Below are 107,068 nucleotides of genomic sequence, written 5' to 3' on the forward strand. Positions count from 1 at the left end.
GTGACGCCGGGCGGCCGCGCGCCCTACGGCGAGGTCGGCGTCGGCGGCCTCACCGCGATGTTCGGCTACACGTACTACGAGCAGAATCGCCATCCACAGAGCTCCGTGTTGAACCCCCTAGACTTCGACGCGAACGGCAACATTGACCTGTCCTCGCCGTTCGACTACGCCACCCAGCCCGTCGCGGGCTGGGACGGCGAGCAGCTCTGGGTGTACGAGAACGGCGACGACACCGCGTACACGTGGCGGCTCGCGTTCGACTCCAGCGGTGACGCCCGCGAGTTCGCGCAGACGTACCGCCAGCTCCTCCAGTACTGGGGGGCCCAAGAGCGCTCGGACGGCGTCTGGCGCATCCCCGAGAACGAGAGCGAGTTCGCGGACGCGTTCCGCGTCACGCGCTCCGGGGACGAGGTCACCATCGTGAACGCGCCGACGCCCGACGACCTCGGGGACGTCCACTCGCGGTAGGGAGGCGAGGCTTTTTCGCCGGGGCGAGTGTACCCGAGGGCATGCAGGCTACTCGCCGGGTGGTCGCGTGAGCTTCGACGTCGTCCCGCCCGAGGCCATCGAGAGCGGGCGCGCGACCGACGCGTACTTCGAGCGCACCGAGACGACCCTGGAGTTCGCCGGGAAGAACCCCCGCGTGGTCGCGGAGGTCACCGCCGACCAGTTCCCGACCGGGGAGTTCGAACTGCTCGCGGGCGTCAAGGACGCCGCCCACCTCCTCGAAGGCCTCCCCATCGACGTGGACGCGATGCCGGAGGGGTCGCTGTTCGACGGCGGTCCCGTCCTCCGCATCGAGGGCGACTACCGCGACTTCGCGCGCTACGAGACCTCCCTACTGGGCTTTCTCTCGCACGCCTCCGGCGTCGCGACCGCCGCCCTCGAAGCTCGCCGCGCCGCACCGGACTCCCAAGTGCTGAGCTTCGGCGCGCGCCACGTCCACCCCTCGATTGCGGCGATGGTCGAGCGCTCCGCGCTCGTCGGCGGCCTCGACGGCTTCTCCCACCTCGCCGCCGGCGACGTCATCGGCCGCGAGGCCGGCGGGACGATGCCCCACGCCCTCCTCATCTGCTTCGGGCGCGGCAACCAGGAGGCGGCGTGGCGCGCGTACGACGACGCGGTCGACGAGTCCGTGCCGCGGGTCGCGCTCTGTGACACGTACAGCGACGAGAAAGACGAAGTCCTGCGCGCCATCGACGAACTCGGCGACGACCTCGACAGCGTCCGCCTCGACACCACGGGGTCGCGGCGCGGCGACTTCCGGCACATCGTCCGCGAGATTCGCTGGGAGCTGGACGCCCGCGACCGCCGGGACGTCGACATCTTCCTCAGCGGGGGCCTCGGCCCGACGGAACTCCGCAATCTCCGCGACGTCGCGGACGGCTTCGGCGTCGGGAGTCACGTCTCGAACGCCGACCCCGTAGACTTCGCGCTCGACATCGTCGAAGTCGAGGGCGAGCCCGCGGCCAAGCGCGGGAAGCTCTCCGGGAAGAAAGACGTCTACCGCACGCGCGACGGCGGCCACCACGTCGGCCTCGCCGCCCGGCCCGGCCCGACGGACGGCACGTCGCTGCTTGACCCGCTGATTCGGGACGGCGAACTCGTCCGAACCTTCAGCATCGAGGACGCCGCCGACCGCGCGCTCGACGACGCCGAGCGTGTCGGCTTCAGGGAGCGCGCGGAGTAAGGAATCCGTTCTACGCGGTGAGCTCTTCGACGGGCTCCTCGGCGTCCTCGCCGGTCTCTCGGAAGACCTGGCCCTCGAAGAGCGTGACCATCACGTCGTCGTCCTCCCACGCGCCGTTCGGGAGGCCCGCCTTCCGGCAGGTGCGGTCGAGGTACTCGAAGACGCTCCAGTCGTTCTCGACGGGCAGCGTCGGATACATCCAGCCGTGCTGGCCGTCGCCGTCGATGGCGACGCCGTGAACGCCGAGCTCGATGTCCTCGACGGGGTCGTCCGTGAGGACGAGATTCGACACCGTGCAGACGGAGACGCGGAGGTTCGGCAGCTCCGCGGCCTCGACCTCCGAGCCACACGAGGCGTCGGAGGCGGCCTTGATGGACGCCTCGACGATGGCGTGCCCGAGCTGCTGGTCGCGGCTCCCGAGGTCGCGGGCGGACTCCTGGGCGCCCGCGCAGCCCCGGAGCCGGCCGCGGCCGTGGGTGGACTCCAGTCGAACGAACGCGCTCGTTCGGTTGTAGAAGGCATCCCGCATGCTTCCGGGCTGCTCGCGCTGGCCGTTCCGGACGAACGCCTCGACGGATTCGCGTGCTAGTTCGACTGTCCGGGCGCCGTCCTCGAAGGAAAGTACTACTGACTGGGCCTCGGCCATACGAGTTTGTATATGGCAAGGATTAACTTGAACTCTTCCCCTCACGCGCGAGGACCCCGGCGGACTTCTCATCGGCTGCGTAGGACGGCCGAATCGCGGAACGTGAGTCGGACTCGAGCGTAGTGGTTGCTTATCTTACAACGAATCTGCATAATTCCGGCGGCCACAAGGTTGAATACTGCAGGGTGGTCGTCGACGCTCGCTCCGACGGCCCGGGCAACCGAACCCCTTAACGCCGCGGCACTCCTAGAACGGGCGAGCAGAGGGAGCCTGGCTCCCGTGCCGCGAGGCATGAGGAAAGTCCCCCCACCCGTTCGGGCAGGCGGCCGGATGCAAATCCGGGACGGGAGACCGTCGGCACTGGAACAGAGACGACACGTCCCTCTCGAACCGATGAGGCGCGCGACCCGACCCGCGAGGGGAGGAAGCTAACCCGCCGAGGGAAGCGCGGCTTCGCCGCGTTACACGCGAACGGCGCAAGCCGTGAGCGAGCGTGACCGACGAACGTCGGTCACGTTACAGGTGCGCGGCGTCAGCCGCGAGCCAGACGGGAGGGGACCGATGGAACGGCTAATCCCCGCCGGTGCAAGTCCACGCGCGCAAGGTAGCCCGACACGCCCGCAAGGGGCCGCGTGGACGCTCAGCCGAATGCCAGGCCGAACAGAAGGGGGCTTACTCCCCTCCAGCTCGTACCTTTTTGCGGGGTCGCTGCGCGACCCCGCAAAAATCTACACCGGGAGAGCGAGCTCTTCCGAGCCCTGCCGTACCGCGTTCGGCAGGACGCTAAAAAGACCGCCACAGCAACCGCTACCGGCGTGGAGACATCACGATACAGAAGTCTAAGACCGCGGTAAGTCCGCCCTACGAACGGTTCACGGGCTGAAAACGCGAAAAGTAGCGCGAAGCGTTACGCGTTCTCTGCGCCGGCAATCGCCGTCAGCGGGGACGCGCCGCCGACGATGGCGCCCGCGGTCAACACCGCTGCCGCGAGTGTGACGAAGTCGTCGCCCGGACTGAGCCCGGCGAGGCTCGCGCCCGCGTCGACGATGAAGATGGTCACGAAGAAGCTGATTACCGCGAGCGCGAGCAGCAACGCGACCGCGATGACGCTGCCGACGAGTTCGCCGACGGAGTTGAGTATCGACATTGTGTCTCTCTAAACATTGACACGCCGGTGAGGGATAAACGCCGTGGCCTGCTCGCCCGTTCGAATTTCCCGAGAACCGGACCGCGTCCTCACGGCTCACTCTGTTCGCCGTTCGGCTCCTCGTGGTTCTCACTCACTCCGTTCGTTCCGGACCACGCTATCCGTCGAACCCGTCTTCCCACCGGAACGTCCCGTTGCGCTGGACGACCTCGCCGTCGACTTCCATGAACGAGTCCTCGCTGACGTCCGTAATCATGTCCACGTGGACGGCCGACTCGTTGGCCTCGTCCTCGTAGCCCTCGGGGTAGTTGGAGTCGTAGGCGCGGCCGACCGCGAGGTGGACGGTGTCGCCCATCTTCTCGTCGAAGAGGATGGAGTCGGTGAACTGGTCGATGCCGCGGTTCATCCCGATGCCGAGCTCGCCGAGGCGGCGCGCGCCCTCGTCGGTGTCCAGAATCTCGCCGACGACGCTCTCGTTCTGGGCGGCGCTGTAGTCGACGACCTCGCCGTCCTCGAACGTGAGGTGGACGTCCTGCACGCGCTCGCCGCGAATCGTCATCGGGACGTCGAAGAACACCTCGCCCTCGGTGGCGTGGGGCGCGGTGAACACCTCGCCCGACGGGAGATTGTGCGAGTCGTACGCGACCGACGCCGCGGAGTTCACGGCAGTCCGGTTCTCGATTGACATCGTGAGGTCGGTGTCCTCCTTGACGAGCCGGACCTCGCTGCCCGCGTCGAGAATCTCCTTCATGTTCGCCATCTGGTCGGCCAGTTCCTCCCAGTCGCGGAGGATGGCGTCGTACGCGAACTCCCGGTACTCCTCGAAGGACATGTTCGCCTGCTGGGCGAGCGACCGCGTCGGGTGGACCGTCGACACCCAGTCCGTGTCCATCCGGGCCTCGCGGATGCCCTGCCGGGCTTTCGACTGTGCGCGGCGCGTCTCGGCGGGGATGTCCGAGCCTTCACTGGTATTGCGGCCGCCACCGATGGAGAGTACCACGTCGGCGTTCTCGTAGAGCGCGAGTTCGTACTCGGGGTTCTCGTCGAAGTCGTCCTCGTGAGCGAGCGCGTACGCCCGGCCGAGTTCGCTCGACGCGTACGTCGTGACGAGATTCGCGCCGCGCTCGCCGACCTTCTCCGCGACGGCGACTGCGAGCTCGTGGGCGTCCGGGCCGACGCTCAATACGACGTCGTCGCCCTCCTCGACGCGCGCGCTCCAGTCCACCAGCACTTCCGCGTGTTCCTCGATGCGGGGGTCCATACCCCTCTCTCGCGGACGGCGGCGAAAAAGCAGTCGGGTTCCGGACGGCGCCGGGGGTTACACCTGTGTCTCGACGAGTTCGGCGACGTCGGCCATCTCCTCGCCGAGCAACACGAGCGCGTCGTCGAGGCTCACCAGCCGGACGACGTCGCCCGCCTCGTCCACGAGCGGGAGCCGGCGGACGTCCTCCTCGCGCATCGTCTCCACGACCTCGAAGATTTCCGCGCCCTGCTCGGCCGTGACGGGGTCGGGCGTCATCACCTCGTCCACGGTCGTCTGCTCGGGGTCGATGCCGTCGCGGAGCGCGAGCGCGAGGTCGCGGTCGGTGACGATGCCCGCGAGGTCGGTCGTGTCGCCGGTGACGACGACGCTGCCGACGTCTTCGGCGTGCATCGTCTCCGCGACCTGGTCGAGGAACGCGTCCTCGGGCAGGCGCACGACGTCCTCGATTCGTGGTGCTGTCAGGTCGACCATGCTCGCGGAGTCGCCCGCGCGCCAGTAGAAGGTAGTGGCCGTCCTACTCGTAGACGAGGACGGTGCCGAAGGAGGTCTCGACGACCGCGACCTCCTCGCCGGACTGGGCGCGGTACTCCTCCTCGACAGTCAGCCAGTCGGCGTCGAGTTCGTACGTCTCTCCGTCGGCCTCGACGGTGACGGTGTCCCCGGAGTGCATCTGGGCCTGAATCTCGGCGGGGTCGGCGTCTTCGACCGCCTGCATGACCGCGCCGGCCTCGCTGCGGAACTCGGGGCCGACCTTCGAGTCGTCGGCGTCGGCCTCGACGGGGACGAGTTCGATGTCCGGGCGCCCCTCCACGAGCTTGATGGGGGCGTTGACGGTCTCGCTGAGGTCGTACGTGTCGAGGCTCGCGTCGTTGCCGGCGTCGAAGTAGAGCTCGACGCGGTCCAGCGACTCGTTCAGCGGGATGTGGTTCTCGGACTTCCACGCGCGGACTTCGCTCGCGGTCTCGGCGATGTACTCGCCGGCGACCTCGGCGTCCTCGTCGAGCATGTCGACGTCGGGCCACGTCGCGTTGTGGACGCTGCCCTCGGTGCCGGGGAGGTGGGTCCAGATTTCCTCGGTGACGTGCGGGCTGAACGGCGACAGCATCCGGACGACCGCGGTGACCGCGGTGTAGAGGGTCTTCTCGGCGGCGGCGCGCTCGCCGGGGCGGCCGTTGTACAGCCGGCCCTTGACGAGTTCGACGTAGTCGTCGGCGAGGTCCTCCCACGCGAACTCGCGGAGGCGACGGAGCGCCGCGTCGAACCGATACGCCTCCATCTCGGCTTCGACCTCGTCGGCGACGCGCGTGAGTTCCGAGAGAATCCAGCGGTCGGCGTCGCGGTACGCGGGGTCGGCGACGTCGGGCGTGTCCTCGTCGAAGTGCCCGCCCGCGAACTTCACGATGTTCCAGAGCTTCGTCAGGAAGCGGGAGGCGGACTTGACCTCCTTCCACTGGAACTGGACGTCGCTGCCGGGCTGGCCGCCGAGCGCGAGCGCCTGCCGGACGGCGTCCGCGGAGTACTCCTCGATGGCCTCGTCGGGCGCGACCACGTTCCCGCGGGACTTGGACATCTTGTTGCCGTCGTCGCCGAACACCATGCCGTTGACGAGGATGTCCTCCCAGGGCGCCTCGTCGGTGAGCGCGCCCGTCCGCAGCAGCGTGTAGAACGCCCACGTGCGGATGATGTCGTGGCCCTGCGGCCGCAGGCCGACCGGCTCGAACTCCTCGAGGTCGATGTCCTCGGGCCACCCGGAGATGTGCAGCGGCGTAATCGACGAGTCCATCCACGTGTCCATGACGTCGGTCTCGCCGCGCCAGTCGTGGCTGCCGCACTCGGGGCAGGCGCCGACGGCGGGGTCTTCCTCCGTGGGGTCCACGGGCGTCTCCGCGTCTTCCGCGATGTGCCAGTGCCCGCAGTCAGCGCACTCCCACGCGGGGATGGGCGTCGCGAACACGCGCTGGCGGGAGATGACCCAGTCCCACTCCATGCCCTCCGCCCAGTCGACGAGGCGGTCGTGCATGTGCTCGGGAATCCACTCGACGTCCTCGGCCTTCTCCAGAATCAGGTCCTGGTCGACCTCGACGAACCACTGCTCCTTGGAGAGAATCTCGATGGGCGTGTCGCAGCGCCAGCACGCGCCGACGCTCTGCTCGGTGGGCTCGCTGTCGTTGAGGTAGCCCTCGTCGTCGAGCGCGTCCGCGATTTCGGTCTTGGCCTCGTCGATGGTCAGGCCCGCGAACTCGCCGGCCTCCTCGGAGAGGTGGCCGTCCTCGGTGAACACCGACCGGAGGTCGAGGTCGTACTCGGCCCACCAGTCGACGTCCTGCTTGTCCCCGAACGTACAGATCATGACGGCGCCGGACCCGAACTCGGGGTCGACCTCGTCGTCGGCGAGCAGTTCGACCTCCTGGCCGAACAGCGGGACCTCGAACGTGTCGCCGACGCGGCCCTCGAAGCGCTCGTCCTCGGGGTCGACGGCCATCCCGACGCAGGCGGCCAGCAGCTCCGGGCGCGTGGTCGCGATTTCGATGTCGTCGTTGCCGACGCCCTCGAACGTGACGTAGTAGAGGGTGCCCTCGCGGTCGACGTTCTCGACCTCGGCGTCCGCGATGGCGGTCTCGCAGCGCGGGCACCAGTTGACGGGGTGTTCGTCGCGGTAGACCATGTCGTCGTCGGCCATCTCGACGAACGACGACTGGGTCTGCCCCCAGTACTCGGGGTCCATCGTGCGGAACTCCGCCGACCAGTCCTGGGAGAACCCCATCTCGGTCATCGTCTGCTTCATCTCGGTGATGCGGGCCTCGGTGTGCTCGACGCACATCTCCCGGAACTCCTCGCGGGAGACGTCCGTGCGGTGGATGTCGTGGTTCTCCTCGACTTTGACCTCGGTCGGGAGGCCGTGGCAGTCCCAGCCCTGCGGGAAGAGGACGGCGTCGCCCTGCAGGCGGTGGAAGCGCGCGGTGAAGTCGATGTACGACCAGCCGAGCGCGTGCCCGAGGTGGAGGTTCCCCGTGGGGTACGGCGGCGGCGTGTCGATGATGTACTCGGTGTCGGCGTCGCTGGGGTCGAACTCGTAGACGTCGGAGTCCTGCCAGTCGCTTTGCCACTCGGATTCGATGCGGTCGGGGTCGTAGCTGTCCGGAATGTTCGTCATAGCTGGGTGGGTCGTCGGCCGCGGCCGCGTGTCTGCGTGTGCGAGTCGTGACGAGAAGAGGGCTTACACACGTACTACCGCGAGCTCGACGCGCATACGTCAGCGGAGCGGTGGCGCGGCAATAAAGGTTCCCGTCCCGGGCTGTGTCGCGGCTCTGCCGCGCCCGCCCGTCTAGTTTAGGTTGGCCGAAAAACCGACGGGCTTTTATTCTTTAGGCGAACCTAAACGGGTATGCGACGACGCACGTTCATCAAGTCGGGCGGCGCGGCCACCGTCGCCGGCCTGCTCGCCGGCTGTACGAGCGGCTCGGAGACCGAGGACCCCACTTCCGAGCCGACGACCACCGAATCGAGCGCGACGACCGAGGAGCCGACGACCAGCGAAGACAGCTCCTACAGCGTCTCCATCGAGCCGATGGGCGAGGTGTCCTTCGACTCGGTGCCCGAGACGTGGGTCGCGAACAACGGCAGTTGGGCGGACATGGGCGTCGCACTCGGCCGCGAGCCGCCGGAAGCCGTCTGGCTCGCGCGCCGCTACCACACCCAGTACTACGACGAAATCGACGACATCTCCGTGGACGCCGGCGACATGACCTCGCTGTACCAGGGCGGCGTCGACAAGGAGCTGTTCTACTCGCTGGACGCCGACGTCCACGTCATCGACCCGAACTTCCTGCTGAACCGCTTCAGCGGCTGGAGCGAGGGCGACGTCGAGGAAATCAGCGACAGCGTCGCGCCGTTCTTCGGCAACAGCATCTTCTCGCGGGGCTACGGCTGGCACGAGGACTACCAGTACTACTCGCTGTACGAGGCCTTCGAGAAGCTCGCGCAGGTGTTCCAGCGCACGGAGCGCTACGAGGCCTTCGAGAGCCTCCACGAGGACTTCCAGTCCCGCGTCAGCGACGTCGTCCCCGCCGAGGGCGAGCGCCCCAGCGTCGCCATCATGTGGGCGGCCGGCGACGAGCCCACGTCCTTCTCGCCGTACCTCATCAGCGAGGGGACGAGCTTCAAGCAGTGGCGCGACCTCCAGGTCAACGACGCGCTCGCGGAGACCGACGTCCGTGACTTCCACGCCTCCCGCGCCGAGGTCGACTTCGAGACGCTGCTGGAAATCGACCCGGACGTCCTGCTGCTGCGCGGGCAGGAGGCCAAGACCGCCGAGCAGTTCCAGAACACCGTCGTCTCGTTCCTCGAAGACGACACCACCGCCAGCGACCTCACCGCCGTCCAGAACGGCGACGTCTACCGCGGCGGCCCGCTCTACCAGGGGCCGATTACGAACCTCGTGCTCACCGAGCGTGCCGCCCGGCAGGTGTACGGCGTCGAGGAGGAGCTGTTCGACCGCGACCGCGTCGCGAACATCGTCAACGGCGACTTCTGAGCGCGGTCCGACTGTTCTCTTGCGAGCCGGCGAACGGAAGACGGGACGCTACAGGTCGCCGACGTCCTGCTGGCGCCGCATCAGGTAGAGGAAGTACGGGCCGCCGAGGACGCCCGTGACGATGCCGACCGGCACTTGGCCGACGGGGAGCGCGAGCCGCGCGATGACGTCGGCGGCGACCATCAGCGCGGGGCCGGCGAACAGGCACCCGACCATCAACTGCTTGTAGTCGCTGCCGACGATGTTCCGGACGACGTGCGGGATGAGCAGGCCGACGAACCCGACGATGCCCGCGATGGCGATGCTGGCGGCGGCCGCGAGCACGGCGACGCCCGCCAGCAGGAACCGCGTGCGTTCGACGGCCATGCCGAGCGAGCGCGCGGTCTGCTCGCCGAGCGCGAGCACGTTCAGCTGGCGCGCGCTCACGAGCGAGAGCGCGACCGAGCCGAGCGCCCACGGGAGCGCGGGCCGGATGTGGCGCCACTCGACGCCGGTCAGCGACCCCGTCGTCCACGCGATGGCGCTCTGGACGACGCCGAGGTCCTCGGCGAAGTAGAACATCCCCTGCTGGAGGGACTGGAACACCGTCGAGACGATGACGCCCGCGAGCACCAGCCGCACCGGGCTCGTGCCGTTCTGCCACGCGATGACGTACACGAGCACGAACGCGCCGGCGCCGCCGAGCGCGGCGATGATGGGGAGGTAAGCGTTCAGCCCGGAGAACACGACGAGCGTAAGGAGGATGGCAAGTCCCGCGCCCGAGGAGACGCCGAGGATGTACGGACTGGCGAGCTCGTTGCGGGTGACCGCTTGGAAGATGGCGCCCGACACCGCGAGGCTCGCGCCGACGACGACGGCGGCGGCCACGCGCGGCAGCCGGATGGTCCAGACGACGACCGTGCCGGTCGCCAGTTCCGGGAGTTCGCCCTGGAAGCCCGTAATCGTCCGCATCAGGGACTCGCCGACGACGAACTTCAGCAGCCACCGCGGGTCGTAGATGACGTCGGTGTCGAACAGCGCTCTCAGCGCTTGTTCGAGGCTCATCGAGTACGAGCCGTACCGGACCTGTACGACGGCGCCGGCCGCGACGATGACGACGCTCGCGACGACGACGCCGACCAGCGAGCGGTCGATTCCGTCGCGGAGGCGTTCGGTGTCGCCTACGGACATCGCTTCCTCCGGGCGGGGCGTCGCGCGCGTGGTCGTTCGCCGGGCGGGGCCGGGTGGCGGCGAGTCGTCGTGTCCATCTACTTTAGGGTTGCCTAAACGAAGCAAAAGGATTTCGTTCCGCGCTCCCGCGAGCGGCGCCGCCGGCCCGGGACACGCTCAGTCCAGCGACCCCTTCGGAATAATCTGGGGGTCGGGGGTGTAGGAGATGGCGGCGTCCACGCTGAAGACGTCCGAGAGCAGCTCCTCGGTCAGCACCTCCACGGGCGGTCCCCAGTCGTACACCTCGCCGTCTTCGAGCGCGACGAGGTAGTCCGCGCGGCGGGCCGCCTGCGCGATGTCGTGGAGGACGACGCCGACCGTGACGCCGTCCTCCTCGTTGAGCCGCTCGATGGTCTCCATCACGCGCAGCTGGTGGTGGAGGTCCAGATACGTCGTCGGCTCGTCCAGCAACAGCACGTCCGGCTCCTGCGCCAGCACCATCGCAATCCACGCCAGCTGCTTTTGCCCGCCGCTGAGCCCGCCGACCTCGCGCTCGCGGAGGTGCTCGACGCCCGCGAGGTCGATGGCCCGCTCGACGGCCGCCTCGTCCTCGTCGGTCACCGAGTCGAAGAACCCGCGGTGGGGGTAGCGGCCGTGGTAGATGAGGTCTTCGACGGTGATCGAGCCGGGGGAGGTGTTCTCCTGGGAGAGCAGGCCGAGTTCGCGCGCGAGCTCCTTCTGCCCGTACTCCTGTATCTCCTTGCCGTCGAGGACGACCGCGCCCGCCTCGCGGTCGAGGTGGTTCGACAGCGCCTTCAGCAGCGTGGACTTCCCGCTGCCGTTCGGCCCGACGAACGCGGTGATTTCGCCCTCTGGGATGTCGACGCGGTCGCAAGTCACGACCGGCTCGTCGGCGGTCGCGTACGTCACTTCGAGGTCGTCACCGAACAGCGCCGAGGGGGTGTCCTCGTCGGCCTCGCTCGCCCGTTCCGCGCGCTCGGCGGTGGTCTCTTCCAGCGACACTACCGCTCACCCCGAGAGCCAGTCCGGTCGGCGCCGACGCTTCGGTTCACGGCCGCAGTTTAGGCGTGCCTAACGTTAATCGTTTCCCCTTCGCTCGCGGTCCTCCAGCGCCGCGACCCGCTCGCGCAACGCCTCGATTTCGCGCTGTAACTCGGCGTTCGTGGGGGTTTCGCGCTCGACCCCCACACTGACGGCGGCCGCGACCAACGCCGTCAACGCCAGCGCCGCGCCGAGGACGCCCAGCCACGCCGGCACCGACACGTCCAGCGCCAGCAGGAGGGCGGCGTCGTTCACGACCACGACCGCGAGGACCACCGGGAGCGTGCGCATATTCGCGTGTCGCCGTGCGGCCGACTGAAACCTTGTGGTCGCCGGACTGCGGCGACCGTAACCGACTTCGGGGACGGTGGTATCTCGAACCGTAATGGCAGCGACGGAGGACAGCGCCTTCGACGAGTACCGCGACCGCGTCGAGCGGCCGCTCGGCCGGCTGTTCCGGGAGTACGGCGCCAGCGAGTGGCCGTACTTCGCGGCCGGCATGGTGGCGAACGTCGTCGCGCGCGTCGCCAGCCTCCTGCCGCCGGTCGTACTGGGGGCCGCCATCGACAGCGTGTTCACCGGGAACGCGCCCTTCGACCTCCCGCTCGTGCCCGCGGCGTGGTTCCCGACCGAGGAGGTCGCCGTCTTCGAACTGTCCGTGGTGCTCATCGCGGGGTCGTTCCTCGTCACCGCCGTGTTCACGTACGCGTACGGCGTCACCGCGAACCTGTTCGCGCACCGCGTGATGCACGACGTCCGCACGGACTCGTTCGCGAAGATGCAGGGCCTGGACATGACGTTCTTCGACGACAAACAGACCGGCGAGGTGATGTCCGTGCTGAACAACGACGCCTCGAACCTCGAAGTGTTCCTCGACGACGCGCTCCAGAACTCCGCGCGGCTCGTCGTGATGGTCGCGGGCATCACCGCCATCCTCGTCGCCGAGAACTGGCAGCTGGCGGTCGTCACGCTGTCGGCGATTCCGCTGATGGTCGCGCTCACGTCGTGGTTCATGAAGCGCGCCGAGCCCCGCTACGAGCGCCAGCGCGCCGCCGTCGGCAACCTCAACACGAAACTGGAGAACAGCCTCGCGGGGGTCGAACTCGTGAAGACCAACGCCGCCGAGGCCCACGAGACCGACCGCGTCACGGACGCCTCCTACCGGTTCTTCCGGGACACGATGGACGTCCTCCGCCTGAGCTACGTCTACCGGCCGGGCATGGAGCTGCTCGCCGGGCTCTCCTTTGCTGTGACGTTCGCCGTCGGCGGCTACTGGCTGCTGTACGGCCCGCCGCTGTTCCTCTCGGGGTCGCTGTCCCCGGGCGCGTTCGTCACGTTCATCTTCCTCACCCAACGGTTCGTCACGCCGCTGGCGGAGGTGTCGAACATCGTCGACCAGTACGAGAACGCGAAGGCCTCCTCCGCGCGCGTGTTCGGCCTCATGGATGTCCCCTCGGCGGTCACGGAGGCCGAGGAGGCCGTCGAACTCACCGACGTCGAGGGGCGCGTCGAGTACGACGACGTGACGTTCAGCTACGACGCCGAGGAAACCGTCATCGACGACGTCTCCTTCGACGCAGACCCCGGCGATACCGTCGCGCTCGTGGGGCCGACCGGCGCCGGGAAGTCCACGCTCTGCAAGCTCCTGTTGCGGTTGTACGACGTGGACGAGGGCGCGGTTCGCGTGGACGGCCACGACGTCCGCGACCTGACGCTGGCGAGTCTCCGCGAGCACGTCGGCTACGTCAGTCAGGACACGTTCCTCTTCGACGGCACCATCGCGGAGAACATCGCGTACGGCCAGTTCGACGCCGACCGCGAGGCGGTCGTCGAGGCCACGAAAGCCGCCGACGCCCACGAGTTCGTCGTCGACCTCCCGGAGGGCTACGACACGGAGGTCGGGGAGCGCGGCGTGAAGCTCTCTGGTGGCCAGCGGCAACGCATCGACATCGCACGCGCCATCCTCAAAGACCCCGAGATTCTGGTCTTCGACGAGGCGACCAGCGACGTGGACACGGAGACCGAGCGCCGCATCCAGGCGAGCCTCGACGACCTCTCCGCGGACCGCACCGCGCTCGTCATCGCGCACCGGCTCTCCACCGTCCGGGACGCCGACGCGATTCTGGTCGTCGAGGACGGCGAAATCACCGAGCGCGGCACCCACGACGACCTCCTCGACCGCGGCGGCCGGTACGCCGACCTCTGGAACGTCCAGACGACCACGCTGGACGAGTGACCGCTCCCGGCGCTGGAATTTTGTCGGCGGCGTTCCAACGTGTAGGTATGGACGTCGAAGTCAAACACCTCGGTGCGCTCGGCATCCTCGGTGTGCTCGGCGTGCTGACCAACGAACCCGCGCTGTTCGGGCTGTTCGCCCTCTTCGTGCTGTTCGCCAGCGACCGCACCATCACGGTGCCGACGCCCGGCGGCCGCGACGCCAGCGCCGACTGACGCCCCCGCGGCTATCGCAACCACTACCTACCGCGGCCGGGAGTGCCACGTATGGAACTCGGTGTTGTCGGTCTCGGCCGCATGGGGCGCATCGTCGTCGACCGGTGTCTGGACGCGGGCCACGACGTGGTCGCGTTCGACATCGACGCGGACGCCCGCGAGGACGCCGCCGACGCCGGCGCGACGCCCGCGGAATCGATTCCCGACCTCGTGGACGAACTCGGCGACGAGAAGCGTGTCTGGCTGATGGTGCCCGCCGGCGACCCCGTGGACGCCGCGCTCGACGAACTCGCGCCCGAACTCGACGCCGACGACGTGGTCGTGGACGGCGGGAACAGCCACTTCGAGGACTCCACGCGGCGCGCCGGCGAGTACGAGTTCGCGTACCTCGACTGCGGCACCTCCGGCGGCCCCGCCAGCGCGGAACTCGGCTTCTCACTGATGGTCGGCGGCCCCCAGTGGGCGTACGACGAACTCGTTCCGGTCTTCGACGCGGTTGCGACCGGCCCGGACGGCCACGACCGCATGGGGCCCGCGGGCTCGGGCCACTACGTGAAGATGGTCCACAACGGCGTCGAGTACGCGCTCATGCAGGCGTACGGCGAGGGCTTCGAACTCCTCCACGAGGGCCGCTACGACCTCGATTTGGAAGCCGTCGCGAACACGTGGAACAACGGCGCCGTCATCCGATCGTGGCTACTGGAACTCTGCGAGGAAGCGTTCCGCGAGGAGGGCAACGACCTCGGCGACGTCGCCGACCACGTCGCCGGCGGCTCTACGGGCACGTGGACGGTCCAGGAGAGCCTCGAACAGGAGGTCCCGCTCCCCATCATCTATCAGGCGCTCGCCGAGCGCTTCGACTCCCGCGCCAGCGGCGACGGCGAGGGGCGGTTCGCGCGGCGGCTCGCGAACCGGCTGCGGTACGGGTTCGGCAGACACGAGGTCGCTCGGAAGGAGTAGCGCGGTTCTCAGTCGCTCGCTCCTTCCGAACCGCGGGAAACGCGAGCGGGGAGCGAAGCGACCCGCGAGCCGAGCGTAGCGAGCAACTGGGGGAGGTCAGTAGGTGTGGTCGTACTCGATTTCGTCGGCGACCTGTTCGGCGACGCCGGGCGAGCACTCGCGTTCGAGGAGGTGGAGAGCGAGATCGATGCCGGCGGTGACGCCGGCGGCGGTGAGGACGGTGCCGTCGTCGACGTAGCGGTCGTCGCGGACGTCGACGCCGTACTCGCGGAGGTCGTCTTTCGCGGACTCGTGGGTGGTCGCCGGCCGCCCCTCTAGGAGGTCGCCCTCCGCGGCGAGGAGCGCGCCCGTGCAGACTGTCGCGACGGTCGCGCCGCCGTCGTGGAGCGTAGCGAGGCGCTCCGGGAGCGTGCCGTCCTGCACTTCGGCCCACGTGCCGTTCTCGCTGCGGTCGTTCCAGCCGCCCCCGGGCACGAGCACGAGGTCGGGCGTGCCGATGAGCACGTCGTCCGGTTCGACGCGGAGGCCGTGGCTCGCGGTCACGCGCTCGCTTGGTACCAGCGTCTTCAGGTTCGCGTCCACGTCCGCGCCGAACGCGGCGGCCGTCCGGAACACCTCGTAGGGCGCGACCGCGTCCAGCTCGTCGAACCCCTCGTACAGCAGTATCGCGACGTCCATACCGGGGGTTCGCGTTACCCCCTCAAAACTCGCCCGGAGCGGGGCGGTGAGCAATCACAATACTGTTAAGCCACCTCTCCGTACCGCCGGACATGGTGAACACACTGGGGCTGCTGCTCGGTCTCGGGATGGCGCTCGCGCTCGTCGGGCTCCACCTCCTGAAGGGCACGTCGAAGCCCGTCCCCGAGGACATCGCCAGCGAGGTCCTCGAACAGCGCGCCTCGACGGTTCCGGAGACCGACTTCCCGGAGCCGTACAACCGCTCTATCGGCGGTGGCGGCGGCGCCGGCGCGGTCGCGGGCGGCGCCGCGGAAGGCGAACTCGAAGAAGAGAGCGAGGAAGACGAGGGCTTCGACCCCGAATCCATCCCGGAGGACGAGGTCGAGTACTACGAAATCGAGTTCGTCAAGGAAGGCGAGACCATCGAGGTCGCGAACAACGAGTCCATCCTCGACGCCGGCGAGGAGGAGGGCTGGGACCTCCCGTACGCCTGCCGGCAGGGCCAGTGCCTGTCGTGTGGCGGCCGCGTCGCCAGCGGCGAGGACGCGAGCGAGTTCATCCGCCACACGAACAACGAGACGCTCAGCGACGACGAGATGGAGAAGGGGTACATGCTGACGTGTACCGCCCACCCGACCACGTCGTTCTCCGTCGAGACCGACGAGACGCCGTAACTGCGGACCAGTTCTCCCCGCGACGACCGTCGTTCGACGGCGACGCGTGCCGTTTGCCGCTTTCTCCGAGCCGGAGTTTTCAAAACGGGCCGCTGCGTGAGACGTTGTAGTGCCCGAAACCCGCTCGACGAGCAGCATCACCGAGGGCGACCTCGTCGGCCCCATGATTCGGCTCGCGTGGCCGATGGTCGTCATCCAGCTCCTCCAGGTGACGTACAACCTCGCGGACACGTTCTGGCTCGGCCGGCTGTCCGGGAACGCCGTCGCCGCCATCAGCCTCGCGTTCCCGCTGGTGTTCTTCCTCATCTCCGTCGGCGGCGGGTTCACGACCGCCGGGTCGATTCTCGTCGCGCAGTTCACGGGCGCCGACAGCGAGGGCTCCGCGGGGAAGGTCGCCGCGCAGACGCTGGGCTTCGTCGTCGCCATCTCGACGGTCCTCGGCGTCGTCGGCCACTTCCTCACGCGGGACATGCTCGCGTTGCTCCCCGCGCAGGCCGAGACCGCCCGGGTCGTCGTGCCGCTGGCCGGCGACTACATGGAGGTGTTCTTCCTCGGGATGCCCGCGCTGTTCGGCTTCTTCGTGTTCTCCGCGCTGATGCGCGGCTACGGCAACACCCGCACGCCGATGCTCGTGATGTTCGTCAGCGTCGCCATCAACGTCGCCCTCGACCCGTTCCTCATCTTCGGCTGGTGGGTGTTCCCCGAGATGGGCATCGCGGGCGCCGCCGTCGCCACCATCTTCGCGCGCCTCGTCGCCGCCGTCATCGGCGTCTACGTCCTCTTCTTCACGAACGCCGGCCCCGACATCTCGCTGTCCCAGTTCGCGCCCGACTTCTCGATGATTTCCCGCATCGTCCGCGTCGGCACGCCTAGCGCCGCCGAGCAGTCCACGAGCGCGCTCGCGATGATTACGCTCACCGCGATGGTGGCGTCGTTCGCGCCCGCCGTCGTCGGCGCGTTCGGACTCGGCAACCGCCTCATCTCGCTGGTGTTCCTGCCCGCGATGGGACTGGGCCGCGCCACCAACACGATGGTCGGGCAGAACCTCGGCGCGAAACAGCCCGAGCGCGCCGAGCGCGCCGTCTGGCTCGCCGCGAAGGTCGCCGCCGGCGTCCTCCTCGCGGTCGCCGTCCTCGCCGCCATCTTCCCGCGGCCCATCGTCGCGGTGTTCCTCAGCCCCGGCGCGGAGAACGCCGCCGCCATCGTCGAGTACGGCTCGACGTACGTCCGCATCCGCGCCGTCGAGTTCGTCTTCGTCGGCGTCGTCCAAGTCTTGCTCGGCGCGTTCCGCGGCGCCGGCAACACGAAGACCGCGATGGTGATTTCGATGGTGACGCTGTGGATTGGCCGCGTCCTCACCGTCTACCTGTTCGCGTTCACGCTCGACTGGGGTGCTATGGGTATCTGGGTCGGAATGGCGTTCGGGAACATCACCGGTGCCATCGTCGCCGCCGCGTGGTTCACGCGCGGCACGTGGAAGCGCACGCTCGTCGACGCCGACGACGGCGACCCCGCATGACCGCCTTGGACTCACAACCGTTATACCGTTGCCCCCGCTACCACACGCCGAGGGCGCGTAGCTCAGCGGACAGAGCACTTGGTTCCGGACCAAGATGTCAGGGGTTCAAATCCCTTCGCGCCCGCTTCTCGGTGGTTCGATAGCGATCATCGGAACTGGCAAACGATTTACTTGTCCGTGCGTCGTATCGCGTGAATGTGAGTTGGCGCCGCTCGGCCCGCCGTCTCGTCGCGCTCGTCGTGTATTTCGTGACGTTCACGCTCGGCGCCGGGCTATTCGCAATCGACCCGGTTCGCGTCCTGCTCGCCGTGCCGGTGCTGGCTGGCGTCGTGGTGCTCGGTCACGCGGTGAAAACGAGTCACCTCGACGCGGTCGGCGTCGCGATACTGTGGCTGTGGGGCGCCGTGTTGGCGCTCAGCGTCGGTGGGGCCGTCGTCGAGACCGCGTTTCTGCTCCTGCACCGAGATGTACCGCCGTTAGTCGAACTGCGGGTGGCGCGCGTCGTCGGCACGGTCGCGCTCGTCGCCGTCCCCCTCTCGGTCTACCTCCGGCGCGTCCGGCGGAATCGACGAGCGACGGGTTCGAGCGGACGAGCCGCCTGATACCGCCCCTCGAAATCCTCGGCTGTCCTATTCTGAAAGTCGTCACAAGACACTTCTCGGGGGCGTCCGAACCCGCACAGCGATGGCTTCTGGTCCCTCGCCCTCCAGCCCTCCACCCTCGGAGTCGTCTCCGCGTCGTTCGTCGCGGCGCGCGTTCCTCGCGGGCCTCGGCGCGGTCTCGGCGACCGCGCTCGCGGGCTGTAGCGCGCTCGACGGCGACGCCGGTCCGGCCCCGTTCCCCGACGGCGACTGGCGGACGTACGGCAACGGCGCGACGAACGCGAACTACGCCGCGGGCGGCGTCCCGGAGCCCGAAGCCCACACGAACCTCGCGTCCGGGCAGTGGCCGCAGTTGCCGCCGGTCGTCCACGACGGCGTCGTCTACTTCGCCGCGGACCGAGCGGTCGTCGCCGTGACGCCGGACGGCAACGAGCAGTGGACGTGCCGCCTCGACGTGGAAGCCTGCGGCGCGCCCGCGCTGGATCCCGAGCGCGGCCGGCTCTATGTCCCGACTCGGGTCGTCCCGACGCAGGACGGCCCGGACCCGGCGCCCGCGTCGGTCACCGTCCTCTCACTCGCGGACGGCGACATCGTCGCGACCCACCGCGTCGGCGACGGCCGCACGTACGGCGTCACGGTCGCCGACGGCGACGTGTACGCCCGGAGCGCGACGTCGTGCGTGCGGCTCGCGCCCGACGGCACCGAGCGCTGGCGGCGCTCGCTGACGCCGCTGGTCTACGACGAGTACAACCTCGGCGACTCGTCGGCGACCCAGATTCCACCAGCAGTCACCGACGACGGCGTGTACGTCCCCGACCGGGACGCGCTCGTGAAGTTCGACCGCGAGACTGGCGACGAACAGTGGCGCGTCCCCGTGGACACGCCGTACGCCGCCGCGGTCGTGGACGACGGCGGCGTCGTCCAGACGGGCTGGCAGGAGACGGTCGCTGTCACGCGCTCGGGCGACGTTCGCTGGCGGCGGGACCTCCAGAGTCGGGCGGCCGCCGCGGCCGACGGCGGCGACCTCTACGTCGTCTCCGGCGACCTCCACGAGGTCGACGCCGAGACCGGGGAGACGAACTGGCAGGCACACCTCCCCAGCGAGGGGACGGCCGCGCCGGTCGTGACCGACGAGTCGGTCCTCGCCGTCGCCGGTAGCGTCTACGCGTTCCGCCGGGACGCCGGCGGCTTCCTCGGTCCCGACCGGCGGCGCTGGCGCGTCGCCGCGGTCAACGCGACGACGCACGCGTCCCCGGTGCTGGCGGCCGGGCGGGCGTTCGTCGTCACGCTGTCGCGTCTCGTGGCGCTCTCGCCCGAGACGAGCGACTGAGAGACGTGACTCGGGAATGGCGCGCGGCGTCGCGGGCCGCCGCGAGAATCAGTGCTCGGTCTCCGCGTCGCGGTCGTCGTCGGGTGCCGCGCCCATCGCGGCGAGTTCGTCTTCGTCGAGTTCGATGGCGTCGCTGCCGGAGCCGTCGGCCATCCCCGTCGTCATGAGGATGCGGATGGCCGTGCGGACGCTGAGGTCGGCGTCGTAGACGCGGCTCTCCGGGACCATTAGGAGCGCGCCCTGCGTGGGATTGGGGCTGCCCGGCACGAAGACGTTGTGCGCGGGCTCGCCGGCCACGTCGCCGACGCCGCTGGGGCTCTCGCCGGTCTTCAGGCCGAGCCGGTAGAGGCCGTCGCGCTCGTACTCGACGTACACCGCGGACTCGAAGTCAGAACTCCGCGAGGAGACGGAGTTCGCCATCTGCTTGACGCTGCTGTAGATGGTGCGGAAGACCGGGACGAAGTTCACCAGCCGCCCGGTCCGGCCGAACACGCGCCGGCCCGTGGGGCGCTTGGCGAACGCGCCGAGGACGGTGACCGCGACCAGCAGCACCGCGAGCGCGACCAGTTGCGCCAGCAGGTAGTTGTCGGCGGTGTACGAGGCGAGTCGCGTCCCTTCGACGATTGGCTGCAGCTGGCCCGCCAGGAGGTTCGTGACGAACCGGAGGATGACAATCGTCGCGACCAGCGGCGCCACCAGCACTACTCCCGCGAGAAAACTGCTCTTCAGTGACTCCTTGAGCCGCATATCGCGAACGGGCGCGCTGCGGAGAAAAGTGTGGCGGTGGGCCGTGTTTCCGACCCCCGAGAGAACACATGTCAAAGTTTATGTCGGTGGAGTAAGATGATTACGCGAACACGAATGCGAGGGGGAGGGTCTGCCGGCGGCTCGACGCACGTTCTCGTCACCGGCGCGGACGCCGTGGCGACGGACGCCGACGTCCCGCCGGCGTCGAACGTGCTTGGTATCACTTACGAGACCGCCGCGGAGACGTGGCTCGGGGAGGTCCAGTCCGGTCCGGAGCGCACCGCCGTCGTGAGTGTCGGGGAGCACTCGCGGGCGGCCGCTGCCGCGCCGGCCGAACCGACCGCCGCCGCGTCCGAGGACCTCGCGGTCGCGACGGCCGCCGTCGAGACCGTCCCGGAGGTCGCGGACGTCGCCAGCGTCGGCGTGCTCGTCAACGACTACGTGTCGGCGTGGGACGACGAGACCACCGTCTACGTCGACGACTTCTCGGCGCTGCTGGACCCGACGTCCACGGAGACGGCGTTCCGGTTCGCGCACGCGCTGACGTCGTGTGCGGCCGCCAACGACGCGCGCGTCGTCGCCGGCCTCGACACCGCCGACCGACCGTCGTACGTCGCCGCGACGTTCGCGGAGCTGTTCGACGACGTCCGCGAGGTCTAGACCCAGTCCTCGCGGCGGAAGTACGCCATCAGTATCAGCGCCATCGCGGCCATCCCGACCATCACCGCCGGGTAGCCGTACGGCCACGCCAGCTCCGGCATGTGCTCGAAGTTCATGCCGTAGACGCCCGCGACGAACGTCAGCGGGAGGATGACGGTGGCGACGACGGTGAGCTTCTTCATCGCGTCGTTGGTGGACATCGACAGCGCGTTCAGGTAGATGTCCCGGGCGCCGCTCGTCAGGTCGCGGTACGTCTCCACGAGGTCGACGAGCTGGACGAGGTGGTCGTAGACGTCCCGGTAGTACTTCTCGGCGTCCTCGCCGATCTGCTCGGGGTCGCCGCGCGCCAGCACGCCGACGGCTTCCCGCGTCGGCCACAGCAGCCGCCGCACGGACAGCAGGTCGCGGCGCAGGTCGTTGATGCGCTCGAGGACGTCGTCGCCGGCGGCGTCCACGACCTCGTCCTCGACGACCTCGATGTCGTCCTCGATGTCGTCCAGGATGGCGAAGTAGTCGTCGACGACGCGGTCGAGACACCGGTACGCGGTGAAGTCCGCGCCCCGGGAGGCGAGCCGCGGCTCCTCGCGGTGGACGCGCTCCCAGACGTCGTCCAGCGAGGCGACGCGCTCCGGTTCGACGGTGACCAGCCAGTCGTCCCCGAGGAACAGCCCGACCTGCTGTGCGTGGAGTTCCTCCGCGAACGCGACGTCGCCGCGCCGCAGCGTCGCCGCCTTCACGAGCACGAACGTGTGTTCGTCGAACTCCTCGACCTTCGGCCGGACGTCCCCGCGCACGTCCTCGACTTCCAGCGCGTGGATGTCGTAGGCGTCGGCGACGTCGTCGAGTTCGGCGTCGCTGGGGTCGGTCACGCGCACCCACGTCGTCCCTTCGGCGTCCCGCGCGGCTTCGAGGTCGGTCCACTCCGCGAGCCCGTCGGCCGCGTAGACGACGCAGTCGACGGTCACGCCGCCACCTCCCGTCCCGCGGTGATGCTCAACAGCGTGATGCCGACGATGAGTGCGGTGATGCTGAACGCCCGCCCGGGGTAGGCGACGGTGGTGCCGACGACGTAGCCCGCGACGCCGGCGGCGGTCGCGGCGACGCCGGCCGCTCGCAGCCAGTGCATGCTCTGGTGCTCGCGCCCGGCCACCAAAAGTGCCCGCCCGACTACTCGACGCGCTCGCCCTGGTAGCTCCCCTCGTAGGTGTCGGCGTGTTCGGCGTCGGCGAGCACGAGCTGGGCGACGCGCGCACCGCGTTCGAGTTCGACCTCGTGGTGGACCTGCAGCAGTCCCTCGCCCTTCCCGGTGTAGCCGGCGTCCCAGACGGCGGTGTTGAGCATGCAGGAGTTCCGCATCAGCGACGACCGCGGGTAGAGGAAGCCGACGTGGTCCTCGGGGATGGAGATGGTCTCGGCGTACTGGAGGATGTAGCCGCCCGGCGAGAGCGTGAACGTCTCTGCCTCGGTCGCGACCGGCTGGCGGTCGCCGATGGTCTTGCCGTCGGTTCCGATGCGGCCGGGCTGGCGCTGTTCGAGGACGGCTTCGACGGTGAGGTCGACGCCGTTCGGCTGGACCTGTGCTTTCGTGACCGGTTCGACGTGCTCGGCGACGAACGCGCCGCTCTCGTACATGCAGGGGCGGTCGCCCTCGCGGCCCTATGCTCTGTCGGTTCCACCGCCGAGTAGAATACGACCCCAAGACAGTATTATTTGTAGGTAAGAACTAGAAAAATTTTAAGTCTAAACGGTAGATCGGTTGGGTGGTATGGCTGACAATACCAACCTGACGCGACGCGGCTTCCTGGGGGCAGCGGCAGCCGGAACAGTAGCGCTGGTCGGCGCGGCGTCGGCCGCGCCCGGCAAGGGGAACGGCAACGGAAACGGCCCGGAGCGCCGCGAGTACATCGTCGGCGTCTCCGCGACCGAGGACGACCCGAAGGGGTACGTGAAACAGCACCTGAAGGGCCGCGAGCAGGCCCTCGACAGCAACGAGACGCTGAACACGACCGTCGTCGGGCTGCCGGAGAACGCCGCCGAGCCCGCTCACGAGAACTTCCGCGAGCGCCTCGAAGCCGCGGACGCGGTGAAGTACGTCGAGCAGAACGTCGAACTGCAGGCGCAGGTCGCGCCCAACGACCCGCGGTACGGCGACCAGTACGCCGACCAGCAGGTGAACGCGCCCGACGCGTGGGACGTCACGTTCGGGGACGCGTCCGTGACCGTCGGCGTCGTCGATCAGGGCGTCAAGTACGACCACCCGGACCTCGACGGGAACATGGACGGCTCCGTCTCGAACTACGGCCGGGACTTCGTGGACGACGACGGCGACCCGTACCCGGACAGCATGGCCGACGAGTACCACGGCACGCACGTCGGCGGCATCGCGGCCGCCGAGACCGACAACGGCGAGGGCGTCACCGGCATCGGCAACTCCAGCTGCTCTCCGGGCGCGCGCTCTCCGAGCAGGGCTCGGGCTCGACGTCGGACATCGCTGACGCCGTGACGTGGGCGGTCGACCAGGGCGCGGACGTCGTGAACCTCTCGCTGGGCGGCGGCGGGTACACGAACACGATGAAGAACGCCGTCTCCTACGCCGCGGACAACGGCGCGCTCGTCGTCGCTGCGGCGGGCAACGACGGGCAGGGCTCCGTCTCCTACCCGGCGGCGTACAGCGAGTGTCTCGCGGTGAGCGCGCTCGACCCCGACGAGACGCTGGCGTCGTACTCGAACTACGGCTCGAACATCGAACTCGCGGCCCCGGGGACGAACGTCCTCTCGACGTGGACCGACGACGGCTACGACTCCATCTCGGGGACGTCGATGGCGACGCCCGTGGTCGCGGGGGTCGCGGGTCTGACGCTCGCGCAGTACGACCTTACGAACGCCGAACTTCGCGACCACCTGAAGGCGACCGCCGTTGATGTCGGCCTCTCCGGCGACGAGCAGGGCGCGGGGCGCGTCGACGTCGGCAACGCCGTCACCACCGAACCCGGTTCCGGCGGGGGCGGTGGTGGCGGTGGTGGCGGCGACGGCGGTTCGACGTCGACGACCGTCTCCGGGTCGCTGAACTACTGGGGAAGCACGTGTCACACGTACGCCTTCGAGTACGACAGCCCGAGCCGCGTCGTCCTCGAACTCTCCGGGCCGTCCGACGCGGACTTCGACCTCTACGCGACCACGGGCGTGGACGCGTGCCCGACCACCTCGGACTACGACCGCCGCTCGTGGACGACCAACTCCCAGGAGACCATCTCCATCGACGACCCGGACGCGTCCACGGACCTCCACGCGCTCGTGGACTCCTACTCGGGGAGCGGTGACTACACGCTCACGGTCACCGAGTACGAGTGACGAGCGACCCGCGAATCGTGTGGGTCGTTCACACTGTGCAAATAAGGACTTAGCCCGCGTATAAGGCGAATACGCCGTTCCTGAAACACGCGGGATTTATAATCTTCGAAGGTGCATCTTCGGACGCTATGGGACAGACGCTCACGGAAAAAATCCTCGACGACCACCTCGTCGAGGGCGACCTCGTTCCCGGTGAGGAAATCGGGATCGAGATCGACCAGACGCTCTCCCAGGACACCACTGGGACGATGGTCTGGCTGCAGTTCGAGGCCCTCGAGATGGACGAAGTCCAGACCGAGCTCGCGGCCCAGTACTGCGACCACCAGACTTATCAGTTCGACTTCAAGAACACCGACGACCACCGCTTCCTGCGCTCGGCCGCGGGGACGTACGGCGCGTACTTCTCCCGGCCCGGGAACGGCATCTGTCACAACGTCCACAAGGAGAACTTCGCCGCGCCCGGCAAGACGCTCCTCGGTTCTGACAGCCACACGCCGACCCCCGGCGGGCTCGGTCAGCTCGCCATCGGCGCCGGTGGCATCGACATCGCCGTGGCGATGGGCGGCGGCGCCTACCACGTCGAGATGCCGGAAGTCGTCAACGTCCGCCTCGAAGGCGAGCTCCCCGAGTGGGCCACCGCCAAGGACGTCATCCTCGAGCTCCTCCGTCGCCTCTCCGTGAAGGGCGGCGTCGGCAAGGTGCTCGAGTACACGGGTCCGGGCGTGGAGACGCTCTCGGTGCCCGAGCGCACCACCATCACGAACATGGGCACCGAACTGGGCGCCACCTCCTCCATCTTCCCGACCGACGAGAAGACCGAGGAGTGGCTCGCGCAGTTCGACCGCGAGGACGAGTTCGTCGACCTCGGCCCCGACGAGGACGCCGAGTACGCCGACGAAATCGTCGTCGACCTCTCGGACCTCGAACCGCTCGTCTCGAAGCCGTCCATGCCCGACGAGGTCGTCCCCGTCCGCGAGGTCGAGGGCGAACAGGTCGAGCAGGTCATCGTCGGCTCCTGTACGAACGGCGCCTACGAGGACATCCTCCCGTCGGCGAAGATGCTGGAAGGCCGTCAGGTCAACGCCGGCACCGAGATGATTGTCGCGCCCGGCTCCAAGCAGGCCTCCGAGATGCTCGCCCGCGAGGGCTGGACCGCCGAGATGATGGCGGCCGGCGTCAACTTCTCCGAGGCGACCTGCGGCGCCTGTATCGGCATCGGCCACGTTCCGGCCAGCGATTCCGTCTCGCTGCGGACGTTCAACCGGAACTTCGAGGGGCGCTCGGGCATCGAGGACGACTCGGTGTACCTCTGCTCGCCGGAAGTCGCCACCGCGGCGGCCATCAAGGGCGAAATCGTGGACCCGCGCGACCTCGCCGACGAGCTCGGCGACCTCGAAGCGCCCGGCTTCGAGCTCGCGGACAAGTACTCCGCGGGCTACGGCGCGGACGACCCCGACATCATCACGCCCGACGAGGCCATCGACGACGAGCTCATCAAGGGCCCGAACATCTCCAGCGTGCCGGTCAAGGACCCCATCGACGAGGACGTCTCCGGCGAGACGCTCTTGAAGATGGGCGACAACATCACGACCGACCACATCATCCCGGCGACCTCCGACATCCTGAAGTTCCGCTCGAACATCGAGCGGCTCTCGGAGTTCACGCTCTCGCGCATCGACGACACGTTCGCCGAGCGCGCGAAGAACGCCGGTAGCAGCGTGCTCGTCGCGGGCGAGAACTACGGGCAGGGTTCCTCCCGCGAGCACGCGGCGATGTGCCCGATGTTCCTCGGCGTGGAAGCGGTGCTCGCACAGAGCTTCGCGCGCATCCACAAGGCCAACCTGTTCAACTTCGGCCTGATTCCGCTCACCATCGACGAGGAGACCTACGAGCGCATCGAGCAGGGCGACGACGTCGAAATCGTCGACGACGCCCGCGCGGGCGTCGAGTCCGGCCAGGAGGAGTTCACCATCCGCGTGAACGACGACTGGGAGGCGACCGCCTACCTCGACGCGTCCGAGCGCGAGCGCCGCACGCTCGCGGCCGGCGGGAAGCTCTCGCTGACGAAGCAGCGCCACGGCGACAGCGGCGCGACGAGCTCCGCCGACGACTAAGCGCCTCGATTCTCTCTCCTTTCTTTCGCGGCCCGACAGCGGCGCGTGGACTTCGCCTGCCACAGCGCCTTTATCCGCGGTGTGCCTAGGGTGGCACGTGACGACCGTCGCCCCGCGAGGCTCCGACACGGCCATCCGGCAGGCGACCCGCGCGGACCTGCTGGACGTGTTCGGCATCGAGAAGGAGGTGTTCGACCAGCCGTGGCCGTACTCGGCGTTCGAGCGGCAGGTCGGGACGCCGGCGTTCCTCGTCAGCGAGACGGGCGGCCCCGTCGCCGCGAACGGCGAAATCACGGGGTACGTGGTCGCGGACACGATTCCGAACCACCGCCAGCCGCTTGGCCACGTCAAGGACATCGCGGTCCGCCCGGACAGCCGCGGCGAGGGAATCGGCGCGGCGCTGCTGCGGCGGTCGCTGTCCGCGCTCGGCGGGCAGGGCGTCCGCAGCGTGAAACTCGAAGTCCGGCAGAGCAACGACGCCGCGATGAACCTCTACGAGAAACACGGCTTCGAGTACCTGCGGACGCTCCCGCAGTACTACTCGGACGGCGAGGACGCCTACGTGCTCGTCGCGAACCTCGAAGACCGTGACGCGTTTTAGGCGGTAGCCCCATCTCTCCGGCATGGGCTACGAGTGTCCGGTCTGCGGCGTCGAGGAAGCCGACGGCGAACACCTCGCGAACCACCTCGCGTTCACGGCGCTGGTGCGGGGCGGCGACCACGAGGCGTGGCTCGACGAGACCGTGCCGGACTGGGAGGACCGCGACCCCGAGTCGCTGGCGCCCGACGTGACCGAGCACGCCGAGGAGACGGACACGGAGACGGTGACCGAGCCCCACGGCCACGAGATGCCTGCCGTCGAACAGCACGGCGACGCCGACCTCTCCGGGGAGGCGGCCGCGATTCTCGACGACGCACAGGAGCTCACCGAGCAGCTCCACGAGTCGTCGCTGGCGAGCCCCGACCCCGAGGACGGCGACGACGACTCCGAAACCCAGTAGGGCGTCCAGGCTGTTTTTTCGTGCATGACAGAGACGCGTGGCGTGCTCGCGCCCGCGACCGAAGCCGCGGTCCGCGAGCGCTTCGAGGGCGTGGGGCCGGCCGCACAGACAGTCACCCGCGAGGTCGCTCGCGCGATGGAACTCTCCAAGGAGGAGTACGACGAGCGCGTCACCAGCGACGTCGTGGGCGCCGCCCGCGAAGCGATGTTCGCCTCGCTGCTGGCAGTCGAGGTCGGCGACTACGAGGAGTTCGAAACCGCGAAAGCCGACCACCCCGACGCCGAAGTCCACGAAAACGGAAGTAGCGACGTGGACCGCGCCGCGTGGCACTACGTCCCGTTCGCGGACGCGCTGGTGGCGACGACGTTCCAGAACGAGCCCGACGCCGCCGTCGCGACGCTGCGCCGCATCGCGTTCAGCGAGTTCTACGAGCCGGTCCTCTGACTACCGCGACACCTGGTAGTCCGAGCAACACTCCGCGAAGTCCGCGTCCGGCGCCGAACACCGCCCCGTGCAGGGGTGGTCGATGTGGCGCTTGAGCGCGCGAGCGGCCTCGTCGGAGAGCGCGCCGCCGATCGAATCGGAATCGGCGCCGTCGAGGTCGAGGTCGTCGCTCGTGAAGTTCTCCACGAGACACCGCTTCCACATGAGCTCGCGCGTGACCGTCTCGCCGTCCCCGGTGAGCGTCGCGCCCTCGTAGCGCTCGTAGTCGACGAGCCCGCGCTCGGCGAAGTCGTTCACGCGCTCGGTGACGGTCGCGGGGTCGACGTCGAGCCGGTCGGCGACCTCGCCGGTCTTCGCCGGGCGGCCCTCGCGGGCGGACACCAGCAGGATGGCGCTGAGGTAGCGGCCCGCCGTCTCCGAGAGGTCTCCCCCACTCATCTCGCGTGTTCGTCCGCCCCTCGGAGGGAAAAGGCTGTTCCCGGCCGCGCCGACTCCCCGGGAGGCTTTGTGGGCGAGCGCGTACGGTCGCCCATGCGCGACCACGACTGGCCGGTCGTCGACGCCATGACCGAGTACGAGACGAGCTGGTACGACGGCGGCTACGACCGCGTCGAGCAGCCCGACGGCTCGCTGAAAGACTACTACTGGGCACAACTGCCGCCCGCGGTCGTCGTCGTCGCCGTCGACGACGGGGACGTGTTGTTCGTCGACCAGTACCGGCCGACGATTCGCGAGCAGTGCATGGAGTTGGTCGCGGGGATAGTCGAAGAGTCGAGCGGCGATACGGAGGATGTCGCACCGACCCCGAACCGCGAGTCGTACGTCTCCGCTGGCCGCCGCGAACTCCGCGAGGAGACCGGCTACGACGCCGACGACGTCCACTTCCTCGAATCGTTCTGGACGGCGACCGGCGTGCTCCGCCACCAGCGCGGCATCGTCTTCGCGGAGGGGCTGACGGAGGTGGGGCGCGACCTCGACGACAACGAGTTTCTCTCCGTCGAGCGCGTGCCCGTCGAGGAGGCGCTGTCGGTGGCCCGCGAGCCGCCCGCCAACGACGCCACCATCGAGGGCCTGCTGCTCGCGCGGGCCGACGGCTACCTCTAAGTTCCACGACCGCAAGCCGTAACTCCGCACAGACCCACCGGAGGGACATGGACGGCGAGATTTCCGCCGACGAACTCGAAGCGCTCCTCGACGACGGGGAGGACGTCCGTGTCGTCGACATCCGCCAGCGGGCGGCCTTCGAGCGCAGCCACATCCCGGACAGCGAGAACATCCCCTTCTCCGAACTCCCGCAGTCCGTCGACCAGCTAGAGGGCGCCGACCGCGTCGTCACCGTCTGCCCACACGGGCAGGCCAGCCAGCAGGCCGCCCGGCTCATCAAGTCCTACGAGGGCCTCGCCGAGGACGCGCGCGTCGAGAGCCTCGCCAGCGGCATCACCGGCTGGGACGGCGACGTCGTCGCCGACGACCGCGACGAGGGGCCGGACACCGAGTCCGCGACCGAATCCCCGTTCTGAACGCTGGCGCTCCTCCTGCGGTAGCTGTACTGCGGAGCCGTGCGGCTCGGCGACGCGAACACTGAGAGAGAAGCGGTGGTCGTCGACGCGCGGGTTAGGCGACGTTGAAGCCCTTGTCGCGGAGGAAGTCCTCCACGCGCCCCGAGTGGTTGCCTTGGAGTTCGATTTCGCCGTCCTCGACGGTGCCGCCGCACGCGAACTTCGACTTGAGGTCCGACGACAGGCTGTCGAGGTCGACGTCGTTGGGGTCGAATCCTTCGATGACGGTAACTTCCTTTCCGTAGCGTCGCTCGTCGATGCGGATTTCGATTTGCTGGGACTCTTTGGCGACGTCCTCGCAGACGCAGAGTTCCTCGGGCAACCCGCACGTCGAGCACACCTCAGACATTACACGTGTGCGTACGAAATCCGCCTATTAAACACTATCGCCGAGGACCGGGCAGGCGGCTGTTTTCGGCGGCCAGCGACCGCGCGAGCCGCCTCGCTTCGGCGGCGTCCACGTCCCGGCCTTGCTGCCCGCCGCGTCGACGCCGTCGGTGCCGTTCTCGCGCGCCGCCGCGACACGCGCCTGTTCGGCGCTCGTTCGTTCGTCGCTGGGCGTCGGGTTGAAGCACACCGACCCGCGGTCAGCGACGCCGTGAGGTCGCTGGCGTCCGGGACCGACATCGCGGTCGTCGCGCCACCCCGCGAATCGGTGACCGTGTGGGTGTCGTGTGCGTCTGTTATGGTGTGCGAGCGCCGGGCGTCGTCAGTTTTGACATCCTCCCACCCCTGAAAGGGTGGGCTTCCGCTCGCCACGTGTCACTTGTCTGTTTCTCGGTCACACACGACAATGCCGGTTCACGACCAGCGCTTACAGGCCGCGCACACGAACTCGCCGTCGTCCAGCCAGCGCCGCTGTGCGGCCTCGCCGCAGGCCGCACAGACCGACGCGTCGCTCCACGAACTCGTCACCGGCGTCGCGGCCGGCTCGTCGGCGTCATCGTCCGATTCCCGTTCGTCGTCCGCTCGGGCGAACGCATCGAGCGTGGCGTCGTCGGACACGCCCCCGAATTCGGGGGCGACCGACATAACCGTCCCGGAGCATCTAAGGTACCAGCTCACACACGACCGCATATGGTCTGGTTCATCGACAACGCCGTCTCGCTCGTCGAGAACATCGTCACCGCCGCCAGCACGGACCCGCTCTCCGCTGCGCTCGTCCTCCTCGGCGGCGCCATCGTCACGCTCTCCGCCGGCGGCTTCGGCGCGCTCGCGCTCGGCGCGCTCGCCGAGTCGCTGGTCCCGGACACCGCGACCCAGCGCCAGCCCTAGACGCCCGCCGAATCGAACGCGTCCGCGAGCAGCGACACCGCCTTCTCCCGGTCGGGACCGAGCGGCGACGCCGCCACCACGCTGTCGACGTGCTCGCCGACCGCCGCCAACTGCTCGGCGACGTCCCCGGGGTCGCCCGCGATGCAGAACGCCTCCAGCATCCCGTCGGTCACCTGCTCGAACGCCGCCGAGAACTCGCCGGCCTCGATGGCGTCGCCGATGTCGCTGGCGCGCTCGGCGTCGATGCCGTGGCGCTCCAGTACGGGCGGCGCCGCGCCCGCCGCGATGAACGCGACCGGCGGCCGCGCGGCCTCCAGCGCGGCGTTAGCGTCCTCGGCGATGGACACCGACGCGAACGCCGCCACGTCCACGTCGCCGTCCACCACGCGGTCCGCTTCTCCCTCCGCGACGCGGTCGGCCGACCACGCGAGGTCCTTCTCGTGGCTCGCGTTCACCAGCACGCCGTCGGCGTGCTTGCCGGCCATCCGGAGCATGTGCGGGCCCTGCGCGCCCACGTACACCGGAATCTCGCCGACCTCGTAGTTCAGGCCCGCGTCCCGCGCGACGAACGTCCCGTCGTGATCCACGCGCTCGCCCGCCCACAGGTCCTGCGAGACTTTCATCGCCTCCAGCACCCGCCGCAGCGGCTTCTCCCGCTCGACGCCGAGATTGCGGAGCGTCGAGGCGTCGCCAGCACCCAGCCCCAGCATCGCGCGCCCGCCGCTCACCTCGTCGAGGGTCGCGACCTGCGACGCGAGCTTCACGGGGTGGGTGTCGTAGGGGTTCGCCACCCCCGGACCGAGTTGCACGGTCTCGGTCGCGGCCGCCATTCGGTCGAGCGCGATTGCCGGGTCGCGGTTGTTGTAATGACACGACGCGAACACCGCGTCGAAGCCCACTGACTCCGCCCGCGACGCGAGGTCTGCGACCTCCGAGACCGGAATCTCGGGCGTCAGCTCAATTCCGCGCATACTCCCACCCCCGGAGCGCCTGCCGCACGAAGTCACCGTCTATCTCGCGGTACAGCGCCTCGCTGCCCTCGTGGTCGCCGAACTCGAACTCCCGGACGACGACGACGGGCGTGCCGCCGTCGCCCTCCCCGGAGACGAGGTTCGCGGTCGCCGCGAGCTCGTCCACCACGCTCTCGACGGTCACTTCGAGCTCGTGGCCGTCGCGATCGGTCTCTCCGCGCCAGTCCCGGGACGCGGGCATTCCCGCCCAGCCGAGCGCGACGCCGCGCTGGCCGTGCCGGAACGGCCGCCCCGACGTGTCGGTCACGACGACCGCGACGTCCGCATCCAAGCCCTCGCGGATGCGCTCGGCGCTCTCCGACGGTCGCTCCGGGAGCAACAGTAGTTCGGCGCCGCCCGTGTTCGACCGGTCGATGCCGGCGTTCACGCCGACGTGGCCGAACGGCGTCTCCGTCAACAGGAACGGCGCCTCCATCAGCAAGTCCACGGACTCCTCGAGGACCGCCTGCGCGAACCGCGGGTCCTTCTGCTCGCCCGTGGCGTCCGCCAACCGGACGGCGATTTCCCGGGCGCGCGGCCCCGCCGGGTAGTCCGCCAGTGACGCCGTCCGCCCCTCAGCCTTCGAGACGATCGTGCTCGCGACGCAGACCACGTCGCCGTCCTCTAGGTCGGCGCGCTCGGCGACGAGGTCGGCGAGGCTGTCGTCCGAACGCACCTCCGGGAACTCCGGCACCGCGAACGCGTGCATACCCGGGCTTCGACGCCACCGACAAAAGCCCCGGCGGTACCGGACACGCTGGACTACGTTCAAGCCGCTGGCGCTCCCAGTTCCCCATGTGCCAACGCACGTCGTCACCGCCTTCCTGCGGAACGGGCCGGACGTACTGCTGTTGCGACGCAGCGACGACGTCGGCTCCTACCCCGGACAGTGGGGCGCGGTCGCCGGCCACGCCGAGGGCGACCCGGACGCGCAGGCCCGCGTCGAAATCGCCGAGGAGACGGGGCTCCACGACGCGGTCTCGCTCGTCCGCCGCGGCGACCCCTTCGAGGTGACCGACCCCGAGCACGGCACGTGGGTCGTCCACCCCTACTTCTTCGACTGCGACACTCGGAACGTCGACCCGAACTGGGAGACCGCCGACTACGAGTGGGTGCCGGCGACCGAAATCCGGGAGCTCGACACCGTCCCCGAACTCTGGACGTCCTACGACGCCGTGCGGCCGACCGTCGAGACGGTCGCCGGCGACGACGAGCACGGCTCGGCGTACCTCTCGCTGCGCGCGCTCGACGTGCTCCGCGACGAGGCCGCGCTCGCCGCCGACGACGGCGGCTGGCCAGCGGTCGCTGAGACTGCCCGCCGACTCCGCGACGCGAAGCCGGGGATGGCGGTCGTCCGGAATCGCGTGAACCGCGCGGTGACGACCGCCGACCGCGCGGCCGACAGCGTCGAAGCCGCGGCCCGTGAGGTCGCTCGCGAGGCCGTCGATGCGGACGACCGCGCCGCGAGCAACGTAGCGAGCGAACTCGACGACATCGACGCGGTGTTCACGCTCTCGCGCTCCGGGACCGTCGAACGCGCGCTCTACCACGCGCGCTCCGAGCAGGTGTTCGTCGCCGAATCACGGCCCGGCGGCGAGGGGATTGCTGTCGCGGAGTCGTTCGTCGGCGACTTCGACGTGACGCTCACCAGCGACGCGAACGTTCCCGCGACGGTCGCCGACGCCGACGCGGTGCTCGTCGGCGCGGACGCCGTCTTCCCGGACGGCCGCGTCGTCAACAAGGTCGGGACGCGCGCCGCCGCGCTCGCCGCCCGCGACGCCGGCATTCCGGTGTTGGTCGTCTGCGCCGCTGACAAGGTAGCCCTGGAACCGCACCCGGTCGGCGACAGCGAAGCCGGGTCGCTGTACGACGGCGACGCGCAGCTCGACGTCTGCGACCCCGTCTTCGAGGTCGTTCCCGCGCGCCTCGTCGACGGCGTCGTCACCGAGGAGGGGCGACTCGATTCCGCAGACGTCGAGCGGGTCGCCGACGAACACCGTCGCTGGGCGGACTGGGAGTGAAAGGCTCTTCTCCCGGGAGCCCCTACCACGCTCCCGGGCGACGGTGACGAGGAGTTACCCCCTCCGAGCCCCTTGTGACGAGGAATTTTCTCCCGAGTCGCCCGCCTCAGAACTAGGCAGCGACGGCTGTAGCTCGCAGGCGGCGTTCGAGTCCGCGAGCCGGTCCGCCGCCGTTCCGCGTCCGCCGGCCCGCGGCGACTGTCAGGTCACGCGTTCTGTTGGCTCCGTTCTCTCACTTGAACCTACGCAGCCGGCAGCGGAGCATCCGCGAGCCGAGCGGCTCGGAGAGCCCGAGGCGAGCGGTTCACTCGCGGCTTCGCCGCGAGGCCGACGAACCCCCGAAGGGGTGAGGACGGCTTTTGGCCGAGCTTTTGTCGAGGGCGCGCTCCGCGCGCCCGCAGCGCAAAAGGTCGCCTAGAAGAACTTCTTGAGGTCGTCGCGTTTCTCGGCGTCGAGGTGCGTCCGGACGGCGTCGTCGAAGGCGCTGGTGCGGCCGTGTTTGGCGGCGATGGGGGCGATGGTGTCCTGCCACTGCTTCCACGGGGGGTGGAGGCCGAGGCGGTCGGCGACGTCGTTCAGTCGTTCGTCGCGGTCGTCTACTTTGTCCATCTTGTTGACGGCGACGACCGGCTGGATGTCAAGGTCCTGGAGGAGGTAGAACAGCTCGACGACGTGGGGAATCTCGTCGTCGCTGGTGTGGCGGTCGATGATGTCGACGGCGGCCTTGCCGTCGAGGACGAGCACGCCGACCATGATGTCGTCGGCGTTGTCCTCCAGGTAGCGGACGACGTCGGTCTTGATGCGTTCGCGGACGTCGTCCTCGACGCCGGACATGAACCCGAAGCCGGGGAGGTCGGTGACGACGAAGTCGTCGCTGGCCCAGTCGTAGTGGTTGGGTTTCCGGGTGACGCCGGGCTTCTGGCCGGTCGCCACGCTGTGGCCGGTAATCTCCCGCATGAGCGTGGACTTGCCGACGTTCGACCGGCCGACGAGGACGACCTCGTCGCTGCGGTCGGGGCGGGTGTCGAACATACCGTTCGTAGCCGGTCGGCGGGGTTAAGTCCCGCGTCCGGCGCACGCTCAAACGGCGGTTTCACTCTGAGCGAGGTTGAAGAGGCGGCCCGTCGTAGCGTGGTGTGTGATGCGACAGCAAACACTCGTGCTCGCGGTGCTCGGGACGGCCCTGCTGGTGACCGCCGGCGTCGCCGGCGCCCTCACTCTCGGGAGCGGGTCGGCGACAGCCGGCCAGGCGGCGCCCGACGAACAGTCGATTACGGTCTCCGCGGACGGCACCGTGGAGGCGTCGCCCGACCAGGCGGTCGTCCGGGTCGCGGTGACGGCCACCGGCAACGACTCGTCGGCGGTCCGCGACGAGGTCGCCGAGCGCGCGGAGACGATGCAGTCGGCGCTGGAGTCGTACGGCGTCCCGTCGGAGAACGTCCGCACCGCGTACTTCGACATCCATCAGGAGCGCGAGCGGACGCCCGAGGGGACCGAGCGCGGCCAGTACGTCGGCACGCACGCGTTCGAGATCACCGTCGAGGACACTGACGCGGCCGGCGAGGTCATCGACACCGCCGTGAACAACGGCGCGGACCGCGTCGACGGCGTCTCGTTCACGCTCTCCGACGAGAAGCGCGAGTCCCTCTACCAGGACGCGCTCACGAACGCGATGGGGAACGCCGAGACGCGCGCCGACACGCTCGCCGACGCCGGCGGGCTCTCTGTGACCGACACCCACACTATCGTCTCGACGAACACAGACTACCGCGCGTACCGCGTCGAGTCGGCCGCGCTCTCGGCCGGCGGCGCGGCGTCCGGGACGTCCGTGGAGTCCGGGCCGGTCACCGTCACCGCGGACGTCCGCGTGACGTACAACGCGACCGTCGCCTGAGCGTCGCTCCCTGAACGCTTTTCCTTCGCCCCCGTGAACGCGCAGTCGTGCGACTCGTTCAGGCGACCGTTCCGACGGGCAAACGGGAGGCCGTCCTCGACGCGCTCGACGAGGAGGGCATCGACTACGTGGTCAGCGACGAGACCAGCGGCCGCGACTACAACGCCGTCGTCCACTTCCCGATACCGACCGAGGCCGTCGAGGACGCGCTCGACGCGCTCCGCTCGGCGGGGCTCTCCGAGGACGCCTACACGGTCGTCCTGAGCGCGGAGACGGTCGTCTCGCGACACTTCGACGAGCTCGAAGAGCGCTACACCGAGGAGGAGGAGAACGGCGACAAGATAGCCCGCGAGGAGCTGGTCGCTCGCGCGAAGGACCTCGCGCCGTCCCGGACGACCTACGTCGTGATGACGCTGGTCAGCACCATCATCGCGACCGCGGGCCTGCTGTTGGACTCGCCGGCGACGGTCGTCGGCTCGATGGTCATCGCGCCGCTGCTCGGGCCGGCGATGTCCGCGAGCGTCGGCACCGTCGTCGACGACGAGGACCTGTTCCGCAGGGGCGTCTACCTCCAGTTAGTGGGCGTCGTGCTCGCCGTCGTCGGCGCGGCGGCGTTCGCGTTCTTCGTGAAGTTCACGAACGTCGTCCCGCCCGGGCTGGACGTGTTGACGCTGTCGGAGGTCAGCGAGCGCCTGCGCCCGGACTTCCTCTCGCTGGTGGTCGCGCTCGGCGCCGGCGTCGCGGGCGTGTTCAGCCTGATGACCGGCGTCTCGTCGGCGCTGGTCGGCGTCGCCATCGCCGTCGCGTTGATTCCGCCGGCGGCCAGCGTCGGCATCGGCATCGCGTGGGGCGTTCCGACGCTCGCGGTCGGGTCCGGCGTGCTCGTCATGGTGAACGTCCTCTCCATCAACCTCGCCGCGCTCGTCGTGCTGTGGTACTCGGGCTACCGCCCGCAGCGGTTCTTCGAGGTCGGGCAGGCGCGCTCGGCGTTACTGAAGCGCGGCGCCGCGCTCGCGGTCGCCATCGTCGTGCTGTCGGCGTTCCTCGGCGGCGTCACGTACACGTCCTACCAGTCCGCCACCGAGGAACAGGCCATCAACGACGCCGTCGGCGACGTGCTCTCGCAGTCCGAGTACGCGGACGCCGCGCTGCTGGACACGACCTACGAGTACGAACAGGGGTTCGTACAGCGCGAGCCACAGCGCGTCGTCGTCACCGTCGGCGTGCCGCCCGACGCCGACTACCCCGGGCTCTACGACCGACTGAACGAGCGCGTCGCCGCGACCGCCGACCACGACGTCGAACTGGAGGTCAGGTACGTCTACCGCCAGCAGTCCGGCTGACTACTCCTCGTGGGGGAGCGTCGGCTCGTAGCCGACGGCCTCCACCGCCGCGTCCAGCGTCTCCTGGACGCCCTCGCCGTTCTGGACGCTCATGTAGCAGTCCGCCGCCACGTCCTCGGAGAGGTCCGCCTTGTTGCAAACCGTGACCAGCGGCACGTCGCCGAACTGGTCGGCGACTTCCGCGCGGAGCGCGCGCTGGTCGTCGAGCATGTACCCGCAGGTCTCGCTGGCGTCGAGGAAGAACAGGATGACGTCGCCGGCGTGCGCGAGCGCCGAAACTGCTTGATTCTCGATTTCGTTGCGCTCGTCAGCGGGCCGGTCGAGCAGGCCGGGGGTGTCCACGATCTGCCAGCGCACGCGCTCGACGTCGAGGTGGCCGACCTCGATGCCCTTCGTCGTGAACGGGTACTCGGCGGTCTCGATTTTCGCCGTCGAGACGGCGTTCACGAACGACGACTTCCCGACGTTCGGGTAGCCCGCGACCACGATGGTCGGCGCGTCCGGGTCGATTTCGGGGAGATTCTTCAGGGCGTCGCGGGCGCGGCCCACGGCGTCGAGGTCCTCCTCGATCTGGTCCATCACGGAGCCCATGCGCGCGAACCCCTGCTTGCGGACTTTTCGCATCGCGTCGGTGTCGCCGCGGGGGAGCTTCCCGATGTATTCCCGGCCGAGGTCGTGGGTCTTGTTCGCCGCCCACGAAATCTCGGAGAGGTGCTGACGCAGCGCGTCCACCCCGCGGTCGTCGTCGAACTCCCGTCGGAGCACGGCGTCCGCGAGCTCGTAGTAGAACGGGTCGACGGTGTCGAAGTCCGGCCACGCCGTCACGACGTTGTGGAGGTTGTCACCGAGGATGTTCGACGACGTCTGCAGCATCGACTCCTGGGCCTCGTAGCCGCCCTTCGCGCGGCCCGCCCGGGCTGCCCGCGAGAACGCCTTGTCGAGGAGCTCCTCCGACGTCGGGGTCGTCGGCAGGTTCTCGAAAATCATACCCCGGAGTAGGCCTGCGAGACGTAAAAGCGCACGTATCGGGACCGACACGGCCCGCGAGGCTTTTCGGCCTCCGCCGCCTCCCTCCGGTATGGTCAACTGGCGCGCGGTCCTCACTGGGTTCGCCGTAGAGTTCGTGCTCGGCGTGTTCGCGTTCGCGCTCCCGGGCGTCGGCCACGCGGCCGCCGGCCTCGTCGGCGGCTTCGTCGCTGGCTGGATGGCGGACGACGGCGTCTGGGGCGGCGCCGTCCACGGCTTCCTCGCGGGCGCGCTCGGCGGCCTCCTCGTCGCCGTCGTCGTCCTCGTGCTCGGCGTGCTGTTCTCCGCGACCGGCCTCCTGCCCGTGGGACTGCTCGGGCTCGGCGTCGGCGCGCTCGCGCTCGTCTTCTTCGGCCTGCTCGCCATCGACAGCGCCATCGCGGGCGCCATCGGCGGCTTCCTCGCCTAATCCCGCGCGAACTCGCGGACCGCGTCGGCGAGCTGTTCGGGCGCGGTGTTGATGCCGAGGTGCCCGACACCCGCTAACTCCGCGCGCTCCGTCTCCGCGAGCGCGCCGTCCAGCGTCTCCACCGCCTCGCGGAGGTGCTCGGGACCCTGTTCGCCGAGCACGAGCAGCGTCGGCACGCCGGTCTCCGGGTCGTCGAGGTCGTAGTCCTCCACGACCTCGATCTCGCGTGCGACCGTCTCCACGATGCCCGCGGCCTGCTCGACTGCCGGCTGCGGGAGCAGGTCGGCAGCGCCGACTGCGTCGAGGAACACTTCGACGGCACCGACGCGGTTGCCGTCCGCGAGGCGTGCGCGAATCCGTTCGCCGAGGTCGCCGCCGTGTGGCTCGCCCACCAGAATCGGGGGCTCGTACAGCACCAGCCGGTCGATATCCATCTCGTTGGCGGCTTCGAGCGCGACCAATCCGCCGAAGGAGTGCCCGAGCACGATTAGCTCGCCATCAACCGCTTCGACGACCGCTCGGAGGTCCTCGACTTCGCGCTCGAAACTGTACTCGTCGCCGTCACCGCTCGCTCCCCTGCCACGCCGGTCGTAGGTCACGACCTCGAAGTCGTCGGCGAGGTGGGGCACGAGGTCGCGGAAGCTCTCCTTGCGCGCGCTGGTCCCGTGGACGAGCACGAGTGGCTGGCCGTCGCCGCGCGTCTCGTACCCGACTTCGGTGCCGTCCGCAGAAGTGATAGAATGCACGTGCCGGGCTTTCGTGCCCGGCTACTTGAGCGATACTGGTCGGCTACCGCCGCGCTTCCAGTTCGTCCAGCAGGTCCTCGGCGTCCATGTCGTGCTGGGCGAGCACGACGAGCATGTGGTAGATGATGTCCGCGCCCTCGTGGGCGAGTTCGTCCTCGTCGCCGTCCTTCGCGGCGAGCAGGAACTCCGTGGCTTCCTCCCCGAGCTTCTCCAGGGCGGCGTTCTCGCCCTTCTCGTGCGTGAACAGTTCGGCCGTGTAGGAGTCCTCGGGGAGGGTCTCCTTGCGGTCCTCGATGACCGCGAACAGTTCGCGGAGCACGTCGCTCACGCCGCCATCACCTCGCGGATGTCGTCGAGGTCGTCAAACTCCGCGGGGTCGCGGCGGCCGTCCTCGAAGACGGCTTCGGCGACCTCGATTGGGGCGTCGGTGCGCGCCGCCAGCGCCAGCGAGTCGCTCGGGCGCGCGTCTACGACTGCCCCGCCGCGCGGCGTATCGACGTGGAGGTCCGCATAGTACGTCCCCTCGTCGACGTCCGACACGGCCACGTGGTCGATGCGGCCGCCGAGCTCCTCGACGAGGTCGAGCGTGAGGTCGTGGGTCAGCGGCCGCCCGATGTCCGCGGCGTCCAGCCCGCGCGCGATGCTGGTGGCCTCCTCGAAGCCGACGAAGATGGGGAGCACGTCGTCGGTGCCGTCGACGCCGACGAGCACGACCGGCAGCGGGCCGTCCGGCGTCCCCGCCACGCGGACGCCGTCGATGTGAGCGTTCATGGGCATGGTTTCGCGAGGACGGTCAAAAGCTTGCCTCCTCGTTCAGGAAGAACGCGAGGTCGTGGATGCGGGAGTCGTTCGTGAGCTCCGGGTGGAACGACGTGCCGACGACCGGGCCGTCCCGAATCGCGACCGGGTTCCCCTCCCAGTCCGCGAGCACGTCCACGTCCTCGCCGACGTCGGCGACCAGCGGCGCGCGGATGAACACCGCGGGGAACGGCTCGTCCAGCCCCTCGACGTCCAGCGGCGCCTCGAAGGAGTCCTTCTGGCGGCCGAACGCGTTCCGGTCGACGGTCGCGTCCACGAGGTCAAGCGTTTGCACGCGGTCGTCGTTGGCGTCGGTCGAGGAGACGATGAGGCCCGCGCACGTCGCCAGCATCGGCTTCCCGGCGTCGACGTGCGCCCGAATCTCCTCGTCGATGCCCTCCCGGGCGAGCAGCCGCGAAATCGCGGTCGACTCCCCGCCCGGCAACAACAGGATGTCACAGTCGGGGACGAGCCCGGAGCGCCGAATCTCGGTGACCTCGGCGTCCAGCCCGTGCTCGTCGGCGGCCCGACGGATGGCGTCCGCGTGCTCGGAGACGTCCCCCTGCACGGCGACGACGCCGGCGCTGACAGTCATGTGCTCGCTTACGGACCGCCGCGGAAAAAGCCTCTCGGGGTCGGGCTACGCGAAGAACTGCAGGAGGAGGACGGCGACGCCGAAGAACGCGCCCGTCGCCACCACGGAGCGCGGGTCGATGCGGATGGCGTTCGGGTCCTCGGAGTCGAAGTACCGGACCAGCCCTGCGCTGGACATCAGCCCGCCGGAGTTCTGTCCGCTGCTCATACGACCGAGTCGGACCCGCACCCGCCTAAACCTTTCGTGTCCCGGTGGCTCGCGGCGCGAGCGACGCTGCGGGGCGCACGCCGCCGAAGCGGCGAGGGTCGTCCCGTGAGTAACCCTTATGCGGGGCGCGGGGCAAGGACGAATAGACCGATGACTGTCACCATCAAGGACTTCTACGCCGACTGGTGTGGCCCCTGCAAGACGCAGGACCCCATCCTCGAGGACCTCGAGGAGGACTACGGCGACCGCGTCACCTTCGAGAAGATCGACGTCGACGAGAACGAGGACGTCGCCAACGAGTACCAGGTGCGCTCGATTCCGACCGTCGTCATCGAGGACGACGACGGCGTCGTCGAGCGCTTCGTCGGCGTCACGCAGCGCGACCAGCTCGAGGACGCGCTCGAAGAAGCCGGCGCCTAACCGTCGGTTCTCCCGACGCGACCCGCTGCCGCGTCACCTCCTTCCCCGTTGTTTTCTCGTCGCCAGCGTAGCGACCGTCAGGCTGTTGTAACCCACCGCCGACAGTCCCCTCATGTTCGCGTCTCTGCCGCTCGCCGCACTCGGGGACCTCCCCCCGGTGACGACCGAGATGGCAGTCGTCTTCGTCCTCGTCGCAATCACGCTGGTGCTGTTCGTGACGGAGGCGCTGCCGCTGGACGTCACCGCGATTCTCGTGATGGTGACGCTGATGGTCCTCCAGGACTGGACGAACATCTCCGTCACCGAGGGGCTCTCGGGGTTCTCGAACCCCGCGACCATCACGGTGCTGGCGATGCTCATTCTCTCGAACGGCATCTCCCGGTCGGGCGTCGTCCAGATTATCGGCCGGTACATGTCGGCGTTCGCGGGGACGAACAAGCACCGCCAGCTCGCCTCGACGATTCTCGCCACGGGGCCGGCGTCCGGGTTCATCAACAACACGCCCGTCGTCGCCATCCTCGTCCCCGTCATCAGCGACCTCGCGCACAAGGGCGGCACCTCGCCCTCGAAACTGCTGATGCCGCTGTCGTTCGCGTCGATGCTCGGCGGGATGCTCACGCTCATCGGCACGTCGACGAACATCCTCGCGAGCCAGACCGCCGAGCGCATCGGCGCCGAGCGCGGCGTCGAGGCGCTGCACGCGTTCTCGATGTTCGAGTTCACGCACCTCGGCGCCATCGTGCTCGTCGTCGGGTCCGCGTACTTGATGACGATTGGCTACTGGCTGCTCCCCGAGCGCGTCCCGCCCGAGGAGGACTACCTCGCGGAGTACGAGATGCAGGACTACCTCAGCGAGGTCGTCGTGCAGGCGTCCTCGCCGCTCGTCGGGAAGACCGTCTCGGAGGCCATCGACGAACAGCGCTTCGACGCGGACGTGCTCCAGCTCGTGCGCGGCGGCGAGCGCTTCATCGAGCCCATCGGCCAGAAGGTCATCAAGCCCGGGGACGTGCTCACGATTCGGACCGACCGCGAGACGCTGGGCGCCATCGCGAACGTCGACGACCTCGCGCTCACGGGCGCGCCGGAGACCGACCCCGAGCTGGAGCCCAGCACCGAGGAAGACCAGACGCTCGTCGAACTCGTCATCCAGTCGGGGTCGTCGCTGGTCGGCGAGACGCTGAAGTCGTCGTCGTTCCGCGGGCGCTACGACGCGAACGTGCTGGCGTACCGCTCCCGGGGGGAGACGGTCCGCCAGCGCATGGACGAGCTGAAGCTCCGCGTCGGCGACACGCTGCTGATTCAGGCGCCCGAGGACAGCATCGACCGGCTCTCCCAGAGCCCGGACTTCATCCTCGCGCACGAGCCCGACGAGCCCGACTACCGCACGGAGAAGATTCCGTACGCCGTCGCCACCATCGTCGGCGTCATCGGCGCGGCGACGCTGCTGCCCGTCAACATCGTCGTGTCGGCGCTCGCGGGCGTCGTCGCGATGGTCGCCACCGGCGTGCTGCGGCCCGGGGAAATCTACGACTCCGTGGACTGGAACGTCATCTTCCTGCTGGCGGGCGTCATCCCGCTTGGCATCGCCTTAGAGCAGACCGGCGGCGCGGAACTGCTCGGGGCGCTGGTCGCGGCGACAGGCGAGTTCCTCCCAGCAATCGGCGTGCTGTGGGTGTTCTACGTCTCCACGAGCCTCATCACGGGCGTCATCTCGAACAACGCCAGCGTCGTGTTGATGATTCCCGTCGCCGTCGAGGCCGCGCTGGAAGTCGGCGCGAACCCGTTCGCGTTCGTGCTCGCGGTGACGTTCGCGGCCTCGACGGCGTTCATGACGCCCGTCGGCTACCAGACGAACCTCTTCGTCTACGGGCCGGGCGGCTACAAGTTCAGCGACTACGTCCGCGTCGGGATGCCGCTGCAGCTGCTGCTATCGTTTGTCACGGTCGCCGGCATCGCGTTCTTCTGGACGCTGTGAGCGTCCCCGTCAGAAGCCGAAGACGGGGACGAAGCGGAACGTGAGGTAGGCGCCGACGGTCGCCAGCATCGGGACGACGTTCTGCATCAGGACGACCCGCGCGGTCGTCCCGGGGTCGAAGAGGTCCGACGCGCTCGGGATGTCCTCGGGCTCCTCCTCGCCGATTTCCGGCACTTCCTCGTCGCCCTCCTCGTCGGCGGCGAGCCCACCTACAGAGACGGGAACCTCGCCCTCGCCGCGGACGGCGTCGGGAACCGAGACGGGCCGCGTCGCGCGCCCCCAGCCGAGGCCGACGATGGACATGGTGGCGATGACGACGAAGCTCGCGGGGATGCCGATGGCCGACAGGAAGATGACCAGCGACGCGCTCACGACCGCGACGACGATGGCCGCGGTCAGCGGGAGTTCCGTGATGTCGCTGCCCATCGTTTCGAGCGTGCGGCGCGCGATGGTGAACGCGCCGATGCCGACCGCCACGCAGCCGATGACGATGGCTGGGTTCATCTCGAGGACGCCGCTGCCGACGAGCGGCGCGATGGCGTTGGCGACGTTGCTCGTCCCCGAACTGAACGCCATCAAACACCCGATGGCGATGACCGTCGTGACGCCCCACAGCTCGCGGCGGTTCGTCGTCTCCGTCGGCCGCGGCACCGGGACGACGCCCGACCGGTCGAGTTCCAGCAGGTCGCCGCCGCTGCGCTCCATCGCGATGAGCCGGTGGAGCCGCGCGTAGAAGTATCGGCCGACGACCAGCGACACCCAGAAGCCGATGACGGGCGCGACCAGCCACCAGATGGCGATTTCGCCGAACACCGCCCAGTCGAGGGCGTTCTGGGAGACGCCGAGTCCCGCGATGGCGCCCACGGCGGTCATCGACGTGGAGGCGGGCACGCCGAAGAAGTTCCCGACGAACAGCGCCAGCCCGACGAAGAACAGCACGCCGATGCTGGCCTCCAGCGTGAAGATGCCGGGGTTCGTGACGAGCTCGCGCCCGAGCGTGTCCACGACGCGGCGGCCGAGCGTCCACGCGCCGACGGCGAAGAACACGGTCATCAGCAGCGCCGCGACGGGCTTCGAGATGGCGTCCGCGCCGACCGCCGGCCCGAACGCGGGGCCGGTCGTCGACCCGCCGACGTTGAACCCGACGAACATCGCCACCAGGATGCCCACGAGCAGCAGGACGCTAATCACGCCGCCACCCCGCTGTCGGTCCGCGTGACGAGCGCGCTCATTTGGGCTCGTCCTCGTCGGGTTCGACGTCGTCTCGCGACCGCTTCTCCTCCTCGCCGTCCTGGTCTTCGCCGTCCTCGTCGCCGTACCGCTCCTCGACGGCTTCGACTTTCTCCTCGACGGATTCGTCGGTCTCGGCGTCGCCCGTCGTCTGCTCCACCGTCTTCTCGACGGTCTTCTCCACCGTCTCCTCGACAGTCTCCTCGACAGTCTCCTCGACAGTTTCGCCGACTTTCTCCTCGACCGTTTCACCCACAGTTTCTTCGACGGTTTTCTCGACGGTTTCCTCGACAGTTTCGCCGACTTTCTCCTCGACTGTCTCGCCCACTGTCTCCTCGACAGTCTTCTCGACGGTTTCCTCGACAGTCTCGCCGACCTTCTCCTCGACCGTCTCGCCCACCGTCTCTTCGACGGTCTGCTCGACTGTTTCGCCGACTTTCTCTTCGACTGTCTCGCCGACCGTCTCCTCGACGCTGGCCTCCACGGTCTTGTCGACGGTTTCGCCGACGGACTTCTCGACGGTCTCTTCGACGGTTTCCTCGACTGTTTCGCCGACCTTCTCCTCGACCGTCTCGTCGACGGTCTCGCTGACGGTCTCCTCGACGGTGTCGGTGACCGCTTCGGTCATCCAGTCGGGGTCGAAGCGCGCCATCTTCCACGCGATGTGCACGACGTACGACGCCAGCACGCCCAGCCCGAACGCCAGCCCGGTCCGGGTGCCGACGACCGAGAACAGCGCCACCGAGACGAAGATGAGCACGCCGTACACGAGGTCGGTGAGACTGTCCACGCGGTTCGGGTTCATGCACTCACCTCCGACTGCGCGAACGCGCCGCCCGCTGTGCAGGTCGTTTGCAAGCCACGCGACCGTGTGTAGCCCGGCGCTAACGGGCTACGGTGGACGAGAAATGTGATACTAACACGGAGGGCGCGCACGGAGAAAGGGATTCCGATGGGTGGGGTCTCCCGGCAACGGGTGTCCGCCCTGCCCGAGGCCGCTCGACGCTGAAACTCGGCTATCGGCCCGCCGCCGCAGTCCCACACCCCAACCGATAAGTAGCCGGTTGTATCACTAGCGAATATGTCGTTCGACTCGTTCGCCGACGCCGACGAAGCACAGGTCACGCGCGCAATCGCCCGCCAGTGGACAGAGGAGTTCATCGACGACACCGAGACCGACGTCATCATCGTCGGCGGCGGCCCCTCCGGGCTGATGGCCGCCAAGGAGCTCGCCGAGCGCGACGTCGACGTCACCGTCGTCGAGAAGAACAACTACCTCGGTGGCGGGTTCTGGCTCGGCGGCTTCCTGATGAACAAGCTCACCGTCCGCGCGCCCGCCGACGACGTCCTCGACGACCTCGGCGTCCCCTACGAGTACGACGACGAGACGGAGGGGCTGGCGGTCGCGGACGGCCCGCACGCCTGCTCGTCGCTCATCAAGGCCGCCTGCGACGCCGGCGCGCGCATCCAGAACATGACCGAGTTCACGGACGTCGTCGTGCGCGACGACCACGAGGTCGCGGGCGTCGTGATGAACTGGACGCCCGTCCACTCGCTCCCCCGCGAACTCACCTGCGTCGACCCCATCGCCGTCGAGTCCGACGTGGTCGTCGACGCCACCGGCCACGACGCCGTCGTCGTCTCCAAGCTCCAGGAGCGCGGCGTCGTCGACGCCGAGGGCATCGAGCACGCCGACGAGCACAACACGGGCATGGACAAGACCGCGGACGGCGAGTACGGCGCGCCCGGCCACGACTCCCCCGGCCACGACTCGATGTGGGTCGCCGACAGCGAGGACAAGGTCGTCGAGCAGACCGGCAAGGTCCACGACGGCCTCGTCACGGCCGGCCTCTCCACGGCGACCGTCCACGGCCTCACGCGCATGGGGCCGACGTTCGGCGCGATGCTGCTCTCCGGGAAGGCCGCCGCGAACGCCGTCATGGACGAACTCGGCACCGACGAACCGCGCGTCGACCTCCCGTCGCGGGCCGCGCCCGCCGCCGACGACTGATGCGCCCCGTCGCCCTCACGATTGCGGGCTCGGACAGCGGCGGCGGCGCCGGCGTACAGGCCGACCTGAAGACGTTCGAGGCCTGCGGCGCGTTCGGCGCGTCCGCACTCACCGCCGTCACCGCTCAGAACACCACCGGCGTCACTCACAGCACCGTCCTCGACCCCGAGACGGTCCGCGCGCAGTACGACGCTGTAACCTCGGACTTCGACGTCGCCGCCGCGAAGACCGGGATGCTCGGGGACGCCGACGTGGTCGCGGACGTCGCCGACGCTCTCGGGGAGGCTGACTTCCCGGTCGTCGTCGACCCCGTGGTCGTCGCGCAGTCCGGCGACCGCCTGCTCACCGAGCGCGGCGTCGACGCCGTCCGCGACGACCTGCTCCCGGAAGCGACGGTCGCCACGCCGAACGTCCCGGAGGCCGAACTGCTCGCCGGCGTCGAAATCGAGGACGAAGCCGACCTCCGCGAAGCCGCCGAGGCCGTCCGCGACCTCGGCCCCGACGCGGTCCTCCTGACCGGCGGCCACCTCGACGGCGACCCCGTGGACGTCTACGCCGGCGAGACGATGCGGGCGTTCTCCCGCGAGCGCGTCGACACCGACGACACGCACGGCTCCGGCTGCACGCTCTCGGCCGCCATCGCCGCCCGCCTCGCCGCCGGCGACGACTCCGAGCGTGCGGTCGAGCGCGGCGTCGACGCCGTCACTCGCGCCATCGCGTCGGACCTCTCGCTCGGGTCGGGCGCTGGCCCCGTCGACCACGCCGCAATCGTGGACGGCCAGCGCGCCGTCCCGGACGGCTCGCACGCGACCGGCGACGTGGCCGAGTCCATCGAAGCGGTCCGTGACGCGGTCGCCGCGCTCGAACGCGAGTGGCCGCCCGAACTCGTGCCCGAAGTCGGGACGAACGTCGCTGTCGCGCCCGCCGACGCCGCCACGCCTGAGGACGTGGTCGCGGTCGACGGCCGCCTGCACGCGACGAAGCGCGGCGTCCGCGCCGCGGGCGGCGTCGCGCCGGGCGCGTCCAGTCACGTCGCGCGCTTCCTGCTCGGCGTCCGCGAACGCGACCCGCGGGTTTCCGCGGCCGGGAACGTCCGCTGGAGCCGGGAGCGCGAGGCGGCGCTGCGCGAGCGCTGGGACGTCGAGCGCATCGACCGCACGGACGAACCCGAAGACGCCGACGGCACGATGGACTGGTCCGCGCGCGAAGCGATGACCGACCGCGAGGCCGCGCCCGACGCCGTCGTCGACCGCGGCGCAGTCGGGAAGGAAGCGATGATTCGCGTGGTCGCCGAAGACGCCGACGCGCTGCTGGAGAAGCTCAGCGAGGTCGCGTCACTCGAACGTGACGCCGACGTCGTGTAGGCCGTCGTTGTGGAGCGCGAGGTCCACCAAGAGCGGCGTCAGCGACTCCACCTCCGCGGCGTTCGCCAGCGGCCCGGCGTCCAGCGCGCGGAGGCCCTCGATGCCCTCCGCCAGCGAGACGACGTTCTCCTTGGCGTCGCCGTCGTCCCCGACGACGAGCGTGTCGAGGTCCAGTTCCACGTCGAGGTTCGCCAGCCGGTCGGCCGCGAGGTTCTGGAACGCCCCCACCACGGGCACCTCGTCGGGCGCCGTCTCCGCGACGAGCTCGGTGACGCTGCCCGCGCTCGGCGGATTGTAGTCGAAGCCGCCCTCGCGCTTCTTCATCCCGACCGCGGGCGACACGAGCAGGGTGTCCTCGTCGATGCGCTCGGCGATTTCGGCCACGAGGTCCGCGACGTGGTACGGCGGCACCGCCAGCACCACGACGTCCGCGCGGTCGGCCGCCATCTCGTTGGCGAACCCCGTGATCTTCTCGTCGACGCCGCGGCTGTCCAGCTCGGTCTCGTACTCCTCGGCCTTCCCGCGGGCGCGCTCGGGGTCCCGCGAGCCGACGACGACCTCGTGGTCGGTGTCGTACGCCCACCGCAGCGCCAGCCCTTCGCCGATGTCGCCAGTCCCGCCGAGTAACGCGATTCGCATACCTCACTGTCTCCCGGCGCGCGGTTAAGAATTGTGTGGGCACCGCCGCGCCCGCCGGCCGGAGAAATAATTTACGACATAAACCATTAAGTTTCGGAGTGCGCTGGGTCGAGTCGCATGCCAACACTCGACAGGCGAACGCTGTTGAAAGCGCTCGGCACCGGTGCGGCGGCCGCCGTCGCCGGCTCCGGGAACGTCGCGGCTGCCGGCGCGCCGGCCGGCGGCGACGACGCGTACTGGACGACCGGCGAGCAGTACGGCGTCGGCACCGTCGCCGACCACGCGGCCGACGACCACTCCCGCGTCTGGTACACGCTCACCGAGGGCGCGCTCGCGCAGGCTCGCTTCCCGCGCGCGGACCTGACGAACGTGCGGACGCTGGACGTGCTCGTCGCCGACCCCGACAGCGAGTACGCCGCCCGCACGTTCCAGGTGGACCGCACCGGCGACGGCCTCGAACGAACGACGGAGCCGATAGCCGACGACGCGCTCCTGTTCCGACAGACGGTGACCGACCCCGAGCGCGGCTGGGAGGTGGCCGTGGAGTACGCCGCCGACCCCGCCGGCGACGCGGTGCTCGCCGACGTCGACTTCGACGGCGCCGGCGACGAGTACGACGTCTACGTCGTCTGCGACCTCGCGCTCTCGAACTCCGGGTTCGGCGACGACGCCACCGTCCGCCAGCTCCGCGAGGCGAAGGGCAACGGCGAAGCGAAGGGCGGCGGTAAGGGCAACGGCAAAGCGAAGGGCCGCGGCCCCGCGTACGCGCTCACCGCCCGCGACACCGGCGAGAACGACGACCGGGCCGTGATTCGCGACGAGAACGGCGACCCGTACAACGTCGCAATCGCGCTCGCCGCGCGCAGCGGCTTCGAGTGGGCGAGCGCCGACGTGGTCGGCGGGGACAGCCTCTCCCCGCTGCTCACGGCCGGCGACGCCTCGACGGCCTACGAGAGCGCGTCCGGGAACGTCGCGCTCACCGCGCGCATCGGGTCCGGAGCCGCGCTCTCGGAGACGGTGGCGCTCGGGTTCGCCGAGGACGCCGACGAAGCCGCCGCCCTCGACGAAGCCACGGGCAGCCTCCAGCGATCGTTCGACGCCACGCGAGCGAAGTACGCGAAGTCGTGGCGGACGTGGCTGCGCGGCGTCGACGCGCCCGCGTCGGTCGCCGGCGACGACGTCCTCGAACCCCAGTACAACTTCGCCGCGATGGCGCTGAAGGCCGCCGAGTCAAAGCAGTTCCCGGGCGCGGGACTGGCGGCGCTGTGCGTGCCGTGGGGGACCGAAGTGCAGGCGAACGAGCCCAGCGACTACGGCTACAACTACGTCTGGGGCCGCGACCTCTACCAGTCCGCGACCGCCTTCGAGGCGATGGGCGACGTCGAGTCGATGCGCGCCGCCGTCGAGTACCTCTACGGCGTCCAGCAGCGCGAGGACGGCTTCCTCCCGCAGAACACGTACCTCGACGGCCGCACGCGCTGGGGCGGCGAACAGCTCGACGAAATCGCGTTCCCGAGCCTGCTGGCCCACCAGCTCGTCGAGCGCCACGACCACGACCTCGCGGACCTCGACTTCGACTACGCCGACGTGAAGGCGTCCGCCGACTACGTCGCCGCCCACGGCCCCGAGACCGGCCAAGAGCGCTGGGAGGAGGAGAGTGGTCTCTCGCCGTCGACGACCGCTGCGGAAATCGCGGGGCTGGTCGGCGCCGCGCACCTCGCGGCCGACGCCGACGCCCGCGAGGACGCGCTCCTCTACCTCGCGCTCGCGGACCACTGGCAGGCCAACACCGAGGCGTGGATGGCGACCGAGACCGGCGCGGACGGCAACGAACCCACGCCGTACTACGTCCGCGTCAACGACGACCGCGACCCCGACGACGGCGCGCCGCGGAGCCTCGCCAACGGCGGGCCGACGCTCGACGAGCGCGCGGTCGTCGACGCCGGCTTCCTCGAACTCGTCCGCCTCGGCGTGAAGCCCGCCGACGACCCGGTCGTCCAGAACTCCGTCTCCGTCGTGGACGACGCCATCCGCGTGGAGACGCCCCACGGCCCCGCGTTCTACCGGTACAACGGCGACGGCTACGGCGAGCAGGACGGCTCCGGCCAGTACCGCGCGGGCGCCCCGTGGAGCCTCGACAACGCCGGGAAGGGCCGCCTGTGGCCGATTTTCACCGGCGAGCGCGCGGAGTACGAGCTGCTCGCGGGCGACGAGGACCCCGCGGCGCTGCTCCGCACGATGGCCGGGTTCGCCAACGACGGCCGGATGCTCCCCGAGCAGGTCTGGGACCGCGAGGAGCCGACCGCGTTCGGCTGGGAGTTCGGCGAAGGAACGGGCTCGGCGACGCCGCTGTCGTGGAGCATGGCGCAGTTCGTCCGGCTCGCGCACTCGCTGGACGCCGGCGAGCCCGTGGAGACCCCGGCAGCCGTCCGCGACCGCTACGCCGACGGCGCGGCGCCCGAGGGGCCGTCGCTGGACGTGTCGTTCCCGCCCCGTGTCGTCGGCGAGCAGCCCGCGACCGTCTCCGGCACCACGGACGCCGAGGAAGTCGTCGTGAGCGCGCTCGGCGACACCCGCAGCGTCCCCGTCGAGGACGGCGCCTTCGAGACCACCGTCGAACTGCCGGACGGCGAAACCCGCATCACCGTGGTCGCCGCGGACGGCGGCGACGTCGCGGCGGCGGGCACCACGGTCGCCCGGAAGACCGTCGCGTACGCCGACGTCGGCGACCCGATTGCGGAGTTCGACGACGCCACCGGCGACGACCACGGCCCCGGCCACTACACGCACCCGACCGCGGACGTCTTCCAGGACGGCGTCTTCGACGTCGACACCTTCGGCGTCTACGAGACCGACGCGACCGTCCAGTTCCTCGTCTCGCTGGCCGGCCCGCTCACGAACCCGTGGGGCGGCAACGGGTTCAGCCTCCAGTCCGTGCAGGTGTACGTCAGCGACCCCGCCGCCGACGACGGCACCGTCGACGCCCGCGAGGGCGTCAACGCCACCTTCGAGGCGCCCTACCAGCAGCGCGTGTTCGTCGAGGGGTGGAACCCACCGCAAGTCGAGGCCGCCGACGGCACGACGGTCACCAGCGACGTGTCCGTCTCCGCGTACCAGTCGCTGGACGCGCTGAAAATCGAGGTGCCGAAGCGCGCGTTCGGCGGGTCGCTCGCCGGCAAGCGCATCGCGCCCCTGCTGCTCTCCCAAGAGGGGAGCGCTCCGGGCCGCATCCGGCAGGTGCAGGCGTCGAACTCCGGCTACTACTTCGGCGGCGCGCGCAACGACAACGCGCCGAACGTCGTCGACCTCGTGACGCCCGAGGGCGTGACGAACGCCGACGCGCTCGCGTACACCGACACGGAGACGGCGACGATTCCGTACGTCGACCTCTGAGCTACCCGACGTGGGTCTCGACGTCCACGCCCGTGAGCTCGCCGAGTTCCTCCCACTCGTCGTCGCGGGCGTGGCGGCGCTCGACGGTCACGCGCTCGTCGCTGGTCTTCGGCGTCGTGAATCGGAACAAGACGTTGTCCGCTTCGAGGTCGCGGCCCTCGGCGTAGAACCCCCGTTCGCCTTCTTCTGCTTCCTCGAGTTCGACGTCGTGCTCCCACTCGTCGTCGACCTCGACGTGCACCGGGCCGGCTTCCTGCTCGCGGAGAATCGTCACGAGTTCGTCCATGCGGGTGGCTGCGGCGGCCAGCGTGTTATGCGATGTGGCCGCGCTACCGCGGCTGGACGACCTCGGGGAGGTCGTTGACGGAGTCCAGCACGCCGTCCGCGCCCGCGTCCTCGTACTTCCGGCGGCCCTCCGGCCCCGTCAGCCCGCCCGTCAGCACGCCGAACGCGTAGTACGTCCGGTCGGGGTCCGCTTCTCGCGCGTTCAGCACGGTCTCGACGTCGTCGAGCGTGTCACCGACGAACGCCACGCTGTCGGCGCCCGCGCGTTCGGCGAGCGCAATCAATGCCCGCGGGTGCGGTTTCCCCTCCTCCCAGTCGTCCATCGTGAACCGGTACTCGTCGGGCACGTCCAGCCCCACGCGCTCCAGCGCGATTTCGGCCTCCGCCTCGGGCCGCCCGGTCAGCACGCCGACCGGGAACCGGCTGGTGAGCGCGTCGACGGTCTCCGGCGTCACGATGACCGGCTCGTCGTTGATGTACCCCTCCTCTTCGGGGAGGTCGGGCTCTGCGCCCTCCAGTTCCTCGTAGAGGTCGCTGCCGAGGTAGAGCTGCTGGAACACCTCGCGGAGCCGGTCGGGGCGCCAGTCCTCGCGCACGCGCTCGACGCCGCCCGGGTCGAGGTGGGACTCCACGACCTCCTCCGCGCCCGCGAGCCCGCCGCCGTGCGCGGCTATCTGGTCGGTGAACTCGCCGACGTCGCCCGCGTACCCCTCGCGCTTCGCGAGCACGAACAGCGCCGCGGCGTCGGTCAGCGTCCAGTCGTTGTTGAACCCGCCCGCGTCCTTGAACTGCTGGACGGCGGCCTTCTCGATGGTGTCCCCGTAGACGTACTGGACCGACTCTACGATGGCGCGCCGGTAGGAGTCCGCGACGTCCACGAGCACGCCGTCGACGTCGAGCACGACCGCGTCCACTTCCATGTCCCGACCGACGCGGCCCGCCGAAAAGACAGTTACGTCCCCGGACGCCCCGAATCGCCGCGCTCCCGCGCGACGTACAGCGTCCCCGAAGCGACGGTCCGGCGCTCGACGGGAACCGCGGGCTGGTCGCCGCCCAGCGTCGTGAACAGGCACGCCGCGTCCGCCGCCTCCGCCACCGCTACGAGCGGCCGGTGGAGTTCGGGCGGGCAGTTCAGCGCGTACACGGCGTCCGCGTCCGCGTACACCGCAGAATCGGGCTCGATCACGTCGTCGCACGCGAACGCCACGCCCTCCGGGACTTCGCGCTCGCGGACGTCCGTCGCGGTCACGTCCCGCCCGCGAGCCGCCAGCTCGGCCGCCACGTCCGGCCGCCGGCCCACGCCGACCTCGACGAGCCGCCGGTAGCCGGCCAGCAGGTCCACGACTGCGGGCGGGTTGCTCATGCCGGGATGTTTATATCTCGCGGCGCTTAACGTCGTCCCAATGCGGGTCGACATCGTGCCCGTCGGCGACGTTCCCGCGAACGTCAAACGCGAGGCCTCTGCGAGCCTTCGGAGCATCTACGACTGCGACGTCGTCGTCGCGACAGAACAACCCGTCCCCGAGAGCGCGTACGACGACGCCCGCGGCCAGTACCGCGCCGCCGAGTTCATCGACGTCGCCACCCGCGCCGGCAACGGCGACAAGACCATCGCCATCACGCCCGAGGACCTCTACTACCGCCGCCGCAACTACGTCTTCGGGCTCGCGTACCTCGACGGCCGCGGCTGCGTCGTCTCCACGTACCGCCTCCAGACCTCCAGCGACGGCGGCTTCTCCGAGCGCCCCGCCAGCGACGTCTTCGCCGACCGCGTCCGCAAGGAAGTCGTCCACGAACTCGGGCACACGCTCGGCCTCGAACACTGCGACAACAACCGCTGCGCGATGAACTTCTCCCCGACCGTCCGCGAAGTCGACCGCAAGGAACAGCACCTCTGCGGGAGCTGCCAGCGAACGGTCTTCTGAACGACCTTTTACGCTGCGCGCGCCTTCGGCGCGCTCGGTAAAAGCTCGGCCAAAAGCACTCCTCGCTCCCTACGGTCGCTCGTCGGCCCGAGCGCTCACTGCGTTCGCGCTCGGTGAACCGCGTCGCTCGGGTCCGTTGGACCGCTCGCTCGCGGATGCTCGGTATCGGTTGCTTCGCTCTGCCGTTCCTGTGTTCGGTGAATCCCGCGACGAAGAACTGACTGCGACCGTACCGCGACTAGGGGAGTAGCGCGGCGAGCGCGCTCCAATCGACCAGCGAGCGACCGGGCGAGTCGTTCCCGTTGCCCGCGTCGTCGGGCGGGCCAGCGTCGCCACCGCTGTCGGCGCCACCGGCGTTAGCGTCGCCGCCGTCGGCGTCGCTGCCGTCGTTCGTCTCGGTCGTGTTCGCGTCCGAGTCGTTGCCGGGCGCGTCCACGCTGGGGCCGGCGGTGTCGTCGTCCGTCGCGTTGCCGGCGTCACTGTCGTTGCCGGGATTGGCCGGCGCGTTCCCGGGCGCACCGGGCGCGTTCCCCGGGCCGCCGTCAGTCTCGTTGTCCTCGTCGGCGCCGGGCACGTCACTCGGCGGGCCGCCCATGCCGTTGCCGAACGGCGGCCCCGCGCTGCGGTTCCCGGGCGGGCCGGCGATGTCACGGGCGATGGCCGCGACCTCGGGGCCCGAGAGGTTGCTCGCGGACGTCCGCAGCCGGTCAAGCGCCGAGACGTTCACGCCGTGGGCTTCGAGCTCGCCGGCGGGCAGGCTACGGGCGGTGTCGGCGGTCTCGTTGCTCATCGCTTGCAGCGTCGAAATCCGGGCCGCGAGCCCCGCCACCTCGCCGCGGTAGCGCCCCGGGGGGATGTTCTCGCGGGCCGCCTCCAGTTCCTGCTTGCGCTCGCGGAGCTCTTCGAGGCGCTGGTCGAGGGTCCGCGTCTGGTTGGCGACCACCGACGCCTTCGAAGCGTTCGAGTTCGCGGCCCTGAGCCGCTCCCTCAGCGACCGCTGCTCGACCTCGCCCTCGACTTCGGCGCCCTGCACGCCGACGACGCCGGCGAGCCTGGCGCCGGGCGCCGTCTCTGTCTCGTTGTCGGTCCCGTTCGCTGCGTCCTCCTCCTGCGTCATCACGGCGTCGGCCGCCGCCGACCCGTCGGCCGTCGACGCGGCGACCGCCATCGGCGCCGCGGCGCCGACGACGAGGAGCGCAGTCACGAGCAGTACGGTCGCTTTCATCTCGACCGGTCGTTGGGCGTCCCGGGGCTTATACCCGCGGGACCGTGGACGCGACTTCCGTACAATTAACGCCGATTAAGTCGGGTTAAGCGGCTCTCCGGGCGGAACAGCCGTCTCGGGCGATGGGTCACGAGAGTCTCCTCGGAAAAACCGCGAGTGGCGCGTCGGCGCGCTACTCGGTCGTGTAGTAGTACTCGCCGTCGCGCTTCTGCTGCTTGTCGAGCTGGCTGCCGGGCTTGTTGATGCGCGGGCGGCCGAGGTTCTCGTCGCGGCGGAAGGTGACGTCGAGGTTCGCGAGGAACTCGTTCATGCCCGAGCGCATCGGCTGCGGCGTCGAGGCGCGGCCGTGTTCGGCGGGCTCGCCGTCGAACACCATCAGGCGGTCGCTCACGAGGTCGATCATGTAGATGTCGTGGTCGATGACCATCACGGTGGTCTCGCGGTTCTCCGCGAACCGCCGGATGGCGCGGGTCGCGAGCACGCGCTGCTCGACGTCGAGGTGCGCGCTCGGCTCGTCCAGCAGGTAGAGGTCGGCGTCCTTCGACAGCGTCGCGGCGATGGCGACGCGCTGGCGCTCCCCGCCCGAGAGGTCCGTCAGATTCTGTTCGAGAATCGGGTCGAGCTGGAGCGGGTCGCCGATTTCGGTGTTCCAGTAGCTCGTGCCGAAGTCGTCGGTGATCGAGGAGAGGAACGCGTCCACGCGGATGTGCTGGTCGGCCTCGACGTACTGGGGCTTGTACGCGATGTCCAGCCCGACGTCGAGGTCCGCGCCCGCCTCGCCGGCGACGCTCGTCGCGTCGAGGTCGCCCGCCAGCAGTTGGGCGAACGTGGACTTCCCGATGCCGTTCGGGCCGACGACGCCAAGCACTTCGTTGCGGTTGATGTCGCCGCCGTCGACGGACAGCGTGAACTCGCCGTCGCCGTAGGACTTCGTGAGGTCCGGGTACGAGACCAACGTCTCCGCCGTCGAGGTCTCCCGGGGCGCGTGCTCCTCGAACGTAATCGCCTCCGGCCGGATGCGCATGTTCTCGTTGTCGAGGTAGCCCTTCAGGTACTCGTTGATGCCGTTGCGCACGCTCTTCGGCGGCGTGACGACACCATATACGGAGGGCTCACCGTACGCGACGTGGATGGAGTCCGCGAGCAGGTCCAGCACGGCGAGGTCGTGTTCGACGACCAGCACGGCCTTGTCCTCCTCTTCGGCGAGCTCGCGGACGATGCGCGCGGCGGTGACGCGCTGGCCAATGTCGAGGTACGGCGTGAGCTCGTCCACGAAGTAGAAGTCCGCGTCGCGGGCCAGCGTCGCCGCCAGCGCCACGCGCTGGAGCTCGCCGCCCGACAGCGAGTCGATGGACTGGTCGATGACCGGGCGAATCGAGAGCCGGTCGACGAGGTCGTCGAGGACGCCCCGTTCGTCCGTGCGTTCGAGTAGTTCGCGGGTGGTGCCGTCGAACTGGTCGGGAATCTGGTCGACGTACTGGGGTTTTCGCGCGACGTCGATGTCGCCGGCGCGCACGGCTTCGAGGTAGTCCTGGAGCTCGGTGCCGCGGTACTCGTCGACGACCTCGTCCCACGATGGTTCGTCCTCGTGGCGGCCGAGGTTCGGCGTGATTTCGCCGGCGAGAATCTTCACCGCGGTGGACTTCCCGATGCCGTTCGGGCCGAGCAGCCCCGTGACCTTCCCGGACTCCGGCACGGGGAGGCCGTACAGCGAGAACGCGTTCTCGCCGTAGCGGTGCGTGGGCTCGTCGTCGAGCTCCTGCGGGAGGTTGATAATCTCGATGGCGTCGAAGGGACACTTCTCGACGCAGATGCCACACGACTCCCCGAGGCAGATCTCCTCGCTGATGCGGACCTGGTCGGGGTCGCCGTCCTCGGCCTCCTCGCCGCGCAGCGTGATGCACTCCTTGCCCGTCCGGTTCGGCGGGCAGTAGTTCGAACACTCGTAGTTACATCGGTCGGGCTGACACCTGTCGAGGTCCACGACCGCGATGCTGTCGTCGGCCATCGTTAGAAGGTGATGCCTTCCGAGAGCAGTACGCCCCACGTGATGAACCAGAGGGCGAACGACATGAAGCCGACGTAGAGGTGGTCTTTCGCCGAGAAGTCGGTGACGTCGACGCCGGTCGCGCGCATCAGCCCGAGTTCGACGGCGACCACGCCGAGCAACACGAGCAGCCCCGTGCGGCTGGTCGCGTCGGCGACGACCGCCTCCGAGGCGAACGCCGCGGCGACGCCGCCCAGAGTGGCGATTGTGGTCACCTTCAGGCTGCGCCGGTGGGCAGCCGTCGGGTCCACTGTTTCTGTCATACCCACACGTCCGAGAGCCGCGCTCAAAAGGTGTTCGCTTGCCGAACGACCCATCGCGGTGCCCGCCGCCCGTGGGAGTAGCTCCCGCAGTTTTAAGCGCGTGGAGTGTTTCGAAACGTAACGATGGCTGAAGACGACAGTGTGCTGGAGGACCTCCCGCCGAGCGCCAAGCTCGTCTACAAGGTGCTCGAGTACGACGGCCCCCTCACCCAGAAGCGAATCGTCGAGGAAACCATGCTGTCGGCGCGCACCGTCCGGTACGCGCTCGAACGGCTCGAAGACCGCGGCGTCGTCGACGAGGACATCTACTTCGCCGACGCCCGCCAGAGCCTCTACCAGCTGACCCGCGAGAAGGAAAGCGAGGACGCGTCCGCCGACGCCGAAGCCGCCTAACTCACTCGTTCGGCACGACCGTAATCGTGCGCTCGCGGTCGATGGCGCGCTCCAGTTCCTCCGCGATAGCCGACCCCCGAGAGACCTGGATGTCGCCGCCGCGGCCGACCGTCGCCGTGAACAGGTACTCGCCGTCCGCCTGCACTTCGACGGTCTCGCCCGCGCGGTCGCCCGACAGCGGGAGGATGATGTGCCGGGACGTGACCTCCGGGGTCACGACCTGGCCGGCCGTCGTCGCGCCGCCGCCGCCCGCGGTCTCGGTGGTGCGCTCGTCGAGCGTGCGCACGTCGATGTTGATGCCGAGGCGCTCCTCGATGTCCGAGATGCGGCCGCCGCCCTTCCCGATGACGTGGCTGATCTCGTCCTCGGAGACGTACACCACGGCCTCGTTCGGGCCGCGGATGTCCACCTCCACGGGGCCGCGGGTCGCGGCCTGAATCTCGCGTTCGACCTCCTGCTTCGCGAGCTTGTCCACGCCCGACTCCGGGGCCTCGTCGGTCTCCTCGAGGGGGACCGTGACGACTTGCCGGTTGAACGTGTAAATCTCGTAGGCGGGCGTCCCGGTCGCGAAGTCCTTGACCTGGATGACCGGGCGCGCGAGGTCCTCCTCCATCAGGCCCTCGGGCACCTTCACCTCGGTCGTCACGTCGTAGACGGTCTCCACGTCGCCCTCCTCGATGTAGACGACCGTGTCCACGATTTGGGGAATCATCCCGAGCTCGACGCGGCCGACGAGCCGCTGGAGCGCGTCGATGGGCCGGGTGGCGTGCACGACGCCGACCATCCCGACGCCCGCCAGCCGCATGTCCGCGAACACCTCGAAGTCGTCGGTCTTCCGCACCTCGTCGTAGATGGTGTAGTCCGGCCGCACCATCAGCAGGGAGTCAGCGGTCTTGGACATCTCGCCGCCCAGCTCCGTGTACTGGGTGACCTCCTTGCCGACCTGCAGGTCGCGCGGTTTCTCCATCGTCTTCACGACGTTGTCGTGCTCGGAGAGGAACTCCGCGACCGCCTGCGCGAACGTCGACTTCCCGGCGCCCGGCGCGCCCGCGATGAGCACGCCGCGGTCCCGCTCCAGCAGCCGCTCGCGGAGCTCGTCGGCGTGCTCGTAGTCCTCCATCGTCGTCTTCACGATGGGCCGGACGGCCGTGATTTCGACGGCCTCCGAGAACGGCGGCCGCGAGACGGCGATGCGCATGTCCCGCACCTGCGCGATGGTCATCCCCTCCTCGGAGAGCTCGACGAACGCGTCGTCGGCGCGCTTCGCGGTCGTCACCACTTCGTTGGCGTACTCCTCGATGGTCTCGCGGTCGATCTCCTCGTCGCCCGCGGGCTGGTACTGGATGTCGCCGACCTCGCCGCGCTTGACCATCGGCACCATCCCCTCCTTCAGGTAGACGCTCATCGTGACCTCGTCGAAGTACTGCTCCAGGCCGAGCTCGCCGAGCTCGCGTTCGAGCGGTTCGAGGTACTCCACGTCGATGCCCTTCCCCTTCGCGACTTCGGCCTGCACGATGTCGCTGGTGAGCAGGCGCGCGTCGTGGTCCATCGCCACGTCGCGGATGATGGCGTCGATGGCGCCCGCCGCCGCGCGCTGGATGTCCTCCTCGCCGGCGCGCTCGCCGACGTACTTGATGCTGATTTTGCCGTCGTCCGCGAGTTCGACGAGCCGCTGGAGCTCCTCGAGGGCGTCCCACCCTGTCTGTCGGCCGCTGTTCGCCTGCGCTTCGACCTCGCCGACGACCGCCTCCGGAATGTAGACGGTGTCGCCTTCGTACTCGCCGTCCTCGACCCGCTTGGAGATGCGGCCGTCGACGACGACGCTCGTGTCGGGCACGATGTTCATGTTGGCTCGGAATACGCGTCGCCGGGTTGATAAGGCGTGTGACCGGTGGCGTTCACAGCACGGCGCCGCGGACGCCCCAGACGAACGCGATGCAAGCGACGGCCGCGGCGACGAATCCGGCGGCGAGCGCGACCGCCGCCCGACTGCGAGCGACGGCTATTGCTCGCGCGCTCCTGCCCGTCGCCGCCGCGGCGGCTCGCCCCGCGAGGAACCCGAGCGCGCCCAGCCACAGGCCGTACTCGACGCTCACTCTCACGGAGCCGTGCGGGACGCCCGCCAGCGTCGCGCCGAGCGAGTACCCCGCCACCGCGAGCGCGCCGACGCCGACGGCGACCGCCAGCCCGCCGCGCTCGTAGGCCACCAGCGCCGTCGCCGCAAGCGCCGCCCCGAGGACGCCGTACGCCCAGAGGAACTGGAGTTCCAGCACGGTCGCCATCGTTGCGGGCGTGTTCGCCGCGAGCACACCGCTCGCCGCCGACGTGGCCGTCCACCACAGCCACGTCGCGGCCGCGAGCGCCGCCGCCGCGACCGCCGCGCTCCGCAGGCGGTCGAGCGACGCCGCCCGGTCCCGGCCGAGCAGGAGCGCGCGAGCGTTCATCGTCGGGCCGTTCGTCCCGCCGGCCCAAATAACCACTCGCGGCGACCCGCTGCCGCCCGCATCTTTACGGGGCAGCCGGTCGTCTGTGGCGTCGATGCGACGCCGCGACGCCCTCCGAGCCGGCGGGGTCGCCGTTCTCGCGGCGACCGCCGGCTGCTTCGACGTGCCGTTCGAGCGCCCCCGCGTACTCGACGTCCAGAACGGCACGGACCGCGCGTGGACCGTGGACGTCGTGGCGGGAGCGAACGGGGAGACGCTCGTCGACCGAACGGTGACGGTCGAAGCCGACGAGGTCGACCGCTTCGACGTGGAGTTCCCCGGACCCGGGCTGTTCTACGCGACCGAATACACGCTCGCCGCCGACGTCGAAGAAGGCGGCGCAGCCCGCGACTCCCGGTCGGTGACGGGCCGAGACGGCTTCGACGCGCTCGTCGTGTCCATCCGCGACGGGGGCGTCGTCGAACTGGACTTCGAGGACGCCGTGTAACGGTCGCGAGCCTGCCGACGGGTAAACTAAGGCGTCGCCGCACGACGCTCCGGTGTGTCCGAACTCCGCGACCTCACCGAACGCCTCGTCTCGATTCCGAGCCACGACGACGAGACTGCCGCCGGCGACGCCGTCGCGTCGTGGCTCCACGAGCACACCGACGCCGACGTGACCCGGGACGACGCCGGGAACGTCATCGCGTGGCGCAACGCCGACGCCGACGGCGACAGTCTCGCGCTCGTCGGCCACCACGACGTCGTGCCGCCGGACGAATCACAGACGGAGGACAGCGTTGCGACGGAGTCGCAACGAGACGGAGGCGGTGAAACCGCCGTTGGCGACTACGTCGTCTACGAAGAGGACGGCCGTCTCTACGGGCGCGGGACGGCCGACATGAAGGGTGCGGTCGCCGCGATGCTGCTGGCGTTCCGGGACGCCGAGCCGGACGGCCCGCTGGCGTTCGCGTCGTTCGCCGGCGAGGAGCTGGGCGGCGTGGGCGCCCAGCACGCCATCGACGCGGGGTTCGCGCCCGACTACGCCGTCGTCGGCGAGGGCTCGACCGGATACTCCGAGTCGGGCGTCGTGGACGTCGCCGTCGCGCACAAGGGCCGGCGCGCCAGCACCGTCACCGCCGACGGCGAGGCCGCGCACGCCAGCGAGGTCGAATCGGGAGAGAACGCGGTCTACCGTGCCTGCGACGCGGTGGACGTGCTCCGCGACCTCGACGCGCCCGAGGCCGACGTGCTCGGGCAGCATCTCACGGGGAGCGTCGCGGTCACGGAAATCGAGGGCGGGACGGCGTGGAACGTGATTCCCGAAACCTGTGAGGTCACGGTCGACGAGCGCACCGTCCCCGGCGAGCGCGCGGACGTCGGCGCCGTCGAGGACGTGGCGGGCGTCTCGTGGACGGTGGAGCAGGACCTCCCGCCGATGGCCTGCGACGACGCCGAGTTCGCCGATAGCGTGCTCGACGCCGCGCGGGACGTGCAGGACGGCGCCGGCGAACACGTCGCTAAGCCCCACGCGACGGACGCGGGCTGGCTCGCGGCGGCGGGGACGACGTGTCTGGTCTGCGGGCCGGCCGAACAGGGGGAGGCGCACACGGCCGACGAGAGCGTCTCGCTGGACGCGCTCGCGCGGTGTCGACGGGTGTACGCGGCCGCGGCAGAACGAGTTCCGGGAGGGCAATCCTGATAGGCCGCGCCGCGCACGCCTAGGGTATGTCGACGCAGGCCTCCGAGGAGACCCCGGACGCGTACGAGGCGCTCCTCGACCACTACGAGCAGATTTCGAACGTCAACGCCGCCGGCAGCATCCTCCAGTGGGACCAGGAAGTGATGATGCCGGAGGGCGGCACGCCCGCTCGCTCGAAGCAGAAGTCCGCGCTCTCCTCGCTGTCCCACGACCTCCTCACCGAGGACAAGGTCGGGGAGTGGCTGGACGAACTCGACGACGCGGACCTCACCGACGAGCAGGAAGCGGTCGTCCGCGAGATTCGACGCGAGTACGAGCGCGCCGACCGCGTGCCCAGCGACCTCGTCGCCGAGATTTCGGAGACGACCTCCGAGGCGCTCCCGAAGTGGAAGGAAGCCAAGGAAGAAGACGACTTCTCCGTGTTCGCGCCGGTTCTGGAGGACCTCATCGAGCTGAAGAAGGAGTACGCCGAGCACATCGACCCCGACAAGCCCGCCTACGAGGTGCTGTTCGCCGACTACGAGCCGCACCTCTCACTGGACACCGCCGAGCGCGTGCTCGAACGGCTCCGCGAGGAGCTCGTGCCGCTCATCGAGGACGTCCGCGCCAGCGACGTGGAGCTCGCTGACCCCTTCGAGGGCGACTTCGACGTGGACACGCAGGAGGAGCTGGCGCGGGACGTGCTGGACACGCTCGGCTACGACTTCGAGCACGGCCGCATCGACACCGCGCCCCACCCGTTCTCCACCGGGAACCAGTTCGACGCGCGCGTCACGACGCGCTTCAGCGAGGACGACCCCGTGGACGCCTTGATGAGCACGATTCACGAGTTCGGGCACGCCCGGTACACGCTCGGCCTGCCCCGCGAGCAGTACGGGAACCCGCTCGGCGAGTCCCGCGACCTCACCGTCCACGAGTCCCAGAGCCGCCTCTGGGAGAACCACGTCGGGCGCTCCCGCGTCTTCTGGGAGAAGTTCCTGCCCGCGATGAAAGAGCGCTTCCCGCAAATCGAGGACGCCACCCCCGAGGAGGCTTACGAGGCCGCCAACGAGGTGTACGAGGACAACCTGATTCGCGTGGAGGCGGACGAGCTCACCTACCACATGCACATCATCGTGCGCTTCGAAATCGAGCGCGAGCTCATCGAGGGCGGCCTCGACGTCGAGGACGTGCCCGAGCGCTGGAACGACAAGTACGAGGAGTATCTCGGCGTCCGCCCCGAGACTGACGCGGAGGGCTGCCTGCAGGACATCCACTGGAGCCACGGCTCCTTCGGCTACTTCCCGACGTACTCGCTGGGGAGCGTGCTCGCCGCCCAGATCTACGACGCCCTCGAGGACGACGTCGGCGACGTGGACGAGAAGGTCCGCAACGGCAACTTCGACGTCATCGCGGACTGGCTCGAAGAGAACGTCCACCAGCACGGCGCGCGCTACACCACGCCCGAACTCGTCGAGGAAGCCACCGGCGAGGCGTACAACGCCGACCACTTCGTGGACTACGTCACCGAGAAGTACGCCGACCTCTACGACCTCTGAGGTCGCTCGCCTGATTCCGGCGAGACCGTCGCCGGCCGGGTGGCTTTTTCCGCGCTGCGGACGCAGTGAGCGTATGCGCGCAGCAACCTATCAGGGTCCCGGCGAGATCACCGTCGAGGACGTCCCGAAACCGGAAGTCGAATCGCCCGAGGACGCGGTCATCCGCGTCACGCACACCGCGGTCTGCGGGTCGGACCTCTGGTTCTACCGGGGGGAGAGCGACCGCGAGGAGGGGTCGCGCGTCGGCCACGAGCCGATGGGCATCGTCGAGGAAGTCGGCGACGACGTGACCTCCGTCGAGCCCGGCGACCGCGTGCTCGCGCCGTTCGCCATCTCCTGCGGGGAGTGTGAGTTCTGCCGGAAGGGCCTGTACACGTCCTGCGTGGCCGAGGAGTCGTGGAGCGGCGAGAACGGCGGCGGGCAGGGCGAGTACGTGAAGTGCCCGCACGCGGACGGCACGCTCGTCCGGGTGCCCGACCGCTACGCCGACGACGAGGACACGCTCGAATCGCTGCTGCCGCTGACGGACGTGATGGGGACGGGCCACCACGCCGCGGTCAGCGCGGGCGTCGGCGAGGGCGACACCGCCGTCGTCATCGGGGACGGCGCGGTCGGGCTCTGCGGCGTGCTCGCCGCCCAGCGCCTCGGCGCCGAGCGCGTCATCGCGATGGGCCACCACGAGGAGCGCCTCGAACTCGCCGAGGAGTTCGGCGCGACCGACACCATCGCCGCGCGGGGCGACGAGGCCATCGAGCGCGCGAGGGAACTCACGCACGGCGGCGCGAACCACGTCATGGAGTGCGTCGGCGCGGCGTCCGCGATGGATACGGCCATCGCTATCGCACGGCCTGGCGGGACGGTCGGCTACGTCGGCGTCCCGTACGGCGTCACCGAGGAGGGCTTGGACGTGTTCACGATGTTCAGCGAGAACATCACGCTGAACGGCGGCGTCGCGCCGGTCCGCGCGTACGCCGAGGAGCTGATGGACGACGTGCTGCAGGGGACGCTGGACCCGTCGCCCATCTTCACGAAGACCGTCGGCCTCGAGGATGTCGACGAGGGCTACCGCGCGATGGACGAGCGCGAGGCCATCAAAGTGCTCGTGAAGCCCTGACGTTCAATCGGGCTGTCACCTCGATAGTTTCAAGTAGTGGTATGGCATAGCGTACCACGTATCATGTCGAGCGCATCGACCCCGGACGACGACTCGCTTCTGGACGAGTTCCTCGAAGACCGCGGCCACGAGACGCAGACGTGGGAAGAGAGCTACAACAAGAAGCAGTGTCCGGAGTGCGGTGGGCTCCACGACGGCAACGCGCGAACCTGCGCGGTGTGCGGGTGGTCGCCCGCCTGACGCGGTTCGTTCGACGGCCAGCACGCATAAGACGAACCCCGAGAAAGGTTGGCGTGAAGTTATGCCGGAGTGCCAGAACTGTGGGTCGTTCGTGACCGACGCGTACGCGAGAGTGTTCACGCCGAACGAACAGGGCGCCCCGCGCGTGTGTCCCAACTGCGAGGACAAGATTCGCGACGGCGCGGAAGTCCGGGAGGCGAGGTCTACGCGGCGGACGTAGCCCTTCCTGTCTGCGTAGCGGAGAATTTCAAGCGGTTTATACCGTCTCGGTTCCTCTAGTTGTCTAATGACGGACTCGGAGCCGGAAGTCACGCGGCTGTTCGGTGGTCCGGGGAGCGGGAAGACGACCGCGCTCCTCGACCACGTCGAGGAAATTCTCGAAGACGACGACGTGGACGTACGCGACATCCTCGTCGTCTCGTACACGCGTGCCGCAGCGGCCGAGGTCCGCGAACGGCTCGCCGAGCGACTCGACGTCAACCCGCGCTCGCTGCGCGGGAACGTCGCCACGATGCACGCGAAAGCCTACGAGCTGCTCGGGCTGTCCCGCGGCGACGTCGTCGGCGAGGACGACAAAGAGGAGTTCTGCGAGGAGTACGGCATCCCCTTCGAGGACGAGTACTCCTCGGGGTCGCGGCGCACCGCGCGCTCGACCACGCTCGGGAACAAGGTCATCGCGACCTCCCAGTGGCTCCAGCGGACCAGCCGCGACGTCGCCGACTGGTACGACGTCCCGTTCCGCTGGAACGACGAGGAAGTGCGACTGCCCCCGGAAATCGACGAGAACGCGCAGGTCGGCAACAAGTACACGCCGACGTGGCCGTCCAGCGACGAGCGCTACGACATCCCCGAGGCGATTCGGGCGTGGCGCGCGTACAAGGGCGAGAACGAGCTCGTCGGCTTCGCGGACATGCTCGAACGCGTCCAGCAGCGCTCGCTGCTCCCGGACGTCGACTACCTCGTCATCGACGAGTTCCAGGACATCACCAGCCTCCAGTACGACGTCTACGAGGAGTGGCGCCCGCACATGGAGCGCGTGCTCATCGCGGGCGACGACGACCAGGTCGTCTACGCGTGGCAGGGCGCCGACCCCGAACTCCTCCTGAACACGAAGGTCACCGACGACGTCGTGCTGCCGAACTCCTATCGACTGCCCTCTGAAGTGCTGAAGGTCGTCCAGCAGGAGATCAGCCACATCGACACGCGACAGGAGAAGGACCTCGAACCCCGCAAGGAGGGCGGGAGCGTCGAGGCCGTCGAGAGCCCGTCGATGCTGGACCTCGTGCGGAACGTCCGCCGCACCATCGAGGGCTCCGACGACGAGACCGTGATGGTGCTGTTCCGCGCGCGCTACCAGCTGTTCGACTTCGTCGACGAGTTCATCGGCGAGGGCATCCCGTTCAAGGCGCTGACCGACCAGCGCCTCTGGACGGACCGCCTCCAGCAGTACATCTCCGCCGTCGAGGCGCTGGAGAACGACGACCCCATCGACGGCCTGCAGGCCCGCCGCCTGATGGACATGCTCCAGGACTCGGCGTTCGGCACCCGCGAGCGCAACGACCTCCGGGAGGCCATCGACGAGGCGCAGGGCGAGGACACCGACCTCACCGAACTCACGTTCACCGCGGAGTTCATCCGCGACTACGTGCCGTTCGTGCCCGGCCCCTCGGCCGCCGCGGACATGCTCCGGAAGGTCACGCGCTACCAGCGCCGCAGCATCGACGCGTACTTCCAGGGCGACTACCGCGGCATGGACCCGGACCGCGTGCGCGTCGGCACCATCCACTCCGCGAAGGGCCGCGAGGCCGACCACGTCTTCGTCTCCACGGACCTCACCGAGAAGGTCGTCGAGCAGATGGCGGCGACCGCCGACCCCGAGGACATCCCGGAGGGCGTGGAGTTCACCTCGAAGACGAGCCCCGTCCCGATTCTGACGGACAACGAGCGCCGCGTGTTCTACGTCGGCATGAGCCGTGCGCGCGAGCGCCTCGTGCTCCTCCAGAACCTCATCAACGGCGCCCCGACGCTCCCCATCGACGTGTTGCTGTACGGCGAGCAGACCGGGCAGACCCTCGACGAGGCGCTGGAAGCCGACACTCCCGTCCACCTCCCGTGAATGCGGCCCGCGGTGCTGGACAGCGCGCTCGCCGACGCGGGCGCTGACGCCTTCGTTTTCGTCGGGCCGGCCGGCGACCCGCTCGTTCGCGCCCTGAGCGGCGCCGCCCTCCCGTGTCGCGCGGCCGTCGTCTACGCCGGCCGCGTCGCCGTCGTCCCCGAGCGCCCGCTCCCCGACTACGTCTCCGTCCACGACGACGCGCGGGTCCTCGACCCCGCAGCGACGCCCGCCGAGCGCCTCCCCGGCCTCGTCGGCGACGCGGTGCTCGCGCCGCGGACGCTCCCGCACGACGCCGCGCTCTACCTCGACAACGCCGGCGTCGACGTCTCCTCGACAGACGCCCACCTGCGCGCCCGCGAGCGGAAGACCGACAGCGAACTCGCGGCGCTCCGCGACGCCCAGGCCGCTGCCGAGGACGGGATGGCGGCTGCCGCCGCCCTCCTCGCCAACGCCGCTGACGACCCGCTCGCAGACGACGCGGGCGACGTGACCGCCGAGCGCGTGCGCCGCGCCGCGAACGCGGCGATGGCGCAGGCCGGCGCCGACCCCGAAACCGTCGTCGCCGCGGAGGGAGCGATTGCCGCCAGCGACCCAGTCCCGATTCGCGTCACTCCACGAGTCGACGGCTACTACGGCTGGCTCGCGCGCACGTTCGTCGCGGACAGCGACGGCGGCTGGGAGCGCCGCGCGACGCTCGCCGGCCAGTACGCCGTCGACGCCGGCATCGACATCGTGGACGTCGGCGAGACGACCGTCGACGCCGCTGCCGACGAGGTCACGGCGGAACTCGGTTCGTACGGCTTCCCCCCGACCGCCGGCACCGGAACTGTTCACGGCGTCGGGCTCGAACGCCGCGAGCTTCCCGCCGGCGACGACGCTATCGAGCCGGGCGCGGCGCTGGCGGTGCGCGCGGAGCTGGACGCCGAGAAGACGGTGTGGGTCGCGGACCTCGCCGTTGCTACCGAGGACGGTGTCGAGCGAATCGGGGAGTTCCCGCGGTCGGTCGTCCCGAAGCCCGACTACTGATTCTCGTCGTCGGGCTCTTCGACGACGGCGTCCGTGGCCTTCTGCACGGCGAGAATCGGGACGTCCGTCGGCATCGTCACGTACTGCTCGAAGGCGATGATGCCCGCGGCGAACCCGAGGAACACCCAGCCCGTCGCGTCGCCCGCGAGCAGCGTTTCGACGCCGAACAGCGCGGCTGGCGCGGCGAACGCCACCGCGACGGCCAGCGAGACGGCGTCGAGGAGTCGCATACCCGTCCGTGGGCGCTCGGGCCACATAAGCCCGTCCGAAACCACAGCGTTTTCGTTACGGATAACGAATCTGTTAGCGTGTTCACCGGCATCATCGAGGAGACCGGCACTGTCGAGTCGGTCGTCGACGAGCCCGACGGCCGCCGCATCCGCATTGCGACCGACGACCTGACTGGGTTCGGCCACGGCGACAGCGTCAGCGTCGGCGGCGTCTGCCTCACCGTCGAGGAGTTCGGGGACGACTGGTTCACTGCGTTCACCGCCACGGAGACGCTCGAAGCGACCACGCTGGATTCGGTCCGCGAGGGCGACGCGGTCAACCTCGAACGCGCGCTCCCCGCTGAGGGGCGCCTCGACGGCCACATCGTGCAGGGGCACGTCGACACGACCACCGAAGTCGTCGCCGTCGAGGAGGTCGGCGAGGACTGGACGTACACGTTCGCGCTCCCCGAGGGCCACGAGCAGTACGTCGCGCAGAAGGGCTCGATTACGCTCGACGGCATCAGCCTCACCGTCGCCGACGTGGACGACGAGAACGGGACGTTCTCGGTCGCGGTGGTGCCGACGACCGACGACCTCACGACGCTCTCCGAGCGGTCGCCCGGCGACCGCGTGAACGTCGAAGTCGACGTCGTCGCGAAGTACGTCGAACGCCTCGACACCTACTGACGGTCGTCGCCCGCGTCGAGGTCACTGACGAGGTACGTCGCGTCCTCCTCACTGCGGCTGGCGGCCTCGTCGAGGCGGCCAGCGCCCGTGCGCTCGTAGGCCGCGCGGTAGGCGACGAGCTTCCGGTAGAGGACGTAGAACAGCGCGCCGTCGTAGACGACGACGAACCCGATGAACGCGAGGCCGGGCGCGACGCCGAGCGTGTCCGTCAGCACGCCGAGGTTCGTCACGACCGTGTTGTACGTCGCGTGGATGACCGCGGCGATGACCAGCCCCTTCACGACGATGGGGCCGGCGTCGTCGGGGTTGAACTTCGCGAGCCCCAGGTAGTAGCCCGCGAACGCCGAGTAGATGACGTGGCCGGGGCCGGCGAGCGTGCGCACCGCCGCGGTCTGGAGGCCGACGTCGATGGCCGCGGTGCTGCCCGCGGCGCCGGCGGCCAGCACCACCTCGCGGCCGATGTAGATGGCGTTCTCGATGGTGGCGAACCCGAGGCCGGCGACCGCGCCGTACACCGCGCCGTCGACGACCGCGTCGAAGCGGTCGCTGCGGAACGCGTACAGCCGAATCGCGAGCCACTTCACGGTCTCCTCGACGGGACCGACAATCAGGAAGTAGTAGAGCGCGGGCGCCAGCACCGTAATCCACAGCGGCGCGTCCGCGGTCACCGACCCGAGGAACAGCCCCGAGAAGACCGTGTTGAGGACGGCGGCGAACCCCGCGAACAGGAACCCGAACGCGAACGTCACCACGAGCAGTTCCAGCGGCTCCCGCTTGGTCGCGTCCGCCTTCCAGACGAACGCCGCCATCCCGAGCGCGGGCACCACCGACAACAGCACGTAGAGCGCGACGACCGGCCGGTCGACGAACACCAGCCCGAGCGCCGCCGCGAACTGCGCGAGGACGATGAGCACCGCGAGCACGACCACGCCCGCCCGCGCGCTCGTCACGATGCTGCCGTACAGCCACGACGAGAGGCGGTCCAGCGCCGTGCGCGGCTCCCACGTCGCCACGTCGTAGAGGTCCTCGTCGCCCCCGCTCGCGCGCTGGACTGGGTCCCGTTCGGCCGACATAGTGGCGTCGTTTCTCCCCCTCCTTCTTGAGTGTGTTCGCGGCGCCGCGACCCGCTCCTTCCATTGTACCTACCTCCTTAAGGGGCAATCTTATGCGTGCGTCCGCGCTCCCCGTGTGTATGCCACACAGTCCCAGTCGCGGCCTGCTCTACTCCGCGCCCCCGACGCCCGAGTCGAACCGACGAGACGACGCCGAAGCCGAGGAGCCCGACGCGACCGCCGAGCCGACGCCCGCCGCCGCCGACGACTGACGCCGCACTCGTTTTACGGGTTCGACGGCCGGCAGCGACAGCGCTACTCGATGCGACAACGCTGAAAACCCCGCGCGCCGAAAGAGGGGTATGCTCTTCGACCAGCGGACCCGGGCGGCGCTCCGGGACGCCGGCCTCTCGCAGGACGACATCGCCGACATCGAGGACGACGTGGCTGCGCAGGCCCGCGAGGACGCTCGCCGCGTGGAGTCGTTCTTCGACGGCCGCGACGTCGTCTACTCGGACATGGAGTTGACGCACTCGCGCTCCGAGTTCCCCGAACACGACTTCGACTACGTGGACCTGTTCACGCACAGCGAGGACGTCCGCGGGTTCGTGCGCTTCGAGACGTGGGGCGCGTACGTCGAGGGCGCGCGCGTGCTGGAGGAAGCCGCGGGCGAGCCGACCGTGGTGGAGTTGACGCTCGGGCCGACCGTCGACGCCCGCGTGCGCTTCGCCGGCGACCGGAGCCGCCTCGAATGACCCGGGTTCGCGTCCGCGGCATCTACAGCACCGCGCTCACCCGCCGGCTGCTGGACGCCGGCTTCGACGTGGTGGACGCGTCGCCGCCGATTCGCGAGCGCTTCGACGCCGACTTCGACACCGAGCCGTACGACGTCGACGTCTGGATGACGCCCGACCGGCAGGGCGTCGGCGTCTCCGGGCAGCCCGAACACGCCGACGACGTGCTGGACGTGGTCGGTGACACGGGCATCGACGCGTTCGTCTGGCCGGACCGCGCGGCCCGCGGCGCCGTCTTCAACGCCGTCGTCGAGCGCACCGTCCGCGGCGGCGCGGTGGTCGCGCTCGCGGACGACCACGAGGGCTACCTGCCGTTCGACGCCGCCGACCAGCACGTCGAGGAGGGCGACCACGTGCGCGTGCAGGTCCACGACCCGAACCCGTGGTGGCTCGACGACCGCCCGGTCGTCGGCACGGACCTGCGCGCCATCGGCGGGCTCGCGAGCCTCGAACGCGGCGTGGACGCGCTCGTCGCCGGGACGCCCGACGGCTCGCGGAACCACGAGCTCGCGCGGACGACGGAACTGCTCACGCCCGAGGTCCCCGACCAGTGGGGCGTCCAGTGGCACTACGCCGCGGACGGCGCGAGCATGGACGCGCTCGGCGACGCGCTCGACGACCTCGTCTCGCTGGCGAACCGCCTGGAGGAAGCGATTGCGGACGCGCCCGCGCCCAGCGACACTGCGCCCTACCGGGTCGCGGCGCCCGAGCGCACTGTCTGGACGTGGTTCGGCCGGGACTCCCGGTTCGCGCTCGACGACGCGCGCCGCGCGGTCACGGGGACGATGGACGGTCACCACCGCATCAAGGCCGGCAGCGAGGCCGCCAGCGGCGCCGTCGACTTCGCGGAGGCGCTCGGCGCGAGCACGGACGGCTTCCCGTTCGGGGCGGTTACCGACCAGTTCGGGCCGACCGAGGGCGACCTCGTCGCCATCGAGCACGGCAAGCCCGACGGCCGCCTCATCACTATCGGGCGCGGCGAGGTCACGGACCGCGACCGGGACGCCGGCCGCGTCACCGTCCGCCGCGAGATGAGCCCGGGCGGCGCCTACGACGCGCTCGGCATCCCGCGCGAGGCGGGCGACGTCGCCACCACGCGGTTCACCGAGGGGAACTGGTGGTATCCGACCGTCTACAAGGGGACGGACGGCCACGTCAAGGGGACGTACCTGAACGTCTCCACGCCCGTCGAGGTGTTCCCGGACGCGGTGCGCTACGTCGACCTCCACGTCGACGTCGTGAAACACGCCGACGGCACGGTCGAAGTCGTCGACGAGGACGAACTACAGGAGTGCGTGGACGCCGGCTTAGTCAGCGAGGAACTCTCGGAGAAGGCGCTGTCGGTCGCCGAACGCGTCCGGTCAGCCGTCAGCGACGACTAGAAGTGCGAGTCGGAGTCCGGGCTGCCCTCGCCGCGGCCGCCGCGGCCGCCCTCGTTGCGGTCGACGCCCATGTAGCTCTCGGGCTGGTCGCCGCCCCAGCCGCCGCCGTCGCCGTCCGTGAACCGGACGACAACGTCCTCGACCTCGTCGAACTCCGCGGCGAGGTCCATCTTGATGCGCTGGGCAGTCCGCGGGCTGATGCCGCAGCCCGAACACGCGCCCCCGAGTTCGACGACGACCTCGCCGTCCGCGGGGTCGGCCTTCCGGACGGCGCTGGTGCCCCCGTGGCTCCGGATGATGGGCATCTGGGCGGTGAGCCACGTCTCGACGCGCTCGTGGAAGCTCCCCGCTCCCGCTGTCTCGCTCATGCCTACGCTTTGGGCGGCCGCGGTTGATGTAGTTTCGGTTGAAACGCTAGGCATCGTTCGTGTCCAACGCCACCGTTTCGACTGGAACACGGGCGCCTACTGCTCGCCGCGCACGCCTCAGTCGCCCCGCCGCCACGCCGCCAGCGCGGCCGCCGACGCGCCCGCGAGCGCGGCGAGCGCGCCGAACCCGGGGACGCCGCCGCCGGATTCGCTACCGCCGGACTCGTCGCTGGCCTCGGTCGCCGTCGTCGTTGCAGTGGCCGCGGTTTCGGCGGCCGTGGTCTCCGTCGCCGTGCTCGTCGCGACCGCCGTCGTCTGGAGTTCGGGCGGGTCGGGCTGCTCGCCCGCGCGGTTCGGGAACGTGTAAACGCCCGCGTCGTACGTCTGCCCGCCCATGTCCCCCGCGACGAACGCGTCCTCGGTGGCGTACCGCGCCGTCCAGAACCGCGCCTCGTCGGGCTGTCGCCACCACGCCAACTCCTCGGGGTTGGCGGGGTCGCTGACGTCGTGCATCTTCACGCCGCCCTGGTACCACGACGTGTAGAGGCGGTCGCCGCGGAACTCGAAGTTGTGGCTGGTCGTCCACGTGCCGTTCTGCGTGCCGTCCGGCGTCGGTGGCGGCGCGATGAACGACAGTTTCTCGGGGTTCTGCGGGTCGCTGACGTCCCAGAGGTCGATGCCGCCCTGCGCGGGGTCGCCGTCGCTGGTGTCGACGTCCCACGCCTCCGCGCCCGACGCGAGCACGGACGCGTCCTCGTTCACGGCGACGTAGTGGGAGTTTCCGGGGACGGAGAGGCTCTCGGCGCCCGCCTCGCCGGCCGGAATCTCCTGTAGCTCCTCGACGCTGTAGTGCCCGAAGTGGTTGACGTACTCGGGGTCGGCGGGGTCGCTGACGTCCACCAGCCACGTCCCCGCGTCCCAGTGCGCGACGTACAGCGTGTCCTCGTGGACGTAGACGTCGTGGCACGAGCGCAGTCCCGCGTAGACGTTCTGCAAGCGCTCGTCGTGGTCGACGCTCGACCACCGCCCGACCTCCTCGGCGGTGTCCCCCGAGACGTCGACCATCACGACGGGGTTCTTCGCGCCGTTGTACGCCGTGAGGTACGCCACGCCGTCCTGCAGGTAGGCGTTGTGAACCGCGAAGTCGGTCTCGTGGAACCCCGTCTGCTCGGGGTTGGCGGGGTCGCTGACGTCGAAGACGACGACGCCCTGCACGGTCTCGCCCCGCGTCGGGTTCGCCGGCCCCACCGCGATGAGCGTCTCCCCGTCGAGTTTCACGTCGTAGACCATCCGCATCGGCCCGTTCTCGCGGTCGGCCAGTAGCGGCGCCACGCGGACGAGCAGCCGGGGGTCGGCAGGATTAGAGATGTCGACGGTCGCGATGCCGTCGGTTGTCGCCACGTACGCCGTCTCGCCGGCGTCGCCGACCACGACCTCCTTGGTGCCGTCGAGGTCGAGGACGCCCAGCGGCTCGAACGCCGACTGCCGGGCGCTGGCGGTCGTCGCGGCGAACGGGAGGGCGGCGGCAGCGGCACTCGCGCGGAGCACGTCTCGTCGTCGCATACCGCTCCCTCCGCCGGTTGCGTGGAAAAGTCCTGCGGGGATTTGCTCGGCGTGAGTTCTCGCCGCGCTCGCGCTCCGTCGGCGGTGCGCCCCCGCCAGTCCACTCGGTGTTCGGGGCGAGTCGCTGGCAACCGAATTTATCCGCGCGGACGCCGAGCCATCGCGTATGGATTACCGCGAGCTGTTGCTGCTGCGGGCGGCCCGGGAGACGGGCGTGCTGGACGCGCTCGTCTCGAACGCGTACACAGTCGACGACGTGGCGCGCGAGGCGGGCGTCACCGAGCGCGCCGCGCGCGTGACCGTGGACGCCCTGTTGGACATGGGCCTCCTGGAGGAAGTCGAGGCGGGCGTGGAGCCGACGAACCGGATGCTGGGGTTCGTCACGAAGACCGACGTGCGCTCCATCGGCCGGCTCCCCCACGAACTGGACACCGTGGAGGCGCTGGTCGCCCTCCCGGAGACGATGCGGACCGGCGAAGTCCCGGAGCGAACGGGCGACTGGACGCGGAACCGGCTCGGTGCGCGCGCCGCCGAAGACGACGCCAGCGTCCGCGCGGCCGTCACCGCGGCCGTCCGAGAGCATCCCGGCGCCGAGGACGTGCTCGTGGTCGCGGACGGCCCCGGCCAGCACGCCGTCGAGTTCGCGCGCCGCGGGTTCGACGCGACGCTGCTCGACACGCAGGCGGTCGTGGACGCCGTGGACCCGCTGCTGGAGCGCGAGCGCGTCGACCTCGTCGCGGGCGACCCGCTGGAGGGCGTCGACGGCGAGTTCGACGTCGTCTTCCACGCTGGCGTCGCCCGCGAGTACGGCCCGGACGACAATCGCCGGCTGCTCTCGGCGGCCAGCGACGCCACGGCAGCCGACGGGCTCGCGATCCACGTCGACGCGTTCCGCGACGGCACGCCGGACGCGGCGGTCGCCGCCGAACTGCTCGCGACGACCGAGCAGGGGGCGTGCTACGAGGAGGGCGCGGTCGGCGAGTGGTTCGCGGACGCCGGGTTCGCGGACGTTCGCGCGGGCGACGTGCCCGGCACCGACTACCGGTTCGTCACCGGGCGCAGGCGCGCAACTGAATAGGCTGGGCGGCGAATCCGGGGTATGGAGTTCGCGGCGTTCCGGGCGGAGATGGTCGACAGCCTCGCGCACGACACGAAGGCCGCCGTCCAGGCGCAGTCGACCGCGCGAGCGATGCGCGAGGTACCCCGCCACGAGTTCGTCGAGGAGGGCCGGCGCGCGTACACCGACCAGTCGCTGGAACACCGCGGCACGCGCGTGCTCGCGCCCTCGACCGTGGGCCGGCTGGTGGACGCGCTCGCGCCCGCCGAGGACGACGACGTGCTCGTCGTCGGCGCGGGCGTCGGCTACACGGCGGCCGTGCTCGCGGAAATCGTCGGCGCCGAGCGCGTCCACGCCGTCGACATCGACCGGCAGGTCGTCTACGACGCGCGCTCGAACCTCGCTGACGCGGGCTACGGCGACGTGCTCGTGGACTGCCGGGACGGCGCGCGCGGGTTCCCCGAGTACGCGCCGTTCGACCGCGTGCTCGTGGAAGCGGCGGCCGTCGACCCGCCAGCGGCGCTGCTCGACCAGCTCGCGGACGGCGGGCGGCTCGTCTATCCCGAGGGGACGACCGACCAGCGCCTCGTCGCCATCGAGGACCGGGAGACCGCCTCCGTCCACGGGCCGGTGGCGTTCGCGCCGCTGCTCGTCGACGGCGAGCAGGCCAGCGCCCTCGAACAGAACCGGACCGTCCGCGAGGACCGCGAGCGCGCGGCCAAGGAAGCCCAGTCCCGGAAGGGCTGGGAGCAGGACTGGATCGACTGGGAGTAACTGGTCGCCGGTGCGAGTTCTTCGCTCAGGTGGGACTGACCCTCGGTGGTCGAACCGCGGTGTCGTGACGTGCGTTCGCGCGTGGGATTCTGGGTTGTGTTACTGTCCTCGGACGTAGTGTTCGACGGCGGCGATGGCGCCGATGACGACGAGGAAGACCGGCCAGACGCCGAAGTAGAGCGAGGTAAAGTCCTCCATCGAGCCGCCGGGGAGTCTGTCCGCGAGACAGTACCCGGTCAGCAGTAGCGTCAGCAGCGGCGCGGTGGCGGCGTCGTACTCGAAGTAGAGGTAGACCGGGATGGCTCCGAGCAGGAACGTCCCGGCTATCTTGATTCAGTGAGAGAATCCTGCCGTTTACGGCGGGCGTGAATCGCGTAAGCTCCGTGGCACAGACGACCGGAGTCTCCTCGGCAGGAACCCCAACGCTTAGTATCGACCGTGTCGATGGTTGACACACGGGTTCCGCCGACTCCCGCCGCGTGCGACGGCGGGAGTCGGGCCGCATTCCACCCATGTCTGCGGTGCGCGGGAAGCCCGGGTGATGGGTTGCCCCCGAGAAGGTGTGAACCGCGCCGGTGGCTGTGCCACGAGCCACGACCGCCACGGAGAGAGCCGCGTTGAGAAACCGCGGGGCAATGACTCGGTGGCGGATGGGAGCCCCCGTGACAGGGCCACAGGACGCTCCCGAGCGAGGGCCGAAACCCGCCCCGCCGACCTCGGGAGAGCCAGTCCTGAAACCGACCGGCACCGGGCCGGGTTCCCTCTGTGCAGGGAAGCCGCGCCGTTCACGGCGCGGAGGATGTCACCCAGAACGTCCACGCTCCAATCTGGGTGGCGAGGGTGGTGCGGGGACCGGGGCCGCTCGCGCCTAACACGAACGTGGCCCACCAGTGGAGGAGCGCCGTGTTCACCACTCCGGCGGCGACTGCGAGGGCGAGGCGATTGTTCCAGGAGGGCATCAATTACAGATTAGCGGCTGTCAAAATAAATGTGGGGAATTTTGACCCTATGAATCCGACAGTTCGACGTATCGTAGGTTGTGGGAAGTGTACCTCGAGTGAGTCGCGCCCCGCCGGCGCGGTCCTCGCAGTCCTTATGAGTGAGCCGCTGGATGGAGGAGATAATGGGCGTGCGTGATCTCCTTGCCGGCGCCAAGATCGACCTCAGGCGGCTGCTGAGCGCTTGGCGTACCATCGTGTTCTCTCGGCAGACCGATGAGTACTCGGTTCAAGACCGGTGGCACCCTGGATCGCCCGGAGCGAAACTTGCGTTCTGGGCATGGAGCATTCTGGGGGTCGTCCTCATCGGTGTCGTTTATCCGTTCGCTGCGCTCGGCTTCTGGACGCGCTACGTCGGCCGGCAAATCGACCGCATCGTAGCTGGCCTCGGCGTCCTCGTCATCATCGCTGCGATGGCCGTCCTCTGGGGTGGCCTCACGGCGCTCGCCTGGGACCGCCTCCCGACAACTGGCTTCCGCGCCGTGCTCGCGGCAAGCGTCGTGGCGACAGCGTCGGTCGGCCTCAGCTGGGTGTTCGCCCGCTACGGGTCGCGCCGCCTCACGCTCGTCTTCGCGTACCCGTTCGCCGTCGCAGCTATCTTCGTCCCGCCGGTCACCGCCGCGCTGTTCTCGCCAGCTATCGGCGCCGGCCTGCTCTCGGAGAGCGAGCTGTTCGCCGAATGGCTCCTCAACAACGTCGTCATCGGCGGCCTCAGCACGACCATCCGTCAACAGTTCGAACTGGCAGGGCTCGCCTTCATCGGCATGTGGTTCGGGTTTGCCGTCCCCGTCGGCTGGGCGCTCGCACTGCTCGTTTCGCTCGCGAATCTGATCCGGCCGCGTACTCGCAGGAACCCCCAGCAGTAGCAGCCCCCACGCGAACGGACACCGTTGCAGTTTGGCTTCCGATCATCTGCGGCCGTGCACTGGACAGCCGAACACGGGACAGTCACGAGCGGTGTTTCTGTACCGCCAACACACTGTGTTGGCGTGCGTCCACCGACGCTAGTCCGGGTTTTCGGGCGGCACCGCCTCCTCACTGCGTTCGTCACTCTGGTCGGCTTGGTAGTCGACGGCCTGTTGCTGGAGGGCGTCGATCCGTGGGACGTCGGTCACATTCGAGAAGAGGACGACTGCTTCGAGGGTCTCGGAGTCGGTCCGGGGGTCGTCACCGGCGAGGATTTCGACGGTGTCGGTCTCCTGTTCGAGCCACTGGCGTGCGCTTTCGAAGCCACGCCGCGAGAGCTCCTGTGGCGGGCCTGAGAGCACGACTAGCGCGCGTTCCGCGCTCGCAATGTCACAGGGGAGGGTGAGCCGGGAGTTGGCGGCCCGCCGGACGAGCGATTTGACTTTCGCGGCGTCAGTTGTTTGTGGCTCCGTCTCGTCGCGAACGCCGAGCCACGAGAGCAACCGAGCGAGGACGCCGGACGGCGTCGACTCGAGCTCGGTTGCGGCGTGCCCGATCGACGAGAGGCCACCCGGTGCGAGCGTGCGAATCATGTCGCTGGAGTCAACCGCGTTCTCCGCGACCGTCGAGGAGTCGAGTTCGCCCGCCGCGAACAGCGTCACGACGCGCGCTGCGAGCGCCTGTGTTGCCTCGTCGTGGCCAGCATCGTCCAAGCGGGGCTGCCAGGTTTCGCGGTCGAACGTGAGCATGCTGTCTGCTGCGGGCACGATCGAGCGGAGCGCGCGGCCCGCGTTGACGGCCGCCTGGCCGCCCTCGGATTCGGCGGGCAGGACGCCCAGTGCATACACCGGCTCGTCGTACGTCGCCTGCAGCTCCTCGATGAGCACCGACCCGGCGCCGCTGCCAGTGGCACTGCCGAGCCCGGCGACGACGAGGATGCCGTCGCAGTCATGAATGGGTAGCGAGTCGAACGCCCGCCGGATCTCGGGCAGGTCGTTCCGTGTGACGTCGACGGCGAGGTCCGGATCGTCGACCCCCTGCTCGTCCACTGCCTGGTGGGTGTCGCCGATCAGGAACCGCTGCGCGTCAGCCACCATCTCTAGGTCGTCGGGGACAGTTTGGGAGATCTCGCAGACGAGCGCGTTGCCGTGGCTGAACGTCCGCTCCGTCTCCGCTTCCACTGCGAGGATGCGATCGACGATCCGACTCCCGGTCTCGCCGACCCCAACGAGTGCGAGTTCCATTAGACAACCGGGTCGAGGTCGTCGTTCTCGTCGGTGATCAGGTCGTTAATCTCCTCCTCGCGGACGGCTTCCTGCTCGGCGATCTTCTCTTGGGCGTCGACGGCCTGGTTCTGGATTTCGTCGATCCGCGGGGTTTCCGTGACGTTCGAGAGCAGCACCGCGGCGGCGAGCTGTGGGGACTGCTTGCGCGGGTCGTCACCTACGAGCACTTCCACCGTGTCAGCCTCCTGTTCGAGCCACTGGCGGGCGCTCTCGATGCCTTTCCGCGAGAACTCGCTGGGCGGCCCCGAAACCACGACGAGAACGCGGTCGGCGCTGGAGATCTCCGCGGGCACCGTGAGTCGGGAGTTGACCGCGCGACGCACGAGCCCCTGAATCTTCGTTGCGTTACTTCCGTCGTCTTGCTGGGTGGTCTGGTCGCCGCTCCACCGGTCGAGAAGCCCCTCGCCTGCCTCGTTATCCACTTGGGTTGCGGCGTACCCGATGGTTGAGACCCCGCCCGTGTCGAGGGTGCGAATGATGTCGCTGGAGTCCATGGCGTTCTCCGCGACTTCCGAGTCGTCCGTTTCGCCGGCCGCCAGCAGCGTCACCAGCCGGGCAGCCAGCTCGCGGTTCATCTGCTCGTACCCTTCCTCGATCGTCTGTTCGCGAGCCCGCCAGGCGTCGTTGTCGAAGCCGATGAAGTTGTCGACCTTCGTGACGAACGACTGCAGCGACCGCGCGGCGTTCAGCGCCGGCCGGCCGCCTTCGAACTCGCCGGGCAGCACGCCGAGGCCGTACACGGGCTCGTCGTACATCTCCTGGAGCGCGTCGATGACGACCGGGCCGCCACCGCTGCCGGTGCCGCCGCCGAGGCCGGCGACGACGAGCATCGCGTCGACCTCGTGAATTTCGATGTCGTCGAACGCGCGACGAATCTCCTCGATATCGGCCGAGGCGACTTCGGCGCCGACTTCGACGTCACCGCCAACGCCGTGGCCTTTCGCCTTCTGGTTCGTGTCACCGATGAGGATCCGCCGCTCTTCGGGGATGTAGTCGGGCTTGGCAAGGTCCGTTCGCGCGGTGTTGATGGCGTGGACGTGTTGGCAGAGGTTTCGATCCGTTCGGGATTCGAACTCAAGCATTCGATCGACGATTTTGCTGCCGGCGTTCCCAACGCCGATCGTTGCGAGTTTCATGGTGGTCGTTCTATCCCGTCATGGATATTTAAAACCCGCGAGTATTGAAACATCAATGATGGGTTTCCTGTAGGCGGTTCTTCACAGGCGGTCCGAGGCGGATGCCCTGACCCTTGAGGTCGGGGAGGAAGCCGACACCAGATGACACAAACCACCGGTCTCAAACACGTGCGTTCTCGCGGGACTCGCCGTTCCGAGCCCCACTGCTAGGCACTGGTGTAGGAAAGCTTGGAAGAACCGATGACGCCGCCCTCAACAGCGCCTATGTCCCTCTTCCAAGGTCGGTCGGGCTCAATGGCTCCAACCAACAAGAACACATTCTGTATCGGTCCAATTAAACCTATCGGGCGGTCCGATACGCCCCAGTTTGCACATGTTTGTATTTACATCATAGAACTTTTACTTCTCTCTTGGCGGTCGGGTGATGGCCCACGTTACCCCATCCGAACTTCCGCCCCATCGCTCAAACTCGAACTCTGTCGTCCGCGCTTCGAGATCAACCATTGCAACCCCGATCCGTTTGACCGACGCGTCGAGAGCGGTTGCAATGTGGCGACTTTTGACAAATAGCCGTCCCTCTGTGGCCTCGGCGTCCAAGTACTGGAGGATTCTGTCCTGTAACGCGGGTTGGCTTGCTTCAGACACATCTATGCTGGCCCCATCATCGTTATCAACTTTTCGCGAACCAGTTACTGTCTCGTTTGCGAGACAGCGAGTTCAGTTTGTCCTCCGGTTCGGGGCAGTCACGCTGAGTGGCCGGTTCTCCGCTCACACGGCGAGTGCGACGCCAAATCCACGGCCACGCCCCCCCCTCTGAGCAAGCGTGTCAGGTTTCCGCGGTTGTATACAGTGCGAGGCTGCAGACGACGAGCAGGGCTTCAGCGAGCTTTGCGCCCAACGCGTTCCAATTGAGCGACCCTTGCATGTAGAACGCCGAGAGGAATCCCTCAAACCCGCCGTAGAAGAAAAACGAGAGGATGGTGACGAACGCGTAGGCGGCCGCCACGAGGTAGAGCTCGCGCCGCCAGTACCGTGTCAGGTATAGTCCGACGCCGCCCAAGAAGCCGAGACCGTTGAGCGCAAACAGGACGCCCAGCGTCTGACTGAAGCCGTAGAACTGTGGCGCCAACAGCAGGTGGATAATGCCGGTCAGCTACCCACCCCTAAAGGGGTGGGCTTGTCGGTGGACTCCCGTTCTGCCGACACAGGTGTGTCGGACGCCACGTCAGTCGCGTTCACAGTCATAATCCCCGACTTCAGGGCGTACTGACAGAACGCCCCTCCAGCGGGGGACTTCTGCCCCCGCTGGAGTTGCAGCGCGAGTTTTCGGGCCACGTTTTTCGCCGCGTTGTAGTCGGCGTTCACCGAGTACGAACAGTCCAAGCAGGCGAAACGTTGCCCGTCACGGTTTTCGTCGAGCGTACACCCACACTTCGAGCATTGCTGGCTCGTGTAGGACGGTTCGACTGTCTCAACCACGATGCCGTGTTCCTCGGCTTTGTATGCGACTTGCTCCTGCAACGCACGGAAGGCCCACTGTTGGAACTTCTTGCCGTCGCTGATGCGCTCTCGAATCTGTTCCAGGTCCTCGAACGCGATGTGGGTGCAGCCATGACGCTTGGCTTCCGCGACGAGTTGTTTGGAACACCGATGCAGGTAGTCCTCACTCCAGCGCCCGAACCTATCCCCGATGCGCTGGTAGGTCAGGTGGGCGCTTTGCGTCCCCGTCTGTTGCAGACTGGCACGTCGGTTCTCGAACTCGCGGCGCTTGTGGTTGAGGTCGTCGGCGTTGCCGACGAACTCGCCGGTGCTGGTGACGGCGATGTGGTCGTCGACGTTGCAGTCCACGCCAAGGACGCTCGAATCCTCGGCTTTCTCAGGACTGGCAACGTCGAGTTCCCGTTCCATCGCCGCGTGCAGGTAGAACTCGTCGGCTTCGCTGTCGTAGTGGACGGTGCTTGTTGAGAAGTCGTAGTCGTCGTTGAGCAGGTACTGGCCGTGCGGTGTGCCTTCGGGATTCTCCGGTAGGTCGTACTCACACTCGACTCTACCGTTGACGGTGGCGAGGCTCACCTTGTCGCGGTAGTAGGTGGCGGCTCGCTTGTCGTAGACGATGCTGAACGTGTCGTAGTGGGGCTTGCTGGTGTTCTCACCCTCGGCAAGCCGGTCAACGCAATTGCTAATATCGTCGGTGGCGCGTTTGATAGCCTTCTGCACGAGGTTTGCATGCAGATAGTCGGTTTCTTCCCGTAGATCGTCGTAGATGGCGGCTTCGGCTTCGCTCTTGCTGGTTACGCAGTCCTCCTCAGGATAGCGCCACGCCCAGTCCGCGGTGCGGTTGGCACAGTACTGAAACTTGCTGTTGGTGGCGTGGAGGTCGCTCTTGCGGTCGTCGGGCACATCAAGGCGAACCCGTACCGTTCGAGTTACCTCCCACGCCATACCTCACAGTAGTAGCTACTCTTTATTCATATTTTTGAATGGTGTTGGGGAGTTAGCCCTACCGTAGTCGGTGGATTGCTGCTCGGAGCGTACGCGCTTCCTCCCACCCCTGAAGGGGTGGGCTTCCGCGCTGTTACCGCTGTGACATGCTCCCTGCCGTTCACGGCGCGGCGGATGGCACCCAGCTGAGACAAACCGTCGTCTCTCGAAAAGGACTTTATACGCTGTGTCGACGTACGCTGCGATATGAGCAAATGGCCGGATTACGCCATTACTGCCGTTCGATACGATGGCAACACGATTGAACGAGTGCGGGTCTATGAGGGCGATGGAGCACAGTTGACTGATCGGCAGACGAGATCGCGAACAGCACTCCTGCTTAGCTTATTCGTGCAACGAGACTACTGTACGGCGTATCAGGATGGCAATGGGGAGTGGCGGAAGGGGGCTGACGTGGAGACCGTAGACGTTGCCGGGACGACATACATTCGGACTGATGGCAACGACATCGCGAGCGACGACCTGGGCGAATTACCGGACTTTTAGCTGAATTGAGGCGCTAAACCCCCGTCATCACGGAGCGAACGAAGTGACAACGTGGTTGCCGCGGAGAACTACGAGTTCCGGTCGATCCACGCTTTGAATTCTTGAAAGTCCTTCATGCCCGCTTGTTTTCCAATATCTCTGAGCGTGCCTTCACGGAGTTCGTCGTGGAGTGAAACTGGCACAGTCCGGCGGTCGGAGTTCTGCTCTTCGGGCGGGTCCCAGACGAGGATTGCGTGGTCGACGTTTGTCCGATCCCAGCGATAGATGCCGCTGTTGACCATCGCTGGGCGTCCTCGTCGCGAGGTGCCGCGTCCACTCGATGGCCCACTGGAAGGCAGGGTCCGTGCCGCCCTCCCCATGGAGGTACCACCAGCGCGCCGCTTGCAACACCACGATGGGGTTCGTCGGCGGCTGCTCGCCGGCGAGCCCACGCGTAATCGATTCGATGTCGTCGGGCACGTCACTCAGGTCGACGTCGCCCGTCTGCGTGGTTTCGAGGTCGATGGGAATCGCGTCGATCGAGACATCCGTCGACCGTTGATCGTGGCTCACAGGAAGTCACCTCCGTGAGGACTCTCGTGGGAGCCCCCGCCTACTCTCCGGGGCCCGATAAAACACCGCCGTAGCCGTCCATACCGAAGGCTGTCAGTACGGGGTTCCCCGCAAGCGCTTGCGCCACCATCCAGCGGGGAGCCATCGAAAAATCACACGCCCGTTGGTATTAGTCTGTTTAATAATGTAGTATATGGACAATCGTCGATATTAAGACGGTCCGCACGAACAGAACGAGTATGAGTACCAGACACATGGACGAGGCGACGGCTGAGGCGATCGAAGATCTGCCGCCGAGCGCGAAGCTCGTCGCGAAAGTCCTCGAACACAACGACGGCCTCACGCAGAGCGAACTTGCGGAAGAGACGCTGCTCCCCGACCGTACCGTCCGGTACGCGCTCACCCGCCTCGAAGAACAGGACGCCGTCACCGCCCGCTTCTCCTTCACTGACGCTCGGAAACGCGTCTACTCGCTCGAGTAAGCGACAGTAGTGCTTCCCGGCTGGCGAAGCGCGTGTAGCAGGCCATTCGGAGCCCGCTGCTGAGGCAATCGAGCTGTCTCTCCATCCGAGCGCTACGAGTCGTCCCGCTCGGCGAGAATGTCCGCCGCAACGTCCTCGACGTGCTGTTGATGGGCTGCCGACACGCCAGCCGCCCGCGCAGCCTCGAGCTGGCCATTCACAACCGCGTTCTGCTGTGGTCCCCACACGTCGACGGGCTCCGATTGGATGTATTCGACCCAGCGCTTGACGCCCTCGATGCGCTGCTCACGGACGCGTTCGTGCTTCTCGTCGAGCTGCTCACGCACGTTTGAGTCGTTCATACTCGTCTTCGACCCCGAGTCGAGTCACCCATGTTTCGAGCCGCGACGCACTAAGTGTTTCCTCGAACAGCGTGTACAGGTGGACCGCATCCTCGACGTCCTTCTGCGTGCCGAGGTAGAGTTTGTAGGCGACCTGTAGTTCGAGCGGGCCGATCGGGATTATTCTGCCGCCGGTACGAGCGGTGATCGCATTGTTAAGCGAGGCGGTATCGAACTCGTCACAGACCGTCTCCTGGCTGTTCGTTGTGGCCCGGCCACCGCACTCCGGCACTGGTTATCAGTTCGTACGTCCTCGCCGAAGGTCGGCATTCGCGATGTATCGCTGGACGCCGTCCATCACCCACGAGCCGGGACGCACGGAGAGTTTGCGTGGCGGCGCGAGTTCCCTAGCTCTCGTCGGTTGCGGCGTCGACGGTTCTGTAGAAGGCCGCAACGGGTAACAGATTCTGCCGTAGGTCGGTAAGTACAACTAGCTGTCTGATTTTCTACGCAACTCTACCGATCACTGTAAACCCGAGCGTGGATCGCTGAAGACCCCACTCCCAAGGGTAAGCAGGTTAAGAACCGTTCAGCGCCGCCAAAATACGAATGTTTGCTGGGGGGTTAGGCCGAGCTCTGGTTTTCCAGCGTGACTTCTTCCTGCGTGATAACCGTTCGCGTCCCCTGGCTACCGATTCCGGTAACCGTCACTTGCACAGTTATTTCGTTCCCAGCCTCAGTGCTATTAACGGTTATATCACCGTTTGTACCGCCGTATTGGATTGTTGCGGAGTCACCGACTTGGTCGAGCGTGGCATTCCCGTCGGCATTCTCTGCCGCCACTTCCAGCTCAGCTGCGGTGCCTTCGCTAATCCAGGTCGCAGTTGCAGTCCCGTCGTCATTTACGCTCACGTCCGCGCCTGCTTGGACGGTCTCGTTGACGGAGTCACCGAAGCCGAGGACGAAGCTGGCGATGACAGCAGCCAGAATCACGGTGATAGCAACCATGAGGATAACCCCAATGACTGGCGACACACCGCGTTCGTCGCGATCCGGAATCTCAAGTGTAATCTTCTTCATATGTTTGGTGTGCACGCAACCCAAAGGGATACGGTGGCACTCCACGAACAAAACTGTGGAGCTAGCCCCCTCCGTTTCCCCGTGTTGGATTCGCGCGTAGCGTCACGTATCAACCGTACATACTTAAAGCACACCACCAATTAACGAGTTACTAACCAAAACTATCGCACCTGATTCCTCGCATGCCCCTCCCTACACCGCAAGCGCTCGCCCGAACGTACCGTCCACCTGGATACGACGACCCGTGGGAGTGCGTTACAGACTACCAGCGCGTGCTCGAATACGCGACCGAGCACCCAGACCGTGGGAGCAGTGCAGTAGCCACTCGACTCGACTTACCGCGTAGTCGTATCCGGCCATGGATGAACGAGAGTCGCCCCGACGTCGTGCGGGGCATTCAAACCGCCGAAGCGAACGGCTGGCTTGCCGACCACGCCACCCCCGAAACAACGACGGCGCTCGTTGCGCTCGCTGCGTGGGCCCTCAGTGGCGGCAGCATCAACCACGGTGAGGGTGGCGCGCACGTGTACTTCTCGCTCGACCATGACGACGGTGACTGCTTTGCCACGCTCGCCTCGACTGCTGGCTTCGAATACCATGTCGTCAACGAAACGACGGCTGAGCGAGCGACTGAAGCACGGCCGGCGACAGATGGTGCCGTGCTCGCGCGTGTGTTGATCGCTATGGGTGTGCCGCGTACGGCGACGGAGAAGCAGGACACAACCAGTCTGCCAGCGTTTGTCGACGCGCTAGGTGAGGCGTTGCGACTGACTTTCGCTCGGGTGTACGTGTTGAATCGCGGCGCGAAGCATCCGGATAAAGATACGGTGACGATTCGTGTAGAGCGGTCTGACGCATATCTCGACGAACTCGTAGGGGTACTGCGGGCTGTGTCGGGTGAGCCAGTGACGCGAACAGGGAAGACAGTGACAGTGTCGGCAGCAGCGGCGCGGGTTTTGCTTCCTGCGTAGCGGCTGTAGTGTCCGTACTCGCATCGAGCGCTGGAGTGTTCTCGACTCCGTTTTCGACAGCGTCCCAAGCGAGACTTCCGCAGGTTCACCGACCAGCCGCTTCAGCGAGGTTGTGGCTGCGCGCGCAGCGACCCTTGGGAGCGAGCACGGAGCGGTGGGCGGGGCGGCGGGGCCTCCACGGGTGGCGGTCACCACGAAAAAAGGAGGGCCGTGCCTGCTCAGCGCAGGGTGTCCCGTGCGTGCGCGACGCCGACACCCGGCTCGGTGGTCCCGTGTTCGGCTTCGTAGGCGTCGACCAGCTCCCGACTGTACCGCGCAATCCGATTCCGCGACGTCTCGACCACCGTGCTTGCCGCCGTCGCGACCTGCCCCTGCGTGAGGTGTTTCTCGGAGAGCAGCCGGTCCGCCGCGTACACCGCCGCCGCCGCAACCGTCGACCGCGGCGTTCCCGGCCCCACCGGCACCTCGTCGCCAAGCGCCAGCAGGTGGTGAGCCAACAGCCACGTCCGCACGGCTCGTGCCCCCCGAATCGCGTCCGCATCCAGCGCCTCGACGACCGCCATCACGGCGTCCGGCCTGATGACTGGCGCATCGACCGCGCATTCACACCGGATCTTCCGCCCGGCCGCGCACACCCGCTCGTGAGGCGCCTTCGTGTACCGGGCCACCCCGACGTCGATCTCCTCCCGGTCGACCGATGCAGCGCGTGCGGCCAGCAGGACGGCGCCGCCCGCGAGTGCCTCCCACGCCATCCGCCCGCCCGGTAACCGCGCTTTCGACGCCCGCCGGAGATAGCGTGCCGCCTGCCTGACCACGTGCTCGGGCAGGCCCAGATTCCCGCCGATCATCTCGACGTCCCGCAACCCCTCGTTGAGCCGCTTCGTCCGCTTCCGGCTCGCACCGAACTGCATCCGCTTGTGCCACTTGCGCAGGCGTTGGACCGTCTCCCACTGCTCGTTGCTGAGAGGATTGCCGTGTCCGTCAGTGTTCCGCCCGATCTTCGTGTGCAGGCCCTTGTCCGTCCGCAACGGATCCACCGTCTCGATACTCTGCTCGGCATCCCCAACCATCCCCAAGTCGGTCAGCGACGGGCCCCGGTCGACCCACTCGTCAGCGACAACCAGCCCGCAGTCCCTGCAGAACGACTGTTCGTCTTCCGTGACCACCTGCCCCTTGCACTCCGGACAGGCCGTACGCGCCGACGGCTCATGTTCGACCGCCCCTTCCGGGCGCTGCGCGTCACTGTTCGAAGTCTGTGCCGCCAAAACCGTTTTCGCCCTTGCATCCGTACTTGACATTGCAGTTCTCTGAAGGCGCTCACCACAGCGCCCGACACCGCGATGCTACCACATCGCGGATTTCCTCGACGGCACCGACCGACAGAGCCGTCTGCGCGCTCTCGCTCGCGCCTTCGCGAGCGCCCCCATGGGGCGCGAGCGAGAGCGCGCCCGCACGAAGAGACCCAACCAGCACCGCGCGCCGTCCTGCCGAGCGGTGCGTGGCCGACCAGCGGGAGGCCACGAGCTAGCGAGCGGGGAGCACTGCGACCCGCGAGCAGCGAGGCAGGGCTTGGAAGACGAACGGAGTGAGTCTTCCAGCGACCCGCCCGGAGCGAGCGGCCAGCGCATTCCCCGTTCGCCGCGACGCAACCACGTCCGTCGCGGGCGGCGCAGCCGCGGTCCGCAGGACCCGAACGGGTGAAGCGCTGGCGTCGAGGGCACATGCACTTTAGCCCGGAACGGGCGCGGGCGGTGCGGAGAGCGCCCGCACGCCCGGAATGGTCGGTCGCGAGCGAAGCGCGGCGCGAACCGCGTGAGCGCCGCGCTGGCGAGCGGCGACCTAGGGAGCCGTGAGCCAAGCGGAGGGCGGCAGCGGCGAGCGGGGCGGGCCGTCACGTACGCACCCGTTCAGCCGGCTACGTCGCTCGGTGGGCCATCAACAGTCCTGGCGGACTCAGAAAGGGCGAGGCCGCCTCGGCCGTCCCCCGACCCCGCAAGCACCGCAGTCACGAGGCGCGCAGCGGCGTCCTCGTGAGCGCAGCGAACGAGGGCCAGCGAGACGGAGTCTCGCGCGGTCGCGGGACATCGAGCAGCCGAGGGCTTTCGAGTGTCCTCTTCCACCGAATCAGACTAGCAATCAGTCAGCTGTTATCGGCGACTAGGTCCTCGATGAACCGGAACCCGTTCACGAACGTCATCGAGTCACCGTACCCCTCACTCGCGAGGACGGTTTCGGCGCCTTCGCCGGCCGCGATGTCGGTCGTGTAGATGTACACCTCGGTCGCCGTTCCCGCACTGAGGTGTTGGGCAGCCAGGGCGGCGAGGGCAGCGTCGGCGCGTTCGACTTCGTCGGCAGGGCGGTCGTCGGTGTTCGCGATGTACCGCTGGACGCCATCCATCACCCGCGAGACGACCGGTTCGGAGAACTCCAGTGGTGCCGCAACCGTCGCCCAGTCCTCGTCGATCGCGGCGTTGACGGTGCTAAGGGACTCCTCGATGGGCAACAGATACTGGCGTACGTCGGGACGTACAACCCATACACGGACCAGCTCACAAGTACGAAAAAGTCGCTATCGTCCCGCGGTTTCTAGCCGACAACAGTCAGCGGGCGCGAAGGGCACCAGTAATACCCTGTGACGAAACCCAGAGACTCACCTGGCAGCCGAATTCATAAATAGTATGAATGCGTAGTTTCGATCAGACTAATGGCTCGCATTACCGGATCGTATCCCAACGACCTCGACCTGCTCATCGAGGGCGCGGTCGAAGCTGGCGTCTTCAGCGGCAAGAGCGACGCCCTCAGAGAATTCGCCCGCGACTACTTCGACGACCACGACGAGGAACGCGTCACTGCTGCCGTCGCACTCTACCAGCGCGAAACCATCACGCTCGGCGACGCCGCCCGCCTCGCCGGCGTCAACCGATTCGAGATGAGAGACATTCTCCGCGACCACGGCGTCGAACTCCGCCTCGGCCTCGCCGACGAAGCCGACGCCGAATACGAAGTCGAAGCCGCCCAAGAACTCGACTACGCTGACACAGACGACGCAGGTGAAGACGGGTCGGAGTCCGAATGACGGCGGACACTGTTCCCACTAGTCCGAGCGTCCTGAACACGACCGTTCTCTCGAACTTCGCCGCCATCGACCGCATCGACCTCGTCGCTGACCTCGCCGGCATCTGTGCCGTCCCCGAAGTCGAACACGAACTTGACGCCGGCGTCCAGACCCACCCGTATCTCCAGCCCGCACTCGACGCACTCCACGACACCATCCCCATTACCCCCATCTCTGAGACGGTCGCAAACCGCGAAGATGTCGTCCGAAGTCGCCTCGATCCAGGCGAAGCCCAAGCGTTCGCACTCGCAGACACCCACGACGGCAGACTGTTGACCGACGACGGCGACGCCCGCACCTTCGCCAAACAACAGGGCGTCACCGTCGTCGGCTCCGTCGGCGTTCTCCTCACCGCGCTCGATGCCGGCCGTATCACCGAAGCGACAGCCGACAACTGGCTTCAGACGTGGATCGACGAGTATGACTACTACGTCCCCGACCGCACTATCGACGAGTACCGCTAAGTACAGACCTCAGATCTACCGTGTCTGGCCTAAGGATTGTCTCCTTCGGATTTCCCAAGCCACGCAATAAATCGACGGGCGGCACCTCGACGTCGGGGTCGTCGACGGTCAGCTCCTCGTACACCCGTTCGGGGAGAACGAAGGTGACGTCGTTCCGGCGAGCGAACCGCCGAACAGCCTGGTACCGACTGTTCGAGGGCTGTCCCATCGCGACGAACAGGCCGGTGTCGGCGATGTGGAGCTAGCTCACGCGTCGTCAGCGCCGTCGCCGTCGATGTCCAACTCGTCGAGTCCCGCCCCTGACTCCTCTATCTCGTAATGTTCGTGGACGACGGGCCGGAGCGCCTGGAGGATCAGCTCCGCAGCAAGCGGCGAGACGTCCAGATCCTCCGCCATCAGCCGGTGGGTTACTTCCCCACGCTCCCGAGCAATCGCGTAGGTGAGCGCTGTTGCGAGGCCGGCGACGCCGTGGCGGTCGCTGTAGGTGTCGATGTCGGCGTCCGTCTCGCGGCGGCCGACGGCGTCGATGAGCGCCGGCGTGATGGTGTACTCGCGGTCGCCCGCGGCGGTCGTCACGGTCAGGTTGATCTCCCGAGCAGCGTACCGGCGCGGCTGCTCGTCGTCGGTGACGTCGACGACGCCGGCGTCGACGAGCCGGTTGACGTAGCTGTAAGCGGTTCCCTGTGCGAGCTCGAGGTCGTCCATTACGTCCTGGACGGTCGCTTCCCTCTCCCGGGCGAGGTACGCGTACAGCTGGGCCAGCTGTGGCTCCTCGAGGAGATCGGCGACCGAGAGGAAGTCCTGGACGATGTCGCCGTCGGCGCGGTTTGAGGTGCGTGACACGATTCGGTCTTGATTACAGGTTACAGCGAAACAGTAAAGGGTGTTTGGGTCACTCTGCCGGCGTCGCCACTCGGAGGCTAGTTACTCTTCGAGACGGTGGAGTAATTGCGTGACGTAGGGACTGTGCTCCCAGCTCCGATGCGGGCTGATCGCCGTGATCAGCGTTCGCGCCTCTTCGGCACTTAGATGCCCGTTTCGGGCGTAGTCGACGATGAGCCGCGGCGTCGGGACGATCCGCGGGCCCTGCAGCACGGCGTGAATCAATGGGAAGTTCGTCCCGCCAAACTCGTCGGTGAGAACCCCATCGACCCCGAGCGCGTTCGCGAGGACGATCCCGTCGGTTTCGCCGTCGTCGAGGCCGAACGTTGGCCGGGAGTCTGGTGTATTCTCGCGTTCGTAGGGGTCCTCGACCGTGTAGTGGCCACGGGCCGCGAGGACGTTGTTCGCAGCCGCGGCGTGGATGTCTTGGTACTGCGTGATGTCACGGAGTTCCGCGACCACTTCTGGCGGCACGAACACCTCACACGAGGTAAGTAGATACTGAAACGGGTCCGGAGTGTCAGTGTCGACGGCCGCGTCGGCGCGGGGAACCGCGAGACTGACGAGCGCGCTCGTGTCGGCGACGACCGTACGCAGTCGCCGGCCGCTCATCGCTCGTCGTCGCTGGTATCGACCGTTGTCGTATTGTCGTCGTAGATGTCGACGTCCTCGGGAGCCTCGAGATCGAGTGGCTCGTCGTCGAGATCCGCTTTGAGGAGGCGGAGCCGCTGGGCGGTTTCAGTGCCAACCAGCTGCTTGACGGTCTCGAACTCGAGCTGGTCGTCGTAGTACTTTGTCGCGACCAGCTCTTGGAACGTCTCGCTGTCGGCGGTGTCTTCGAGGTAGTCGCGAATCGCTTCGACGAGCAGGTCCGTCCGATCGGTGTCGAAGAGCTCGGCGACGGCGTCGAGCCGCTCGACGAGATACTCCGGGGATTGGAAGTGGACGCGTCGCGGCTCGTCGCTTGCACTCATACTATGTGTGTCTTCTGCACATAGATTGATAATCGTTTCGGCGCATGCATACAGCTTGCACATCGATATGCGGGCGGAGACCGCGGCCGCATTCGGTTGTAACGGGTCCCTGCGACAGCAGACGCCGTTATTGACGACGGCGCTGCGGACGAGTGCGTGCACGCCCGTGCTTAACCAACAAACGGCGGTTTATCCCCGTTCTGTTGGTTAAGACGCCAGCAGCCAAAGTTCCACCAACTTACAACTTGTATCGTGCCATATCACCACACACGCAGAGCGCCTACAACCCAGCCCTCTGCCCGTCACGCATGCCCCCCGAGCAGTTCACGACCGACCGCCAGTACCTCCACGTCCAGCCCAGCACCGACCCGCTCCAACCAGCTGCTGTCGCCCGCTCGATCACGCGGCTCCACCGCACCACCAAGGACACGCCAACGTACGAGTGGCTGTTCGTCGCGACCGGCGACACCGGCCCGACGGGCGACCGCCACATCGACTGGTACGTCGGCGGCGACGACCTTCAGCCGGTCAAACGCACGCTCCGCCAAGCCCTGCCGGCGTCCGTCGACCTCGTCGAAACCACGACCTCCTACCAGCAGGCACTCGGCCTCGACAGTCCACCCAAACTGACCGCCGACGACGCTGCTGACGATTATGCGGTCGCGGGCGTCGAGTGGCAGGGCGTCGGCGACCGCCCCGACGACTGGCAGACACCACTCCCTGCCCTGGAGTCGTTCGCCGGCGACCACGAGGGCGACTGGCCGCTCGCGGACCTCTTAGATGGCCTCGCCACGACCGACGCCCCCACACTCGTCCAGTTCCTCTTCACGCCGAAGGCCGACTGGACACAGCGGAAAGAAGACCGCATCATCGACCTCGAACTAAACGGTGATTTGCGCCGCCACGAGCTCGGGCAGGCGATCTTCGGCGGCATCGCGGACACGATTACGGACGCCACCGACCACGACACGTCACGGTCTCCCTCGTACCGCCGCCATGACTCGGAGACCGGCCAGCACGCCGGTCGTCGAGAACCCGGCACGCCAGCCGGGCGGAACGCGCGCCGCCGCGTTGAGGACTCGACGGTGGCGCCGTCGAACGCCCGCCGCATCGAAGCCCTCCACGCGGTCGACACGCGGCAGTCGTTCGTCGTCAACGCCCGCGCGGTGGCCGTCGCCCCCGAGTCGGCGACCACTAACACGACCATCGACGCGATTACAGCGGGCTTTCAAGCAGTTCGCGGCGACCACTACCGCGTCACACCCACGACGTATCCAGCAGGAAGCGACGACGCTCGAGACCTCCTCGAAGATGTCTGCACGCGGACGACCAAGACAAGTCCGAGCCGTCGCAAACACATTCTGCCGTGGGTCGAGAACGCCAGTCCAGCCATCGTCGCCGACCCCGCCGCAGTGGGGTCGTTCTGTGTCGTCGACGGTCCCTCATTAGGTCCCGCTACCAGTCGCGCGCTCGAACCCACGCCCGAGGACCGCACGGGCATCGAACTCCCACCTCGGACCATTCTCGAACGCTACCTCGACGAACCGGGCATGACCGTCGGCCATCCCAAAACCGCCGATCGCACGACGCTGGACGCAACGCTCTCCCTACCACCGACCGTGCAGCCGCTCCACACCGCACTCTTCGGGTCGACGGGCGCCGGCAAAACCGCCGTCGGCCAGCGTATGCAGCTCTCGAACCACGCCGCCACTGACGGCGCCACCGTCTACATCGACGCGAAGGGCGACGACGCCCCCGAAGCATACGCGAAAACTCATTACGCGCGCTACGACACGCTCGAAGACGTCCACTACTTCGACTGCACGGAGTACCTGCCCGCCTTGCCGTTCCTGACGATTGAGCCACTGCTCGACGCGGGCTTGGACCGCGAGTGGGCGGTGAATACGGTCGCCGAACATTATATTGACTTGCTCGCCGCCGCCATGGGCGCCGAGCAGTTCTACAGCGCCGAGGCCGCCGTCGAGGTCATCCAGCAGCTCGTGCGCGCGCGGTTCGACCCCGTGCATGGTAGTGAGAGCATCAGCCAACAAGAACTGTTGGCGGCGGCCACCCAGTTCCACGAAACGCGGAATCCACCGCCGGTCTCGGATGGCACGCTCCACCAGAAGCTCGCGAGCACGGCCGCGAACAACCCCAACACGTTCGACAGCATCATGAGCGCCGCCACCCGCCGGATCGGGACTGCGACCAACGACGCCCGCCTCGCCCCACTGTTCGAGGCGCACGCCGACGAGCAGTTCGATCTCCGGCGCATCCTCGACGAGGACTGCCTCATCATCTTCGACCTCCAGGGGTACGGTGAACGGTCACGGACGCTGCTCGCGGTGGCAATCCTCTCCCAGTTGTGGCGTGCGCTTCAGCGCCGCGAGGCCACGACAGAACGCGAGGACCTCCCGATCGTGAACTGCTACATCGAGGAGGCTGCCGACCTTGCGACGACTGGCATCCTCGACACGCTGCTCTCGCAGGGTCGCGGCTTCGACCTCGGCGTGACGCTGGCGATGCAGTTCCCCGAACAGTTGCGTGACTCCCATCCCAGGGTGTACGCCGAACTGTTGAACGACGTCGGCACCATCATCACCGGGCAGATCGGCGTCGACCGCCGCCTCACCGAACGCCTCGCCACCAGCGAGTACGGGGCTGAGCGCATCGAAACGCGGCTACACGACCTCCAGCGCGGCGACTGGCTCGTCAGCCCCGCGGCGCCGTTCGCCGAACAGCAGCCACGCCCCTTCCACGTGACGTCGCCGCCGCTCCCTCCCGGCCATCCCGAGAGTGACGCGCCATTGACCGGGCGCGCTAGCCGCGCCTTCGACGACGCCTTCCAGACGGCGAAAACCCGCACCCGCGACGAGTACGGCGTTCCTGTCGGCCGTGCCGCCAGCGGAAGTACGGAGCCCGCGGCCGTCGACGCCGGCGACGCGACCGGCTCGACGCGCCCCGCTGCGACCGCCACTATCCCGCATACGGAGCGCTTTCCGGAGTGTCTCACGTACGTCGACGAACCCCCGTACCCGATCGTCTGCGAGACCTGCGGGGACGACGACACCAAATACCCGTCGACGCCCGAGGGGATGCGTCGCGCCATCAACTGCCATCATTCCCTTGAGGAGGTTGATCGCGCGAACATCCCCATCTGTTCGCTTGACCTGACGCTCACGAGCGGCGAACGCGCCGCCACCGACTACAGTGACGCGCAGCTGCGGTTCCTTACGGCCGTCTACATGGCTCACCAGCAGCGCTTCGACCCCGAACTGGAGTACGACATCGTCTGGGACTCCATGACCCACCTCGAGGCGTACGTCGGCATCGACACCGACGACGTCCACGCACTGGTCGACGACGGTCTCCTCCGCGTGGACTGTCGCCGTCCCCATAAGCTGTACACCGTCACCCCAGAGGGCCGGGACGTGATCGACGTCGGCCACCGCGAAGGCATTGCGCATGGCGACGGGACTGGGGACCTCTCCGAATCCAGTCTCCACGTCGCCATGGTCGACGTCGGCGCCCGCCTCCTCGCCCAAGAGCTGGTCGGCCCCGACCAGCCCGGCGACCGCGTCCAGCGCTACTACGGCGTCGAGGACGGCCGGCTCGACGCTGCCGTCCTCGCCGACGACGACACGATTGTGGCGACCTTGGAAGCCGAACGCATCAACAACGACCGTGGTGAAGCCATCCCCCGCGACTTCGACCAGATGGCCGCCCGCGACCCCCAGCAGGCGTGGTGGCTCGTCAAAACCCGCAGCGACGCCGCCTCCCTCCTCCGCGCGCTCCACGACCCCCCAGATGGTGACCCTCGTGTGCCTCGTACGTACAGCGAAAACATGGCCCCCCGCAGATACAGCCTTGACACGCCCGGATTAACTGACGTCTACACGTTCGAATACGCCCGCGACACGCTCCTCGACGAACCTCGGCCCGGTTGACCGCCTCCAGTCGGGTGACCGGGCGCCCTCGACTGGCTACGACAACCGGTGGCCAGGCTGGTGGACTACAGAGACGCCGTAGTCCGCAAGAACACGCCCAAACACTGTGTGGACGACCACGATTCGGATGGCGCGTGAGCGATGGATAGAAGCGGTGAGTGGCGGGGGATAGAGGCAGGGGTTCACGGGCTGTCGCGACGGGTTAGAACGGCCTGGTGAGGGCGTCTCAGTAAACGAATAGCTGGTGGCGAGACGACCGAATCGCCCGACGGGCTGACTCTGTACCGTCGCTGTCGTGGGTACGCATCGCGGAACATCTCCGAATCGTATCATGCGTGTGGCGCCCCGCTGTGTGGCCGAGCATCGCCAAAAGCCAGGGACAGCGAGCCGATTCGCGCGAGCAGGCGGCTGTCGACGACGCCTCGAACAGTCGGGAGCGGCGACCCGCAAACCGCCAGACGGCGTGACTCTGTACCACACGTCGAAGGGGAAACACGTGCCGGCGCCGGTCGCGGTCGCTCACGGTTTCGCTCGGAATGCTGGAGCGCCGGTTGCAGTGCTGGCCACATCGGAACACACCCTCCGAGAGAAGCCACCCACGACTCACGCCGAAACCCCGATTCTGGCGTCTATCCACGCCGTTGCCGAGTCGCTGCTCACCACGCTGCTCTCCGTGTCGAACCGCTCCGACCACCCAAGCCCACCAGTCCGGCCCTACACTGCCCCGCTTCTCCCTGGTTCCGAATGGGACGAATGCCGACGACCAACCCGGCCGTCGACGCCCGCAGAACTACAGACGATGCATGAGGGGTTCTTTGCGGAGGACTCTTCTCTGTAGTCGTCGCCACAGCGCGTTCGATGGGCGTATTACGGAAAATTCGAGGCGAAAGCCTCGCCGTTCAGGGCGGGGATGAAGCCGACCAACAGTGTGCAACCGCCGACGATGGCACAGACGAGGTTCCAACGCAATTTTTAAGCCGTCCGACCATGATAGTATACATAGATGGTAAAGAGTACCCGTCACGCGAAATACGAACTCTACTACCACATAGTGTTCGTGCCGAAATATCGGCGTTCGCACCTGACGGGGAAGACGAAGGACCGTCTCGAAACCATCTTCACGGAAATCTGTGAGGACAAAGACCTCGAACTGGCCGAGTCCGAGGTCATGCCCGACCACGTACACCTGTTCATCGGAAGTCCACCGAAGAACGCCCCGTCACTCATCGTCAACTGGGTCAAGGGCATCTCAGCGCGGAAGTACAACCAACGCTACGACGACCGCGTGAAGTGGACTCGTTCGTACTACGTCGGTACGGCGGGTAGTTCCTCGAAGGGCGCTGTCGAACAGTACATCGCTGAACAGGAAGGTGGTGACGAATGAAGCGCGTCAACACCTTCGAGGTCGTGCCACAGACCGAGAACGACAAAGAGTGCCTTCTACGGCTACTCGACGCCTCCGCCTCCCTGTGGAACGAACTCACCTACGAACGTCGTCAGAACTACTTCGGTGACGGCGACGTGTGGGACACCTCCGAGTATCGAGGACGCTACAACGGTGTCGTCGGAAGCGCGACTGTCCAACAGGTCACGCGCAAGAACAGCGAAGCGTGGCGGTCGTTCTTCGCGCTCAAAGAGAACGGCGAGGACGCTAACCCACCGTCGTACTGGGGCAACGAAGAGGACGGACGAGAACTCCGCACCTACATCCGAAACAACCAGTACACGATTCAGTGGGGCAACCGTAGCCGTCTCGAAATTCCTGTCGGGCAAGAGCTGAAAGACGAATACGGACTCGGCTACCACGAACGACTCCGCCTCGAAGTCCGCGGCAACCCGAAGTGGGACGGCAAACAGGGTCGTCTGGAACTTGAGTACGACGGGGTGAGCGACACGTTCAGGGCTTTCCAACCAGTCACCGTACCTGATTCTCGACTGGATTCACCACTGGCCTCCGAAGAGGCCGCCCTCGACGTTGGCGCAAACAACCTCGTCGCCTGTTCCACGACGACTGGGAACCAGTACCTCTACGACGGTCGGGAGTTGTTCGGACGGTTCCGCGAGACGACAGACGAAATCGCCCGTCTACAGTCGAAACTCCGCGAGGGACGCTACAGTTCCAAGCGGATTCGACGGCTGTACCGACAGCGGACGAAGCGCCGTGACCACGCACAGAACGCGCTGGTACGCGACCTCGTTGAACGGCTGTACGACGAGGGCGTGGCGACGGTGTACGTGGGCGACCTGACCGACGTGCTGGAAACGCACTGGTCGGTCAGGGTGAACGAGAAGACGCACAACTTCTGGGCGTTCAAAAAGTTCATCCACCGTCTCACATGTGTCTGTGAGGAATACGGCATCAGCCTCGAAGTCGAGTCGGAAGCGTGGACGAGTCAAACGTGTCCCGAGTGTGGCGACCACGAGGAGACGGTTCGCCATGAGGATACGCTGACGTGTCCGTGTGGGTTCGAGGGACACGCAGACCTCACGGCGTCAGAGACGTTCCTTCGAGAAAGCAGCGATACGGAAGTCAGGCCGATGGCACGGCCCGTGCGATTCGAGTGGGACGACCACGAGTGGTCGGGGCAACCACACCCTCACGAAAGTCCTAAAGAAGCGCGCACAAACCCGCAAGTTGCCTCCGTGGGTCGGTAGCCGAACCCCCAACGGAGGAATCCTCGCGCTTTAGCGCGGGGAGGATGTCAAGCGTCCGACTCGTCGCTGTCTGACCACGTCTCGACCTCCCCTTCGTAGAACTCGTCGTCACTGGGAAGCTCGTCGTCGAGGACGGGCTCGGGTGGTGCGCGATCGATGGAGTCACGGAGGAGTTTCACCCGCATCGCCGCTTCCGTGCCGAGGAGGTCCTCGATCGTCTGGTAGTCCGCTCGGCCATCGTAGTAGGCTTGCTCCAAGCGATTCCGAAACTCGTCGTTGTTCGTCAGTTCCGCGAGTTCGTCTTGGAGGGCATCGATGAGGAGCTGCGTTCGGGAGATATCGAGGAGGTCGGCGGCCCGGTCAGCCCGCTCGACGAGCGACCGTGGTGCGTTGAAGTCGACGCGGGTTTTCTCCTCCGACATCACACGCTATGTGTAGGACCTACACACGAATAAGCGTGGCGTCACCAATTCGAGATGGAGTCGCCGCCTCCCAGCAGTCGAACCCTCTGCGTTCAGAGCGGCGCACACGAACAGCCGAAGAGCTATGCGATTCGCTTTGGGATTTGCCCGTCGAACGGACAGCGCGATTGTGATGGGGTGCCACTCGTGCTTGCGGCGACCGTGGGCGGGGAATCCGAGTGCAGCGGGAGGTGCTACATGTAGCCGAGGTCGCGGAGGCGCTCCATGAGGTCTTCTTTGTCCTGGGCGCGGCCGGCGCGCTCGGTCGTATTCTCGAGGTCCTGGAGCCAGGCGGGCTCGTCGGCGGCCTTGTCCGTGGAGACCTCGCTCCCCAGCGAGCGGAAGCCCTTGAAGTATTTGGGGGAGACGGGGATGTCCTCGTGCGTGAGGTCGTTCGGGAGGTCCTCAAAGGACTGGGGGACGTAGCCGTCGTCGGGGTACTCGTCGACGGTTTCGGGGACGACGTAGAACCAGAAGGCGTCCCAGACGGCGGCTTCGTCGAACTGGAGGATGGGTTGGATGCGGTCGTGGGGCGGGTAGACGTCGGGATCGTGGCGGGGGCTGAAGAACGTCTCGTCGGCGCGGGCTTCCTGTTCGTCCCAGCGAATGCCGCTGAGGATGCCGTCGACGTCGTGCTCCTCGAGCGCGTCATTCAACGCGACAGTTTTCAGGAGGTGGTTGCCGACGTAGGTGTCCAGGAGGAACGGGAACGATTCCTCGTCGTATTCGAGGATGTCGCGGACGTGGTGTTGGTTGTGCTCGGAGAGCTCCGCAATCGGGATGTCGTCGCCGGGTTCGAGGTCGTGTTCGTCGACGTAGTCGCCGACGTCGTTGTTGCGGGCGTAGATGACGTCGAGGTCCCACTCGTCGGCCCAGCGGTCGACGAAGTCGTGGAGTTCGTCGAAGTGCTGGAAGTGGTCGATGAAGATCGTCGGCGGCACCTCAAGGTCAAACCGGTCAGCGACTTCCTTGACGAAGTAGAGGGTGAGCGTGGAGTCTTTGCCGCCGGTCCACATGATGGCGGGGTTCTCGTACGCTTCGAGGCCCTCGCGGGTGACTTCGATGGCCTTCTCGAGTTTGTCTTCGAGCGTCGGGTAGTCCTCCGGTGTTTCGCCGTCGCCGTCCGTGTAGTCGACGTCGAGGTACTCCGGGAACGATTGGGACATGGATAGCTACGCCGAGCCACGCTTCCCGCAAGTATTTTCTGAAACCCGTCGCGGAGGGACGCGCTCTGTCCTTGCTGTGGCCGCTCGTCACCGGCGGATTCGACGTGAAACAGTCGGTGAGTAGGGATGCGTCTATCTTGACTCAGCGAGAGAATCCCGCCGTTTACGGCGGGCGTGAATCGCGTAAGCCCGGTACCACCTAATTCAGCGAGGGAGTCCCGCCGTTCACGGCGGGCGGGAATCGCGTAAGCTCCGAGAATCAAACAACACTCAACAGCCCGGCCAACTCCCAATCACTTATATATAAACAGTGTCACTTGTGGTATGTAGATGGAGATTCAGCGTACCGCTGTCGTCAAGCTCTCCGTTCCCGACGAGCGGCGCGACGACCTGAAGCGTACCATGAACACGTTTCAGGACGCCGTACAGCTGTTTGCCGACCGGGGCTGGGACGGCGACGACGACGGGTACGTGATAACGTCGCGCTCTCGACTTCAGCCGCTCGTCTACGACGAGATACGGGAAGACACAGGGCTACACTCCGATTTGACGGTTGCCGCTGTCAACCATGCCGCCGACGCGCTTACTGGTTGCGTAGACAAAATGAAAGAGGGAGAACAAACCTCGAAACCCGTGTTCACGTCGAACACGACTGTCTACAACACCAATGCAATAAGCTACTTCGACGGCTATTGTTCGTTGGCTGCATACGGCAGTGGGCGTGTTCACGCCGAGTACGTTTACCCGGACGACTCACCCCAAGCTGAATACATGGAAAGCGACGAGTGGCAGAAACAGGGCGCGAAACTCCGCTACGACCGCCAGACAGACACCTACTACCTGCACGTTTCCGTCACACAGGAACGTGACGAGTCGTCGGAAGAAGCCGAGAGCCGAACAGTTCTCGGCGTAGACCGGAACGTGGACGGGTATCTGGCCGTCACCAGCACAGGTGCGTTCATCGGCAACGCCGATCTGCTGAATCACAAACGCCGCGAGTACGAACGCCGCCGTGCCAAACTCCAACAGCAGGGCACGCGAAGCGCCCATCTAACCATCCAGTCCATCGGTGACACCTTTGCCAACTGGTCGGAAGACTTCCTACACCAAGCGTCGAAACGACTGGTCGAAGAAGCCGTGTCACAGGGCTGTTCCGTTATCGTCTTCGAGGACTTGGAACAGATACGGGAACGTATCTCGAACGCCTCGAAATTCCAGCAGTGGGCGTTCCGCGAATTGAAACGCCAAACCGAGTACAAAGCCCGTAGCGAAGGAATCGCCGTCGAGTCAGTCCATCCGGCCTACACCAGTCAACGCTGTAGTCACGCCGACTGTGGATTCACACACGAGGACAACCGCGACGGCGACGAGTTTGTCTGCCAGAAGTGCGGCAAAGAACTACACGCCGACTACAACGCGGCACGGAATATCGCACACAGGTACGTCCAGAATCGGCTCAAGTCTGGTTCTGGACGGGCGACCAATCACCTCGCCCTCAAGTCGGGGACGCTGAACGGGAATGGCGATTACACGCCTTCCACAGTATAGTGGATAGACTGGGAGTCCACCGACAAACCTCGGCGTTCACGCCGAGGTAGGTGATCATGCATTTCGTAGAACTCACGTGTTGACTCAAGCCCGTCCAAGTAATCGATGAAGAACGTCGTATCGAGAACCTTCATGCAGCGTCCTCAGTCCGTTCGCGCATCCGCTCCTTCCGAGCCTCCTTCGCCTCCTGACGACGCTCCCTGACGCGGTCGGCGTCCTCGTCGGACCACCGACCGAAGCCGTCATAGAAGTCGCCAGTATCCGCCTCAGCGAGCAAGCGTTCAAGCGCGTCGTTGTAACTCTCGCCCTCGCGTCGATGGCGTTCGATCTTCTGTTTGACGGTCTCGCTGACGCGAATCTGTTCGTTGGCAGCGCCCATCGTACGTTGACGTTAGCGTTGACACAACTTTGCTTTTTGGTCCAGCACGACGGCGGTGTTCAGATAAGGATGAAGAGTGAGGCGGAACGATTTTTGAGTGGTCTATGCTCGAAATCGCCCGCCTCGACGGTGGTAGCGACTGCTTCGAGTTAGATTTTCTGGAGCGAGAGGCGACACCCGAGCCGGCGATGAAGCTCGGTATCCGACTCCATCTGGCCGGACTATCACTTTCGGATACCGTTTCAATTCTCGATAGGTTGGGTGTCGAACGCTGTCGAACCACCGTTCACAACTGGGTGCAGAAGGCCGACCTACAGCCCCTCAATGGCGCGAACCCGGATCACGTCGCGGTCGACGAGACCGTGATCCAACTCAACGACGAACGATTCTGGCTGTACGCCGCAGTCAATCCCGACACCAACCGCTTGCTGCACGTCACGCTCGCTCCGACGAGAAATCAAGCGATCACCGAGATGTTTCTTGCGGAACTCCGCGAGAAACATCTCGTCGATGACGCAGTCTTTCTCGTCGATTCTGCACCGTGGCTCCAAGCAGCACTCCATCGACACGGCCTCGATTACCGATACGAAAAACACGGTAATCGGAACAGCATCGAACGTGTTTTCCGAGAACTAAAACGCCGAACCAACCAGTTCTCAAACTGTTTCAGTCACGCCGAAGCAGATACTGTCGAAAATTGGCTGCAAGCGTTCGCCTTCGCATGGAATCAGCTAATCTGAACACTACCAGTCAACACCCAGACAGTCATCATTTCCTCCCGCGCCTGAAGACGCGGGAATCCCGGTCGAGTTTGCGACCATCTGAGGCTCAAGTCTCGCTGTGCGTGCCTGTACGCAAGGAATGAACGGCGTTAGCCCTGATCGAGTCGGAGCGGGTCGTTCAGGGGGCCGCTGTGCTGGCGCTCCCGTTCGCCCCTGCAAAGGCGATGTCGATTTCGAGGCCGTCGTAGGCCAACTTCGGCTGCTTCGCTTGGCCGGTGTGATGCCGCCGAGATCTTCGCGTTCAGAACGGTTCTGGTGGACTTGTTCGTAGTCTCGGTCCACCAGTTCGGCAGCTTCGCTGATGCTCTCTGGGTCGCGCTCGGAGGTCGTCTCCAGCAGCTCTAGGTTCTTCGGGCTGAGGAGTCGACTAAGTGCAGTATACGACTCGAAATTTAGCTGGACTTAGGCGCTAAGCCCCCGTCCCCGAGGAGCGACCGAAGGGAGCGAGTAGGGCGGGGTGGTTCACAGAAGATCGTCGATCCAGTTGCACCACGCTTGGAAGTCGTCCGCGCCACACTGGCTGGCAATATTGCGGAGTGTATCGCCGCTGATCTCTTTGCCCATCGGAACCGTCACATTTCGAATCTCGTCGGTCTCCGGATGTACGTATCGAAGTTTGAGATGGCTGCCGGCCCGGTCGACCGGCTGGTACCCCATCTCTGTGAGTGCTGCAACGAGTTCCTTGGATGAATACGGAGCCGGCACAACTACTCAGAAAACCACGGCGCATCCGGTTCCTGGGGCTCGTCTGGGACTGTGTCAGGGTCGAGCCCGAGGTCTCGCAGATCAGCGTCAGTTACTGGCTCCCCAATCTCGCCCTCATGGAGTGCCACGGCCTCGTCGAGGTTCGCCAGTGCTTCGGCCCGCGTTGTCCCCTGGCTGGCTACCCCGGTACCCTCATCGATGGCGGACCACGTTCCGTCAGCTTCCTCAACGAGGTGAATCTGTCGGCGTGGTGACTCTCCATTGCCGGCATCCGCTTGCGCCATACTCGATCTTAGGCCGGTGAATGACTAAACACTTCGGGAGCGATCGTAGATTCAGCGAGAGAATCCCGCCGTTTACGGCGGGCGTGAATCGCGTCACTTCCCTACGCAATAGCTGTGATGAGAGCTAGCTGGATATTCATCCAAGGACCCAGTCATTAAGTCACTCTGATTTCATAGGCTATGTATAGTGGATCTGGTCACAACGCGCACTATCACGGCGGCACTCACCAACGACCGTGAGGGTGTCGTCCGTGACCTGGATTCACTCGGACGCTCAGGGAGTAAAATCTGGAACGTTGCTCGGTGGACCACCAGCCGCATCTGGGACGAAACCGGTGAGATACCTGACGAAGGACCGCTCAAGTCCTACATGAAGAACCAGGGCTGCTGGAACGATTTGAACGCCCAATCAAGCCAGGCAATCGTCGAAGAATTGGCTGGCGCTTTCCACTCCTGGTTCGAACAGGACGACCCGGACGCAAACCCACCGGGCTACCGCAAACACGGCGACCAGCGACCGCGCAGCACGATCACGTTCAAAGAAGACGGCTTCAAACTCGACACCAAACACCAACAAGTCCGCCTGTCCAAAGGGAAGAACCTGAAAGACGGATGGAGCGATTTCATCCTCTGTGAGTACGACACCGGTCCAGACATCGATCTCACCGACGTCGAAGCTGTCCAGCAGGTCCGCATCGTCTGGACTGGCGACCACTGGGAACTGCATTTCGTCTGCAAAGTCGTCATCAACACAGACGACACGTCTGGTGAGAAGACGGCTGGTGTTGACCTCGGCATCTGCAACACGGCAGCTGTCTCGGTTGGCGATGAGACTCTGCTGTATCCGGGGAACGCACTCAAAGAAGACGCTCACTACTTCCGCCAGCAGGAATACGAGACAGAAGGAACGGATGGCCCTAGCAACCATGCGGAGTGGGCACGCCAGAAGAAGTTTCGACGGCAGAACCACTTCCTGCACGCAGTGTCGAAAGATATTGTTGCGCAGTGCGCTGATCGAGGTGTCGGCACGATAGCGGTCGGCCACCCCGAAAACATCCGCAGGGAGGAAGACTGGGGAAGACACGGGAACAAACGTCTGCACGATTGGGCGTTTGACACACTGATTCACCAAATCGAGTACAAGGCCGAAGAGCGCGGAATTGACGTCAAACGGGTTGACGAGTACGAGTTGGCCACGTCCATAACATGCTGTGAGTGCGGGATGAAAGCGGATGCAAACCGTGTTGAACGTGGGTTGTACGTTTGTGAGAACTGCGAGTTGGTCGCCAATAGTGACCTGAACGCGGCGGAGAATATGCGAGCGACGGTAACTCCGAATCCCTCACGGGATAGGAGTAACGGCTGTCTGGCCCAGCCAGCGGTCCGCCTGTTCGATAAATCCACGGGGCAAGTCGCCCCACAAGAACAGGTGCGACCGTAAACCGGCAAATATCCCAACGCTGCGGTGCGGTTCGGGAAGCCTCGCCGTTTACGGCGAGGAGGAGGTCACCAGGCCGGTCTGGTACCCCTACTGTTCACTCCCAGTGGTCGGTGAGCCGTTGTTCGATGGCGTCGAGGACGGTTGAGTACACCTCAAGTGGGTGGTGAGATGGGAGAGACAGGTCGGTGACGTCGTCGCTGTCTGGGGGGTAGTGGAAGTGCACTCGTGTATTGTGGGGATTCGGATGGCGATCCCATCGGCACTCCCATTGGGCGTCCGTGCTGGTTTCGACGTAGTGCAACGAGAAGTCGCCGGTCGTGAACCACCGAACGTCTAATCGGACGGCAGTCGTTGACGCCGGGTAGTGGGTCGTGTCGAAGTGTGCATGGAGGAGCCGTGGTTCGTGGGGATTGGGGTCGAAGGCGGTGTTGGCGATGAGATCCTCGCGTGCGAGGTGGCGTTCGAGGAGGCGGAGTGTGTGTCGATCCGGTGGGCCAGTCGCGGTGGGAGAGTCGGCCGGCGGACACATCAGGCGGGGATGAGGTGGCCGTCGTTTTGGGCGAGTTGGCGGGCGAGTTCGTAGAGGCGAAGATCACGCGTGGTGGCTTGCCACTCACTCACCGCTTGCATGCGTTCGTGGAGTGCCTCATGGTCGTCTAGCTCGAAGACGGTGACAGATTCCGGGTCAGCGGTCTCGAAGCGCTGCTCGTAGGTTTGTTGTTCGGCTTCAAGATCGGCGACGCGGTCGATGATCTCCTCAACCGAGAGTTCGCGGGCGATGCGCCTCGCTTCCTGCCACTCAAGATAGCCGTCATCGCGTTCGTAGCGCGCCGGCCGGCTCTGTTCGTCTTTCCGGACGACACCCATCTCCGTGAGCCGGTCGAGGTGTTTTTTCGCGGCATTCGCCGAACAGTCCGCTCGCTCCGCAATAACACGGTACGTCGTCGGTGTGGTGACGCCGAGGACGACATCATAGACACGGTCAAAGGTGTCCGTGTCAGCCTGCCAGCGCTGGAACGCGTCGTCGTTGTCGGCTCCTGGCGCCGGATCGAACTCGCTCATACCACTCCTAACGCACTACGTCCAAATATATGCTCTGTTCGCAAGTATATCTGTGAGGATTTAGAGCGTACATTTCGTCTGTCTTCCGCCCCTTGGTCCGGTCTGATGGACCTTCACAGCGGTAATAGCCGGGCAGCAACGACATCACACTCTTCAATCCGCGAGGTAGCACGGTTCGTCTCATCCGTGCTGTGATCTCACCCAGAGAACTGGTATCTATTTTCGACAGACTTGACGAAGTCGAAGGCCTTGACGAGTTGTACCGAGTTTTCGTAGCCGTGCTGTGAGAGCGCACGCTCGATCCCGCGGAAGGCTGGTAAGTCGTTTGTGTAGATGGCGATTGATTCCGTGTGGCCCTGT

At 67.6% G+C, this 107,068-nt stretch carries 116 protein-coding genes, 1 tRNA gene, 1 other RNA gene and 3 pseudogenes (2 of these 121 cut by a window edge); 58 read left to right on the plus strand and 63 right to left on the minus strand.

From position 1 onward, the window contains the following. On the plus strand, positions 1-468 hold the 3' portion of the coding sequence (locus tag ABSL23_RS05165; protein WP_089649663.1) for an Hvo_1808 family surface protein. The gene continues 963 nt to the left of window position 1, outside the view; the window shows 468 of its 1,431 coding nt (coding positions 964-1,431); its start codon lies off the left edge, out of view; it ends in the stop codon at positions 466-468. Positions 469-535: 67 nt separating this feature from the next. After that, on the plus strand, positions 536-1,690 hold the full coding sequence (locus ABSL23_RS05170) for a nicotinate phosphoribosyltransferase (protein ID WP_059055169.1): 1,155 nt from the start codon (positions 536-538) through the stop codon (positions 1,688-1,690). A 10-nt stretch (positions 1,691-1,700) separates the two neighbouring features. Here ABSL23_RS05170 and ABSL23_RS05175 read toward each other — a convergent pair whose 3' ends face one another. Then, positions 1,701-2,336: a TIGR00296 family protein gene (locus ABSL23_RS05175; protein ID WP_089649661.1), complete on the minus strand. Its 636-nt coding sequence runs from the start codon at positions 2,334-2,336 to the stop codon at positions 1,701-1,703. 258 nt (positions 2,337-2,594) lie between these two features. Here ABSL23_RS05175 and rnpB point away from each other — a divergent pair. Next, an RNA gene (rnpB, locus tag ABSL23_RS05180) (RNase P RNA component) lies at positions 2,595-3,024 on the plus strand. A 219-nt stretch (positions 3,025-3,243) separates the two neighbouring features. Here rnpB and ABSL23_RS05185 read toward each other — a convergent pair. The 4 genes from ABSL23_RS05185 to ABSL23_RS05200 form a co-directional block, all read right to left on the minus strand. Then, positions 3,244-3,483: a hypothetical protein gene (locus ABSL23_RS05185; protein WP_059055174.1), complete on the minus strand. Its 240-nt coding sequence runs from the start codon at positions 3,481-3,483 to the stop codon at positions 3,244-3,246. Positions 3,484-3,640: 157 nt separating this feature from the next. Continuing rightward, positions 3,641-4,744, minus strand: coding sequence for an aminopeptidase (locus tag ABSL23_RS05190; protein WP_059055176.1), 1,104 nt, complete (start codon positions 4,742-4,744; stop codon positions 3,641-3,643). A gap of 57 nt (positions 4,745-4,801) precedes the next feature. Beyond that, positions 4,802-5,218, minus strand: coding sequence for a CBS domain-containing protein (locus tag ABSL23_RS05195; protein ID WP_059055178.1), 417 nt, complete (start codon positions 5,216-5,218; stop codon positions 4,802-4,804). 43 nt (positions 5,219-5,261) lie between these two features. Beyond that, positions 5,262-7,901 (minus strand): valine--tRNA ligase, encoded by a 2,640-nt coding sequence (locus ABSL23_RS05200; RefSeq protein ID WP_353634944.1) that lies wholly within the window; start codon positions 7,899-7,901, stop codon positions 5,262-5,264. A gap of 231 nt (positions 7,902-8,132) precedes the next feature. Between ABSL23_RS05200 and ABSL23_RS05205 the strand changes: the two genes are divergently transcribed. After that, the gene (locus tag ABSL23_RS05205; RefSeq protein WP_059055181.1) at positions 8,133-9,281 is read left to right on the plus strand and encodes an ABC transporter substrate-binding protein; all 1,149 of its coding nucleotides are present in this window, start codon (positions 8,133-8,135) and stop codon (positions 9,279-9,281) included. Between the two features lie 48 nt (positions 9,282-9,329). On the opposite strand, the gene ABSL23_RS05210 is transcribed toward ABSL23_RS05205, so the two are convergent. The 3 genes from ABSL23_RS05210 to ABSL23_RS05220 form a co-directional block, all read right to left on the minus strand. Next, positions 9,330-10,451, minus strand: a complete 1,122-nt coding sequence (locus tag ABSL23_RS05210; RefSeq protein WP_059055183.1) for an iron ABC transporter permease — start codon at positions 10,449-10,451, stop codon at positions 9,330-9,332. 156 nt (positions 10,452-10,607) lie between these two features. Next, entirely contained in the window at positions 10,608-11,447 is an 840-nt protein-coding gene (locus ABSL23_RS05215) for an ABC transporter ATP-binding protein (RefSeq protein ID WP_059058129.1), read from the minus strand. An 81-nt stretch (positions 11,448-11,528) separates the two neighbouring features. Continuing rightward, on the minus strand, positions 11,529-11,783 hold the full coding sequence (locus tag ABSL23_RS05220; protein WP_059055185.1) for a hypothetical protein: 255 nt from the start codon (positions 11,781-11,783) through the stop codon (positions 11,529-11,531). Between the two features lie 94 nt (positions 11,784-11,877). On the opposite strand from ABSL23_RS05220, the gene ABSL23_RS05225 reads away from it, so the two are divergent. The 3 genes from ABSL23_RS05225 to ABSL23_RS05235 are packed head-to-tail and all read left to right on the plus strand — an operon-like array spanning position 11,878 to position 14,903. Further along, the gene (locus tag ABSL23_RS05225; protein WP_089649658.1) at positions 11,878-13,728 is read left to right on the plus strand and encodes an ABC transporter ATP-binding protein; all 1,851 of its coding nucleotides are present in this window, start codon (positions 11,878-11,880) and stop codon (positions 13,726-13,728) included. 47 nt (positions 13,729-13,775) lie between these two features. Beyond that, positions 13,776-13,943, plus strand: coding sequence for a hypothetical protein (locus ABSL23_RS05230; RefSeq protein ID WP_157533961.1), 168 nt, complete (start codon positions 13,776-13,778; stop codon positions 13,941-13,943). Positions 13,944-13,994: 51 nt separating this feature from the next. Next, positions 13,995-14,903 (plus strand): decarboxylating 6-phosphogluconate dehydrogenase, encoded by a 909-nt coding sequence (locus tag ABSL23_RS05235; RefSeq protein ID WP_059055189.1) that lies wholly within the window; start codon positions 13,995-13,997, stop codon positions 14,901-14,903. Between the two features lie 96 nt (positions 14,904-14,999). Here the strand turns inward: ABSL23_RS05235 and ABSL23_RS05240 are convergent, their stop codons facing one another. Continuing rightward, on the minus strand, positions 15,000-15,581 hold the full coding sequence (locus ABSL23_RS05240; RefSeq protein WP_059055191.1) for a DJ-1/PfpI family protein: 582 nt from the start codon (positions 15,579-15,581) through the stop codon (positions 15,000-15,002). A gap of 92 nt (positions 15,582-15,673) precedes the next feature. On the opposite strand from ABSL23_RS05240, the gene ABSL23_RS05245 reads away from it, so the two are divergent. From ABSL23_RS05245 to ABSL23_RS05265, 5 genes are all read left to right on the plus strand, one after another. Continuing rightward, positions 15,674-16,255 (plus strand): 2Fe-2S iron-sulfur cluster-binding protein, encoded by a 582-nt coding sequence (locus tag ABSL23_RS05245; protein ID WP_059055193.1) that lies wholly within the window; start codon positions 15,674-15,676, stop codon positions 16,253-16,255. A 163-nt stretch (positions 16,256-16,418) separates the two neighbouring features. Next, entirely contained in the window at positions 16,419-17,774 is a 1,356-nt protein-coding gene (locus ABSL23_RS05250) for an MATE family efflux transporter (protein ID WP_059058131.1), read from the plus strand. Positions 17,775-17,825: 51 nt separating this feature from the next. Further along, positions 17,826-17,898: transfer RNA gene (locus ABSL23_RS05255), tRNA-Arg, on the plus strand. Positions 17,899-17,971: 73 nt separating this feature from the next. Further along, positions 17,972-18,376, plus strand: coding sequence for a hypothetical protein (locus tag ABSL23_RS05260; protein WP_059055194.1), 405 nt, complete (start codon positions 17,972-17,974; stop codon positions 18,374-18,376). Between the two features lie 82 nt (positions 18,377-18,458). After that, positions 18,459-19,706 carry a PQQ-binding-like beta-propeller repeat protein gene (locus tag ABSL23_RS05265; protein WP_059055196.1) on the plus strand — a complete coding sequence of 416 codons (1,248 nt, stop codon included), beginning with the start codon at positions 18,459-18,461 and terminating at the stop codon, positions 19,704-19,706. A gap of 48 nt (positions 19,707-19,754) precedes the next feature. Here the strand turns inward: ABSL23_RS05265 and ABSL23_RS05270 are convergent, their stop codons facing one another. After that, positions 19,755-20,453 carry a DUF502 domain-containing protein gene (locus ABSL23_RS05270; RefSeq protein WP_059055198.1) on the minus strand — a complete coding sequence of 233 codons (699 nt, stop codon included), beginning with the start codon at positions 20,451-20,453 and terminating at the stop codon, positions 19,755-19,757. A gap of 96 nt (positions 20,454-20,549) precedes the next feature. On the opposite strand from ABSL23_RS05270, the gene ABSL23_RS05275 reads away from it, so the two are divergent. Continuing rightward, entirely contained in the window at positions 20,550-21,113 is a 564-nt protein-coding gene (locus ABSL23_RS05275) for a hypothetical protein (protein WP_353634945.1), read from the plus strand. Here ABSL23_RS05275 and corA read toward each other — a convergent pair. The 3 genes from corA to ABSL23_RS05290 are packed head-to-tail and all read right to left on the minus strand — an operon-like array spanning position 21,110 to position 22,745. Further along, positions 21,110-22,078, minus strand: coding sequence for a magnesium/cobalt transporter CorA (gene corA / locus ABSL23_RS05280; RefSeq protein ID WP_059055201.1), 969 nt, complete (start codon positions 22,076-22,078; stop codon positions 21,110-21,112). The genes ABSL23_RS05275 and corA overlap by 4 nt on opposite strands. Further along, entirely contained in the window at positions 22,075-22,239 is a 165-nt protein-coding gene (locus ABSL23_RS05285) for a hypothetical protein (protein ID WP_169793376.1), read from the minus strand. Before ABSL23_RS05285 ends, corA begins: the two co-directional genes overlap by 4 nt. Positions 22,240-22,280: 41 nt before the next feature. Further along, positions 22,281-22,745: a deoxyuridine 5'-triphosphate nucleotidohydrolase gene (locus ABSL23_RS05290; RefSeq protein WP_059055203.1), complete on the minus strand. Its 465-nt coding sequence runs from the start codon at positions 22,743-22,745 to the stop codon at positions 22,281-22,283. A gap of 133 nt (positions 22,746-22,878) precedes the next feature. Between ABSL23_RS05290 and ABSL23_RS05295 the strand changes: the two are divergent. The 5 genes and pseudogenes from ABSL23_RS05295 to ABSL23_RS05315 all read left to right on the plus strand — a co-directional run bounded on the left by ABSL23_RS05295 (position 22,879) and on the right by ABSL23_RS05315 (position 28,023). Then, positions 22,879-24,464: pseudogene (locus ABSL23_RS05295) on the plus strand (S8 family serine peptidase). 128 nt (positions 24,465-24,592) lie between these two features. Further along, complete coding sequence (locus ABSL23_RS05300) at positions 24,593-26,578, plus strand: aconitate hydratase (RefSeq protein ID WP_353634946.1); 1,986 nt, start codon at positions 24,593-24,595, stop codon at positions 26,576-26,578. 97 nt (positions 26,579-26,675) lie between these two features. Further along, the gene (gene rimI / locus ABSL23_RS05305) at positions 26,676-27,179 is read left to right on the plus strand and encodes a ribosomal protein S18-alanine N-acetyltransferase (RefSeq protein ID WP_059055206.1); all 504 of its coding nucleotides are present in this window, start codon (positions 26,676-26,678) and stop codon (positions 27,177-27,179) included. Positions 27,180-27,201: 22 nt separating this feature from the next. Beyond that, complete coding sequence (locus ABSL23_RS05310) at positions 27,202-27,579, plus strand: DUF5810 domain-containing protein (RefSeq protein WP_353634947.1); 378 nt, start codon at positions 27,202-27,204, stop codon at positions 27,577-27,579. 24 nt (positions 27,580-27,603) lie between these two features. Next, positions 27,604-28,023, plus strand: a complete 420-nt coding sequence (locus ABSL23_RS05315; protein ID WP_353634948.1) for a DUF5809 family protein — start codon at positions 27,604-27,606, stop codon at positions 28,021-28,023. Here ABSL23_RS05315 and ABSL23_RS05320 read toward each other — a convergent pair whose 3' ends face one another. Then, entirely contained in the window at positions 28,024-28,461 is a 438-nt protein-coding gene (locus ABSL23_RS05320; RefSeq protein WP_353634949.1) for a metal-dependent transcriptional regulator, read from the minus strand. Positions 28,462-28,554: 93 nt separating this feature from the next. Between ABSL23_RS05320 and ABSL23_RS05325 the strand changes: the two genes are divergently transcribed. Further along, the gene (locus ABSL23_RS05325; RefSeq protein WP_353634950.1) at positions 28,555-29,127 is read left to right on the plus strand and encodes an NUDIX hydrolase; all 573 of its coding nucleotides are present in this window, start codon (positions 28,555-28,557) and stop codon (positions 29,125-29,127) included. A gap of 47 nt (positions 29,128-29,174) precedes the next feature. After that, on the plus strand, positions 29,175-29,543 hold the full coding sequence (locus ABSL23_RS05330) for a rhodanese-like domain-containing protein (RefSeq protein ID WP_353634951.1): 369 nt from the start codon (positions 29,175-29,177) through the stop codon (positions 29,541-29,543). 94 nt (positions 29,544-29,637) lie between these two features. Here the strand turns inward: ABSL23_RS05330 and yciH are convergent, their stop codons facing one another. After that, positions 29,638-29,931 carry a stress response translation initiation inhibitor YciH gene (yciH, locus tag ABSL23_RS05335; RefSeq protein WP_058980746.1) on the minus strand — a complete coding sequence of 98 codons (294 nt, stop codon included), beginning with the start codon at positions 29,929-29,931 and terminating at the stop codon, positions 29,638-29,640. A gap of 452 nt (positions 29,932-30,383) precedes the next feature. Beyond that, positions 30,384-30,587: a hypothetical protein gene (locus ABSL23_RS05340; protein ID WP_082687249.1), complete on the minus strand. Its 204-nt coding sequence runs from the start codon at positions 30,585-30,587 to the stop codon at positions 30,384-30,386. 72 nt (positions 30,588-30,659) lie between these two features. Here ABSL23_RS05340 and ABSL23_RS05345 point away from each other — a divergent pair, with 72 nt between their 5' ends. Beyond that, a complete protein-coding gene (locus ABSL23_RS05345) occupies positions 30,660-30,857 on the plus strand; it encodes a hypothetical protein (protein ID WP_059055220.1) in 198 nt (65 codons plus the stop codon). On the opposite strand, the gene ABSL23_RS05350 is transcribed toward ABSL23_RS05345, so the two are convergent. Next, positions 30,854-31,828 carry a 5,10-methylenetetrahydromethanopterin reductase gene (locus ABSL23_RS05350; protein ID WP_089649647.1) on the minus strand — a complete coding sequence of 325 codons (975 nt, stop codon included), beginning with the start codon at positions 31,826-31,828 and terminating at the stop codon, positions 30,854-30,856. The two genes, ABSL23_RS05345 and ABSL23_RS05350, sit on opposite strands and share 4 nt — an antisense overlap. After that, positions 31,815-32,576 (minus strand): coenzyme F420-0:L-glutamate ligase, encoded by a 762-nt coding sequence (locus tag ABSL23_RS05355; protein ID WP_059055224.1) that lies wholly within the window; start codon positions 32,574-32,576, stop codon positions 31,815-31,817. Before ABSL23_RS05355 ends, ABSL23_RS05350 begins: the two co-directional genes overlap by 14 nt. An 88-nt stretch (positions 32,577-32,664) precedes the next feature. On the opposite strand from ABSL23_RS05355, the gene ABSL23_RS05360 reads away from it, so the two are divergent. Further along, positions 32,665-33,888 (plus strand): NUDIX domain-containing protein, encoded by a 1,224-nt coding sequence (locus ABSL23_RS05360; RefSeq protein ID WP_353634952.1) that lies wholly within the window; start codon positions 32,665-32,667, stop codon positions 33,886-33,888. Positions 33,889-34,302: 414 nt separating this feature from the next. On the opposite strand, the gene engB is transcribed toward ABSL23_RS05360, so the two are convergent. Continuing rightward, entirely contained in the window at positions 34,303-34,920 is a 618-nt protein-coding gene (engB, locus tag ABSL23_RS05365) for a GTP-binding protein EngB (RefSeq protein ID WP_059055226.1), read from the minus strand. A gap of 109 nt (positions 34,921-35,029) precedes the next feature. On the opposite strand from engB, the gene ABSL23_RS05370 reads away from it, so the two are divergent. Together ABSL23_RS05370 and ABSL23_RS05375 are read left to right on the plus strand one after the other, a co-directional pair. Beyond that, the gene (locus ABSL23_RS05370) at positions 35,030-35,782 is read left to right on the plus strand and encodes an SIMPL domain-containing protein (protein ID WP_353634953.1); all 753 of its coding nucleotides are present in this window, start codon (positions 35,030-35,032) and stop codon (positions 35,780-35,782) included. A 47-nt stretch (positions 35,783-35,829) separates the two neighbouring features. Continuing rightward, positions 35,830-37,125 (plus strand): TIGR00341 family protein, encoded by a 1,296-nt coding sequence (locus ABSL23_RS05375; protein WP_353634954.1) that lies wholly within the window; start codon positions 35,830-35,832, stop codon positions 37,123-37,125. Here the strand turns inward: ABSL23_RS05375 and ABSL23_RS05380 are convergent, their stop codons facing one another. After that, complete coding sequence (locus ABSL23_RS05380; protein WP_353634955.1) at positions 37,126-38,112, minus strand: NOG1 family protein; 987 nt, start codon at positions 38,110-38,112, stop codon at positions 37,126-37,128. 91 nt (positions 38,113-38,203) lie between these two features. Here ABSL23_RS05380 and ABSL23_RS05385 point away from each other — a divergent pair, with 91 nt between their 5' ends. Next, on the plus strand, positions 38,204-38,560 hold the full coding sequence (locus tag ABSL23_RS05385) for a DUF5518 domain-containing protein (RefSeq protein WP_353634956.1): 357 nt from the start codon (positions 38,204-38,206) through the stop codon (positions 38,558-38,560). On the opposite strand, the gene ABSL23_RS05390 is transcribed toward ABSL23_RS05385, so the two are convergent. The 5 genes from ABSL23_RS05390 to ABSL23_RS05410 are packed head-to-tail and all read right to left on the minus strand — an operon-like array spanning position 38,557 to position 40,906. Then, positions 38,557-39,306: an alpha/beta hydrolase gene (locus tag ABSL23_RS05390; protein ID WP_353634957.1), complete on the minus strand. Its 750-nt coding sequence runs from the start codon at positions 39,304-39,306 to the stop codon at positions 38,557-38,559. The two genes, ABSL23_RS05385 and ABSL23_RS05390, sit on opposite strands and share 4 nt — an antisense overlap. A gap of 43 nt (positions 39,307-39,349) precedes the next feature. Further along, positions 39,350-39,634, minus strand: a complete 285-nt coding sequence (gene hisE, locus ABSL23_RS05395) for a phosphoribosyl-ATP diphosphatase (RefSeq protein WP_353634958.1) — start codon at positions 39,632-39,634, stop codon at positions 39,350-39,352. Continuing rightward, on the minus strand, positions 39,631-40,077 hold the full coding sequence (locus tag ABSL23_RS05400; protein ID WP_353634959.1) for a bifunctional nuclease family protein: 447 nt from the start codon (positions 40,075-40,077) through the stop codon (positions 39,631-39,633). The genes hisE and ABSL23_RS05400 overlap by 4 nt, the downstream gene beginning before the upstream one ends. Before the next feature lie 22 nt (positions 40,078-40,099). Further along, positions 40,100-40,699, minus strand: a complete 600-nt coding sequence (gene pdxT, locus ABSL23_RS05405) for a pyridoxal 5'-phosphate synthase glutaminase subunit PdxT (protein WP_353634960.1) — start codon at positions 40,697-40,699, stop codon at positions 40,100-40,102. A 45-nt stretch (positions 40,700-40,744) separates the two neighbouring features. Next, positions 40,745-40,906, minus strand: coding sequence for a preprotein translocase subunit Sec61beta (locus ABSL23_RS05410; protein WP_353634961.1), 162 nt, complete (start codon positions 40,904-40,906; stop codon positions 40,745-40,747). A gap of 150 nt (positions 40,907-41,056) precedes the next feature. On the opposite strand from ABSL23_RS05410, the gene trxA reads away from it, so the two are divergent. Next, positions 41,057-41,326, plus strand: a complete 270-nt coding sequence (trxA, locus tag ABSL23_RS05415; RefSeq protein ID WP_059055243.1) for a thioredoxin — start codon at positions 41,057-41,059, stop codon at positions 41,324-41,326. Positions 41,327-41,438: 112 nt separating this feature from the next. Continuing rightward, positions 41,439-43,301: an SLC13 family permease gene (locus ABSL23_RS05420; protein ID WP_353634962.1), complete on the plus strand. Its 1,863-nt coding sequence runs from the start codon at positions 41,439-41,441 to the stop codon at positions 43,299-43,301. 9 nt (positions 43,302-43,310) lie between these two features. Here the strand turns inward: ABSL23_RS05420 and ABSL23_RS05425 are convergent, their stop codons facing one another. Both ABSL23_RS05425 and ABSL23_RS05430 read right to left on the minus strand, forming a co-directional pair. After that, the gene (locus ABSL23_RS05425) at positions 43,311-44,492 is read right to left on the minus strand and encodes an inorganic phosphate transporter (RefSeq protein WP_353634963.1); all 1,182 of its coding nucleotides are present in this window, start codon (positions 44,490-44,492) and stop codon (positions 43,311-43,313) included. 37 nt (positions 44,493-44,529) lie between these two features. Beyond that, positions 44,530-45,336 (minus strand): hypothetical protein, encoded by an 807-nt coding sequence (locus ABSL23_RS05430; protein ID WP_353634964.1) that lies wholly within the window; start codon positions 45,334-45,336, stop codon positions 44,530-44,532. Between the two features lie 276 nt (positions 45,337-45,612). On the opposite strand from ABSL23_RS05430, the gene ABSL23_RS05435 reads away from it, so the two are divergent. Next, the gene (locus ABSL23_RS05435; protein ID WP_353634965.1) at positions 45,613-46,542 is read left to right on the plus strand and encodes a sulfide-dependent adenosine diphosphate thiazole synthase; all 930 of its coding nucleotides are present in this window, start codon (positions 45,613-45,615) and stop codon (positions 46,540-46,542) included. Further along, positions 46,542-47,906, plus strand: coding sequence for a bifunctional hydroxymethylpyrimidine kinase/phosphomethylpyrimidine kinase (thiD, locus tag ABSL23_RS05440; RefSeq protein ID WP_353634966.1), 1,365 nt, complete (start codon positions 46,542-46,544; stop codon positions 47,904-47,906). Before ABSL23_RS05435 ends, thiD begins: the two co-directional genes overlap by 1 nt. On the opposite strand, the gene npdG is transcribed toward thiD, so the two are convergent. Further along, on the minus strand, positions 47,877-48,545 hold the full coding sequence (gene npdG, locus ABSL23_RS05445) for an NADPH-dependent F420 reductase (protein WP_353634967.1): 669 nt from the start codon (positions 48,543-48,545) through the stop codon (positions 47,877-47,879). The two genes, thiD and npdG, sit on opposite strands and share 30 nt — an antisense overlap. 117 nt (positions 48,546-48,662) lie before the next feature. On the opposite strand from npdG, the gene ABSL23_RS05450 reads away from it, so the two are divergent. Further along, a complete protein-coding gene (locus ABSL23_RS05450; RefSeq protein WP_353634968.1) occupies positions 48,663-51,938 on the plus strand; it encodes a glucodextranase DOMON-like domain-containing protein in 3,276 nt (1,091 codons plus the stop codon). A 1-nt stretch (position 51,939) separates the two neighbouring features. On the opposite strand, the gene ABSL23_RS05455 is transcribed toward ABSL23_RS05450, so the two are convergent. The 3 genes from ABSL23_RS05455 to ABSL23_RS05465 are packed head-to-tail and all read right to left on the minus strand — an operon-like array spanning position 51,940 to position 53,586. Continuing rightward, positions 51,940-52,224 (minus strand): hypothetical protein, encoded by a 285-nt coding sequence (locus ABSL23_RS05455; protein WP_353634969.1) that lies wholly within the window; start codon positions 52,222-52,224, stop codon positions 51,940-51,942. Between the two features lie 43 nt (positions 52,225-52,267). Then, the gene (locus ABSL23_RS05460) at positions 52,268-53,143 is read right to left on the minus strand and encodes a TIGR01548 family HAD-type hydrolase (RefSeq protein WP_353634970.1); all 876 of its coding nucleotides are present in this window, start codon (positions 53,141-53,143) and stop codon (positions 52,268-52,270) included. Positions 53,144-53,175: 32 nt separating this feature from the next. Beyond that, positions 53,176-53,586 (minus strand): UPF0146 family protein, encoded by a 411-nt coding sequence (locus tag ABSL23_RS05465; RefSeq protein ID WP_353634971.1) that lies wholly within the window; start codon positions 53,584-53,586, stop codon positions 53,176-53,178. Positions 53,587-53,626: 40 nt separating this feature from the next. Between ABSL23_RS05465 and ABSL23_RS05470 the strand changes: the two genes are divergently transcribed. Then, positions 53,627-54,148, plus strand: a complete 522-nt coding sequence (locus tag ABSL23_RS05470; RefSeq protein WP_353634972.1) for an archaemetzincin family Zn-dependent metalloprotease — start codon at positions 53,627-53,629, stop codon at positions 54,146-54,148. A gap of 238 nt (positions 54,149-54,386) precedes the next feature. Here the strand turns inward: ABSL23_RS05470 and ABSL23_RS05475 are convergent, their stop codons facing one another. From ABSL23_RS05475 to ABSL23_RS05485, 3 genes are all read right to left on the minus strand, one after another. Further along, positions 54,387-55,373 (minus strand): hypothetical protein, encoded by a 987-nt coding sequence (locus ABSL23_RS05475; RefSeq protein ID WP_353634973.1) that lies wholly within the window; start codon positions 55,371-55,373, stop codon positions 54,387-54,389. Positions 55,374-55,545: 172 nt separating this feature from the next. Further along, entirely contained in the window at positions 55,546-57,381 is a 1,836-nt protein-coding gene (locus ABSL23_RS05480) for a ribosome biogenesis/translation initiation ATPase RLI (RefSeq protein ID WP_353634974.1), read from the minus strand. A 2-nt stretch (positions 57,382-57,383) separates the two neighbouring features. Next, on the minus strand, positions 57,384-57,683 hold the full coding sequence (locus ABSL23_RS05485; protein WP_059055264.1) for a hypothetical protein: 300 nt from the start codon (positions 57,681-57,683) through the stop codon (positions 57,384-57,386). Between the two features lie 123 nt (positions 57,684-57,806). Here ABSL23_RS05485 and ABSL23_RS05490 point away from each other — a divergent pair, with 123 nt between their 5' ends. Continuing rightward, complete coding sequence (locus tag ABSL23_RS05490) at positions 57,807-58,076, plus strand: winged helix-turn-helix domain-containing protein (RefSeq protein WP_058984599.1); 270 nt, start codon at positions 57,807-57,809, stop codon at positions 58,074-58,076. A 1-nt stretch (position 58,077) separates the two neighbouring features. Here ABSL23_RS05490 and ABSL23_RS05495 read toward each other — a convergent pair whose 3' ends face one another. Continuing rightward, positions 58,078-59,922, minus strand: coding sequence for a PINc/VapC family ATPase (locus ABSL23_RS05495; protein WP_353634975.1), 1,845 nt, complete (start codon positions 59,920-59,922; stop codon positions 58,078-58,080). Between the two features lie 52 nt (positions 59,923-59,974). Beyond that, positions 59,975-60,520, minus strand: a complete 546-nt coding sequence (locus ABSL23_RS05500; RefSeq protein WP_353634976.1) for a hypothetical protein — start codon at positions 60,518-60,520, stop codon at positions 59,975-59,977. 94 nt (positions 60,521-60,614) lie between these two features. Here ABSL23_RS05500 and ABSL23_RS05505 point away from each other — a divergent pair, with 94 nt between their 5' ends. From ABSL23_RS05505 to ABSL23_RS05540, 8 genes are all read left to right on the plus strand, one after another. After that, on the plus strand, positions 60,615-61,007 hold the full coding sequence (locus tag ABSL23_RS05505) for a hypothetical protein (protein ID WP_353634977.1): 393 nt from the start codon (positions 60,615-60,617) through the stop codon (positions 61,005-61,007). Positions 61,008-61,061: 54 nt separating this feature from the next. Continuing rightward, on the plus strand, positions 61,062-62,201 hold the full coding sequence (locus ABSL23_RS05510) for a M20/M25/M40 family metallo-hydrolase (RefSeq protein ID WP_353634978.1): 1,140 nt from the start codon (positions 61,062-61,064) through the stop codon (positions 62,199-62,201). Between the two features lie 26 nt (positions 62,202-62,227). Next, a complete protein-coding gene (locus tag ABSL23_RS05515; protein WP_353634979.1) occupies positions 62,228-63,739 on the plus strand; it encodes a carboxypeptidase M32 in 1,512 nt (503 codons plus the stop codon). A 73-nt stretch (positions 63,740-63,812) separates the two neighbouring features. Further along, a complete protein-coding gene (locus ABSL23_RS05520) occupies positions 63,813-64,853 on the plus strand; it encodes a zinc-dependent alcohol dehydrogenase family protein (protein ID WP_353634980.1) in 1,041 nt (346 codons plus the stop codon). A gap of 63 nt (positions 64,854-64,916) precedes the next feature. Further along, entirely contained in the window at positions 64,917-65,093 is a 177-nt protein-coding gene (locus ABSL23_RS05525; RefSeq protein ID WP_353634981.1) for an HVO_0416 family zinc finger protein, read from the plus strand. 61 nt (positions 65,094-65,154) lie between these two features. Further along, positions 65,155-65,313 (plus strand): hypothetical protein, encoded by a 159-nt coding sequence (locus ABSL23_RS05530; RefSeq protein WP_169793378.1) that lies wholly within the window; start codon positions 65,155-65,157, stop codon positions 65,311-65,313. 66 nt (positions 65,314-65,379) lie between these two features. Further along, complete coding sequence (locus ABSL23_RS05535) at positions 65,380-67,209, plus strand: ATP-dependent helicase (protein WP_353634982.1); 1,830 nt, start codon at positions 65,380-65,382, stop codon at positions 67,207-67,209. Further along, positions 67,210-68,235 (plus strand): M24 family metallopeptidase, encoded by a 1,026-nt coding sequence (locus tag ABSL23_RS05540; protein WP_353634983.1) that lies wholly within the window; start codon positions 67,210-67,212, stop codon positions 68,233-68,235. It abuts the gene before it with no gap. Here ABSL23_RS05540 and ABSL23_RS05545 read toward each other — a convergent pair. Then, complete coding sequence (locus tag ABSL23_RS05545; protein ID WP_353634984.1) at positions 68,229-68,465, minus strand: hypothetical protein; 237 nt, start codon at positions 68,463-68,465, stop codon at positions 68,229-68,231. The genes ABSL23_RS05540 and ABSL23_RS05545 overlap by 7 nt on opposite strands. A gap of 78 nt (positions 68,466-68,543) precedes the next feature. On the opposite strand from ABSL23_RS05545, the gene ABSL23_RS05550 reads away from it, so the two are divergent. After that, the gene (locus ABSL23_RS05550) at positions 68,544-69,134 is read left to right on the plus strand and encodes a riboflavin synthase (RefSeq protein ID WP_353634985.1); all 591 of its coding nucleotides are present in this window, start codon (positions 68,544-68,546) and stop codon (positions 69,132-69,134) included. Here the strand turns inward: ABSL23_RS05550 and ABSL23_RS05555 are convergent. Further along, the gene (locus tag ABSL23_RS05555) at positions 69,128-70,207 is read right to left on the minus strand and encodes a PrsW family glutamic-type intramembrane protease (RefSeq protein WP_353634986.1); all 1,080 of its coding nucleotides are present in this window, start codon (positions 70,205-70,207) and stop codon (positions 69,128-69,130) included. The two genes, ABSL23_RS05550 and ABSL23_RS05555, sit on opposite strands and share 7 nt — an antisense overlap. Before the next feature lie 119 nt (positions 70,208-70,326). On the opposite strand from ABSL23_RS05555, the gene ABSL23_RS05560 reads away from it, so the two are divergent. The 3 genes from ABSL23_RS05560 to ABSL23_RS05570 all read left to right on the plus strand — a co-directional run bounded on the left by ABSL23_RS05560 (position 70,327) and on the right by ABSL23_RS05570 (position 72,362). Beyond that, positions 70,327-70,458, plus strand: coding sequence for a hypothetical protein (locus ABSL23_RS05560; RefSeq protein ID WP_353634987.1), 132 nt, complete (start codon positions 70,327-70,329; stop codon positions 70,456-70,458). Positions 70,459-70,548: 90 nt separating this feature from the next. Beyond that, complete coding sequence (locus ABSL23_RS05565) at positions 70,549-70,941, plus strand: hypothetical protein (RefSeq protein WP_353634988.1); 393 nt, start codon at positions 70,549-70,551, stop codon at positions 70,939-70,941. Next, positions 70,938-72,362, plus strand: coding sequence for a DUF402 domain-containing protein (locus ABSL23_RS05570; protein WP_353634989.1), 1,425 nt, complete (start codon positions 70,938-70,940; stop codon positions 72,360-72,362). Before ABSL23_RS05565 ends, ABSL23_RS05570 begins: the two co-directional genes overlap by 4 nt. Here ABSL23_RS05570 and ABSL23_RS05575 read toward each other — a convergent pair. Beyond that, a complete protein-coding gene (locus ABSL23_RS05575) occupies positions 72,359-72,730 on the minus strand; it encodes a NifU family protein (protein WP_353634990.1) in 372 nt (123 codons plus the stop codon). The genes ABSL23_RS05570 and ABSL23_RS05575 overlap by 4 nt on opposite strands. Positions 72,731-72,847: 117 nt before the next feature. Beyond that, a complete protein-coding gene (locus ABSL23_RS05580; protein ID WP_353634991.1) occupies positions 72,848-74,293 on the minus strand; it encodes a hypothetical protein in 1,446 nt (481 codons plus the stop codon). A 166-nt stretch (positions 74,294-74,459) separates the two neighbouring features. Between ABSL23_RS05580 and ABSL23_RS05585 the strand changes: the two genes are divergently transcribed. Together ABSL23_RS05585 and ABSL23_RS05590 are read left to right on the plus strand one after the other, a co-directional pair. Further along, complete coding sequence (locus tag ABSL23_RS05585) at positions 74,460-75,371, plus strand: hypothetical protein (RefSeq protein WP_353634992.1); 912 nt, start codon at positions 74,460-74,462, stop codon at positions 75,369-75,371. Between the two features lie 21 nt (positions 75,372-75,392). Beyond that, positions 75,393-76,124 carry a protein-L-isoaspartate O-methyltransferase gene (locus tag ABSL23_RS05590; RefSeq protein ID WP_353634993.1) on the plus strand — a complete coding sequence of 244 codons (732 nt, stop codon included), beginning with the start codon at positions 75,393-75,395 and terminating at the stop codon, positions 76,122-76,124. A 785-nt stretch (positions 76,125-76,909) separates the two neighbouring features. On the opposite strand, the gene ABSL23_RS05595 is transcribed toward ABSL23_RS05590, so the two are convergent. Then, a complete protein-coding gene (locus tag ABSL23_RS05595) occupies positions 76,910-77,083 on the minus strand; it encodes a hypothetical protein (RefSeq protein ID WP_353634994.1) in 174 nt (57 codons plus the stop codon). Positions 77,084-77,247: 164 nt separating this feature from the next. On the opposite strand from ABSL23_RS05595, the gene ABSL23_RS05600 reads away from it, so the two are divergent. Next, complete coding sequence (locus tag ABSL23_RS05600) at positions 77,248-77,988, plus strand: hypothetical protein (protein ID WP_353634995.1); 741 nt, start codon at positions 77,248-77,250, stop codon at positions 77,986-77,988. A gap of 138 nt (positions 77,989-78,126) precedes the next feature. On the opposite strand, the gene ABSL23_RS05605 is transcribed toward ABSL23_RS05600, so the two are convergent. From ABSL23_RS05605 to ABSL23_RS05620, 4 genes are all read right to left on the minus strand, one after another. Next, on the minus strand, positions 78,127-79,272 hold the full coding sequence (locus tag ABSL23_RS05605) for a tubulin/FtsZ family protein (protein ID WP_353634996.1): 1,146 nt from the start codon (positions 79,270-79,272) through the stop codon (positions 78,127-78,129). Beyond that, a complete protein-coding gene (locus tag ABSL23_RS05610) occupies positions 79,272-80,450 on the minus strand; it encodes a tubulin/FtsZ family protein (RefSeq protein WP_353634997.1) in 1,179 nt (392 codons plus the stop codon). Before ABSL23_RS05610 ends, ABSL23_RS05605 begins: the two co-directional genes overlap by 1 nt. Before the next feature lie 826 nt (positions 80,451-81,276). Further along, the gene (locus ABSL23_RS05615; protein WP_353634998.1) at positions 81,277-81,579 is read right to left on the minus strand and encodes a hypothetical protein; all 303 of its coding nucleotides are present in this window, start codon (positions 81,577-81,579) and stop codon (positions 81,277-81,279) included. A 20-nt stretch (positions 81,580-81,599) separates the two neighbouring features. Further along, positions 81,600-82,892 (minus strand): transposase, encoded by a 1,293-nt coding sequence (locus ABSL23_RS05620; RefSeq protein WP_353634999.1) that lies wholly within the window; start codon positions 82,890-82,892, stop codon positions 81,600-81,602. Between the two features lie 246 nt (positions 82,893-83,138). Between ABSL23_RS05620 and ABSL23_RS05625 the strand changes: the two genes are divergently transcribed. Continuing rightward, positions 83,139-83,438 (plus strand): DUF3892 domain-containing protein, encoded by a 300-nt coding sequence (locus ABSL23_RS05625; RefSeq protein WP_353635000.1) that lies wholly within the window; start codon positions 83,139-83,141, stop codon positions 83,436-83,438. A gap of 150 nt (positions 83,439-83,588) precedes the next feature. Here the strand turns inward: ABSL23_RS05625 and ABSL23_RS05630 are convergent, their stop codons facing one another. Further along, positions 83,589-83,990, minus strand: a complete 402-nt coding sequence (locus tag ABSL23_RS05630) for a hypothetical protein (RefSeq protein ID WP_353635001.1) — start codon at positions 83,988-83,990, stop codon at positions 83,589-83,591. 239 nt (positions 83,991-84,229) lie between these two features. Here ABSL23_RS05630 and ABSL23_RS05635 point away from each other — a divergent pair, with 239 nt between their 5' ends. Further along, positions 84,230-84,472, plus strand: a complete 243-nt coding sequence (locus ABSL23_RS05635; RefSeq protein WP_353635002.1) for a helix-turn-helix domain-containing protein — start codon at positions 84,230-84,232, stop codon at positions 84,470-84,472. Between the two features lie 92 nt (positions 84,473-84,564). On the opposite strand, the gene ABSL23_RS05640 is transcribed toward ABSL23_RS05635, so the two are convergent. The 3 genes and pseudogenes from ABSL23_RS05640 to ABSL23_RS05650 all read right to left on the minus strand — a co-directional run bounded on the left by ABSL23_RS05640 (position 84,565) and on the right by ABSL23_RS05650 (position 85,872). Next, on the minus strand, positions 84,565-84,813 hold the full coding sequence (locus ABSL23_RS05640; RefSeq protein ID WP_353635003.1) for a hypothetical protein: 249 nt from the start codon (positions 84,811-84,813) through the stop codon (positions 84,565-84,567). After that, positions 84,791-85,033 (minus strand): annotated as a pseudogene (locus ABSL23_RS05645) (hypothetical protein); the annotation flags it as partial. The pseudogene ABSL23_RS05645 and the gene ABSL23_RS05640, both read right to left, overlap by 23 nt. 383 nt (positions 85,034-85,416) lie before the next feature. Continuing rightward, a complete protein-coding gene (locus tag ABSL23_RS05650) occupies positions 85,417-85,872 on the minus strand; it encodes a type IV pilin (RefSeq protein WP_353635004.1) in 456 nt (151 codons plus the stop codon). A gap of 362 nt (positions 85,873-86,234) precedes the next feature. Here ABSL23_RS05650 and ABSL23_RS05655 point away from each other — a divergent pair, with 362 nt between their 5' ends. Beyond that, the gene (locus ABSL23_RS05655) at positions 86,235-86,843 is read left to right on the plus strand and encodes a hypothetical protein (RefSeq protein WP_353635005.1); all 609 of its coding nucleotides are present in this window, start codon (positions 86,235-86,237) and stop codon (positions 86,841-86,843) included. A gap of 218 nt (positions 86,844-87,061) precedes the next feature. On the opposite strand, the gene ABSL23_RS05660 is transcribed toward ABSL23_RS05655, so the two are convergent. Continuing rightward, the gene (locus ABSL23_RS05660) at positions 87,062-88,009 is read right to left on the minus strand and encodes a transcription initiation factor IIB family protein (RefSeq protein ID WP_353635006.1); all 948 of its coding nucleotides are present in this window, start codon (positions 88,007-88,009) and stop codon (positions 87,062-87,064) included. A gap of 974 nt (positions 88,010-88,983) precedes the next feature. Beyond that, positions 88,984-89,391, minus strand: coding sequence for a hypothetical protein (locus ABSL23_RS05665; protein WP_353635355.1), 408 nt, complete (start codon positions 89,389-89,391; stop codon positions 88,984-88,986). A 156-nt stretch (positions 89,392-89,547) separates the two neighbouring features. On the opposite strand from ABSL23_RS05665, the gene ABSL23_RS05670 reads away from it, so the two are divergent. After that, positions 89,548-89,919: a UPF0175 family protein gene (locus ABSL23_RS05670; RefSeq protein WP_353635007.1), complete on the plus strand. Its 372-nt coding sequence runs from the start codon at positions 89,548-89,550 to the stop codon at positions 89,917-89,919. Then, positions 89,916-90,422, plus strand: coding sequence for a twitching motility protein PilT (locus ABSL23_RS05675; RefSeq protein WP_353635008.1), 507 nt, complete (start codon positions 89,916-89,918; stop codon positions 90,420-90,422). The genes ABSL23_RS05670 and ABSL23_RS05675 overlap by 4 nt, the downstream gene beginning before the upstream one ends. 246 nt (positions 90,423-90,668) lie before the next feature. On the opposite strand, the gene ABSL23_RS05680 is transcribed toward ABSL23_RS05675, so the two are convergent. The 3 genes from ABSL23_RS05680 to ABSL23_RS05690 all read right to left on the minus strand — a co-directional run bounded on the left by ABSL23_RS05680 (position 90,669) and on the right by ABSL23_RS05690 (position 92,278). Further along, entirely contained in the window at positions 90,669-91,265 is a 597-nt protein-coding gene (locus ABSL23_RS05680) for a helix-turn-helix domain-containing protein (RefSeq protein ID WP_353635009.1), read from the minus strand. Positions 91,266-91,346: 81 nt separating this feature from the next. Continuing rightward, a complete protein-coding gene (locus ABSL23_RS05685) occupies positions 91,347-91,916 on the minus strand; it encodes a hypothetical protein (protein WP_353635010.1) in 570 nt (189 codons plus the stop codon). Continuing rightward, a complete protein-coding gene (locus tag ABSL23_RS05690; RefSeq protein ID WP_353635011.1) occupies positions 91,913-92,278 on the minus strand; it encodes a hypothetical protein in 366 nt (121 codons plus the stop codon). Before ABSL23_RS05690 ends, ABSL23_RS05685 begins: the two co-directional genes overlap by 4 nt. A 308-nt stretch (positions 92,279-92,586) precedes the next feature. Between ABSL23_RS05690 and ABSL23_RS05695 the strand changes: the two genes are divergently transcribed. The 3 genes from ABSL23_RS05695 (at position 92,587) to ABSL23_RS05705 (ending at position 98,880) form a co-directional block, all read left to right on the plus strand. Further along, positions 92,587-96,225, plus strand: a complete 3,639-nt coding sequence (locus ABSL23_RS05695; RefSeq protein ID WP_353635012.1) for a hypothetical protein — start codon at positions 92,587-92,589, stop codon at positions 96,223-96,225. Positions 96,226-97,228: 1,003 nt separating this feature from the next. Continuing rightward, a complete protein-coding gene (gene tnpA, locus ABSL23_RS05700; protein ID WP_059058417.1) occupies positions 97,229-97,609 on the plus strand; it encodes an IS200/IS605-like element ISHhu1 family transposase in 381 nt (126 codons plus the stop codon). Further along, positions 97,606-98,880 carry a transposase gene (locus ABSL23_RS05705; protein WP_353635013.1) on the plus strand — a complete coding sequence of 425 codons (1,275 nt, stop codon included), beginning with the start codon at positions 97,606-97,608 and terminating at the stop codon, positions 98,878-98,880. The genes tnpA and ABSL23_RS05705 overlap by 4 nt, the downstream gene beginning before the upstream one ends. A gap of 47 nt (positions 98,881-98,927) precedes the next feature. On the opposite strand, the gene ABSL23_RS05710 is transcribed toward ABSL23_RS05705, so the two are convergent. Together ABSL23_RS05710 and ABSL23_RS05715 are read right to left on the minus strand one after the other, a co-directional pair. Next, entirely contained in the window at positions 98,928-99,302 is a 375-nt protein-coding gene (locus ABSL23_RS05710) for a hypothetical protein (protein WP_353635014.1), read from the minus strand. Between the two features lie 233 nt (positions 99,303-99,535). Then, complete coding sequence (locus ABSL23_RS05715; protein WP_353635015.1) at positions 99,536-100,507, minus strand: phosphoadenosine phosphosulfate reductase family protein; 972 nt, start codon at positions 100,505-100,507, stop codon at positions 99,536-99,538. 330 nt (positions 100,508-100,837) lie between these two features. Here ABSL23_RS05715 and ABSL23_RS05720 point away from each other — a divergent pair, with 330 nt between their 5' ends. Beyond that, positions 100,838-102,055 carry a transposase gene (locus ABSL23_RS05720; RefSeq protein WP_353635016.1) on the plus strand — a complete coding sequence of 406 codons (1,218 nt, stop codon included), beginning with the start codon at positions 100,838-100,840 and terminating at the stop codon, positions 102,053-102,055. Positions 102,056-102,185: 130 nt separating this feature from the next. On the opposite strand, the gene ABSL23_RS05725 is transcribed toward ABSL23_RS05720, so the two are convergent. Continuing rightward, positions 102,186-102,434, minus strand: a complete 249-nt coding sequence (locus ABSL23_RS05725) for an antitoxin VapB family protein (RefSeq protein ID WP_353635017.1) — start codon at positions 102,432-102,434, stop codon at positions 102,186-102,188. Between the two features lie 104 nt (positions 102,435-102,538). On the opposite strand from ABSL23_RS05725, the gene ABSL23_RS05730 reads away from it, so the two are divergent. After that, on the plus strand, positions 102,539-103,174 hold the full coding sequence (locus ABSL23_RS05730) for an IS6 family transposase (protein ID WP_353633913.1): 636 nt from the start codon (positions 102,539-102,541) through the stop codon (positions 103,172-103,174). 160 nt (positions 103,175-103,334) lie between these two features. Here the strand turns inward: ABSL23_RS05730 and ABSL23_RS05735 are convergent. The 3 genes and pseudogenes from ABSL23_RS05735 to ABSL23_RS05745 all read right to left on the minus strand — a co-directional run. Further along, positions 103,335-103,612, minus strand: a pseudogene (locus tag ABSL23_RS05735) (transcriptional regulator); the annotation flags it as partial. Between the two features lie 66 nt (positions 103,613-103,678). Next, positions 103,679-103,873, minus strand: coding sequence for a type II toxin-antitoxin system HicA family toxin (locus ABSL23_RS05740; RefSeq protein WP_353635018.1), 195 nt, complete (start codon positions 103,871-103,873; stop codon positions 103,679-103,681). Between the two features lie 50 nt (positions 103,874-103,923). After that, positions 103,924-104,205, minus strand: coding sequence for a type II toxin-antitoxin system HicB family antitoxin (locus ABSL23_RS05745; RefSeq protein WP_353635019.1), 282 nt, complete (start codon positions 104,203-104,205; stop codon positions 103,924-103,926). 184 nt (positions 104,206-104,389) lie between these two features. Here ABSL23_RS05745 and ABSL23_RS05750 point away from each other — a divergent pair, with 184 nt between their 5' ends. Then, positions 104,390-105,646 carry a transposase gene (locus tag ABSL23_RS05750; protein WP_353635356.1) on the plus strand — a complete coding sequence of 419 codons (1,257 nt, stop codon included), beginning with the start codon at positions 104,390-104,392 and terminating at the stop codon, positions 105,644-105,646. 94 nt (positions 105,647-105,740) lie between these two features. Here the strand turns inward: ABSL23_RS05750 and ABSL23_RS05755 are convergent, their stop codons facing one another. The 3 genes from ABSL23_RS05755 to ABSL23_RS05765 form a co-directional block, all read right to left on the minus strand. Then, a complete protein-coding gene (locus tag ABSL23_RS05755; RefSeq protein WP_353635020.1) occupies positions 105,741-106,175 on the minus strand; it encodes a hypothetical protein in 435 nt (144 codons plus the stop codon). Continuing rightward, complete coding sequence (locus ABSL23_RS05760) at positions 106,175-106,708, minus strand: sugar-specific transcriptional regulator TrmB (RefSeq protein ID WP_353635021.1); 534 nt, start codon at positions 106,706-106,708, stop codon at positions 106,175-106,177. Before ABSL23_RS05760 ends, ABSL23_RS05755 begins: the two co-directional genes overlap by 1 nt. A 197-nt stretch (positions 106,709-106,905) precedes the next feature. Continuing rightward, a protein-coding gene (locus ABSL23_RS05765) for a hypothetical protein (RefSeq protein ID WP_353635022.1) crosses the window boundary here: on the minus strand, positions 106,906-107,068 show its 3' end. 371 nt of this gene lie beyond the right edge of the window; 163 of the gene's 534 nt are visible here — the last part of the coding sequence; the start codon falls outside the window, past its right edge — the gene reads right to left on this strand; it ends in the stop codon at positions 106,906-106,908.

This window comes from Halobacterium sp. NMX12-1 (assembly GCF_040435975.1).
Taxonomy (GTDB): Archaea; Halobacteriota; Halobacteria; order Halobacteriales; family Halobacteriaceae; genus Halobacterium; species Halobacterium hubeiense.

Excerpts from the sequence above, each read along its gene's own strand:
- ABSL23_RS05275 (WP_353634945.1), top strand. The coding sequence starts at position 20,550 with ATGATTACGCGAACACGAATGCGAGGGGGAGGGTCTGCCGGCGGCTCG.
- ABSL23_RS05435 (WP_353634965.1), top strand. The coding sequence starts at position 45,613 with ATGTCGTTCGACTCGTTCGCCGACGCCGACGAAGCACAGGTCACGCGC.
- ABSL23_RS05535 (WP_353634982.1), top strand. The coding sequence starts at position 65,380 with ATGACGGACTCGGAGCCGGAAGTCACGCGGCTGTTCGGTGGTCCGGGG.
- ABSL23_RS05505 (WP_353634977.1), top strand. The coding sequence starts at position 60,615 with ATGCGACGCCGCGACGCCCTCCGAGCCGGCGGGGTCGCCGTTCTCGCG.
- ABSL23_RS05580 (WP_353634991.1), bottom strand. The coding sequence starts at position 74,293 with ATGCGACGACGAGACGTGCTCCGCGCGAGTGCCGCTGCCGCCGCCCTC.
- ABSL23_RS05495 (WP_353634975.1), bottom strand. The coding sequence starts at position 59,922 with ATGAACATCGTGCCCGACACGAGCGTCGTCGTCGACGGCCGCATCTCC.
- ABSL23_RS05230 (WP_157533961.1), top strand. The coding sequence starts at position 13,776 with ATGGACGTCGAAGTCAAACACCTCGGTGCGCTCGGCATCCTCGGTGTG.
- ABSL23_RS05570 (WP_353634989.1), top strand. The coding sequence starts at position 70,938 with ATGACCCGGGTTCGCGTCCGCGGCATCTACAGCACCGCGCTCACCCGC.
- ABSL23_RS05310 (WP_353634947.1), top strand. The coding sequence starts at position 27,202 with ATGGGCTACGAGTGTCCGGTCTGCGGCGTCGAGGAAGCCGACGGCGAA.
- ABSL23_RS05540 (WP_353634983.1), top strand. The coding sequence starts at position 67,210 with ATGCGGCCCGCGGTGCTGGACAGCGCGCTCGCCGACGCGGGCGCTGAC.
- ABSL23_RS05520 (WP_353634980.1), top strand. The coding sequence starts at position 63,813 with ATGCGCGCAGCAACCTATCAGGGTCCCGGCGAGATCACCGTCGAGGAC.
- ABSL23_RS05385 (WP_353634956.1), top strand. The coding sequence starts at position 38,204 with ATGGTCAACTGGCGCGCGGTCCTCACTGGGTTCGCCGTAGAGTTCGTG.
- ABSL23_RS05600 (WP_353634995.1), top strand. The coding sequence starts at position 77,248 with ATGGGCGTGCGTGATCTCCTTGCCGGCGCCAAGATCGACCTCAGGCGG.
- ABSL23_RS05740 (WP_353635018.1), bottom strand. The coding sequence starts at position 103,873 with ATGGGGTACCAGCCGGTCGACCGGGCCGGCAGCCATCTCAAACTTCGA.
- ABSL23_RS05620 (WP_353634999.1), bottom strand. The coding sequence starts at position 82,892 with ATGGCGTGGGAGGTAACTCGAACGGTACGGGTTCGCCTTGATGTGCCC.
- ABSL23_RS05220 (WP_059055185.1), bottom strand. The coding sequence starts at position 11,783 with ATGCGCACGCTCCCGGTGGTCCTCGCGGTCGTGGTCGTGAACGACGCC.
- ABSL23_RS05500 (WP_353634976.1), bottom strand. The coding sequence starts at position 60,520 with ATGAACGCTCGCGCGCTCCTGCTCGGCCGGGACCGGGCGGCGTCGCTC.
- ABSL23_RS05345 (WP_059055220.1), top strand. The coding sequence starts at position 30,660 with ATGGTCTGGTTCATCGACAACGCCGTCTCGCTCGTCGAGAACATCGTC.
- ABSL23_RS05410 (WP_353634961.1), bottom strand. The coding sequence starts at position 40,906 with ATGAGCAGCGGACAGAACTCCGGCGGGCTGATGTCCAGCGCAGGGCTG.
- ABSL23_RS05270 (WP_059055198.1), bottom strand. The coding sequence starts at position 20,453 with ATGCGGCTCAAGGAGTCACTGAAGAGCAGTTTTCTCGCGGGAGTAGTG.
- ABSL23_RS05185 (WP_059055174.1), bottom strand. The coding sequence starts at position 3,483 with ATGTCGATACTCAACTCCGTCGGCGAACTCGTCGGCAGCGTCATCGCG.
- ABSL23_RS05595 (WP_353634994.1), bottom strand. The coding sequence starts at position 77,083 with ATGCCCTCCTGGAACAATCGCCTCGCCCTCGCAGTCGCCGCCGGAGTG.
- ABSL23_RS05610 (WP_353634997.1), bottom strand. The coding sequence starts at position 80,450 with ATGAAACTCGCAACGATCGGCGTTGGGAACGCCGGCAGCAAAATCGTC.
- ABSL23_RS05685 (WP_353635010.1), bottom strand. The coding sequence starts at position 91,916 with ATGAGCGGCCGGCGACTGCGTACGGTCGTCGCCGACACGAGCGCGCTC.
- ABSL23_RS05315 (WP_353634948.1), top strand. The coding sequence starts at position 27,604 with ATGACAGAGACGCGTGGCGTGCTCGCGCCCGCGACCGAAGCCGCGGTC.
- ABSL23_RS05605 (WP_353634996.1), bottom strand. The coding sequence starts at position 79,272 with ATGGAACTCGCACTCGTTGGGGTCGGCGAGACCGGGAGTCGGATCGTC.
- ABSL23_RS05695 (WP_353635012.1), top strand. The coding sequence starts at position 92,587 with ATGCCCCCCGAGCAGTTCACGACCGACCGCCAGTACCTCCACGTCCAG.
- ABSL23_RS05565 (WP_353634988.1), top strand. The coding sequence starts at position 70,549 with ATGCTCTTCGACCAGCGGACCCGGGCGGCGCTCCGGGACGCCGGCCTC.
- ABSL23_RS05380 (WP_353634955.1), bottom strand. The coding sequence starts at position 38,112 with ATGATTTTCGAGAACCTGCCGACGACCCCGACGTCGGAGGAGCTCCTC.
- yciH (WP_058980746.1), bottom strand. The coding sequence starts at position 29,931 with ATGTCTGAGGTGTGCTCGACGTGCGGGTTGCCCGAGGAACTCTGCGTC.
- pdxT (WP_353634960.1), bottom strand. The coding sequence starts at position 40,699 with ATGACTGTCAGCGCCGGCGTCGTCGCCGTGCAGGGGGACGTCTCCGAG.
- ABSL23_RS05430 (WP_353634964.1), bottom strand. The coding sequence starts at position 45,336 with ATGAACCCGAACCGCGTGGACAGTCTCACCGACCTCGTGTACGGCGTG.
- ABSL23_RS05420 (WP_353634962.1), top strand. The coding sequence starts at position 41,439 with ATGTTCGCGTCTCTGCCGCTCGCCGCACTCGGGGACCTCCCCCCGGTG.
- ABSL23_RS05760 (WP_353635021.1), bottom strand. The coding sequence starts at position 106,708 with ATGAGCGAGTTCGATCCGGCGCCAGGAGCCGACAACGACGACGCGTTC.
- thiD (WP_353634966.1), top strand. The coding sequence starts at position 46,542 with ATGCGCCCCGTCGCCCTCACGATTGCGGGCTCGGACAGCGGCGGCGGC.
- ABSL23_RS05635 (WP_353635002.1), top strand. The coding sequence starts at position 84,230 with ATGAGTACCAGACACATGGACGAGGCGACGGCTGAGGCGATCGAAGAT.
- ABSL23_RS05175 (WP_089649661.1), bottom strand. The coding sequence starts at position 2,336 with ATGGCCGAGGCCCAGTCAGTAGTACTTTCCTTCGAGGACGGCGCCCGG.
- ABSL23_RS05515 (WP_353634979.1), top strand. The coding sequence starts at position 62,228 with ATGTCGACGCAGGCCTCCGAGGAGACCCCGGACGCGTACGAGGCGCTC.
- ABSL23_RS05490 (WP_058984599.1), top strand. The coding sequence starts at position 57,807 with ATGGCTGAAGACGACAGTGTGCTGGAGGACCTCCCGCCGAGCGCCAAG.
- ABSL23_RS05555 (WP_353634986.1), bottom strand. The coding sequence starts at position 70,207 with ATGTCGGCCGAACGGGACCCAGTCCAGCGCGCGAGCGGGGGCGACGAG.
- ABSL23_RS05725 (WP_353635017.1), bottom strand. The coding sequence starts at position 102,434 with ATGGGCGCTGCCAACGAACAGATTCGCGTCAGCGAGACCGTCAAACAG.
- ABSL23_RS05590 (WP_353634993.1), top strand. The coding sequence starts at position 75,393 with ATGGAGTTCGCGGCGTTCCGGGCGGAGATGGTCGACAGCCTCGCGCAC.
- ABSL23_RS05480 (WP_353634974.1), bottom strand. The coding sequence starts at position 57,381 with ATGGCCGACGACAGCATCGCGGTCGTGGACCTCGACAGGTGTCAGCCC.
- ABSL23_RS05245 (WP_059055193.1), top strand. The coding sequence starts at position 15,674 with ATGGTGAACACACTGGGGCTGCTGCTCGGTCTCGGGATGGCGCTCGCG.
- ABSL23_RS05200 (WP_353634944.1), bottom strand. The coding sequence starts at position 7,901 with ATGACGAACATTCCGGACAGCTACGACCCCGACCGCATCGAATCCGAG.
- trxA (WP_059055243.1), top strand. The coding sequence starts at position 41,057 with ATGACTGTCACCATCAAGGACTTCTACGCCGACTGGTGTGGCCCCTGC.
- ABSL23_RS05330 (WP_353634951.1), top strand. The coding sequence starts at position 29,175 with ATGGACGGCGAGATTTCCGCCGACGAACTCGAAGCGCTCCTCGACGAC.
- ABSL23_RS05460 (WP_353634970.1), bottom strand. The coding sequence starts at position 53,143 with ATGGAAGTGGACGCGGTCGTGCTCGACGTCGACGGCGTGCTCGTGGAC.
- ABSL23_RS05475 (WP_353634973.1), bottom strand. The coding sequence starts at position 55,373 with ATGAAAGCGACCGTACTGCTCGTGACTGCGCTCCTCGTCGTCGGCGCC.
- ABSL23_RS05465 (WP_353634971.1), bottom strand. The coding sequence starts at position 53,586 with ATGAGCAACCCGCCCGCAGTCGTGGACCTGCTGGCCGGCTACCGGCGG.
- ABSL23_RS05690 (WP_353635011.1), bottom strand. The coding sequence starts at position 92,278 with ATGAGTGCAAGCGACGAGCCGCGACGCGTCCACTTCCAATCCCCGGAG.
- ABSL23_RS05525 (WP_353634981.1), top strand. The coding sequence starts at position 64,917 with ATGTCGAGCGCATCGACCCCGGACGACGACTCGCTTCTGGACGAGTTC.
- ABSL23_RS05655 (WP_353635005.1), top strand. The coding sequence starts at position 86,235 with ATGAACGAGAGTCGCCCCGACGTCGTGCGGGGCATTCAAACCGCCGAA.
- ABSL23_RS05710 (WP_353635014.1), bottom strand. The coding sequence starts at position 99,302 with ATGTCGGAGGAGAAAACCCGCGTCGACTTCAACGCACCACGGTCGCTC.
- ABSL23_RS05720 (WP_353635016.1), top strand. The coding sequence starts at position 100,838 with ATGGAGATTCAGCGTACCGCTGTCGTCAAGCTCTCCGTTCCCGACGAG.
- ABSL23_RS05650 (WP_353635004.1), bottom strand. The coding sequence starts at position 85,872 with ATGAAGAAGATTACACTTGAGATTCCGGATCGCGACGAACGCGGTGTG.
- ABSL23_RS05450 (WP_353634968.1), top strand. The coding sequence starts at position 48,663 with ATGCCAACACTCGACAGGCGAACGCTGTTGAAAGCGCTCGGCACCGGT.
- ABSL23_RS05470 (WP_353634972.1), top strand. The coding sequence starts at position 53,627 with ATGCGGGTCGACATCGTGCCCGTCGGCGACGTTCCCGCGAACGTCAAA.
- ABSL23_RS05370 (WP_353634953.1), top strand. The coding sequence starts at position 35,030 with ATGCGACAGCAAACACTCGTGCTCGCGGTGCTCGGGACGGCCCTGCTG.
- ABSL23_RS05320 (WP_353634949.1), bottom strand. The coding sequence starts at position 28,461 with ATGAGTGGGGGAGACCTCTCGGAGACGGCGGGCCGCTACCTCAGCGCC.
- ABSL23_RS05715 (WP_353635015.1), bottom strand. The coding sequence starts at position 100,507 with ATGTCCCAATCGTTCCCGGAGTACCTCGACGTCGACTACACGGACGGC.
- ABSL23_RS05325 (WP_353634950.1), top strand. The coding sequence starts at position 28,555 with ATGCGCGACCACGACTGGCCGGTCGTCGACGCCATGACCGAGTACGAG.
- ABSL23_RS05455 (WP_353634969.1), bottom strand. The coding sequence starts at position 52,224 with ATGGACGAACTCGTGACGATTCTCCGCGAGCAGGAAGCCGGCCCGGTG.
- ABSL23_RS05585 (WP_353634992.1), top strand. The coding sequence starts at position 74,460 with ATGGATTACCGCGAGCTGTTGCTGCTGCGGGCGGCCCGGGAGACGGGC.
- ABSL23_RS05545 (WP_353634984.1), bottom strand. The coding sequence starts at position 68,465 with ATGCGACTCCTCGACGCCGTCTCGCTGGCCGTCGCGGTGGCGTTCGCC.
- ABSL23_RS05350 (WP_089649647.1), bottom strand. The coding sequence starts at position 31,828 with ATGCGCGGAATTGAGCTGACGCCCGAGATTCCGGTCTCGGAGGTCGCA.
- ABSL23_RS05190 (WP_059055176.1), bottom strand. The coding sequence starts at position 4,744 with ATGGACCCCCGCATCGAGGAACACGCGGAAGTGCTGGTGGACTGGAGC.
- ABSL23_RS05575 (WP_353634990.1), bottom strand. The coding sequence starts at position 72,730 with ATGAGCGAGACAGCGGGAGCGGGGAGCTTCCACGAGCGCGTCGAGACG.
- ABSL23_RS05400 (WP_353634959.1), bottom strand. The coding sequence starts at position 40,077 with ATGAACGCTCACATCGACGGCGTCCGCGTGGCGGGGACGCCGGACGGC.
- tnpA (WP_059058417.1), top strand. The coding sequence starts at position 97,229 with ATGGTAAAGAGTACCCGTCACGCGAAATACGAACTCTACTACCACATA.
- ABSL23_RS05625 (WP_353635000.1), top strand. The coding sequence starts at position 83,139 with ATGAGCAAATGGCCGGATTACGCCATTACTGCCGTTCGATACGATGGC.
- ABSL23_RS05265 (WP_059055196.1), top strand. The coding sequence starts at position 18,459 with ATGGCTTCTGGTCCCTCGCCCTCCAGCCCTCCACCCTCGGAGTCGTCT.
- ABSL23_RS05670 (WP_353635007.1), top strand. The coding sequence starts at position 89,548 with ATGGCTCGCATTACCGGATCGTATCCCAACGACCTCGACCTGCTCATC.
- ABSL23_RS05705 (WP_353635013.1), top strand. The coding sequence starts at position 97,606 with ATGAAGCGCGTCAACACCTTCGAGGTCGTGCCACAGACCGAGAACGAC.
- ABSL23_RS05240 (WP_059055191.1), bottom strand. The coding sequence starts at position 15,581 with ATGGACGTCGCGATACTGCTGTACGAGGGGTTCGACGAGCTGGACGCG.
- ABSL23_RS05300 (WP_353634946.1), top strand. The coding sequence starts at position 24,593 with ATGGGACAGACGCTCACGGAAAAAATCCTCGACGACCACCTCGTCGAG.
- ABSL23_RS05205 (WP_059055181.1), top strand. The coding sequence starts at position 8,133 with ATGCGACGACGCACGTTCATCAAGTCGGGCGGCGCGGCCACCGTCGCC.
- ABSL23_RS05485 (WP_059055264.1), bottom strand. The coding sequence starts at position 57,683 with ATGACAGAAACAGTGGACCCGACGGCTGCCCACCGGCGCAGCCTGAAG.
- ABSL23_RS05745 (WP_353635019.1), bottom strand. The coding sequence starts at position 104,205 with ATGGCGCAAGCGGATGCCGGCAATGGAGAGTCACCACGCCGACAGATT.
- ABSL23_RS05285 (WP_169793376.1), bottom strand. The coding sequence starts at position 22,239 with ATGCACTGGCTGCGAGCGGCCGGCGTCGCCGCGACCGCCGCCGGCGTC.
- npdG (WP_353634967.1), bottom strand. The coding sequence starts at position 48,545 with ATGCGAATCGCGTTACTCGGCGGGACTGGCGACATCGGCGAAGGGCTG.
- ABSL23_RS05195 (WP_059055178.1), bottom strand. The coding sequence starts at position 5,218 with ATGGTCGACCTGACAGCACCACGAATCGAGGACGTCGTGCGCCTGCCC.
- ABSL23_RS05355 (WP_059055224.1), bottom strand. The coding sequence starts at position 32,576 with ATGCACGCGTTCGCGGTGCCGGAGTTCCCGGAGGTGCGTTCGGACGAC.
- ABSL23_RS05755 (WP_353635020.1), bottom strand. The coding sequence starts at position 106,175 with ATGTGTCCGCCGGCCGACTCTCCCACCGCGACTGGCCCACCGGATCGA.
- ABSL23_RS05675 (WP_353635008.1), top strand. The coding sequence starts at position 89,916 with ATGACGGCGGACACTGTTCCCACTAGTCCGAGCGTCCTGAACACGACC.
- ABSL23_RS05560 (WP_353634987.1), top strand. The coding sequence starts at position 70,327 with ATGCCACACAGTCCCAGTCGCGGCCTGCTCTACTCCGCGCCCCCGACG.
- ABSL23_RS05225 (WP_089649658.1), top strand. The coding sequence starts at position 11,878 with ATGGCAGCGACGGAGGACAGCGCCTTCGACGAGTACCGCGACCGCGTC.
- ABSL23_RS05210 (WP_059055183.1), bottom strand. The coding sequence starts at position 10,451 with ATGTCCGTAGGCGACACCGAACGCCTCCGCGACGGAATCGACCGCTCG.
- ABSL23_RS05730 (WP_353633913.1), top strand. The coding sequence starts at position 102,539 with ATGCTCGAAATCGCCCGCCTCGACGGTGGTAGCGACTGCTTCGAGTTA.
- engB (WP_059055226.1), bottom strand. The coding sequence starts at position 34,920 with ATGTTCGACACCCGCCCCGACCGCAGCGACGAGGTCGTCCTCGTCGGC.
- ABSL23_RS05640 (WP_353635003.1), bottom strand. The coding sequence starts at position 84,813 with ATGAACGACTCAAACGTGCGTGAGCAGCTCGACGAGAAGCACGAACGC.
- ABSL23_RS05235 (WP_059055189.1), top strand. The coding sequence starts at position 13,995 with ATGGAACTCGGTGTTGTCGGTCTCGGCCGCATGGGGCGCATCGTCGTC.
- ABSL23_RS05290 (WP_059055203.1), bottom strand. The coding sequence starts at position 22,745 with ATGTACGAGAGCGGCGCGTTCGTCGCCGAGCACGTCGAACCGGTCACG.
- ABSL23_RS05530 (WP_169793378.1), top strand. The coding sequence starts at position 65,155 with ATGCCGGAGTGCCAGAACTGTGGGTCGTTCGTGACCGACGCGTACGCG.
- ABSL23_RS05250 (WP_059058131.1), top strand. The coding sequence starts at position 16,419 with ATGATTCGGCTCGCGTGGCCGATGGTCGTCATCCAGCTCCTCCAGGTG.